Raw genomic sequence first — 115,343 nt, 5'->3', positions numbered from 1 at the left:
ACAAATGCTCTCCATAATTTCATGAATGTGGGAGGGATTGGTGCGGGGCAAAGCGATTTTTGGCGTAGCTGCCAGTGCATTTTTGACAACCGCACCAGCCTTTGCCTGTGCAGATAGTACCTGCTCGCCCAATTGGTCGCTGGCCCTTGCTGATTTGTCCTGTAGCAGCCAGATCACCCTGTCTCCGGGGAATGACACAAGGGTCAATCTGCTCCTTTTGAAGCAGCAGATGATTGGCGGGACTGTTCCCAATGCTTCCTACCCTGCGGAGGATCACTGGAGCCATTTCGGCCATAATTTCTTCACATGGGATGATCTGCAAAGCGCATATCACATCGCTGCACCATCACTGAGTTACAGCGATATGATGGAGATTCCCTATTATGGGACGCGCTGTGCCAGTTTCTCCGCTGGGGCTGCGGCGTTCCAGCGTGCGCTTGCTGCCAATTCATCGCTTGGTGAAAGTGAACGGCAGACACTTTCTGCCGCCCGGTTGGGTATGGAAAGTGTCTGTGCTGGCAGCCGCACCACCTGGGAAAGCAATGCAGATGTAAACCCTACGCCTAACTTTGCTCCCTCACTGGTGGATGTGAAGAGCAAGACGGGGAAGGCGTTTCTATCTTATCTCACCGGCGCTGCGGGCTTTTATTCAGGCGAATGGGGTAAGGCGCTTGATGCGTTTCAATCGCTGACGGACACAAGCGATCCGTGGTTACGCGAAACAGCCAATTACATGGTCGCACGGACGGAGCTGGGAGCCGCTCTTGCACCTGCATTTGATAAATGGGGCTATTTCCAGGGGACCGATAAGACCGATCACGCAGCAGCAGAACGCGGCGAACAGGCCCTTGCAAACTATCTCAGCCGCTATCCGCAAGGCACTTATGCAGCATCAGCGGAAGGCTTGATGAGCCGTGCCTATTGGCTGGGTGGGAAACAGTCTGAACTGGCACAAACCTATCAGCAGATGTTTGCCAAAGGTGCTATGGACGTTTCCACCGTTAATCTGATTAACGAAATCGACAACAAATTGCTGCTCGATGACAATGCACAGAATGCCATCAAAGACCCGATGCTTTTGGCGGCGCGCGATCTCTATCAGATGCGCAATGCTGAATATTCTGCTGCCCCGCCTTTAACCCTGGAGCAGATTGAACAGCAAAAGCCGATCTTTGCCAAGCAACCGGAACTGTTTGACTATCTGCTAGCCTCACATGAATTTTATATCGGCAAGAACTATGCAAATGTTCTGCAACGCATTCCGATAGACACTGCGACGGCGGCGTTCACACCGCTCGATTTTAGCCGTCAGATATTGCGCGGCATGGCGATGAATGAAATGGGCGCATCTGGGACAGAGCAGTTCTGGAAAGGGATGCTGGGGCGGGCTCAGGGTCTTTATCAGCGCCCCACGGTGGAATTAGGGCTGGCGCTCTATTACGAGAAGAAGGGCGCGGTAAGCCAAGTGTTTGCTGATGCCTCACCGATTACCGATGCCATGGTGCGGCGGCGTCTGCTCACTTATTCTGCCTCTGCAGAATTGCTCCGCCAGCAGGCGAGCGCAAAAGACGCCAATCGGGTAGAGCACCATTTCGCCCTTTGGACATTGCTCTACAAAGATCTGGCCGTTGGTGCCTACGATGCCTTTCTGCAAGATTACAAAATGATGCCCAATGACCTTGCCAAAGATGGCGAGTTTACATTGTATGAAAGCATTTATGCGCCTGATGCACCCTTAAGCGTGCTTGTTGATGGTGAAACATCCAATAATGGCTGGAATTGCCCAGGTTTGATCCAAACAATTAGCACCTTGGCGGGGAATAGCAGGAATATCTCTGCAAAATTATGCCTTGGGGAGTTCTACCGGCTTAATGGTTTTGATCATTTCTCTTTTGGTGAGGAGCCTTTGGCTGGGGAATTGGGAGGCTTCGTTCCGGGCTATGCGGCGAACAGGCAAGCGATCCGGGGCGATATTTATTCTTCGGTGATTGCAGATCGTAACGCCACGCGTGATGAACGCGCTTATGCGCTCTATCGCGGGATCTGGTGCTATGCCCGCAGTGGTTACAATTCCTGCGGTGGTAAGGATGTGCCAGAAAGCACGCGCAAGGCATGGTTCGAGCGCTTGAAGGGTGAATATGGCAATACGGTCTGGGCACGGGAGCTCAAATATTATTGGTAAGCTCTGGCGCGGTCTGTTTGCTCTTCCAGCATGTTTGCTGCTGAGCTGCCATTCGCAGCCAATCGCGCCAGTACAGACGGTCGACCCGACCCATTATGACAGCTTCTTTCTCTGGGCGGGGGTGAAACCACCCAAAGTTCTGGATCAGGCAAAAAGCGTTTATCTGCTGGCGGGGGAACTGCGCAAGGATGATGCGTCGCACATTGTCCCCTTGCGGGCGACACCGCAGACCCAAGGTGAAGATAATGTCATTCTCTGGCTGACGATCAGGGCGGAGCGTCTTGATTGGAAAGAAAGCACCTATCAGCAATTGTTCAATCAGATGCAGAGCTGGGAAGCTGCGGGTAATCATCTGGCGGGGCTTCAGATCGATTTTGACGCTGCTACTCTCAAACTTGGTGATTATGCTGAATTTCTGAAGCGTTTGCGCCAGCGTTTACCAAAACGCTACAAGCTCTCTGTCACCGGCCTGATGGACTGGAGTTCGGGCGATGGGCCAGACGGTCTACGCAGGGTTTCAGCCAGCGTCGATGAAGTGGTGATTCAAACCTATCAGGGCAGGGTGACGGTGCCCGATTATACCGATTACCGTGAAAAGCTTAGCAGGCTCGATGTGCCGTTTCGCCTCGCTCTGGTGGAGGGCGGGGAGTGGCAGGAGCCTGCAAATTTAGAGAGTAATGCTCAATTTCTGGGGTATGTTATTTTTCTACTGCCTCAAAAGCTATAGACCAGCGTGAAACGGGTAATCGTATCGGTTTTGAAGGTCTTGTTGATTGGTTCAGAATTATATTCGACCGCATAGGAAGCCTTGGCCGCCAGATTGCCAATCAGCGTTGCTTCCAGTGAGGTGGTTGAACTGAGCGTGCTATTGCCAGACTGCACATAGGCATCGGCGTTCTGAATCAGCTTGACGCTGTTGTTCAGTTTCCAGTTCAGATCAACTGCGGCCAGGCCATTGATCTTCATCTCATGCGTCCCATCGGTGAAATTGACTTTCCGCCAGGCCGGACCACTTTGAATATTAAGCTTCACGCGATCGGTATTGATCAGGCGATAACCCAAACCACCCGAGAGCGAATATCTCTCATCATAACCTTGGAAACGGTCACTCTCGAATTTGGACAGGCCGTAGAGGAAGAACAGATCCTGATTGATGTTCCACTGCGGCTCATAGCTTAGCAGATATTGTTCACGCGTGGTGACGCCATTGGTCTTTTGGTAATCATAAAGCCCGCGCACCTTGTGCACCCATTGCAGCCCTGTGCGGTTCAGTGTGACGCCGGTTGTGATACCTAACGAACGGGTATTGCCGGTTTCTCTCAAAGCGCCTGCTTCGACCTTGCCCGTCCACATCTGGAACAGCCCAGCGGCGCGGATCTGGTTTTCTTTCCGGCGCTGTTCTTCACGCGCGATCTGCGCTTTTTCTGCCAGAAAAGCATCTTCCATATCGTCGATTTGCTTTTTGAAATCGGGATTGGTGTTCTTGGCCATAGACACGACCGCAGCCACTTTGGCCTTGTCACCATCCGCAATCGCCGCGTCGAGCATCCGCTTGACCGATGGTGGCAGAACAGGGGGTGGTGGAGGTACTTCCACCAGGATCGGCGGCTGTGGCCTCAAATTGCGAATATAGAGGACAGGCGGAGGACCAAGATCTTCTTCTGCGTCAGCTTCAGCATCAGGGGCAAAGGCTCGATCAAATGGGCTTTCCTGCACGTTTTCCTGAGCCTGAGCATCCTCTGGCAATTGCTCCGTAGCAGGTGGAATATCCTGCGCCCAGGCGGGCTGAGTGGCGGCTGCCCCCAGAAACAGGCCCAGCCGAGCGGCCGAACTGATCGAAAATTGAAATCCTGACATAGAATTTCCGCTATAACAGCCCGGCGCGCTGAGCAATTCCCTTGCGATCAACTGGTTACAATTTGTACTGCACCGAGGAAATCGCGCTTACCCACTGGTACGCCTTTCATCCGCAGGATGTCGTAAGCTGTTGTGGCGTGGAAGAAGAAGTTCGGCTGGCTGAAACTGAGAAGAAAGTTCTCGGCAAGGAAGTGCAGTTTGAACTCACCCATTTCGAAGCGCATGGGCTGGCCAATATAGCTTTCAAGTTCGCTTTCTTCCACTTGCTCCAATTTTGTGATCGCATTGTTCAGCAGATTGCGCATGTCCGAAAAATTTGCCGGAGGTTCATTCATATCCGGCGAAAATACGCCTTTGCGGACTCCTTCAATCGCCCCAAGGCTATGCACCGCGCAACTTTTGAGCTGGTAAGCGAGCGGAAGCATATCCTCGGCCAGGCAGGTGGAGAGAAGCTCCTTATCGTCGCAATCGAAGGCTTCTGCTTTATCAATCAGATTGTTGCATGACCCGAGGATCTGTAGCCAGGTTGGAACAAGGGCTGTGTGAAGTGAAAGCGGCATGCTGATTTCTCCGTGAGGACTTCAAAGCGGTATAGACGTATATGATAGGCTCTGCCAAATGTAGACAAAGTCAAAGATGGAGATGAGGATGCCGATCAATAGTTTCGCTGGAAAAACAGCCTTTATCACAGGCGGAGCAAGCGGAATCGGGTTGGGAATTGCTAAAGTTCTGGTGGAGCGTGGAGCACAGGTTGTGCTGGCGGATTTGCGTCAGGATCATATTGATGATGCTTTGGCAGAATTTCATGGAGAAGGCCGGGCCAACACGGTTTCGGCGCTTCAACTCGATGTCACCAATCGAGAAAATTACCGCAAGGCTGCGCAGAAGATGCAGGATGATTTTGGCGGAATTGATATCCTTATCAATAATGCAGGTGTGGGGTTGGAGGGGCCTATTCTCGAAGCGACCTATGCAGATTATGATTTCGGTTTTGGCGTCAATATTGGCGGCGTCATAAACGGGTTTGTAGAATTCATGCCGCAGATGATGGCGCATGGACGGGGTGGCCATATCCTCTCAACCTCCTCTCTCGCTGCCGAAGTGGTGATGCCAGCGCATCTGGCGATTTACGGCGCGAGCAAAGCGGCTGTCTGCCATTTTTGTGAATCGGTCCGTGGTGAATTGGGTGAAAAGAATATTGGCGTGTCCGTGTTATTGCCCGGACCTGTTCAATCCCGCATCCACGAATGCCAGGATAACCGGCCGGCCAATTTGCGCGAAGGCAGCGGATTTAGCGCAAGCGAGGAAAAACTGTCTCAGCGGCAGCTGGGGGATGGTTGGATGGACCCGAAGGAAGTCGGCAACCTTGTCGCGGACGGAATTCTCGCCAATCAGCCTTATATCGTGACACATGGGATGTTCAAAGGCGCCCAGCGGGCGAGGTCAGAAGCAGTTCTGGATGCCACGCCTGACCGGATTGAAAAGGTCGACTTTGGTTGAGTGACAGCTTGCTCGATGCCTTTGCACCATGAGCGATGATACATAACGCATCTGAAGAAAATAGGGGGAAGGGGATGTTGAAGAGAAATATGCTTCTGCTGGCCGGTGCGGCGATGACAGTGACCATGCTGCCGGTATCTGTGCAGCAAAAGGCGATGGCGCAGAGAAACGATGCGGCTGAACAGGCAGGGGCATGTGCTGCGCTTCAGCAGTTCAAAAATGCACGTGGTGATCTTCACATTACTTCGACGCAGGAAATTGCCCCTGCACCTGCTGGTTCACTGGTTCTCAACCCTATGTCGGGTGAAAGAAACCTTGTGGCAATCCCGGCCTATTGCAAGGTTGAGGGCGTTATCAATCACCGAACCGGGCCAGACGGGGTGGAATATGGCATTCGCTTTGCTGTTGCCTTGCCCGCAAACTGGAATGGCCGTTTCCTTTTTCAAGGCGGCGGCGGTTTGAATGGCACTGTCCGTCCACCACTGGGCACTCAGGCTACGGGCGACACGCCCGCTTTAGCGCGTGGCTTTGCCGTCGCATCTACTGATAGTGGCCATAAGGGCGAAGTGTTTGACTTCGCTTTCACCCAAAATCAGCAGGCGATGCTCGACTTTGCTTATAATGCCGTGGGCAGGGTGACGGAAACGGCCAAAGAGGTGATCGCGAGCCATTATGGGCGCAGGCCTGACCATTCCTATTTCGTCGGCTGTTCCACTGGCGGGCGCGAAGGTATGGTTTCTGCCCAGCGGTTTGCTTTTGACTATGACGGTATTGTTGTTGGCGCGCCCGCCATGCGGACTGGCCACAGCAATCTGGCACTGCTCAACGCACAGGTTGCTTTCAACCAAGCGGCAGAAAAAATGTCGCTCGGCATCGGTCAGGTTGGCCAGCTTTTCTCGCCCACTCAGCGTAAAGCGCTGCAAAATGAAGTGCTGGCGCAATGTGATGCGCGTGATGGTTTAAAAGACGGGATGGTCTTTGCCGGAACCCAATGTCACTTCGATCCATCACCCTTACTGTGCAAGCCAGGTGATAAAGACCCGGGCTGCCTGCAACAGCCGCAAGTCGATGCGATCAGGGTTGCTTTTGCCGGGCCGAAGACGTCAACGGGGGCGCCCATCTATGCTTCCTTCCCGTTCGACCCGGCCTTGTTTGGTGAATCCGTCGGTGGGTTGCCCGGCTTTCTGCCCAGCACCAAACCTACTCCCCTTGGACCACCAAGCCAGAGCTTGATCTTTGATGGCAATGCCCTGCTGGCAGTAGCGGATAAGGATCAGGGCGGAAGGTTGATGGACAGCTACAACTTTACCAACCTCAACAGCTTTGCCGGCCGTGGCAGCAAGATGATGATGTTCCACGGTCTGGCAGACCCTTGGTTTTCGGCCTTCGATACGGTGAATTGGTGGGAGCAGCTTGCCAAGGCATCTGGTGGGCAGGACAAGGCATTGGGGTTTGATCGCTTGTTTCTGGTCCCGGGCATGGGGCATTGCCAAGGCGGTGATCTCACGCCTGACACATTCGATATGCTGACACCATTGGTCGCATGGGTGGAGGAGGGGAAGGCGCCGCAGTCTGTTACCGCCACAGGGCGCGGGCTGAATGGCGCACAACGCAAACTATGTCCTTACCCTTCAGTATCGACCTACGATGGCAAGGGTGATCCCAAGAAGACATCCAGTTATAATTGCAAAGGCTGAGCTGCCATTGCGTCTCACAAAGAAAACCCGGCAAGGCCTTCGCTTTGCCGGGTTTTCTTTTAAGATTTAATCTTAGCGGACGCGCGGGCCACCAAAAGGCAGCGGTGGCGGTGCACGGCGTGCACCACGCGGAAGTTGTGCCTGATAAGCCCGTCCGCAATGTTCAACACAGTAAGGGAAGCCGGGGTTCACCTTTTCACCACAGAAGTGAAAATCGGGTTCACCGGGGTGGCCCATCGGCCAACGACAAACGCGATCATTCAGATCGAGCAGGCTCGTCTTATCAGCAATTTCGGGGCTCGGCTTGGCGGGAACCAGGCGGCGTGGCGGAGCGGGCGGGATCGGCGGCTGTTGATCACCGGGGCCTTGACGCAGGAAGCCACCGGGGCCGACGGAAACGATTTTTGGCGAATTGCCAGCAGGCGGTGCCTTTTCCGGAGCCGCAACTTCAGGTCTTGCCTGCACGGGCGGTGGCGCCTGCCTGGGGGCTGGCGCGGGGGCAGGGCGTGCTTCAACCTTGGGCGCAGTGGGCTTTTCCTTGGGTTTGGGTTTTTCAGCCGGCTTCGCTGTTTTTGCAGCTTTCTTGGCACCATCCTTCTTTTCGCCAGATTTGACGGGTGAAGGGCGCGATTTCAGGCCAAGGCGATGTGCCTTGCCAATCACCGCATTACGCGAAACACCGCCAAGCTCTTCAGCGATCTGGCTGGCGGTGGAGCCACCTTCCCATAATTTTCGCAGCGTTTCGATGCGTTCTTCGGTCCAGCTCATGAAACGTCCATATACCTCAAATTCAACAGGCGGGCCGCACCAATGCTTGCCAGCGAGAGGCCATGCGATTAGTCGGACATTCATGGCCGATCAAGCGCATACATCTCTCACCAGCGAAACGGTAACCTCCAGCGATTTTACTGCTGAAGCTGAAAATACCGAGCGCAGGTTTCCGCCCAAAGGGCAGCCCCTGATTACCGGTTTCAATCGGGTGGGGCTCTGGACTCTCTATATGAAGGAGGTTCGGCGATTTCTCAAGGTGCAGACCCAGACAATATGGGCTCCTGCGGTCACAACTTTGCTGTTTTTAGTGATTTTTACCGTTGCCATGGGGCGTGGCACCCGGGAAATTCTTGGTGTGCCCTTTGCAACTTTTGTTGCGCCGGGCCTCATCATGATGGGAATGATGCAGAATTCTTTCGCCAATTCGAGCTTTTCACTGCTCGCGGGCAAAATTCAGGGCACCATTATCGATCTCCTGATGCCACCGCTCAGTGAAGCGGAATTGATGATCGGCATTGTCTCGGCAGCGATGACCCGTGCTGTGATGGTGGGCGGCGCTGTGGCCTTTGCCATGTTCCTGTGGCCTGATGTAACCTTGATGGCAGCGCATCCCTGGGCGATCATATGGTTTGGCCTGATGGGCTCTGCGATGCTGGCGATGATGGGCTTGATTGCTAGCATGTGGGCAGAGAAGTTTGACCATAATGCTGCGGTCACCAATTTCATTGTCGCGCCGTTGTCTTTGCTCTCCGGCACTTTTTACGTGATCGATAATCTGTCACCACTTTTTCAGACGATCAGCCGCTTCAACCCATTCTTTTATATGATCTCGGGCTTTCGGTTCGGTTTTCTGGGTGAAAGCGATATTGGCAATACGAACCATGCGGTGATGGGGGCTGCATTGGGTGTGTTTGTGCTCAACCTTGTTCTGGGCACGGTCTGCTACCGTCTTCTGAAGAGCGGTTGGAAATTGAAAAGCTGACTAAGCTCACTGCATTGATGCAAAACAAAGGGCGGCCCCTCATGATCGAAGGGCCGCCCTTTTGTTATCCGGCTGCAGCGGGTGCAATCATTATCAATGGGTCAAACGTCTCCGCAACCGATAGCGGCCATCCCTGAATTCATCGAACAATTCAGCGACATTGGGGTGTTCTATCGGCCCACCTTCACTGTCTGCTTCGAGGTTTTGCTGGCTGACATAGGCCACATAAGAGGCTTCATCATTCTCTGCGAGAAGGTGATAGAAGGGCTGTTCACGCTTCGGGCGCATTTCACTTGGAATGGATTCATACCATTCCTCGCTATTGGCGAAGACCGGGTCCACGTCAAAAACAACGCCGCGAAAGTCGAACTGCTTGTGCCGAACGACTTCGCCAATTCCGAAGCGAGCTTTGCTGTTCAACGGGGCTTCCAAGCGCCGTCCAGCCTGATGCGAATAATAATGTGCGCGATCCATATGGGTAAAATATAGGCAGATCGCGTATTGAAACAAGTTCCGTATGTTCGCGCAGGCACGCTTTTTGGTGCAAAAGTGAATCAGGGGCTTGGCAATAGCATTCGCTTGAGCTAACCGCCCGCTCCAGCAGACCGGAACGCAATAAGCGTCCCGCACCCTTGAGCGGAGAGGTGCCGGAGTGGTCGAACGGGACGGTCTCGAAAACCGTTGTGCCTTCACGGGTACCGTGGGTTCGAATCCCACCCTCTCCGCCATTCACCACCGATTACCGCCGAAAATAGCCTGTGAGCTGTTGAGCACCGCACACTGAGGTAATGGCTGTATCTGCCGGTATTGTCGCTACCAAAGCATAGCAGGCACAGACAGCCGATGCTGCAAATGTCTGCTGTGCGGGACGAAGCGGTCATCCAAAATTTCGGAACGATGCAAGCCAAGCAAAACTGTGCTTTAAGATTGTTCCTTCATCATCTTGTCGTGAGCCCATTTATGCCCGTCCGCATCTCCCATTTTTCATTGCTGATCCCGGATTACGACATAGCGCTCGATTTCTTCCTGAGCATTGGTTTTGAGTGTCGTGAGGATACCGATCTTGGAAACGGAAAAAGATGGGTGCGGATCGCACCCCCGGGCGCACAAACCGAGATTTTGCTCGCTCGCGCTGCCGAAGATCGACAGTCCAGGTCTATCGGAGAGCAGGGCGGTGGACGTGTCTGGCTTTTTCTGGAAACCGAAGATTTCGCAAGTGACTACGAGCGGCTTAAGGCCGCAAACGTTGAGTTCGAAACGCCACCGCGTGATGAACCTTACGGGCGTGTCGTCGTCTGGAAGGATCCGTGGGGGAATCGTTGGGATCTGATCGAGTATGCTTGTCCTGACCTGAGCGGAACAGGCAACTAAGGCCTCAAAGCTGTCATTCGCTGCAAATTATAGGCATATCCGGTTATTTGGTTATGACAGGCCTTTTCCCACGTCACTTGGCTGTTGTTCTGCGATAATGTCCAGGAGGGCATCTGCGGCTTTGCTGCGATACCGCTCTTTGTGACGCAAAGCGTGAAATGCGCGGTTTTCCAAATCTAGGGGCAGGGCGTGCAAGGTGCCCAGTTGGATGGCTGGTGCGGTGACCAGTGCGGACAGTGCAGCCACTCCTGCACCCGCTTCGACTGCAGAACGCACGCTTTCGTTCGAGGGAAGTTCAAGCGTTACATTGAGTTCCTGGGGATCAATACCGATCCGCCTTAGCGCGGCATTCAATGTCGAGCGCGTGCCTGATCCTTTTTCACGCATGACCCAATGTGCCGACCTGATCCATTCAGTGCTGACTGCTGTGCCAGCAAATGGTTCTGCCTGAACAATCAGCAATTGGTCATCTCCGACGCGCCAACTGGCGAGCACCGGATCATCAACCACACCTTCAACGATCCCCAGATCTGCCTCTCCATCGCGCACTCGTGCCGCAGCTTGTTGAGTGTTTGCTATGGTGAGTTCGATTTCGATCCCTTGATAGCGCACACGATATTGAGCAAGGATGCGGGGGAGCCAATAGGCCGCGATGGTCTGGCTGACTGCCAGTTTGAGCGTCCCACGGGACAAATTGCCAAATTCACTGAGGAGACGTTCCGCCGTGGTGGCTCGTGCCACCACATTGCGGGCTTCGATCAGGAATGCCTGGCCTGCTTCTGTAAGGGTAATACCGCGCCCGACGCGGTGAAACAGTTTGACCCCGTGACGTTCTTCTAGCGCTGCAATCGCGGCAGAGGCTGCTGATTGAGTAACGTTTATGGCCTTTGCCGCCGCAGTCATATGCTCGCGCTCTGCCACGGCGATGAAGATACGAAGTTGCTCAAGCGTCATGTCCGGCACATTCCAATCAATCAGGTTTCACGATTGGAATGACAAGAATAACACGTTAGATCAATTGATGATCGGAGCGTAGCTGAAGGGGAGAAGGAAACCCCGATGATAAGCTTCGCGTTCGATCAATCCTCTCTTTACCGTTTTAGAGCGCATTTCCAGTCGATGGTGCCCGGCGTGGGGGTCTGTTTTGGCATCACCGCGCTGGCCTATCTTTTGCAAGCAGCTGAAGAGATGATCTTCGGAAAAGCGTGGCTGGAGGCACTGGTTCTGGCCATTCTTATCGGCACGGCAATACGGAGCATTGGAGTGCCCGTACGACGCTGGCATTCAGGCATCGCGTTCAGCGCCAGATATTTCCTTGAAATCGCGGTGGTGCTTCTCGGTGCATCGGTGAGCGCGGCGACAATTATGGCGGCTGGCCCGGCATTACTTGCGGGCATATCGATTGTGGTGGTGGGTGCTATCATGCTGAGTTTTGGGATTGGCCGGTTACTTGGGGTGCCCATCCGCATGGCGCTGCTGGTTGCATGTGGAAATTCGATTTGCGGGAATTCCGCGATTGCAGCCGTGGCTCCTGTTATCGGGGCTGATGGAGATGATGTGGCGGCATCCATTGCTTTTACCGCCGTACTTGGGGTGCTGGTTGTGCTCGGGCTGCCCTTACTGGGTTTGGCATTGGGGATGAGCGCGCTCGCCTATGGCGCTTTTGCGGGCCTCACGGTCTATGCTGTGCCGCAAGTCATTGCCGCTGCTGCCCCGCTTGGCCCCTTGGCCGTGCAGACGGGCATGTTGGTCAAGCTGGTGCGGGTTTTGATGCTGGGGCCTGTTTGTCTGATACTGTCTCTCATCGCGCCGCATATTGCTGCTGCCGATGAACCTCTTGATGCTGTGATCGCCGGGGAGGCTGAGGCTGGTGGGCGGCTTTCACTGGCACATCTGGTGCCGTGGTTTATTCTCGGCTTTCTGGCCTTGGTTGGCTTCAGGTCCTTCGACCTGATCCCACGAGATTTGCTTGCGCCAATCAGTCAAATAGCCACTTTCCTGACAGTCATTTCCATGGCTGCGCTGGGACTGGGGGTTGATCTCAAGGTCGTGCTCAAAGCGGGTGGGCGGGTCACAATGGCTGTTGTTTTGTCGCTTATAGGACTGGGATGCATCAGCTTTACTTTGTTGAAAATTCTTCAGATTGGCTGATTACCGCTGCATGCAATTGCTGGATACCGATAGGCACCCAAAGAAAGGACGCGGGTCTATTCGGGCAAAGCAGGATGGCATTGCTTTGCCCGAATAATGTCAGTCACAGGTGGCGATGTGAATGGGCTTACCTGTCGTTTTCAGCGAGATTTCACTGCTGACGGGCTGCATCTTGCTACCATTGATGAGCAGGCAGGTGGGCACCTCTGGCAAGGGCCAGTGGAGCACGAAGCCACCGGGCGGGGTGGCGCTGCCATCCAGCGTTGCGGTGAGGTGACGGCCTTGTGCTTTCATCGTAATGTCGAGCGAGCCGTAGCGGGTGTGCAGGCCTTTCATCGATACGCCATCGCCTGAGAGCCATTCCGGCGTCATCCCGCCACCAATCACCAATGCTTCGTCGCTGAAGCGGACATAGGCAAACATGTCGAGCGCGGCGCGGATAAAGTCGGATTCCACCCAAGCATGGGGCATATCGCCAATGAAGCGAATTTCACGCGGGTCCCGGCCCACCACTTCAGCCCATTGGTTCCAGGCTTTGGGGCGGCGATCCTTCATATAGAAGTCGAGTAGGGCATTGGCCTGCTGTGGCCAGCCCAACCGCACCATGGCGGAAACATTCCGCAATTCATATGGCGTGTAATCGTCCCAATCGGTGCTGCCGGGGCGGCTCATTACGCGGTTCCACTGCTTCACAAACGTGTTGCGGAGCAAGGTCTGGTCCAGCTCAGGCGCGATGCCTGCCGGATCGAAGGCCATGGTGGTGGAGGTCGCATCAAAATCGCCGAGACTTGTTGCACCGGGGATGTAATCGATCTTCCAATATTTGGCAGAGGCGTTGATCGCGGCCTTCAGGTCATCGGTGAACTGATCACGTTCAGCTTCGATGGCTTTGGTTTCCGGTCGGTCTAGAATCTGCGCCGCATAGGCAGCGCTTTTATAACCTGCCAATGTCCAGAAATCGTCCCACAGGCTGTATTGGATTTTCTCCGAATAGCCTTCATGGCTGATCGAAGGCGGCATCAGGCCATAAAGCATGAGCCGGTCAGGAGACTGGTTCTTGGGTGTGCGTTCAGACAGGCGCAGGCCGTCCATATGCTTACGCACGGCGTTGATATTGGGCCATTCGCTGGCCAACCAGTCCTTGTCCCCTGTAAAGCGATAGATCTGGGTGATGAGGTGGATATATTCCCCGTCACTGTCATTCTCTGGCACAGGGTCTGCCCCGCGATAATCCACGCAGCAGGGCACTTTGCCATTTTTGAACAGCTTGGTGGAATACCAATTGGCAAAGTCGATTGCAGGCTGCGTTACACCAAGGCGCAGCAGGCTGTCAGACATCATCGCGCCATCACGGATCCAACTGCGATTGTAAGACCGTGTGCCCGGTTTCAATTGCGCGCCATTGCGGCTGATGAGGATATGCGCGAGCGCGGTTCTGAGCGTGTTGGCCAGTGCCTGCTTCTGTGGTGGAACCTTGAGCGAAACCGTATTGAGCTTGGCCTTCCAAGAGACACGGGCGGCTTCCAGCGCAGGCTCAAATGCACTCTCTGTAATGGCGGCACTGCCACCTTGAGCAAAAGCCATGGGGACATCCATATGCGCACCCGGCGCAAGAGTGACATCCCATGTCAGCGTGGCTGAGCCGAGCTTGGCCGGGTCGTTTAAAGACGTGGCGTCAGGCGCAGAGGCCGGATCACCCAAAGCGCCCTGATCAAAACTGCGCATCCCTACATGATCCGGGGTGACAAGCGGGTGCAGGCTGCGCTGCTTTGCGGCGTCGCCAGCAATCGGGGAGGGCGTGGTGACAGCAAGCTGTTTCCCATCCCAATGGAGCTGTGAAATCTCGCTCACCCCACCTTGCTGGGACAGGAATTGGGCTGGCGGGTTGACCTGAAATGGGCGCACGGCCAGCACCAGACGGAAGTGGCGTTTGGTGGTGCCATTGTTCGTCAGCCGCCAGCGGGAGAGCAATTGCGGTTTGTCGCCAGCAGTGGCAAACGCCATCGTGTCGAGCGACCAATCATCGGCAGTCCAGGTGACATGCGGGATTGGCAGATAGCCATCTTCCAGCGAGGGGGTTGATCGGACATCAGCCCAATTGAAGGTGCGCCCGTCCACGCGCACAAAGGGTTCAACGCTGAAGCTGCCTTTGTCTGGTTCAATCGCGCCGTCCTCACCGATCAGCGCGGCGATTTTGCCACCGTCGCTCCCGGTCAAAGTCCAATAGCTTTGTTCGGTAAATCCACGCGGATAGATGCCTTTGGGAGCCGTTTTTGCTAGATCTTCCACCATGGCATTGGGCGTTTCACCCCAACTCAAAGGCTTGATGATGAGATTGACCAGGCGAGCATCCTTGACGGACGGATCAAGTGTAATGCGCAGGAAACGGGTGCGTGTCTCCGGAAGGGGGACAGGGTCGTTGCCGCCATCACCTTGCGTCACCCGGCGTAGAACTTTCCAGTCCTTTCCATCGTCCGATGCTTCGATTGTATAGGCCTTGGCAAAATGGCCTTTCGCCCAATCGAGCACCACGCCACCCAGTTCTTTCCTCCCGCCAAAATCGACGGAAAGGCTCTTTCCTCCGTGCCCGTGCCATGCGGTTGCCGGATCATTGTCCAGCACGGCCATATCGCTCGCATCCGGGGCTGGCAGAGGTTGGGGTGGGTCCAGTTTCATGAAGCTCAGCCCGTCAATCTCGATAAAGCCGCTGCCGCCATCGCGTCCACGCACCAGCGTGATTTCCATATTCTGGGTATGGCGCAGCGTCTTGTCGGCAGTTGGTCCCCAGGCGAAGGACATATCGCGTGGGCGAATGGTGATTTCCTGCCATTCCTGTGACGGGCGAAAGTTCAGGCGCTGTGTCCACCAGACATTCTCACCCGAGGCATCGGTAAATTTGATCTGAAGATCATTGACCCCGCCTTGCCCCCGCACTTTCAAGCGCATTTCGTAATTGTCAGGCCAATCAATTGGCAATTTTCGCGTCAGATAGGCATAGCCCGACACATCACCGAAGTCGTAATCCAGCTTCAGGGCCTGACCATCTGTGCCTTCAACGCTTTCGACGTGGGATTTGACTCCGTCGGAAGCGGCCGCTTTCCAGCTTCCTGCATTGTCAAAATCATTGAAGAGAACAGGCGCGGCGGTGGCAAGGAGGAGTGCAGAAAACATCAGTCGAGCCAACCTCCCGTGAAGCCTGCACGGCGAAGGCCGCGCTGGATATGGGGGTTCTTGCGCATCGTGCTCCACACAAGGCCGGTGCGGTGATTTTCAATCATCGCAACAATCGGCCCCTGATCGATCCCGAGATAATCCTTGTCCACCCATAGGCCGGACTTGATTTCGCCATGGAGCAATTTGCTCTGCGGCGCCTCGGTCAGTGTGGGGTTGAAGCTATCGAGGAAGCCGTAATTATCGTAAATTTCATGCCCCCAGCGTTTGTGCATGGCTGCGATCATGGGGGTGACAATTTCCGGGGCGAAAGCGATGGAGCCAAGGGCTGCTGTGGGCGCAATCGTGCCGTCATCGCGATCACCGGGGCCGCGTGCGGAATAGCTGAAGAATTCGCGTTCACGCCCGGCCAGTTCGATCTTGAAATCGCCCGGACCATCACATGCCGTAAGGCCCCAGCAATCTTCGCCATAGCCATCCCAGCCATAGGGATTTTTGATCGCATAATCGCGCTGCGCATAGGTTGCCCGGCGGCTGTTCTCGAAATAATCGATGCCCTTGGACTTCATCAAAGGATCGCGAATACCGCGGAAGTCGATCCAGGTGTGGCTATATTGATGGCCAAACATGGGCGGGAATTGCAAATGGGGTTCGCTGCCCCATTCATTACCCCAGGCTTTTTCGAACTTGGCACTCACCGCTTCCCATGTGCCATCGGGCAGGGGATGGGTGGGGGACGCAAGGCCCAGCACATAGAGGATCATGCCCTCATTATACTGGTTCCAATCGGCGGGAATGAAACCGGTGCGCGGCTTCCAGCCCATCGATACGAAGGGCGCGCGCGGGGTGATCCAGTTCCAGTCAATCGCACGGAAAAGCTGTTCGGCAATATAGCGAATACGGGCTTCACGCGCATCGTCACGGTCAAACCAGCTCTGCGCGAAAAGAACACCTGCCATCAGCAAAGCTGTGTCGATGGTGGATAGTTCAGCACGGGCAAAGCGCCAACCCTGCGTCACACCCAGGAAGTGATAGAAGAAGCCATTCTTGCCGCTGTCTCTGGATTCTGAATCGCCCTGTGGCTGGCCGATAAAGAACTCGAGCGTGGATAGCGTGCGATCTGCCGCCTCGTCACGGGTGATCCAACCATGACTTTCGCCGATGGGATAAGCGGTGAGGCCAAAGCCGACAGCAGCGATAGAGGCGAAGGAAGGGGTCGGCCAGCGATCAGGGATCAGGCCGGTTTTGGGATAAGCATTATCCCAGAAGAACTGAAAGGCCCGGCGCTGAATGTCACTGATGAGCGCCTCATCATCATCAGGCATAAATGTGTTGGCCGCTGGCGGCGGAACTTGCGTGTGTGCAGGCGTAGTGATGGTGCGCGGTGCGCAGGCTGCAACGAGCCCGCCGAATGTTAATGCACCTGTATTGAGAATGTCGCGACGATTGAACACAGATAAGCCTCGGAAATAGCAATGGGGAGGGGTGAGGGAAATAAAGAGGCATCGGGGTGCGGGGGGGGGAGGGCACCCCGATGCCAACCGGCTGGCGTTAGCTTAGAAGCTCAGGCCTGCCGATAATTTGACAGTCCGTGGGGGATAGCCGCCGGTTTGGTAACTATTGTCCAGATTACCGAAATCGGGTGATCTGCCGTCACCATTGTAGGATGTGAAGTTGGCAGTATTAAACACGTTCAGCACGTCGAGGCGCACGCGGATCGCCGTATCTTCTGAAACAAAGCGCATCGGAATGGACTTGCTGAGGGCAAAATCCACCTGACGGTATGACCACCAGTCACCGATGATGAAGGGGTGCTTGTTGTTCCCTTCAGTGATCAGCGGGCCAGTGTCATTCGTGCCATAGACATAGGGCGGCGAACGAAGCTGGATTTTGGTGGATGCGGTGAAGCCATAAGGAAGGTCGACACTGCCTGCCATCACGACACGGTGCTTTGAAACACCGGCAGAACGCAGTATCGGATAGTCCTTGATGGACGGATAATCGAGGGAGTAAACTTCCCCATATTTCCGGTTTTCCGTCGCTTCTGTGTAGGTGTAGGTGAAGTTCAGGCTCCACGGTGAGCTGGCGGTATATGTCTTATCCAGCTTCAAATAGGCAGAATCCGCACTGGTCTCCAAACCATTGGTACCAAGGATGATCGAGCCATAGCCATTGGGAGCAAAGCCCCATGGCTGGGTGTTGAAGGTGGAGCCGGGGGCAAAGAAGGTGCCATCCGGGCGGCGGTTGCCGAGAAGCCAGACGAAACCATCATGACTTTCAATATGGCTGAAGCCGATTTCCGGATGCCACAGACCGAACTTTCCACGAACACCAAGGCTGAACTGATCCGAATAAGGTGTCTTCAGATCATTGTTGAGCAGGTCGATTTCACCACCACCACCAAGGGCAGATGTGGCCAGCGGAGCGAGGCTGGTCAGGTAAGCCGGGTCCCATGCGACACAATTGGAACCAGCACATTCATGCTTCGGATCGCCATTGTTGAACAGATAGGTCAGCGTTTTGAAAGTGCTGTTTGACCGTTCAAGCTGGATATAGTCGAACTGGCTGCGATCATAGGATCGGCCATAGCCACCGAACAGGGTGAAGCGGTGATCTTCATCAAGCGCATAGGAGAAACCGATGCGCGGCTGGAAGGCGCCCTTGAAAGCCTTGCGTTCCTTACCGGTCGAGATGAAATCGTTGATATTATAATCAGCGTTCACAAGGTTGGGATAATTTTCAGGCGAAAGCGCATTCACGATCGCATCGGGCGTCTTGTAATCGAGGTAAGACGGCGTGCGCTCATAATCCCACCGCAGGCCGAGATTCAGCGTCAGGCGATCGGTAACTTCCCAGTCATCCTGCGCATAAAGGCCAAGCTGGAAGTTGTCAGACTTGACGCTGCCACCGGCTGTTCCATCGACAGGAACACCGAACTGGACACGCCAAGGAACATCTAGTGAATAGTCCATATTATAGGTGAACTGCGGGTTGGTGTTGTTGAGCTGACGAGCATCCAGCTTGATCCACTTCGCCTTCACGCCAACCTGGAAAGTGTGCCCTTCAAGGCCGGTGTAGGTAAAGTCATCCTGCAGCGTCCAGCCCTTCTGGCCTTTGCGTTGATAGTTGGGGCTGGCACCATAGGACAGCAGCGTGTCCTGATTGTCATTCTGTAGAATGAAGCCATTGCCGAAGCTTTTGGGGGTAGGGGCCCATTTCACGTCTTCGTAAGACAGCTTGATATCATTGATCCAGCTATCTTCAGTGTGCTGATACCGCAGCAAGGCGCGCTTTTCATCCACATCATTGCTGGTGATCCGGCCGGGAGCGGTTTGCCCGCTGTTCCAGTTTTCGCCCGATTCCTTGCGGACCTTGATCGATGCTTCGATCAGATCAGCATCGGTAGGTTCGATATCCACCTTGCCGAAATAGAGGTCTTCATTGAAAGTGCGGTTGTAATTGCCAAACGCACTTTGCAGATCTGTCGGGTAATCGGAGATGGAGAGGCCGTTGGCTGGCGTCACTTCAACCGGAACGACATTGCGCTTGCCTTCATAGGCAACGAAGAAATGCGCCACATCCTTGATGATCGGGCCACCCAGCGATGCGCCGAACTGCATGTCGCGGGTTTTGGTCTTATCCTTATTGTCCCGCTTTTCGAGCGGTGTTTTGGCGCGCAGGCTTTGGTTGGTGAAATCAAAGAAAGTATCGCCGTGGAATTCATTGGTGCCGGACTTGGTCACCGCCGTGATGGCCACCGAGCTGACCTGATCGAATTCCGCTTTATAGTTGGAACTGATGACGCGATATTCGCCAATGGCAGACTGCGGGAAGGGGTTGCCATTGGAGGAATCCTGCCCGGTGATGCCGCTCTTGAGGACGTAATCCTTCTGACCCACGCCATCGATGAAGACGTTTACGGAAGCCGAACCCTGTGCGCCGCCCTGAATCTTGACGTTGCCATTGGCACCGGTTTCCAGAGAAACACCGGGGGCAAGGTCGGCAAAGGCGAGGAAGTTGCGGTTGTTCTGCGGCAGTGTGTCGATCAGGCGCTGGGTGATCGTGGCACCCACTTCGCCGCCTTCCATCGTGCGCAACTGGCTGCCCACAACAACGATCTGATTGCCAGCATCGGCTCCGCTGTCATCCGATGTGGAGCTTGTATCTGATGCCTGGTCAGGGGTGGTCGAGTTGGCCCGGGTCAGATCAATGTTGAGTGCGCCGCTTTGGCCCACTTGCAGAGTGATCGTATCGGTTGTGCGGGTGCCATTTTGCAGCGCGATTTCAAGCCGATAAGTGCCCGGCGAAAGCGATGCGAAATTGTAAGTGCCCTGCGGCGAAATCGTGGTGGTGCGGCGTGAACCGGTGTTCACTTCCACGATCGTGATCTGCTGTGCCGGATTATCGGCCGGGGCAGTCACAGTCCCGCGCAAGGACGCCTGCCCGACCTGCGCATGAACTGGAGCCGCCAGGGCAACCGGAAGGGCAACGCTGGCCATCAAGGCGGCCAGACGAAGAGTATTGCTTTTCAGCACGTTGGTGTTCCTGTTTTTATTTTGCATTGTGTGTCTCCCTGCTTTCGCCTTTGCCCCCCAGCATCGGCGATGATGTTCCCTTTTATGGGTTGTTATGTGCTGCGGCTGATGGATCAGTCCGGGGGTTGACGCGGGTGGTGGTCTCACGCGCGATCAATTCGGGAATTTTCCATTCCAGAATAGGTGTGTTCACTCGATCCTTGGGGTCATCCTGAAACAGAACGGCCATTGCGCGCTTGCCCATTCCGGCAATATCGACGCGGATCGTCGTCAAAGCGGGCGTAACAAGTCTGGCGAGTGGAATGTCATCGAATCCAGCCAGTGCCATGTCATCAGGCAGTGCGATGCCATGGCTTTTCAGAACGGTCATGGCGCCGATTGCCATCATGTCGTTGGCGGCAAAGATACCGTCAGTGGTCAGGCGAGATGCGATGATTTCGCTGGCCGCAGCCGCGCCAGCCTCTTCGCTGAAGTCGCCGGCAAGGATACGGCCGTTAATGCCAAGTTCTGCGCAGCTTTCGAGGAAACCGCGCTGGCGTTCCTGCGCTTCGATATTGCCTGCTGGGCCAGCGATATGCACCAGATCATAGCATCCGCGATCATGGAGGTGCTGCACCATGGCTTGTGCGCCGGCATAATTGTCGAGCCGCAATTCATGCACATTCCGCTTATGCGGGGCACCGTTCAGAAGCACTGTGGGAAGGTTGGGCGACAGGTTACGAAGCAGGCAATCAGGATCGAGATGCGGGGCAAGGATGACAAGCGCATCCACCCGCCCGCGCAAATGGTTGAGCGCTTCCACTGCCCGTTCAGGATCTTGAGGGACATTGGACAGCAGCAATTGCGTGCCATGGTCCAGTGCTGCCTGATGCAGGCCGCGCACCAGTTCCGAGAAATATTCACCGTGGAGATCAGGAAGCGCCACACCAACCGCGCCGCTGCGCTGAAGGCTGAGATTGCGTGCGCCTGCATGAGGGACATAACCCAGTTCACGCGCGGCATCTTCGACCAGCTTGCGCACATCCGGGCGAACGGTCTTGATACCATTGAGCGCCCGCGAAACAGACGCCACGGAGACGCCTGCATGGCGTGCAACATCTCTGACGGTTGGCCCGTTCGTGGGCATACGCTAACTATCCTCTCTCCATAGAAGGGGTGGATTTAACCCCTGATCAGCTTTGTGCCTTGAAGTAACCGGTTACTTCAATCTACAAGCGCATTCAACCAGTATTCATCTAAGGAAGCTGGATCGGCCCAAAATGGGCGAGATTTTGGAAGAGGGAATGTATGATTAACCCCGGGATTTCGCGCCGTGCAGCGCTTATGGGAGCCGGAGCGATTGCTGCATGGGCATCGTCGCCTGCACGCGCTTTAATGGCCAAAACCGGTGATGCGCCACTGCCAGGCGCAGTCGAATCACTGATCGCCAAAATGAGCGTTGAAGAGAAGGCCGGGCAGTGCACTCTGATGGCGGCTGCCTGGGCTGGCGGGGCCGCCAATGCCCTCAATCCGATCACTGCAACAGCCACTTTTGACGAACAGCTTGCTGACGTGCGCAAGGGCCGTTTGACCGGCGTATTCAATGGCAATGGTGCGCGAATGGCGCAGCAGATGCAGCAGGCTGCGATGAACGAATCGCGTCTGAAAATCCCGCTATTGTTCGCTGCTGACGTAATCCATGGCTTCCGTACCGTCTTCCCGGTGCCCTTGGCGGAGGCCGCCAGCTTTAACCCCGATGTGGCTGAACGCTCAGCGCGTGTGGCGGCGGTAGAAGCGTCTGCTGCCGGGATTGACTGGACGTTCGCGCCCATGGTGGACATCGCCCGCGATCAGCGCTGGGGCCGAGGGGTTGAAGGCGCTGGCGAAGACGTGTTGCTGGGCGAGTTGATGGCCATTGCCCGGGTTCGTGGCTTTCAGGGTAGCGGACTTGATGCAGCCGACGCCGTTGCATCCTGCGCCAAGCATTTCGCTGCCTATGGCGCAGCCGAAGGCGGGCTGGATTATAATACGGTAGATATTTCCGAACGTACCTTGCGTGAAGTTTACTTCCCGCCGTTCGAAGCGGCCTTCAAGGCTGGCTGCCCCACTGTCATGGCTGCCTTCAACGAAATTTCAGGCGTTCCGGCTACCGCGAACCCTTGGCTCCTCGACGAAGTACTGCGTAAGGAATGGGGCTTCGATGGTCTCGTAGTCAGCGATTACACTGGCGATATGGAACTGATCGGACACGGCTTTGCTGCTGATGAACGCGAAGCCACCCGCCTTGCCTTTATGGCGGGCGTGGATATGAGTATGCAGTCCGGCTTCTACATCCACCATCTGCCTGATCTGGTCGCCAAGGGTGAGGTTCCGATGGCACGGCTGGATGAAGCGGTTCGCCGGGTGCTTCACCTCAAGGTACAATTGGGCCTGTTTGATGATCCGTTCCGCCGGATTAACCCGGAACGGGAAAAAACGCGGGTTCTGACAAGCGCCAATTTGCAAGTCTCACGCGAAGTGGCGCGCGAATCCATCGTGATGCTCAAAAATGAAGGCGATCTTCTGCCATTGCCACGCTCAGGCAAAAAGATCGCGTTGATCGGGCCATTTGCGCAAGGCAAACATGATCTGATCGGGCCATGGAATGTCTATGGTTCAGACCAGCAGGCGGTGGATCTTCTGACCGGCGTTCGCGCTGCGGTGGCCGATCCTTCGCTCATCACTGCTGTTGATGGTTCAGCTATTGAAAAACCCATTCCCGGCGGCATCGAAGCAGCGGTGGCGGCGGCCAATGCGGCTGATATTGTCGTGCTGGCAGTGGGTGAAGGGCAGGACATGTCCGGTGAAGCCAAGTCCCGCACCGATATTTCCGTGCCTGCGCCTCAGCGCGCTTTGGCAGAAGCTGTAGCGGCCACGGGCAAGCCGGTGGTTGTGTTGCTGCGCAATGGCCGCGCTCTGGCCCTGGAAGGTGCCTTGTATGATGCGCCTGCTATTCTGGTCACGTGGTTTCTGGGGTCGCAATCCGGCCCGGCAACAGCCGATATTCTGTTTGGCGAGGAAGGTCCATCGGCCCGCTTGCCGGTCAGCTTCCCTTATGCCACGGGGCAACAGCCTTATTATTACGCGCATAAGAGCACCGGACGGCCCAACCCCGAAGGCCCGCTCATTCCCTATAAGGCCCATTATCAAGGTGTCCCGAACAAGGCTCTGTTCCCCTTTGGCCATGGCCTGACTTACGGGAAGATCAAATATTCCGGCCTTGATATGGGGTCAGCAAAACTGAGCCGTGGCGGGTCGCTGACGGTCAGCGCCACGATCACCAACAGCGGCAAATATGCGGCGCGCGAAGTGGTCCAGCTCTATGTGCACGACATGGCTGCCAGCATCACACGGCCCGTGCGGGAGCTGAAATCCTTCCAGAAAATTGCATTGGCACCGGGGGAAAGCCGCAAGGTTACTTTCATCCTCCAGCGCGATGATCTGACCTTCATCGGCACGCGTATGGAACCGACGGTGGAGCCGGGCGCATTTCAGCTCTGGATTGCACCGTCTGCCGAAGCAGATGGCCTGACCGGCATGTTCAATCTTGTCTAAGGGCTTTTAAGAAGCGTCGTTTCGGGCGGCGATGATGGCCAGATCATGCCTGTGGGTTCCACGCCGCAGCGGACTGGTCAGCATCGCCGCCAGCGATGCCCCAATGGCAATCGCGGGCAGGGCAAACATGATCCATGCAATGCCATCGCGGGCGAGGGCCGTTTGCGGCCCATTGTTGCTATAGCCAATCCAGTCATAGCCCAGCCCGATCAGCAGAGCGGCAAAGGCCAGCGCCAGTTTTTGAACTAGCGCCGCGCAAGCAAACGCCATTGCTTCCACCCGCACGCCATAATGCGCTTCACCATATTCCACCGTATCGGGCAGCATGGCCCAGCCCAATACGCTGAAACCTGCCAGCGCGATTTGCAGGGCGAACAGGAATATCTGTGCAGCTAACGGGCTGCTGCCGATCAGCATCGCGCCCAATGCCAGAACGATCAGGCCAATGCCGCCCGCCACAAACCAGCTTGCCCGTGTTCCAATTCTTGTGGCACCCCAGGTCCAGCCCGGAATGGCGATCAGCGCAGCGATGCCCATTGCGGCCAACGCCTCGGAACCTGCACCAGCAGCGTTCAGCGTATGGCGGAAGTAGAACAACACTGAATGCCCCACCACCGCAGCGGCCAAAGCAGCACAAGCCGTGGCGGCATTAAGGCTCACGAAAGCGCGGTTGCGGAACAAGGTTGCGATGGCAACACGCGGCGAAATGCGTTCCTGCTGATGGTGTTCTGAGATAATCTCTGGCGTCAGATAAGCCACCAGCAAAAGCAGCGGCGTGCCGATCATAGCCAAGAGCGCCGCTATATTCACCAACCCCCCGCCAGCGCCGCCAAGCTTATTCGCCAGCCAGGGCGTGCCCAGCGCCACAAAGAAAGCTGCCAAAGCGCCAAATCCCATGCGAAACCCGGCAACCAAAGTGCGATCGCGGCTGGCCGCGCTGATCCGCACGCTCCATGAAGCATAGGGTACATTGACGAGGGCGTAGAAGGTACGGAACACGACATGCGTACCCAATGTCACCGCAATGGCCCCTCCGGTAAGTGCGGGCAGGGCGTAAAGTGCGGCAAAGGCCAGTCCCAGTGGAGTGGCGCCAAAGGCCACCAATCGGCGATAACGCCACTGGCGATGTTCGGTCAGTGCCCCAACTAGCAGATCAGCCAGCCCGTCCCAAATCGCGCCAACCATATATATCGCCGCAGCGGTCGCAGGCGGCAGTTTCAGCGTATCGATATAGAAGATCAGCAGATACAGCGTGATCGCCTGCCAATAGAGATTGCAGGCAAAATCCCCCGCCCCAAACAGGGCTATCCGGGCGATACCGGGGCGTGGCTGGGCGATGGGGGCAGTCATATCAGCAAGTCCAGCCTCGATAAAAGCGCAGGGCTGTTCATAGCCTGAGCGTTGAGGAAAGGGGTGATAGCGCAGGCCCGCACCGCCTGCCAGCGATCATCCTTGAGGTGTGATTTTAGGGGCGTCAGCAGCAGGTCTCTTCGCAATTGCAACATGAGTTGCATTCTCTGCAATAGTAGCATGGAATGAAGCTTCTATAATAAGCCCATGCACATTCACGCCTATCGTTCAGCCGTTTCGGAGGCCGCTCACCTTGGTTGATGCCGAGAGCATTCGGCGCGCGCCTTTCGCGTCCCAATATCTCAGCCGGCTGTCCCGCTGGCTGGAATTGCGCGCTATCGGCCTGACGCCTGAGCATCTTCACATTGAGGATGGCTTGCGCGCGGCGGTGATCGTCATGGCACCGCTGTTGCTGATTATTATCACCGGGGAACGCTCTTTAGGCTGGGCGATCTTTGCCGCTTTCTGGACCTGCCTTGCCGACACCGGCGGGCCGGAGAAAAGCCGCCGGGCCTTGCTGGCAGGCTTTGTTCTTATAGGCAGCGCAACCGCTTGGGTGACTTCATATATTGCCGGGTTGGGAATGCTGCCCGCGTTGGTGGCTGGCCCGGTGCTGGTGGGGCTGACCGCGCTGATCCCGTTACGCTGGCGGGGGTCGGCCCTGGTCGCGACGCTGCTGGGCGTAGTGGCCGTGGTAGCCGCGGGCTATCCGCAAACGCCTGCTGGCGCGATCCGGCTTGGCCTGACCTTTCTGGGAGGCGGGGCATGGGCGGCTTTGGTTTCGACCTATTTGTGGCGCACGGATCGCTGGCTCCCTGCGCGCCAGGCCATGGCGGCAGTCTATGCGCGGCTGGCCGATATGGCGGCTGATCTCAACGATCCGGCGGGTGACAAAAGTGGTGAGGATCAGGGCGTAAAACACGGCCAGTTCCGCCGCGCAATCCGTGGTGCGATTGAACGGGCGAACACCCAAATGGGCAAAGCGGCAGGCCGGAGCGGCTCCACCCCGGCAGATCTTAAAACAGCGCTCGCCACGGCGGACGAGATTTTCCACGCGATGATTGCGCTCGACCATTCGCGCCTGATCTGGCGCGGTAATGAGCATGTGGAAACAGCGGTGGAGCCTTTACCAAGGCTGCTGGCCGCTGCCCGCAATGCGCAGCTTTCTCTTCGCGGGGAGCCAATAGACTGGCGCGAACAGGCAGCGGAACTGTCCGCTCTGGTAAAACCCTGTGAAGGTGCCCCCGCCGGAGCGTTACGCGCTATCGCAGAGGCCCTGTCGCAGCTTCATGCGCCCACCTCCGGCCCTGCGATCATTGGTACCGATGATACAGCCGCAGCCCGCGCCAAGCAGATTTTGCGCATCGCTGTGCGCACCAGTGTCGGCGTCGCGCTGGTGACTATTGTCACCCATATGCTGTCCTTGAGCTATCCTTATTGGGCGACGATGGCGGTGGTGGTCATCATGCAGCCCGTGCGGCGGATGAGCTGGAGCCGGGGGATTGAACGCATCTTGGGGTCCGTTTCCGGCGGCGTGCTGGCCGGGCTTTTGCTGCCCGTGCTGACATCATCATGGACCATGGCCGCCGTTATCGCGCTGGTGTCTGCGGCGACCATCGCGCTGCGTTCGGTGAACTACACGGTTTTCGTCGTCTTCCTTACCCTGCTGTTCGTGCTGGTGATGCACACGCTGCATCCCGGTTCCGGCATCGCCTCTGCGCGTATTCTGGACAATGTGCTGGGCAGCTTCGTCGCCATTCTGGCAACCTTGCTTATCTGGCCAGATCGAGGGCGCTCGGTGGGGGAATTTGTGCCCGCCGCAGTCAGTGCCAATCGCGCCTATCTCGAAGCGGTGCAAAAAGGCGACGCGCAAGAGATAGCCGCCGCGCGCCGCGAAGCAGGCCTCGCCAGCACCGACGCCGAAATCGCCATCCACGCCCCCGACAGCTTCCTCGGCTCCCGCCCCACAGCCGAAAACCTCGCAGCCTTGCGCACCGCACGCCACCTTGCCGGAGAAGCCGCTACGCTATGGTATGCCAAGCAGGGCGGTTGATGGTTGGGTGCATTGCTGCTTACTTAGCTTTGTCTTTTCTTGCTGCTTTGTCTTTTCTTGCTGCTTTGTCGGCAATTCGTTTAGCTGCACCAAGCACTTGAGCCACGAGTGGAATGCGCTCGTCTTTATGTCGTGACAGGTCAATCGCCGCCCAGATCAGACCCATAGTCACAAGCCCATATTCTCTAAGCTGTAATTGCAAGTTTCCGTCGGTCATATGGGGTATTCCGGACTTGCTAGCGTAGATAACGTCATTCCGAAGTGTGGACTGACGATTGATCTTCTTGATCATTGCGTTTTCATCATTAAAGTTTGACTCAAAAGCTTTAAGAACGAATTCTAGGGATTCATCCTCGCTGTCAGGATTATATGATAAAAGCTTAAGGTTTAGAGGATAAATATTTGGACCATCTGGACAGTCTATCCTTGCGAATAAATCGTCCTTTTCTGGGTGGAGGGTAAATTTAATATTGGCTTCTCCAGCATCTGTTGCAACCATTTTAGCAAATGCAGATACAACAGCCTTTTGATGATGATCTTTCAAGTTAATGCAACTAGCTAGATCTTTATAGCCGTGCATCTTCGCTGACCATATAAATGCAGCAACTGCTTCTTCCACAGCATGTGTCACGCAGAAGAAGGATACAGTTGGGGCTAATCCTGCGATTTGGTCGGCGTGGATGAGGTATTGCCACGCATTCATTGAGCAGTATTTAGATCGGTTATTTAACCGGTCAAACGCGTTTTTTTTATCCACTTTGCAGCATTAGCAGACATAAGTTGAGTTAGTACTGTCATAAAAAGGACTAAGGCTCCCTTTCAAATGTAAATTTTTAAATATTTAAAAAATTTTGAGCATATAATATTTATTATTCAGTGAGTTTCTTTGATGTGTCTATCACAAAAAGCCGCCCGCAGCCAGTATCGAAACAGCTGCGAGCGGCTTTTTACGTCACATCACCACACCCGAAGGCGCGGAGATGTTCAGGCCAGATTGCGGACTTTGGGTTCACGATCGTAGAAGCGCTTGGCGGCTGCTTTGACGAAATCCCCGCCAAGGCCGGTCACGCCGTCATCGGCTTCAACGCCTGCTCTATCCATCAAGGGCTTGGCACCATCCGTTGCGCCGATGGCTTTCAGATGGCCGAAGGCATCCATGACGAATTGCACCGCTGCGGATTCCTTGCAGAGCATTGTGGCGTCATCTTCAGTCAGCACCAGTGCCACCGCGTCGAATAACACGCTGGGGCTGCCAGCCAATTGGCCATCTGCGGCGGGGGTAATGCCAACCTTTGGCGCGACCTTTACTGCCGTGCCGCCTGCATCTTCGATGGCCTTGCAGACATCCTCGACCTCTTTCTTGGCCGAATTTTCAGCATAGAGCACCGCAACGCTGCGGCCATCGAGCGTATCCTTGGCATTTTTGTGGATCGAAAGCGCGGGGCTTTCCTTCATTTCCACCCGTTCACGCGCCACGGGGGCAGCTTCGGGCAGATCCATGCCAAGCGCGTCTGCCACACGGGCGGCCAGATCGTCATCAATATTGATAAGGCGGCTCAGCACCCGCAGACGGACATGTTCCAGCATCACCTTGCTCAATTCAAACGCGATGGCGCTGGCGATATGGGCACGTTCATTTTCTGTCTGGGACAGGAAGAACATGCGTGCCTGGCTGTAGTGATCGGCGAACAATTCAGGCCGCACGCGTAACCGATCACCCGCTTCGCTGCCCACGTCCTGCGCGGAATAGCTGGCGAAACCAGTGGCCGGGCATTCGCGCGGGCCACCATCTTCACCCGCTTCGGCAAGGCTGTTGGGTTCATAATTCGCCCGGCCTGTGGGAACCTGGGTTTGCATCAACCCATCACGGTTGAAATTGTGCATCGGGCATTTGGGGGCGTTGATCGGGATCTGGTAGAAATTCGTGGTCCCAAGGCGCGATTTCTGCGTGTCGAGGTAAGAGAACAAGCGGCCCTGTAACAGCGGATCAGCGGTAAAGTCGATCCCCGGCACTACATTGCCGGGGCAGAAGGCGGCCTGTTCGGTTTCCGCGAAGAAATTGTCCGGATTGCGGTTCAACTCCATGCGGCCAATGATTTCGACCGGAATATCTTCTTCCGGGATCAGCTTCGTGGAATCGAGCACATCGTAAGGCTGGGCTTCGGCAAATTCTTCATCAAAGGTCTGGATGCCCAGATCCCACGCGGGGAAGCTACCGGCCTCGATGGATTCATACAGATCGCGGCGGTGATAATCAGGATCGGCGCCGGCGATTTTCACTGCTTCATCCCAGCAGGTCGATTGCATCCCCAGAACTGGCTTCCAGTGGAATTTGCAGAAAGTGGATTTGCCTTTCGCATCGACCAGACGGAAGGTGTGAATGCCGAAGCCTTCCATCATCCGCAAGGAACGCGGAATGGCGCGGTCGCTCATCGCCCACATGATCATGTGCAATGTTTCGGGCATCAGGGAAATGAAATCCCAGAACGTATCATGCGCGCTGGCGGCCTGTGGATACCCCTTGTTGGCCTCCATCTTCACGCTGTGAATAAGGTCAGGGAATTTGATCGCATCCTGAATGAAGAACACCGGGATATTGTTGCCAACCAGATCCCAATTGCCTTCATCGGTGTAGAATTTCACCGCAAAGCCGCGCACGTCACGCGGGGTGTCCACGCTGCCAGCACCGCCAGCCACAGTGGAAAAGCGGGTGAAGACGGGGGTCTGCTTGCCCTTTTCCTGAAAAGGCGCCGCACGGGTGAGGTGGGGAATGGCTTTGGTGCAAGTGAACGTGCCATGCGCTGCCGATCCGCGCGCGTGAACGATCCGCTCAGGAATCCGTTCATGGTCAAAATGGAAGATCTTTTCACGCAGTGCAAAATCTTCGAGCAGCACCGGCCCGCGCGCGCCAGACTTGAGGCTGTTCTGATTGTCAGAAACGCGAATGCCCTGATTGGTGGTCAGATGGGCTTCGTCTGATTTGTGATTGCCGCCCGATGGAACATGCTGATGGGTTTCGCCGCCTTTGCCTTCTTCGAACGCAAAATCTTTACCACCCGGAGCATTACTTTTGATTTTCGCCACATCTGGTCTCCCATGAGATTACTCAAAGAAGACGGGTGGTGGCAGTGGTGGTTCCAAATGCTTGAGAAGTTTGTCAAATTACCGGGTGGAGCGAGCTGATAATTGGTCAGGGCGGGTTTGGAGCGCTTGTCCGCCTGTTCAGTGCCTTTGAGGTGCTTTTGTGTGCTTTTAGGTATCTTTCTGGCGGGTTAGCATTTCTGCCGCCCCGCCAGAGAGTTTCTGGTGTAAATTATTGTAATATCAGTCTTTTTCGACCTGACTGACATCGCGAACCGCGCCTCTGGCGGCATTGGTGGTCAGCGCTGCATAGGCCCGCAAGGCTGGTGAAACGTCGCGCTTGCGGCCAAATGGCTTCCACGCTTTTGAACCCCGGTCCACCATCTCTTCATGCCGCGCGGCGATTTCTGCGTCGTCAATATCGAGGCTAATCAAGCGGTTAGGGATATCAATCACGATAGGGTCTCCGGTTTTGACCAGAGCAATCAAGCCACCTTCCGCAGCTTCCGGCGAAACATGCCCGATCGAAAGGCCAGAGGTTCCCCCGGAAAACCGTCCATCCGTAATCAAGGCGCAAGCTTTGCCTAAACCCTTAGATTTCAGATAGCTAGTCGGATAAAGCATCTCTTGCATCCCGGGGCCACCTTTGGGGCCTTCATAGCGGATCACGACAACATCGCCTTCCACCACTTCATTCCCCAGAATGCCAACCACGGCAGCATCCTGGCTTTCATAAACCCGCGCAGTTCCGTGGAATGTGAGGATGGAATCGTCCACCCCGGCGGTCTTCACAATGCAGCCTTCAGGGGCCAGATTGCCAAACAGAACCGCAAGGCCGCCATCCTTCGAGAAAGGGTGCTCAGCACTGCGGATCACACCATTTTCGCGATCTAAATCAAGCTCTTTCCAGCGATTGCTCTGGCTGAAGGCCTCTGTTGTCCGGACTCCGCCGGGGGCTGCCTTGAAGAAATCATGCACGCTTTCCCTATCCGTGCGGCTGATGTCCCAGCGATCCAGCGCATCACCCATGGTAGGCGCGTGAACAGTCGGAAGAGATGTGTCGATCAAACCCGCTTTATCGAGCTGGCCAAGAATCGCCATGATGCCACCTGCACGGTGGACGTCTTCCATATGCACATCCTGCTTGGCCGGGGCGACCTTGCACAAACACGGCACACGGCGGGACAATTGGTCAATATCGGACATAGAGAAAGAAACTTCCCCTTCATGCGCTGCGGCCAGAAGGTGAAGTACAGTGTTGGTCGATCCGCCCATCGCAATGTCGAGGCTCATGGCGTTTTCAAAGGCTTTAACACTGGCAATATTGCGCGGAAGGGCAGAGGCATCATCCTCTTCATACCAGCGCTTGGCCAGATCAACGATGGTGCGGCCTGCTTCCAGAAACAACTTCTGCCGGTCTGCATGGGTGGCGAGAGTTGAGCCGTTGCCGGGGAGGGAAAGGCCGAGCGCTTCGGTCAGGCAATTCATGCTGTTAGCGGTGAACATGCCCGAGCAGCTCCCGCAAGTGGGGCAGGCAGAGCGTTCAATCGTGGCGACATCCTCGTCGCTATAGTTTTCATCGGCTGCCGCGACCATTGCATCCACCAAATCCAGAGCAACAGTTTCGCCTTGAATATCGGCTTTGCCCGCTTCCATCGGGCCGCCGGAAACAAAGATGGTCGGAATGTTGAGCCGCATGGAGGCCATCAACATGCCCGGCGTAATTTTGTCGCAATTGGAAATGCACAGCAGCGCATCGGCACAATGGGCGTTGGCCATATATTCGACGCTATCGGCAATCAAATCGCGGCTGGGGAGCGAATAGAGCATACCGCCATGGCCCATCGCTATGCCATCATCCACCGCGATCGTGTTGAATTCCTTGGCAACGCCGCCTGCTGCCTCGATTTCGCGCGCAACCATTTGGCCAAGGTCTTTCAAGTGGACATGGCCGGGCACGAATTGGGTGAAGCTGTTGGCAATGGCGATGATCGGCTTGCCGAAATCCTCGTCCTTCATACCCGTGGCCCGCCACAGGCCGCGCGCGCCTGCCATGTTGCGGCCATGTGTGCTGGTGCGTGAACGATAGTGAGGCATGGGTGCTGTTCCTGAAATCTGTCGCTATTGATGGCGGGTTTAATGGGCGGTAAGCTAGTTGTGAAATATATTATTACTGCTGCATAAATTCATTCTGGATATTTATAGAGCTATGGACCTTCGCCAGCTCCGCCATTTTATCACGGTTGCAGAGACGCTGCATTTCGGCCGTGCGGCTGAACGGCTTGGAATGACACAGCCACCACTCAGCCAGTCCATCATGGCGCTGGAACGGGAACTGGGCGCAGTTCTTTTCCTTCGTTCCAAGCGGGTGGTGTCATTGACGGCCTTTGGGCGTCAATGGTTGGATCATGTCCGTCCGGCTGTTGAGAATATCGCTGCACTTTCTGACATTGCCGAGCAATTGAAGAAAGGGAGGGCAGGGCGGCTTGCTCTCTCCTTTGTCAGCACAGCGGATTACAGTGTTTTGCCGAAGTTGGTGGAGCGATATTCCAGTGCATTCCCGGAGGTTGAACTCGATTTGATGGAAGCCACGAGCGATGTTCAGGTGGAGGCTCTGCTTGATGGCAAAATCCATGCGGGAATAGTGATCGCAGCTCGCTCCGCATTGCCGCCAACTTTGGAATATCGCCCTCTATTGACCGAACCACTGGTGGCGGCTGTCCCGGAATTGTGGGTGGAGAGCGGGCAGCTTGATCTGACAGATGGAGCGCTGGAGGCAGATCAGTGGATGGCAAAACCGCTGATTATCTTCCCGGCGCGTGTGGCTCCTCATTTTCATGAATTGGTGGTCGGCTTCTATCGCTCCAAAGGGTATCACCCTTTCATCCAGCAGGAAGCAATCCAGATGCAGACGATCATCAGTCTGGTCTCAGCAGGACTTGGAATAGCGCTTGTTCCGGCATCATTGCAGCACCTTGCCCGAACGGGGGTTCGATATATCCCGATCGCAGGAAATGTGCCCGTGCTTGAAACCGGGCTGGTGTGGCGCAAAGCGGACGACACACCCACTTTGTCGACTTTTATCGAAATTGCAGCTGCTTTAAATGGTGAAGAGCAGAGTGCGTTTATGCGATAATTTCAAATTCTGGGGGAAAGTTCAAAATTATCGCTCTTCGCAAGGCTGCCTTATCAACAAAAACAATCACCCGCCAGAAAACGAATTTATCAGTTTGTATACGCAACATGTTGACACTCACTATAATATAACCAATATCACGCAATATCGGGAATAAAAACAGGGTGAGATTCGATGGGGGTAACCGGGCGGTTTCCGTTCAAACGCTTCGCAAGTGGCTTTGTCTGTGCCGCTGCGGGCAGTGTATTGTTTGCTGGGGCGCTGGCTGCGCAGCCAGTGTCTCCCCTCATCATTCCCATGAACAATGCAGAAGCGGCATCGCCTGAAGTTCCGCCGATCCTCTCAATGCGTGATCGCGCTCAGGTGGTGAATGAAATTCTGGCTGATCGGCTTGAAACCATCATCCCTGAAATCATGCGTGAGCAAAAGGTCAGCATGTGGGTGCTGACCGCGCGCGAGTATTTTGAATCGCCTGTGGTGGCCACGATGCTGAATGCAGAAAGCCTCCATGCCAGACGCCGGACTATTCTGATCTTTTTCGATCCGGGTGACGGCAAGCCGATCGAGCGGCTGACGGTCAGCCGCTATGGTTTAGGGGGAATGTTTGACCCTGCCTGGAACCCGGACAAGGAGCCGGACCAGTGGAAAGCGGTGGCGGATATCATTGCTGAACGCGATCCTGCCAATATCGCAATCAACACATCAGAATTGACGGCTTTTGCCGATGGCATGACATTGAGCCAATACAATCAGTTTACTGCGGCACTACCAGAAAAATACAAATCACGGTTGGTGTCGGGTGAAGGGCTTTCCATTCGCTGGCTGGAGACACGAACGCCGCGTGAATTGGAAATCTATCCGGGCATCCTGCGGGTCGCGCATGGAATTATTGCCGAGGCTTTTTCGCGTAAAGTCATTACACCGGGCAAGACAACGGCAGAAGATGTCGTCTGGTGGTACCGTCAGCGTGTGAATGACCTTGGCCTTAAGGCCTGGTTCCAGCCTTCCATTGCTATTCAGCGGGAAGGTGCAGAAGGTATGCTGGAAGGTGATGAGATCATTCAGCCCGGCGATATGTTGTGGACCGATTTCGGCATCACTTACTTGCGCCTCAATACCGATACACAGCATCTCGCTTATGTTCTGAAGCCGGACGAGACGCAGGCACCGGAAGGATTGCGTGCGGGAATTGCGGCGGCGAACCGGGTGCAGGACGCGTTGCTCTCCTCCTACAAAACCGGGGCGAGCGGCAATGACGTTCTGAAAGTCGCAAGGGCAAAGGCCATCGCAGAAGGTCTTGATCCATCGATCTATACGCATCCCCTGGGCTATCATGGTCACGCTGCGGGCACTGCTATTGGCTTCTGGGACAACCAGAATGGCGATGAACGAGGTGACTATCCCATTCACGCAGGCACCACATGGTCCATTGAATTGGCCGCTTACGACAAGGTGCCAGAGTGGAATAATCAGCGTGTAGAATTCCGGCTGGAGGAAAATGCTTATTTCGACGGGTCAAAAGTGACTTTCCTCGATGGGCGGCAGACAGAGCTGACACTTATTCCGAGTGATTGAGCGGGCAAGCAGAACAGGGGTTTAGATGATGACGATCAAGGGAATTTTGCGCAGCGCAATCGCAGGGGTGGCTCTGATTGCAGCCCCTGCAGCAGCTGAGAGTTTCAAGATCACAGTGCCCAGTGATGCTGCCGATGGCCCGTTTGATGGGCGTGTGCTGCTGATCTTTTCTAAAGATGATGCAACCGAACCGCGCTTCCAGGTCAAAGCCGCTTATGATGGGGCGCAGATTTTCGGGGTGGATGTCGATGGGCTGAAACCCGGTGAAAGCGCCACTATAGACACCGGAACGCTCGGTTTCCCTCAGGAAGATCTCTCCATCGTTCCTGCGGGGAAATATCAGGTGCAGGCGGTTCTTCATCGCTATGACACCTACCATTTGGCGAATGGGAAGACTGTCAAACTGCCCGCCCCACGCGGAGCCGGCCAGAACTGGCGGCTTGAACCGGGCAATCTGTTCAGTACGCCGCAGAGTGTGGACTTTGATCCATCCCGCGAAGGAGAGGTCGCGATTGCGTTGAATGAGGTGAACCCTCCCATAGCGGAGCCGGAAGACACCAAATATATTCGTCATATCAAGATCAAGAGTGAGAAGCTGTCCAAATTCTGGGGCCGTGATATCTTCCTTCGGGCGCATGTTCTGGTGCCGGAAGGCTTTGATGAACATCCCGAAGCGCATTACCCGCTAATGGTCTTTCAAGGCCATTTCCCGGCAGATTTTGGAGGCTTTCGTACCACTCCGCCGGATGAGGATATCAAATGTGAATATAGCGATCGCTTCTCCATGCCTTGTTACAACAAGGTTGAGCAGCAGGAGGCCTATGATTTCTACCAGAAGTGGAAATCTGATGATTTTCCGCGCTATCTGGTGATCGAGATTGACCATTCAAACCCGTATTATGACGATTCCTATGCGGTTAATTCGGCCAATCTCGGGCCTTATGGCGATGCGCTGACCTATGAATTGATCCCGGCGGTCGAAAAGCAATTCCGTGGGTTGGGCAAGGGCTGGTCCCGCTTCCTTTACGGTGGTTCGACAGGCGGCTGGGAGGCACTCGGTGTTCAGGTGAAATACCCTGAGGAATATAATGGTGCTTTTGCCGCTTGCCCTGATCCAATCGATTTCAGGCGCATGATGCTCACCGATATTTACGAAGATGACAATGCCTACGGCTTCATTGGCCCGTTTGGCCGTGTCGATCATCCCGGCCATCGCGATTATCTGGGCCAGGTGACCTATACGATGGAGATGGAAAACCGCCTTGAACTGGTGCTGGGCGATAAGAATCGTTCCGGTGGGCAGTGGGATATCTGGGAAGCCGTGTTCTCTCCGATGGGTAAGGATGGTTATCCAGAGCGCCTGTGGGACAAGCGCACCGGCAAGATCAATCCAGAGGTCGCGGCCTATTGGAAAGAGAATTTCGACTTGCGCTACATCATGGAGCGCGACTGGAAGACGCTGGGGCCAAAGCTCCAGGGCAAGGTGCATATCTATGTTGGCGACATGGATAATTATTACCTGAATAATGCGGTCTATCTGATGGAGGATTTCCTCAAGAAGACTGATCCGCCCTATCAGGGTGAAGTGGATTATGGCGACCGGGCAGAGCATTGCTGGAATGGTGACCATGCTAATCCCAACGCCATTTCACGGCTGCGCTACAACACGTTTTACCTGCCCAAAATATTGAAAAGAATTGAAGATTCTGCGCCGCAAGGTGCGGATCTGACAAGTTGGAAATACTAAAAAAGAGCCGGTTTCAAGGCTCGTAACAAGGGACTGGCGGTGGCCTCGGTTCACCGGATGGGAGAGCTTTGCCTGTTTGAATACACGCAACAATGGGGGTTCATGATGATACGTCAAATACAGAAAAAAGCCTTGTTAGCTACCACTGTGCTCATGGGAATGGGCATGTCGGTTCACGCGCAGGCGCAGAGCGTTCCGGCCGCAGACAGCAATGATGATGACCTTTCTGGCGCCATCGTGGTGACTGGTTCACGCATTCGCTCAGCCAATGAAGAGAGCGTCAGCCCGGTTGTCCAGGTGAGTTCACAGGAATTTGCTTCACGTGGTGTGACGCGTGCTGAAGACATGATTAATCAGCTTCCGCAGGTTTTTGCGGCGCAAGGGTCGTCCAATTCCAATGAAGCAACGGGAACAGCGCAGGTCGATCTTCGCGGCCTTGGCCCAACCCGTACATTGGTGCTCGTGAATGGGCGTCGCCTGTCCTACGGTTCGCCCAAGTCGATCCCGTCAGACATCAATCAGATCCCGACGGCGCTGATTGAAAATGTTGAAGTGCTCACTGGTGGTGCGTCTGCTGTCTATGGTTCAGATGCCATTGCAGGCGTGGTCAACTTCAAGCTTAAGCAGGATTTCGAGGGCATAAAGATCGATGTCAATCTTGCCGGCTATCAGCATAATAACAGTTCTGACAGCCTGCGTGATCTGCTTGATGAGAGTGGTTATGCGAAGCCAAAAGACAGTGTCTGGAATGGCTTTACGCAGGAATATTCGGTTGTCGTTGGCACGAACACTTCTGATGGCCGCGGCAATGTCACGGCCTATGGGTCTTATCGCAAGATCAATCCTATCCTGCAAAAAGACTATGATTACAGTTCTTGCGCCCTTGCCACTTCGGGTCCGAACGGCGAAAATTATGCCTGTGGCGGGTCGGGTTATAACTTCCCTGCCAATTTCACGAATACCAGCCAGCTCAGTGGTGTACCCACTCAGTTCCGCGCTGATAATGGTGAATTTGTAGAAGGCCGCAAAACGTTCAATTACGCGCCATACAACTATTATCAGCGCCCTGATCAGCGCTACACATTGGGCGCGATTGGCCATTATGAGCTGACCTCCGGCATCGTCCCCTATTTTGAAGTCGGCTATATGGACGATACGTCCACCGCTCAGATTGCGCCGGGTGTGATTTCTGGCGGGATCAACGGAAGCAGCGGCGGCATCAATTGCGACAACGCCTTTCTGTCCGATCAGCAGGCGCAGTTCCTTTGCGGCGCAGCAGGCCTTTCAACCGGCAGTATTTACGATGCAAATGGCGCCTATGTCGGGCCTGAAGCGGTGGCAGATGGCGTTCTGATTAGCCGCCGCAATGTCGAAGGCGGAAACCGTCAGGATAACATCCATCATGCCACGTTCCGCATGGTCGGCGGTGTCCGTGGCGACATCAACGATGCCTTCAGCTACGATGTTTCTGCGACCTATTCCAAGGTCAATTATGATAGCCGCTTCTATGGCAATTCGAACACCAACCGCTTTGCCGAAGCGCTGAATGCGGTTGTTGATCAGCGGGCCGGATCGGACACATTCGGCCAAATTGTATGCGCGATCAATGCTGATGGCATCAGCGGTAATGATAATCCCAATTGTGCGCCTCTCGATCTGATCAGCGGCAATCGGGCGAGCCAGGAAGCAGTTGATTACATTTCTGAAGTACAGACCATCACCGGCAGCACCGCGCTGACCGACATCGTCGCTTCGGTCAGTGGTGATCTTGGCCAATATGGCATGACCCTGCCTTGGGCAGGCAATGGCATCGGCATCGCTTTCGGTGTCGAATATCGCAAGAACACGCTCGATTATAACCCTGACCAAGCCTATCAGAATTCAGCCGAACCTGAATATCCGGTCAGTGGCTCCACCACGGCCAAGGAAATTTTCGGCGAAATCAATATGCCGATTGTTGAAGATCAGCCTTTCTTCAAGCTCCTGTCTGTCGAAGGTGCTTACCGTTATTCGGATTATGATAGCGGCTTCCAGACCCACACTTACAAGGCAGGGCTTAACTGGGCACCGACCAATGCACTGCGCTTCCGTGGTAGCTATCAGCGGGCCGTTCGCGCACCTAATGTGATCGAATTGTTCGCCTCGCAGTCCAAATTCGAAGTGGAACTGACCGAGCTTGCCAATGGCTCCTTTGATCCATGTTCCGGTGAAACGCCCTTTGCGACATTTGAGCAATGCGCCAATACCGGTGTGACCGCTGCGCAATACGGCAATATTGTCGACAACCCATCAGGCCAGTTCAATGCACTGATCGGCGGCAATCCTGATTTGAAGCCGGAAAAGGCAGATACCTGGGCTTTGGGTGCGGTGTTTACACCAGCCTTTGTTCCCGGATTCACCATGTCAGTCGATTATTTCAACATCACTGTGGCCGATCTGATCGGCAGTGTGAATCCCAATCTGTCGCTCAACAATTGCCTGTATGATGCAGATGAATATTCATGCTCGCTTATTAAGCGTGGGCAGGGCGGCACGCTCTACCTGACGAATGACGGCTATTTTGAACGGATCAATCTGAATACCGGTTCGCTCAAAACCAGTGGTTTCGATCTTAATGCCAACTATCGCCTTCGCACGGATACGATGGGTTCAATCAACTTCAATCTGGTTGGGACCTATCTCAGCAGTTACAAAACAAAGCCGCTGCCAACATCACCTGAAGCCGATGTTTATGAATGCTCAGGGCTTTACGGTGGCCTCTGCGGTCGTCCGCGTCCTGAATGGCGGCACAAATTTGTCACCAGCTGGAACACGCCATGGTCGCTTGATCTCAATCTGACCTGGCGCTTTGTGTCGGCTGTTAAGGTTGCTCAGACCAGTAGCCAACCGGCGCTTGAAGGAAGCTATGCCGAACTCAATCGCAAGTTGAATAGTCGCAGCTATTTTGACCTTTCGCTTGGCTACGATGTGCTGGACAATGTACGTCTGACCTTTGGTGTGAACAACATTCTGGATAAAAATCCGCCACTTACCACCACTTCGGCGATCGAAGATGGCGGCAATGGCAACACTTATCCGCAGTTCTACGATGCCACTGGCCGTTACATCTTCTCCGGCCTTTCGGTGAAGTTCTGACTTTAGTTCTGTAAATGACTTTTGGAGTAGTCATTTACAGTCCCTGGGATAGCCGAGCCTTCGGGTTCGGCTATCTTGGCGTTTTCAAAAGGGGGTATTCGTGACCAGATCTTTATTCCAGGCACCTCTTGCAGCCTGCGCGCTGTCATTGATGATAGGCGGCGCGGGGCCAGCCTTTGCAGCGGACAAAGTGCCAGCCGCATGGCACGCCGGGCAGCAGGATAAGGCTGATGCGCTGAACTTGTTGGAAGAACTGGTTGCCATCCCAACCTTCAAAGGCAGCGGCAATATGCCAAAGCTGATTGATGTGATTGAAGGGAAGCTGATCGACGCAGGCTTCCCCAAGGATGCGATCCGCCGTGTACCGGTGAAAGATGGTGATGAAACCTTGGTGGGCCTCATCGTCCGCTATGAAGGGCGCGATCCTGCGGCAAAACCGGTGGCTTTGCTTGCCCATATGGACGTAGTGGGGGCGGTGCCAGACAATTGGCAGACCGACCCTTATGAACCAGTGGTCAAAGATGGTTATCTTTACGGGCGTGGGACGCAGGATAACAAGTTCGGCGTAGCTGTTCTGGTTTCCACATTTGCGCGGTTGAAGCGTGAAGGCTGGACCCCTCAGCGTGATCTGTTGCTGGCTTTTTCAGGTGATGAAGAAACCGGTATGATGACCACCCGGGCCATTATCGCCGACCCGCTTGTTTCACGGTCGGAATTTGCGCTGAATTCTGATGCTGGAGGCGGTGAAATTACTGCGGATGGCAAGCCGGTAGCGTTCGGAATGCAGGCGGCTGAAAAGACGTATGCCACCTTTATTATCTCTGCGAAAAATTCCGGCGGGCACAGTTCAGTGCCGCGTGAAGACAATGCGATTTATGATCTGGCCCATGCCCTGATTGGCGTTCAGGCACTGCATTTTCCTGTCGAGTTCAACGATATCACCCGCGCTATGGTGGAGAAATCTTCGCAGACTGAAAGTGGCGAAATTGCGGAGGCTTTGCGGGTTCTTTTGACCGATCCGACAAATGAAAAAGCGCAAAGCATCGCGCGCAAATACCCCACGGTCAGCAATGTATTATGGACCACTTGTGTGGCAACGATGCTTGATGCGGGCAATGCTGAAAATGCCCTGCCACAAAATGCCAATGCCACAGTGAATTGCCGGATTATGCCCGGAACATCAGTGGAATCCGTCAGGCTGAAGCTGGAGCAGGCGGTTAACAATCCGAAGATTACGGTTAAGCTGGGGGACGAGATTCCTGTCGAAAGCCCGGTTTCGCCCTTACGTGATGATGTGTTCACACCGTTACAAAGTGCACTGAACGTAACCTATGAGGGTGCTAAACTCGAACCGGTGATGTCATCGGGGGGAACTGAAGGGCGCGAATATCGCAGTGCCGGAATTCCAACTTATGGCGCTGGCAGTCTTGGCCGGGTGATGCCCGATGATGCGCGAGCGCATGGTATTGATGAGCGGATCAGGCTCGATTCCTATTATAAGGAACTCGATTATTGGGATCACCTGCTACGCGATATCGGGCAGTGACGGTGAAGGGGGGGGCACCGCTTTCAAGGGCGGCTCCTCATCCCTTTATTCAATGGGTGACTTGCTGAGGTTTTCACCGATTTTCTGCAACGTCTTCACCAATTGTGCCAGGTCTTCTGGCGGAATGCCGTTTGTTGCCCGAATGAACTGGCGATTGACCACCGGGGTCATTTCGCGGAGCTGGGCGTGACCGGCTGGCGTCAGGCTGACCTGTGTGATCCGCGCATCTTCTGCGTCTGGCTCTGTCACCACGAAGCCATTTTCGATCATACGATCGACAATCCGGCTGACGGTAGAGCGTTTGAGCAAAGCCCCTTCGGTGATCTGGCCGATGCTGGCAGGTTCAGTTTCACGCAGTACGGTCATGATCCGGTAGATCGATTTGGACATGCCGCGTTTGGCCAGCACTTCATCCATATCTTCATGATATTTATGATCGGCATGGGCCATCAGATAGAAGGGCGAATTGACCAGCTTGAAGCCAGCTTGTCCCGGATCATAAATCGCCTTTTTGGGCATAGCGCTTGGCTCCATTTCCTGCACGTCTGGCCAGATTACATTCCTAAGTGCCATGCCTCAACTTTGCTCTGTAGCCAACAGCGGGAATGCCCGGCTGGCAAGGTTTACAATATTCTTTTTCACGTGATATTGGTTATATATTCATTGCGACGATCGCAAGTCAGATGGGGAATTTGATGCTGGGCTTTCTGCAAAAAACTGCATTGGTGGCGGGTTTGGGGCTTGGGCTGGCCGCTGTGAATGCTACGCCCGCCCATGCTCAGGCGCTTTCCATTGACGCGCTTTACGGTGATACCAGCATCATCGGCACATCCCCGGAAGGCTATGTCTGGGATGCCAGTGGCACCAGACTGACCTTTTTATGGAATGATGAAGGACGCCCGTTTCGTGATGTCTGGCTCTATGATGTGCAGTCTGGCAAGAAGACAAAGCTGACATCACTTGCAGATATCGAAGGCGCCCCATCTTCCGGAGTGAGCGAGGCCGCATTCCTGAGCGATGGCTCAATCGCCTTTGTGCTGGGCGGGGCGCTCTATCGCTTGAATGAGAATGGAATGCCGCAAAAGATCAGCGGCGCGCCTGCCAATGTCCGGCAATTGGCTCTGTCTTCCGATGGAAAGTATCTTGCGTTTGTGGCTGACAAGGGCCTGTGGCTCGCCAGTGGGGCAGGCGATGCGCCCTATCTGGCGGTGCCCACTGAACCCAAGGTCAATGTGGAGCGCTATGAATGGGCCGGCAGCACCAGCCGTCTGGCTTATCTCCTATCCGATATGCGCCAGACGCGGCTTGTCGAAATCGCCTATGACGCCGGGGGTGAACCCCATCGCGATGTAGTGTCGCGTGCCTTTCCCGGTGATGCGCATAATATTGCCTATCACATTGGCACATTCGATGTGCAGACTGGCACCAGCGCTTTGGTCATGCGAGGCAATGATCAGGATCAGGTGTGGAGCTTTGGCCTGACACCTGATGGCAAGCAGCTTTTCCTCGATAGCAGCGATCTCATGATCAAGGATCACGCGATTGATGTTTATGATCTGGCCAGCGGCAAGCGCACCCCATTCTATCGTAATCATGACGATTCACAGATCAGGCCGGATTGGCAGACTGCATGGGCACCCGATGGCAAGGGCCTGATTACGCTGCTCGATGATGATGGCTTCAACCAGCTTTATCGGATTGACCGGCCTATGGCCAAGCCACGCGCCATCACGAGCGGGGCTTGGGAAATTGCATCCTTTCGCCTCGATCCTGATGATGGAGAGGTCTATTTTGAATCCTCCCGCGATGGGCTCGAAAATCGCAATTGGTATCGCGTCGGCTTATCGGGCGGGAAAATTACCCCGGTCATGCCACGGCCTGGAACGCATGAACCCGTCTTCGGGCCAGACTTCGCCCGCTTTGCTGACCGTTTCAGCGATGATGTGACCCCGCCTGATCTCTATATTGGCAAAAGTGATGCCAGTGGGGCGGTGGCGCAAATCACCCACTCGCCACTGCCGGAGTTTGACAAGGTGCATTGGGCGCAGGTCCGCTATGTGGATTATACCAGCCATGTGGATGGCGCACCGCTCCGGGCGCGGATGATGTTGCCGCCTGATTATGATCCGGGGCGTCCCTATCCGGTGATTGTAGGCTCGGTCTATTCTGATGGTTTGCGCAACCAATGGGGTGGCCGTTCTGCCCATCCCACATGGGGGCTGGACCAGAACCTGGTTTCGCGTGGTTATATTGTCCTGCAGCCGGAAATTCGCGGTAGCTTTGGCCGCGGGGCCAAATGGAACGCGCCGATGCACCTCAGTTACGGTTCGCTGGACATTGATGATATTCAGGATGGGGCGAAATATCTTATCAGCCAAGGCATTGCCGATGCTGACCGGATTGGCATTTGGGGCTCAAGCTATGGTGGGCTGATGACGCTGATGTCTGTGTTCAAAAAGCCCGGTTTTTATGCTGCTGGCGTGGCAGGCGCACCGGCGAGCAATGTCTTCCATGCCTATCCTGAGCAGGAATGGATTATGGGTGCGCCGGAAGGGGAAGGGTTCCCTGAAGGTTATGAACGCCAATCGGCTTATTACCAAAGTGCCGGACTGGAAGACCCGTTGACTATCATCCACGGCACCAAGGATGAAGTGGTCCTCTATGCCGATACGATGGCGCTGGCTGAAAAGATGATCCAGCAGGGCAAGCGGTTCAACCTCGTAACCCTGCCGGGGGTGGGCCATGCATGGGATATGCATGATGGTGCCACGACCCGCTTTGCCTTTCATGCACTGGCAGATTTTTTCGACGCTAAATTGCAGCCAGAAGGCCAATAGAGCGCGGATTTAGGCGTGTTGTGACATCATTTATTTGACAGGTGTTATCGCAACCAATATCGCGTGATTATTCACGTAATAGAATGTGGGGCTGGATGGTCGATAGTATGAAGCGGATCGTAGTTTTTACTGAACAGCGCTCGGGCCTGAATGTTCGTGCGCAATTGCTTGATGATGTTGCCCCGCATAATGCTCAGGTGCTTTGGGATCTGGCTGGAGCAGGCAAGGCTTTCCACGCGATCCATGCGATGTGGACCGGGCCGGAAATCTCTATTCCGATTGATGGCGCAAAGGCGCTTCCCGATTGCGATCTGGCCGCAGTCCCTGCCGAAAATGCCACCAGCTATCCACGCGCTGGCGATATTGCGCTGGTCTGCGCTCCTAAGGGAACATGGCGCGATGGCCCGCCTTTTGACCTTGTGGACGTGGGGCTTTTTTATGGGGATGGCGGGCGTCTGCTGATGCCGATGGGCTGGATCATGGGCAATATCTGCGCCCGTGTGCTGGATGAAGACCGAGGTGCTCTTGCGGCAGGGTGTTCTGCCATCCGCCGAACCGGAGAATGCGCGATTACCATTGCGCGCGACGTTTGATGCTGAGCCGGTCGTCCGCCATTCAAAACAAGGGGCAGTTCCTGTGGGCGAGCGTCGCTCCTGACGCGCCGTCTCATGCGGCGCTGATGGACAGCGTCAGCGCTGATATTGCGATCATTGGTGGTGGACTTGCGGGTGTCTCTTCGGCCCTGCATCTGGCGCAAGCTGGTGCCGATGTCGTGCTGGTTGAAGCAGACCATATTGGTTCAGGGGCTGCACTGGCGAGTGCCGGAGTAGTTGCTCCTCAATTGGTACGTACAACCCCTGATCAGGTGTTGGCAAAGCTTGGCCGTGAAGCCGGTGAGGGCATCCTCAAACTTGTGGCGGAGAGCGGAGACTATCTGTTTGACCTGCTTGATCGATTAGGCGTGGAGTGCGGGGCGGAGCAGAGTGGCTTCATTGCGCCGTCTACATCCCGCCATGCATTCCGTGAGCTTCAGGACATTCAGCAGCAATGGCTGCCCTATCGATCTGACCTCAGGATTCTGGATTTCAAAGAGACTGAAGGCCTTACAGGCTGCAAAGGCTATGCGGCCGCTCTGCTCGATACAAGTGGCGGAATGCTCGACCCGCTGGCCTGTGTGCAGGGTTTGGCCAGACAGGCGCAGCTCGCGGGGGCGCGCATATTTGAAGGCAGCAAGGTTGCCTCAATTGAACGCAATGGCGATGGCTGGAAGGTTCTCACTGCACAGGGCGATATTCGTGCCTCCAAAGTGCTGCTCGCAGCCAATGGCGGCAATGGCGTGTTGCATCGCAATTTGGCGGGCACGACTTTGCCTTTGCCGGTCATTGAAGTGGCGACTCAGCCGCTCAGCGCCGCAATGCGGGCGGAAATTCTACCTCAGCGCCATGCGCTGACGGACCTTGAAGCCGATGTATTTTCCCTTCGCTATGCTGATGGAAACCGTCTGGTGACGGCATTTCCCTCCAAGGGCCATCCCAGCGATGCAATGATCGAAAAGCGGGTGAATGATCGGCTCAAAGCGATGCTGGCCCATTATCACCCGGTAAAGCTCGATTATGTCTGGCGCGGGTTGGGGCAAGTGAACAGCGATCTGCTGCCGCGCGTGGTGAGGGTGGATGAGAATATGCTCGCCATTCAAGCCTGCAATGGCCGTGGCCTGGGAATCAATACGGTGATCGGCCGTGAGGTTGCGCTGATGATGAGCAGGGGTGGAAGTACACGCATTACGCCGCAACCCCCGCGCAAAATATCCGGATTTCTTATTGCCCGTTATCTGCCATCATTGATCATGTCAGGGGCCTTGATGGCCAAGCAAGTGCGGCAACGGTTGGGGTTTTAGGCGTGGGCACAGGGGTATAGTGAACATGGCAGATCTCTTCAGCATAATCAGTAGCTGGCTGCTTCCACTGTCGCTCTGGCTGATTATGTTCTCCATGGGGTTGGGGCTTGAGGTCGACGATTTCCGCAGGATCGGCATTCATTCCCGCGCCTTTCTACTGGGCGCTTTTAGTATGATGGTGCTCGTGCCGCTGGTCGGGGCGTTCTACGCATTGACGCTGGCACCAACGCCAGCCCTCGCGATGGGTTTGATCCTGCTGGCGACATGCCCCGGCGGTATCCTTTCCAACCTGATGACAGACCTCGCACGTGGGAACGTTGCCTTGTCGATGTCACTCAGTCTGTTTGTCAGCCTGATTTACATTTTTACGCTGCCATTCATTGCCTCTTTCGCCTTGGTGATCATCTTTGGGCAGGGGGCCGAGATGGACATTCCTGTATGGGATTCCTTCTCCAAAATCCTCACTGTCACGCTGTTTCCAGTGGCCAGCGGTATGCTGGCGCGGCGCGTGGCTGGGGTGACTTTTGCAGGCCAGGCCCAACCCATCATCAAAACCGGATCGACCGCGGTTCTGGTGGTGATCTTCCTGATGATCGTGGTGCAACAATGGCCCACGATCGCCAGTTCCTTCGGCGTTGTGATGGGTGTGGTGGTGCTGATGAATGTCACCAACCTTGGCCTTGCGCTGCTGATCGCTCGCCTCTCCGGCCTAGCCCGGCCAGAAACGGTGGCCATCGCGATGGAACATATCATCCGGCAGGAAGCGACCGCGATCTTTGTGGCGGTCTCGCTCCTCCATCGCAACGATATGTCGCTGCCGATGATCATCAACACTTTTATCGGAATGCTGGTCGGCGTTCCTGCTGTGGCATGGCTGCGGCGCAAGGCTGCAAAGCCTGCTGACCCATCCTGCATCCATATGGAGAAGCCACTATGATTTCCCCGGCCCGCCGGATCACCGAAGGCACGCCTAAATCTTTCGGCATGTATGAAAAGGCGCTGGCGCTTGAAGCGCAGGGTGTGAAGCTATTTCATATGGAGTTTGGCCGCCCGTGCCAGCAAACGCCGGAATTGATCAAGCAGGCGGCAATCGATGCACTGGGTGCAGGCCATGTGCATTATTCGGACCTTCAGGGAGAGCTGATCTTCCGTGAAGAACTGGCCAAAAAACTGAACCGCTATAATAAAATTCCCGCAGTGGCAGATGATATTCTGGTCACCAATGGCCTGACCCACGGTTCCTATGCCGCCATCATGGCGAGCGTTAATCCGGGCGATGAAGTCATTTTGCTGGAGCCATATTATCCCCAGCATGTCGGCAAGATTGAACTGGCAGGCGGCATAGTGGTGCGCGCTCCACTTGATGCGGAAAATGGCTTTGCGCTCAATCCCGATCTGATCCGGCCCTTCATCACAAACCGCACCAAAGCGATTATGCTGATTAATCCCTGCAACCCCACAGGCCGGGTCTATTCAAGCCAAGAGCTGGAAGGCCTTGCCGCCATAGCCATCGCACATGATCTGCTGGTGATCGCTGACGAAGTCTATGAAGAGATCATTTTTGAAGGCGAGCATATCAGCATCGCAACTTTGCCGGGCATGGCAGAGCGGACCATATCGCTTTTCGCCTTCACCAAGGCCTATGCGATGGATGGCTGGCGGCTGGGCTATGCCACCGGGCCGCAAGCATTGCTGAAAGCCATGCTGAAAATCACCGCCAATGATGTCACTCACGTCAATCCCTTCGTTCAATATGGCGGGCTGGCAGCGCTGCGTGATGGACATGATGCCATGCAGGCCATGCTGGCAGATGACCGGGAAAAGCGCGATGTGGCCGTGGCGGCGCTGAATGCTATGCCGGGTGTGAACTGCATTGCACCGGAAGGCACGATTTATGTCTGGGCTGATATTTCAGGCACGCATATGCAGTCTACCGAGCTTGCCACCCGCATTTTGGAAGAGGCGCATGTGGTGGTGGAGGCAGGCGGCTTTTATGGCCCATCGGGTGATCATTTTCTACGCATATGCTTTGGCTCTGAACCGCTTGAACGCGTAAAGGAAGCCATGGTGCGTATGAGCAGGGTGCTTGATAGTATGGCCGAAAGTGATGCGCAGGGGCAGCTTACAGGGGAGGTTTTGTAAATGAACAGGCGCGCATTGGCTTTGGGGGCCACAGGAATTGCAGTGTTCTCGCTAGGGTCTATGATCGCTCCGCCTGCCATGGCGCAGGCGCGGCAGGATGAAGCGATGAGCACCACCACCAACACCGGCACAACACCGGCAGCATTGGTCAACCTGTTTGATGATTGGCGCGAAGTGGCGGAGCCAGCCCGGCTCAATGGCGCACCCGATTTCAGCCAAGATGCACTGAATAGCCAAGCCGCCATGCTTGAACAGATGCGCACGCGCCTCAAAAATCTCGACCGTAGCGGGTGGAGCAAGCGCGATGTAGCCGATGCGCAATTGATCGAAGCGGAAATGAACGGCCTCGATTTTGATCTGCGCGTTCGCCAGCCTTGGGCGCGCGACCCGTCCTATTTTGCCACTGTCTTTGGTGAAGAGAGTGATGTTCCGGCCCATGAAGGGCCATCCGCTGATGTGATCGATCTGTTCACCTATGATTACCCGCTCTCTGCCTCAGATGCAGCCAAGCTTGAGGGGCGGCTGAAAAGTGTGCCCGTGTTGCTCAAACGGGCGAAAACCTATCTGGCAAACGGCAATGCGCGCGATTTGTGGCAATATGGCGGGCGTGCCTTTGCTGGGCAGGCGGCGACATTGGATGAACTGGCCAAGGGCACGCTCAAAATGCGTACGCTGGAAGGCGAAAAGCACGCATCACTGGAAGGCGCGCCGTCCTCCTTGCGCAATGCAGTGGTGGTTGCGCGCGATGCCAGCACTGAATTTGGGGCGTGGGTCAAACAGGAAGCTGCCAGCAAAACAGGCCCGTCCGGTGTCGGTAAGGAAAATTATAGCTGGTATATGCGCCATGTGCAGCTTGTGCCCTATGATTGGGATGAACAGGTCACGCTGCTGCAACGCGAGTTGGATCGCTCCCTTGCCGGGCTGGCGATGGAGGAATGGCGCAATCGCAAATTGCCGCCGCTTGATCCGATTGCAGATGTCGCCGCCTATAATGCTTTCGCAAAAGACAAGATGGCGCAATTTATCGACTTCGTGATCGACACGGGCTTTGTGCCGGATAAGCCATATTACAGGCAGGCATTGGAAGCGCAGACGCTGGATTATGTGCCACCGGAAAAGCGCGTGTTTTTCTACCATGTCACAGCGCGTGACCCATGGCCGCTTTATTCCCATGATATTCACTGGGTCGAACTGGCACGGCTGAAGCATGAGCCTGACGCTTCACCCATTCGGCAAAAACCGCCACTTTACAATATTTATGCAGCGCGTTCGGAAGGCTATGCCACGGCCTTTGAAGAGCTGGTGATGCAGGCGGGGCTCTATAAGGAGAACCCGCGCGGGCGTGAATTGGTGTGGATCATGCTGGCCAATCGCGCGGCCCGTGGTCTGGCATCACTCCATGTTCAGGCAAATGAGATGGATTTGAAACAGGCAGGCATTTTCCATTCCGAATGGACGCCGCGTGGTTGGGCAGACCCGGAATCCGATCTGGTGGGCTTTGAGCAATTGCTCTATTTGCGGCAACCTGGCTATGGAACGAGCTACATTGTCGGCAAGCAATTGCTGGACGATCAAATTGCCCGACGTATCCACGCAGCGCAAATGCGTGGCGAAGCGGCCAACATCCCGCAGATTTTCGCCGAGATCATGGCTGAAGGCATTGTCCCATGGCCTTTGATGGATACGCAGGTTCCCGAGAAATGAAAGCGTACTGGCAAGATTTCTTGAGGGGATGTTGCCAGCGCGCTTCAATGCGGCCCGGCCAGATCATTTAAGCAAACAGATCTATCAATCCATGCGGCTGCCAGCGCAGATATTGCGGTGCGGTTGAAACCTGTGCGTCAAGCTTGGTGGCGGGGTGCCATGACCATGGCAGATTGTAGAGTGCAGGTTCTGGCAATTGCACAGCCTCCCTTGAGCAAGTGCCTGTCAGCCATTTTCTGCGGAACATTGGCATTTGGGGCGCTCATCAAATGCCTGACGGACAGCGCTTGTACGTAGGGCGGGCAATAGGTCGCCAGCAACATATTGTCAGGGCGTTAACTTATGGAGCCGGTCACGGCAGCGGACTGTTGAAGGTTTTTGTTTGTATATCCAAGCGATTGCGCGGGTTTTGGCAGCTTTCTGTGTGACTGAATAACAAAATCGATAGGTGTAAATACGTAATTCGATAGCTGCTTGTTAACTCTTTCCATTTACCGGACGAATGATTGGAAAGAGCGTGAGTTTCAGATGAATCATTTTGCTCGATTGACTGGAGCCATGACGAGCTTTCTTCTGGGTTCTCGTGTCGATGTTTCCCCACGTGTGGCGAAAAGTTTGACGAGCGGGCTGTTCACCTCTTTTGCGATGTTTGCAGGTGGAGTGATCAATTCCATCGCATTGGCCATTATTGCCGCTCTGCGCCATCCATCCGCTCTGTTTCTTGTCTGGCTTCTGCTGGAATGCATTATTGGTCTGACACGATTTATGATCCTCATTCGCGGTAGAAGGAATATCCGGCAAGGGATGCCTGTGCCTCTTGCAAATGCGGCCTTTATGGCTTGCGCTTGGGCCGCATCAGTGGGGTTTGGTACGGCAATCTCTCTTTTTAGTGGAGACTGGCTGCTCGCAACCATCGTGTGTTTTTCGGCTGGGGCAATGATCAGCGGCATTTGCCTGCGCAACTTCGGAACACCCCGATTGGCGATAGTGATGATGGCGCTGGTGCTTATGCCTAGCGTGATTGTATCACTGTTTTCTCCGGAGCCTCTGCTTCTTGTTTTGCTCCTCCAGGTACCAGTTTTCATGTTCGCACTGTCGTCTTGTGCGTTCAAGCTGAACAAGCTCTTTGTCTCGCGCATTACTGCGCTTCATGATCTTGAGCGAAGTGAAAAGTTCAATCGGGCTATCTTCCAATCCAGTCCCGATATTTTCCTTACCTTGGACGAAGGTTACAAAGTTACCTTCGTCAATCGAGGTGACGATTATGGAATCAGCATTGAGGATGTCATTGGCAAAAACTGGCTAAGCCTGTTGTCAGACGATGACCGTGTGGCAGGCATGGAGTTGTTGAAAGGCATTGCCACCGGAAGCAGCAGTGATGTGTTCAAATTCTATAATGAAGCATCTCGCAGCTATAGATGGTATCATATTATAGCGACGAGGATTTCCGGTGATACCAACGGAATATTAATCGCCGCGCGTGACATCACGGAGCAGAAAAGTTCTGAAGACAGAGCGCTCTGGGCGGCGCATCACGATCCGCTCACAGGTTTGCCCAATCGGACTGTGTTGCAGAAGTCGCTTGATGCGATCGTGAACAAACCCGATGTTCCCTCCGCGTTGCTACTGCTGGATGTCGATAATTTTAAAGTTGTGAACGATATTTTCGGGCATGAAGCGGGCGATGCCTTGCTGAAGTTTTTCGGTAAATGCTTGCAGGTCGCAGTTCAGGATAAAGGTCTCGTCTCCCGCATTGGCGGGGATGAGTTTGCGATCGTTTTGTCGCCTGCATCTGAAGCGGATGTCATGGCGTATTCAAAACGGATTTACAGTGAATTGCGCGCTGCCTTCATGCATGACGACAAGCCTTTGGAGTGCAATGCCAGTATTGGCGTCAGTCTCATCCCACGCGATGGCGCCCAACGGGCTGAAATATTGAAAGCGGCTGACATCGCACTGCATTCTGCCAAAGCTGAAGGGCGTGGAAAGATAAAAATCTACCATCCCGAGATGATGAGGAAATTCAAAGCGGGGCAAGCAATGCTGACTACCGCGCGCGCAGCCCTGCAAAATGATACGATTGTGCCGTTCTATCAGCCTAAGGTTGCTCTGGAAGGCGAAAAGACAACCGGTTTTGAAGCTTTGTTACGGGTCGTTAACACAAGAGGCGATGTCTATGGCCCAGCGGCCATCAAGGCGGCCTTTGATGACCCGATGCTCGCTCCGCTTATCAGTGACCGGATGGTCGACAAAGTTCTGGCTGATATTCAGCAATGGCAGCAATCTGGCGTTTCCTTTGGTCATGTCGCCATCAATGTTTCAGCAGCCGATTTTCGGATGCGGGACTTTGCTGAAATGATCGATAGCAAGCTGGTGGCGGCCGGTGTTGCACATCATTGCATTCAGGTCGAAGTCACCGAAACAGTCTTTCTTGGTGATGGTGCGAGCTATGTTGAGGATGCCCTGCAGCGCCTGAGAGCGATGGGCGTCAAGGTGGCGCTCGACGATTTTGGGACTGGCTATGCTTCCCTGTCGCATCTGGTAGATTATTCTGTCGATGCACTGAAAATTGATCGGTCGTTTATCCAGGGAATTGGCAAGGATGATAAGGCCGATGTTATCGCCAGTATGGTGGTGAAACTTGGTATCTCACTGGGGCTCGAAGTGGTTGCAGAAGGCATTGAGCAAGATGCCCAAGCGGCGGCCTTGCTGGATTTGGGCTGTGCTACGGGGCAAGGCTTTCTGTATGAGCAAGCCTTGCCCTTCGCTAAAGTGGCACAGTGGATCAGTGCGAGAGAACATTGCGCGATCTGAATTTATGCCTACCCGCCGAAAGTCGGTGCGTGCGGGTTACTTTCTTATAGGCCGCCAGATAATCGTATCGCCATAGGGTTGCAGTGACAGGGAAAGCAGGCCGTCTGAAATCGAATAGCTGCGTACATCTTGAAGCTGCTTGGCCAAGAGTGTGTCGAGCGAACCCGTCGGGCACATCACCTTGGTCATTGCAACGGGGCTGATGGTCAGCGAACCTGCGCCGCCGCTAGTCACATTCTGGCTCCATTGTGCCGAACCACGGTTGCAATCAAGCTTGGCGAAAAGCTGGCCGTTATCACCAAAAGTGATCGTATACTGCCCCTTTTCGAGCTTGGGTGTGTTACCGCTAATTGTGTGCGGCGTGAGCAATTCCCAGCTCGTTCCAGCCAGCTCGCGAATGCTATCGCCAGTTGTTAGCTGAGAATTGGTAGCGCAACCTGCGAGAAGTAACGGGGCAAGGCCGAGCAGGATTTTTGTAGTTTTGTTTGTCATCATCTCGTTATTCTAAAGTTGCTGCCTATGTGAAGGCCATATAGTAGCATAACCGAAATGTTCTCTTTCTTCGCATAAATTCCGCAAAAGGAGAGCAGTTTGCAGTAAAACAAACGCTCCATTTAGAAATCTATGCGGTGATTTGCCTTTCGCTGTCATTTTGTGATTGACGCTGCACTGCTTTGCAGCACAAGCCTTTCCTGCAGGAGGGCAAGCTCAATGAACCAGGTTTTCGATGCACGTGTAACTATGGCGGATGTCGCTAAAGAGGCGGGTGTGTCTCTTAAAAGCGTATCGCGCGTCGTGAATGGCGAAGCGCATGTTTCTGCTTTTTTGCGTGAAAAGGTTGAAGCTGCGGTGGCCCAGCTCGGCTATGTGCCGCATATGGCGGCCCGGTCATTGGCTGGAAACCGGGCATTTGCGATTTGCCTTTTGTTCGACAACCCTTCGCCTAATTATAAAATGAAAATCCAGACGGGCTGCTATAAGGCCTGCTGGGAAGCTGGCTATCAATTGCGGATTGAAGAGGTTGAACCGGTTTCATTATGGGAAGACATGAAGCCGCAGCTTGTCGCTATTCTGGGTAACCGGCACTGCGATGGGCTGATTTTGACACCACCCCTGGCGGATAATCCACAAGTGCTGGATTTCATTGAAACCGTGGGCCTACCTTATGTCCGCATCGCCCCTATGCTGGACCCGAACAGGTCCAAAGCCGTCGAGATGGACGATTATGCTGCGGCAGGAGATGTGGCGCGTTTGCTGGTGGCCAAAGGGCATCGGCAGATTGGCATGGTCAACGGCCCGGAGGACCATGGCCGATCAGAGGTACGGCGCAAAGGTTTTCTCGAAACATTGCAGTCACTGGGCACGGACTTCCATGTGACCGAAGAATTTGGTGATTTTACCTTTGTCAGTGGTATTACGGCAGGCAAAAGCTTGCTCAACCGGGCGGAACGGCCCACCGGAATTTTTGCGGCGAGTGATGATATGGCCGCAGGAGTGATGAATGCTGCCCAGCAGATGGGACTTAACGTACCAGATGATGTGTCGGTCTGCGGCTATGATGACGGGATTATCGCGATGACCGTGTGGCCCTATCTCACCACCATTCAGCAACCCATCACCGATATGGCGGAGAATGCTGTGCGGATGTTGCTGGATTGGTCTGACACGGCAAAAGTAACCAAGCAGATCGGCTATCAACTGATAGAGCGAGATTCTGTTACTGCTGCCGGGTAAGCCGTTTCAGTAGGCATGAAAAAGGCCCGTTCGGGGCCTGAAAATCGATCAGCTTTGGAGCAGGGCCAGGGTCACATGGCCACTTCCGGCACCGCGTATCCCTATCTCGCGGGCAGCGGCTTCTGAAAGGTCAATTACACGATTATGCGCATAGGGGCCACGGTCGTTGATGCGCACAATCACGGATTTACCGGTGCGGGCATACGTCACCTTGACCTTGCTGCCAAAGGGCAGGCTGCGGTGGGCAGCGGTCAACTGGCTGGGATCGAAGGTTTCACCATTGGCGGTGCGGCGACCACGAAATTTCGGGCCGTACCAGCTCGCTTCACCAGCGCCGATGGCCTGTGCATCATCATCAATCGCAGAGCTGGCCGAAATGGCTGCATCGTCATCATCAAGGTCAATGGCAGGATTGGCATCTGTGCCATCATCAGTAGCTGAAGGTTCAAAGCGCGGAAGGTTGGTTTCCAGCCCGGTCAATGTCCCGGAAATGGGAACAATCTCAGGGTTCGCGGATTCTTCTGCATGACCCGGTGCAAAAGCCAGAGCGAGGCCCATGAGGCCTGCGCTGCCAAGTACTGTGTAACGCTTCGAAATGCCAAAGACATTCATGGTGATAGCTACTCCCGTCAGCCATGAGGTGACGGCTGGAATAAACCTTGGTCGCTATCAATACCACCCACCCAGGGGCGCTCGATCCCGTTTAGGGCTCCATTCACCGTAGTTGAAGGGGCTGGTTCGGAACCCGTTGCGACGAACCGAGGCCAACCCCCGTTAAACTACATATCGCGTTTTGCGAGGAGTCGAAGACGCAAGGCGTTGAGTTTGATGAAGCCGCCAGCGTCCTTCTGATCATAGGCGCCAGCGTCATCTTCGAAGGTGACATGGCGTTCAGAATAGAGGCTGTCGGGGCTCTTCCGGCCCACCAGATGCACTCCGCCTTTATAGAGCATCAGGCGCACAGTGCCGTTCACCTTTGCTTGGCTCAGGTCGATGGCAGCCTGAAGCATTTCACGTTCAGGGCTGAACCAGAAACCATTATAGATGAGTTCGGCATATTTCGGCATCAGCTCATCCTTGAGGTGGGCTGCACCGCGATCGAGAGTGATCTGTTCGATACCGCGATGGGCGACGGCATAGATTGTGCCGCCCGGTGTTTCATACATCCCACGGCTCTTCATGCCGACGAAGCGGTTTTCTACCAGATCAAGGCGTCCAATGCCGTGCTTGCGGCCTAACTCATTGAGCGCAGTCAGCAAGGTGGCAGGGCTCATCGCTTCACCATTCAGCGCGACACCGTCGCCCTTGGCGAAATCAATGGTGACATATTCCGGTGTATCGGGTGCTTCTACCGGGGAAACCGTGCGGGAGAAAACATAGTCAGGCGTTTCTTCCCATGGATCTTCCAGCACTTTACCTTCGGATGAAGTGTGCAGAAGGTTCGCATCGGTGGAGAAGGGGCTTTCGCCGCGCTTATCCTTGGGCACGGCGATCTGGTGCTTTTCAGCCCAGTCGATCAGTGCGGTACGTGATGTCAGCTCCCATTCGCGCCAGGGTGCGATCACCTTGATATCGGGATCAAGTGCATAGGCGGACAGTTCAAAGCGGACCTGATCATTGCCCTTGCCGGTCGCGCCATGGGCAATCGCATCAGCACCGGTTTCGCGGGCGATTTCGATCAGGCGCTTGGAAATCAGCGGGCGTGCAATGCTGGTGCCGAGCAGGTAATCGCCTTCATAGCGTGCATTGGCGCGGAACATGGGAAATACGAAGTCACGCACGAATTCTTCGCGCACGTCTTCAATATAGATATGTTCATCCGGAATGCCCATGGCCCGAGCCTTGGCGCGTGCTGGTTCGATTTCTTCGCCCTGACCCAGATCAGCGGTGAAGGTCACCACTTCACAATTATACGTCACCTGCAACCATTTTGCGATCACGCTAGTGTCTAACCCACCTGAATAGGCGAGGACAACGCGTTTGATCTTGGAGCTATCGGTGTCGGACATTGGCGAGAACCTTTGCGAATAAAATAAGCGAGGCTGCGCCTATCAGGGCGATGACGGCGATTCAATGGCTATGATGGCCAGATATTGCGGTTTTCAGGACAGAATTTTTCGAGATGTTAGAATTTCTTGCCGTGAAGTTGGGGATTCATATCGACAATGTGATTAAGCCAGGCGCGCGGCTTGCGCAGAAGCTTTTGGGGATAGTCCACTTTTACGCCCCCGATCGCTGCAATCGCGCCAACGAAGTGAATGCAATTGCGCGTGTCTAGGTCATAATATTTGCCCGGCGCATCCCGCCAGGCGGCCACCTCTTTCTTCATCCGGAAATATGTGGCGTCGCTCACTGTTATGGTGAAGTGGCGATTGGTTTTGCGGATGTATTTCTCTTTTTCCACATACATCATATGTTTGACCGGTCCAGCCAACACATTGGGTCCGATGTTGGCGGCAGAAAATCCGTAGTTTTCATGAATTTTCTTGCCGGTACTGTCCAGCGTGCCTTCGAATACGACGAATGTGTGCGGGAAGCGCCCGAACAGTGACCCATTGAAACTCTGGAATGAGACTTTGACCGCAGCCTGAGCAGGTGCGGCCATCACCAAGCAGGCAGCGATTATGCAAAACGCAAGCCACAGGCGTGTAACCATGCGAAGGAGAACACGTGTGAATAGCATAATACGTCTCGCGTCTGGATATCGTTTTTGATCGTGCAGCTTGGACGCTGGCGTGATGTGCGACTTGGCCTTGAGGGCCGTGACCTAAAGGCAATTCGTAACCAATTGATAAATGGCGCGCTGCAACGTGGCTATCCGAGGGTGAGTGATGAACTCAGATCCCGGCATACCATGCGTAATTGGCGCGATCTTCCCAATAGCCACCTTTGCCGCCTTCCACTGCGCCAAGCTCTGCCACTGCTTCAATCGCGGTGAGATATTTGGCGTGTTTGTAACCCAATTGCCGCTCGATCCGCATCCGCAAGGGTGCGCCGTTGGCGATGGGGAGGGGGGCATCGTTCAGCATATGGGCGATGATCGTTTGCGGATGGTAGGCATCCACCAGATCGACGCTTTCATAATAATCTGACCCGCCAAGTTTATCGGCGCAGCGGAAAATGATGTAGCGTGCTTCATCAGACAGATAGGCCTGATCGAGCAATATGCCCAATTGCGGGCCGGTCCATTTGCCAATCGCGCTCCACCCTTCAACGCAATCGTGCCGGGTGATCTGCGTGCGCTGAGGAAGCGCGCGAATATCATCGAGCGAGAGGGATAATGGGTTATTCACCAGCCCGCGCACTTCCAGCCGCCAGTCGGCAAAATTGTTTGCCGCCGCTGCTTCGTAAGCCGGGGTGGCCGGGTTCAGCGTGCCATTACCGCGAAAATAGGGCGAGATATCCTGTGGCGAAAATTCCGGGGCTAAAGCTGTGTTGGAAGCGAGGGCGCGATGGGCCTTGCGGTGCCAATCCTCTGCGCGGTGGAGCAGGCTGGCCATCGGCTCCGTTTCCGCCACTTTGGAGCAGCCCGCCACCATGGCCCCGGCAAGGCCTGCCAGCAGATTACGGCGTTTCATCGCGCGAACCTCCCAAAATCATCGCCTTCAACTGGCCGATCGGGCCGGACAGGAAAACCAATGCGACATGCAATATCAGGAAGCCGAACAACCCCCATGCGCAGATGAAATGGATCGAGCGTGCGCTTTGCCGGCCACCGAAAATATCGAGCAGCCACGGCCATGCGGCATCCATTGCCGGGCTCATCGCCATGCCGGTAAAGATCATCAAGGGCAGCATGATGAAGATCACTAAGCCATAGGCGGCTTTCTGGAGGAAATTATATTGCCCTGCGCCATGGCTGAAATCCAATCTCAGATGGGCGCGGATATCGGCCATAATCGAGGATTTGCGCCATTCCTTCAGGCGCGTGGCAATGTCTTTGCGGAAATGCCCGTTAATCACAGACACCACCATAAAGGCGAGCAGACCAATCGCGAAAACCCAGGCGAAGAGCAAATGCCACTGCCGGGCGGCGGCCAGGCTGTAATAGCCCGGAATAGTCGCCCAGCCGGGGAAATTGGGAATGAAGGCCCAAGCCTCAGAAGGTGAAAAACCAGCCTGCCCCCAATAGAGCCGTGGATGCGCGTTGGAAATATTCAGTCCGGACATGAACAGGATCACCAGACACAGCAAATTAATCCAATGCCAAAGTCTTGTGAACAGCCGATGCCGTGGAGCGCGCCGTTTCATCAGGCAGTCTCGCGCGCAAGATACAGCACATCGCGTGTTTGCGGCACCAGATGCTGTCCGGAATCGACAAAGAGCGTCTGGCCACTAGCGAGCCAGCCTTGCGCCAGAAACAGCGCAGCTTCTGCCACTTCTTCGGCACCCGTGCGGCGGTGGAGCAAATTCATGCGATGCGATGTTTCAGCCTCTTCTGCGGTCTGATCATGGCTGGGCAGAATAGCGCCGGGGGCAAGGCCGTAAATCCGGTCATCCCCATCTGCTGCCATGCCCATCATCGGGATCGTTGCGGCAAGGGCGTGTTTGCTCATCGTATAGCTGAAGAAATCAGGATTTGGGTTGGCGATTTTCTGATCGGTAATCTGGATCACCCGCCGCCCGGTTTTGGCGCGTGCGCTGCGCAAGAAGGCCTGTGCCATGCGCACCGGGGCCTTGGCATTTACCTGCATCACTTCGGAAAAGACATCGGGAGACAGGTCCGTCACCGCATCGGGCGGGAAGATTGAGGCCGAATTAATCAGCACACGCCAATCATCAAGCCGGGCGGCCAGATCTTCGATCATCCCCAAGCCGGCACCTGATTGGGCGAGGTCGCATGACACGCTTTGGGCAGAGGGAAGCTCGGCTGCCAGAGCTTCAGCCGCATCGCGCGAATGGTTATAATGCACCACCACATGCCAGCCATTCGCACCGAAATGCCGGGCGATTTCCGCACCGATCCGCTTAGCTGCGCCGGTGATGAGGACTGACGGGCGGCTCATCCCTTGGGCACCTTAGATTCCAGTTCCGCCAGCCACAGATCGGCCACAGCATCAGACGGTGCACGCCAGTCTCCGCGCGGAGATAGCGCGCCACCGGCGGACACTTTCGGCCCGTTGGGAATGGCGGAGCGTTTGAACTGGCTGAAAGCGAAGAAGCGGCGGAGGAACTTTTCGAGCCAGCTACGAATGGTAAGCAGGTCATATTCGTTCTTCTTTGCTTCCGGGAAACCCGCCGGCCACAATCCCCGCTTGGTATCTCGCCATGCGTGCCATGCCAGAAAGGCCACTTTGGACGGGCGCTGCCCGAACCGCACAATATGGTGGAGGAAAAAGTCGTTCAGCTCATAAGGGCCGATCTTGGCCTCTGTGCTCTGCATTGCGCCATCGGCGCCTGCGGGCACGAGTTCGGGCGAAATTTCCGTGTTCAGAATATCCTGAAGAATAGCGTGGGTTTCGGTGTTGAACTGCTTTGTGGTGGTGCTCCAATTGATGAGATATTGGATCAGTGTTTTCGGGACACCGGCATTCACCGCGTAATGGCTCATCTGGTCGCCCACGCCATAGGTGCACCAGCCCAGCGCCAATTCGCTCAAATCGCCAGTGCCGATCACGAAGCCATTATAATGGCCGGCAAGGCGGAAGAGATAATCGGTGCGCAGGCCCGCCTGCACATTTTCGAAAGTGACATCATAGACTTCTTCGCCCTTGGCGACCGGGTGGCCAATGTCCTCCAGCATCCGCGTGGCCGCGGGGCGAATGTCGATTTCCTCGCCCGTGATGCCCAGCGCCCACATCAGCTTCCAGGCGTTTTCCTTGGTGTAATCGGACGTGCCAAAGCCGGGCATCGTATAGCCGCGAATGATCGAGCGGGGCAGGCTCAGCCGGTCACAGACCTTGGCCGCCACGATCAGGGCATGGGTAGAATCCAGCCCGCCGGAAATTCCGATGACCATACATTCCGGCTTGGTCGCTTCGAAGCGGCGCATGAGCGCATCGACCTGAATGTTGAAAGCTTCGTAGCAATCTTCATCCAAGCGGTTCTGGCGATTGGGCACGAAGGGGAAGCGGCGGATCGGACGGTTAAGGCCAATATCGCCGCATTTGGGGCTATGATCGAAACGCACCGTGCGGAAATGCTTTTCCGGGTGGCTGCTGGCTTCTGCGGCATCGTTGAAGCTCTGCATCTGCATCCGATCTTGCAGGATACGTTCGCAATCGACATCAGCGATACACAATTCAGCGCGCAGGCTGAACCGCTCGGATTCCGCCAGCAGATCGCCCAATTCATAAATCACGCCCTGGCCATCCCAGGCCAGATCCGTAGTGCTTTCACCATGCCCCGCTGCCGAATAGACATAGGCGGCAGAGGCGCGCGAACTTTGCGAACGGCACAGAAGGTGGCGCTCATCCGATTTGCCGATGGTGATATTGGAGGCAGAAAGATTGGTGAGGATCGTTGCACCTGCCAGCGCGCCTTGGGTGGAAGGCGGGGTGGCGACCCACATATCCTCGCAAATTTCCATGTGGAAAATGAAGCTGGAAAGCTGATTGCTGGCAAAAATCAGATCGCTGCCGAAGGGGGCATCCATATCGCCCACGCGGATGGTCATGTCGGCCACATTGCGGCCATGGGCAAACCAGCGCTTTTCATAGAATTCACGGTAATTGGGCAGGAAGCTCTTGGGCACCACGCCCAGCAATTTGCCCGATGCAATCGCCAGTGCGCAATTATACAGCCGCCCATTATGGCGCAAAGGCGCGCCGATCAGCAGTACCGGGGTGAGGCCCGCGCTCGCCGTAACAATCTCACCCACCGCATCCTCTACCGCATCGAGCAGCGCAGACTGGAGGTGGAGATCATCCATTGCGTAGGAGGAGAGGCACAATTCCGGATAGACCAGCAGATCGACATGCGCATCATGTGCACGCTGCGCTTCGGCCAGAATGGCATCACGGTTGAAGGATACATCAGCGGTGCGGACCTGCGGCGTGCTGGTCGCCACACGAACAAAGCCGTGGGTGTGCAAATCGTGAAAGGGCAAGTCTGTCTGGCCGCTCATGCGCCGTGTATCTCCTTGGCAGTTCTCGCAAGCTTTGCCAGTTTGGCGCGCGCTTACAAAGCCCTGTTACAGATTGTCGTTGTTTTCCTGTGCGTCGTAACGCTCCTGCGCCTGATGAATCTGCTCCCGATTGGCGAGCGCCCAACTGCTGAGCACCGCAACCGGGTTCCACAGCGAATGGCCAAGCGGGGTTAATTCATAATCGACACGTGGGGGGACGCTGGCGGTCACGGTGCGGCTGACCAGCCCGTCACGTTCCAGCCCGCGCAGCGTGCGGGTCAGCATCCGCTGGGAAATGCCAGTCACCACCCGCTTCAATTCGTTGAATCTCAGCGAGCCTGAGCCAAGCCGGATGACGACTTGCATCGACCATTTGTCTCCCACACGGGAGAGAACTTCAGTAACAGCAGGGCAGGAACCGAAGGTGTCAGCCTCAAAAGGCACATCGATGTGCCTACCGGACATCCATGTGCCTTCTTGCGGGAATGTAGTGACAGTATCCATATGCGCCCCAGTTATCCTTTGTTACCGGAGAAGTCATATGAAAATTCTACATATCGATAGCGCCACCACCGGCGCCAATTCCGTCAGCCGCGAAGTCAGCGCGGCCGCAGTGGCGCATTTCAAGGAAAAAAATCCCGGCGCGGAAGTGGTCTATCGCGATCTTGGCACGGAACCTTTGGCGCATCTCAATCCCACCACCACTGGCGCGATTCGCCTGCCTGCCGAAGCTCATGATGAAAACATGAAGGCCGCTTTTGCAGCAGAACGCGCCGTTCTGGACGAGTTTCTTGGCGCCGACGTGATCGTTATCGGTGCGCCGATGTATAATTTCACCATCCCCAGCCAGCTCAAGGCATGGCTTGACCGTCTGGGCGTGCCCGGTGTGACTTTCTCTTATTCCGAAGCTGGCCCAGAAGGCCTCGCTGGTGGCCGTAAGGTTGTGATCGCTTCCACGCAGGGCGGCGAATATGAAATGGGCGGCGCGATGGAACATCAGGAACAGCTCCTGAAGGATTTCTTCGGTTTCATCGGTATCACTGATCCGATTTTCATCCGCGCCAACAAGATCGGCTACGGCCCGGAGGCTCGCGAAGCATCTATTGCAGATGCCAAGGCGGAAATCGCCAAGCTCTAATATTTAATGCAGATGACTGACCGAAAGAGGCCGCTTTACCTGAGGGTGGAGCGGCTTTTTTCATGTCGGGTGGCAAGAATCAGAAGCTGCCGCATCTGTGCAATCAAGTGCTGTGATCGAGTGGTCTGGGAAAGCTAAGATTGATTTAGTCCACCGGCCTCGCCATATCCCGGCCAAAGCTGCGTTCGAGACACACGATATCGCGCAAGAGGAGCCCTTCATGTCAGAATTCGATTACGACCTTTTCGTCATTGGTGCAGGATCAGGTGGCGTGCGCGCGTCTCGGGTTGCATCAAGCCATGGTGCGAAAGTGGCCGTGGCCGAAGAATATCGCATCGGCGGAACCTGCGTGATCCGGGGTTGTGTGCCTAAAAAGCTGCTGGTTTACGCCTCCATGTTTGCAGAAGAGCTGAACCATGCTGAGCAAATGGGCTGGACCATCGATGAAGCGAAATTTGACTGGAAGCGCCTGCGCGATCACGTGAATGGCGATGTTGACCGGCTGAACGGCCTGTACACCAACACGCTGGAAAACCACAATGTAGAGCGTATTCTGGAGCGCGCGACGGTCACCGGTCCCAATAGCGTGAAGCTCGCCAGTGGGCGCGAAGTAACGGCGAAATATATCCTCGTGGCGGTGGGCGCATGGCCTTACATGCCCGATGTTCCCGGTGTGGAACATTGCATATCATCCAATGAAGTCTTTCATCTCGATGAACAGCCCAAGCGCCTGATCGTGGTCGGCGCTGGTTATATTGCGATGGAATTTGCCGGGATTTTCAATGCTCTGGGAAGCCATGTGACGGTGGTGAACCGCACGCAGACAATTCTGCGCGGCTATGATGAAGGCGTGACCGATCGTCTGCTCAGCATCGCCACCGCACGGGGGATTGATTTCCGTATGGATTCCAGCCTCGTCAGCGTGGAAAAACAGGATGATGGCAGCTTGCTCGTCGATATTGGCGGGCCGCAGAAACTGGAAGCCGATCAGGTGCTGATCGCCACTGGCCGGGTGCCGAAAACAGAAGGCCTTGGCCTTGAAAATGCAGGCATTCAGCTTGGCCCCAAGGGTGAAGTCCCAGTGGATGAAAAGAACGCCACCACTTGCGAAAGCATCTATGCGGTGGGTGATGTGACCGATCGCATTCAGCTTACCCCCGTGGCCATCCGCGAAGGGCAGGCTTTTGCGGACCGGGTGTTTGGCAAGATCGATCGCGCGGTGGATTATGACAATGTTCCAGCAGCAGTGTTCTCCCAGCCACCTTTGGGCTGTGTTGGCCTGACAGAATCGCAGGCGCGGGAGAAATTTGGCAGTGTGAAAGTCTATTCATCGGATTTCCGTCCGATGAAGAACATCTTCTCGCACACGCCAGAACGCGGGCTTTACCGGATGATTACCGATGCCGACAGCGGCAAGATCCTTGGTATTCATATGATTGGCCCGGAATCGCCAGAAATTCTTCAGCTTGCAGCGGTCGCCATCAAGGGCGGTCTGACCAAGGAAGATTTTGACGCCACAGTGGCCGTTCATCCATCCATGTCGGAAGAATTGGTGCTGCTGAAATAAGGCTCTGAGTGACCACGCCCGCGATCTTCACCATTGGTTATGAGCAGGTCACTCAGGCTGCGCTGATAGAGGCTTTGGTGAAAGCGCGGGTCGAGGTTCTGGCCGATATTCGTTACCTGCCGCTATCCCGGCGGCCCGGCTTTTCCAAACGCTCGCTCGCTGCAGCGGTGGAGGAGGCGGGGTTGGAATATTGCCACTTCAAACAGCTTGGCACACCCGCTGATGGCCGGGCAGCGGCACGGCGCGGGGATTTGCCGGAGCTGGAACGGCTGTATGCTGGCCAATTAGAATTGCCGGAAAGTATCGCTCAGCAAGCTGAATTGCGCGCGGTCGCGCTGGAAAAGCGTGTGGCGCTGCTGTGCTATGAGCGGCGGGCCTGTGAATGCCATCGCAATATTCTTGTTCGCACTTTGCTGAGCGATTTTGAGCAGGTCGATCTGCTACCGGACCTTTTGAGGATACATTGAAGGAACGGGGCGTATCTTGTTCATGTTCTTCGATAAATGGCCAGACATTTGGCGCATCCTCATCATAGCCGCGACCAGCTATGCCGCTATCATCATCATATTGAGGCTTGGGGGAAAGCGCACATTATCCAAGCTTAACGCCTTTGATTTCATCGTCACTATTGCCCTTGGATCGGTGTTGGCGAGCACCGTGCTGCTGAAAGATACCAGCCTGTCTGAAGGCCTGGCAGCGATTGCCGCGCTGGTGGTGTTGCAACTGATCGTGACATGGAGTTCAAACCGATCAGATTGGTTTGCCAAAATATTGCGTTCAGAACCGAGGATTGTGCTGCGTGATGGCAAATTTCTGGAAGATGCCATGGCGCAGGAACATATCCGCTGGGATGAAATCGAAGCCGCCATTCGCCGCAAGGGCCATGGCAAGGTGGAGGATGTCACTGCTGTTGTGCTGGAGGCAGACGGAACGCTGAGCGTGATTTGTGAAGGCAAGGCGGAAGATTGCACCGCCTTGCGCTCCGTTCTGGGGCCGAAGGAAACCAGCCTTTAAGCGCCGGGTTCTTAGCCTGCCTGTAGCTGCTCTTCCATAAAGACCGCGATATCTTCCATCGATACCTCACGGTCGAGCACGGCATTGCCAATTGCGTTCAAGAGGATGAAGGGCAGGGTGCCTGCGTCCATCTTCTTGTCATGCAACATATGCGCGGCCAGCTTGGTGCCGTTGCAATCCATGCCGAGCGTGGAGATTTCCGTTGCAAGGCCGCTGGCACCAATGGCTTTGGTGACGCGCGCTGCATCTTCGGCGGAAATCATGCGGCGCCTTGCGGAATAACGCGCCGCCAGCACCATGCCGAGGGCGACCGCTTCACCATGCAGTAGACGGCTGGAAAAGCCGGTTTCAGCCTCAAGCGCATGGCCAAATGTGTGCCCCAGATTGAGCAGCGCACGCGCACCGGTGGTTTCGCGTTCATCTTCCGCGACGATCCGCGCTTTGGCCGCGACGCTTTGCATCACCGCATATTCCTGCGCCGCTACGTCTCCGGCGATGATTTTCGCGCCATTTTCTTCGCACCAGTTGAAAAACGCGGCATCGCCCAGAATACCATATTTGATGACTTCGGCATAACCGGCGCGGACTTCGCGGGTGGGCAGGGTGCCCAGCGTGTCGAGATCGGCCAGCACCAGACCCGGCTGATGGAATGCACCCACCAGATTTTTGCCCGCCCGCGTATTGATTGCCGTCTTACCGCCAACGGAGGAATCGACCTGCGCCAGCAGGGTCGTCGGCACCTGAATAAAGCCGCAGCCACGCTTCAGTACAGAGGCTGCAAAGCCGGTGAGATCACCAATCACCCCGCCGCCCAGCGCAATAATATAATCGCCGCGCTCCACTTCTTCAGCGAGCAACCAGTCAATCAGCTCTTCCAGCACGGACCAGCTCTTGGTCGCTTCGCCAGCGTCAAGAATATGCCAATGGGGTTCAAAGCCGCCTTCTGTCAGTGACGCATCCACTGCATCGCGCCAATGCTGGGCGACATTCACATCGGTTACGATGGGCACATGTTTTTTACGCAGCAGCGCGCCGCATTGGGCAGGCAATTCTTTGATCAAGCCGCTACCCACGCGCACCTGATAGGAACGTCCGGCAAGGTTGATGGGAATTACAGCCATTGGTCGAGTGCCTTTATGATTCGAATAACAGTCTGAAGATGCGGCCCCGGTTCGCTGAGCACATGCAGCGGGGCCTGTTCGTAAAAGGGGCGTCGTTCGATTTTGAGCCTTTTGAGGATTTCCACCGGATTGCCATTGCGTAGCAGTGGGCGCGTGTTCTTACGGCCAACCCGTTCCACCAATGTTTCCAGATCAGCGTCGAGCCAGATGGCAATCGCCTTGTCGAGAATCAGGCCGCGGGTTTCATCACTCACAAAGGCACCGCCGCCCGTAGCCAGAATTCCGGGGCCGGATTCGATCATCCGCGCAATCACGCGGCGTTCACCATCACGGAAATAGCCTTCACCGAATTGATCGAAAATTTCAGGGATCGACATTTGCGCGGCATTTTCAATTTCGTCGTCAGCATCGGCAAATGGCAGTTCCAGCAGGGTTGCGAGCTTTTTGCCCACACTGGATTTGCCCACGCCCATCATTCCCACAAGTACAATGGGGCGGTCTATTCGCGCCCGAAGCGCGCTCACATCATCAGGCGAGGGGAGGTGATCATCCTTGGTCATTGCCGCAAGGGCTATAATTGCGCTAGTCCGCAGCGCAAGCATGGTGGTGCACTTTGGTCACCGCCTCTGACGTTTTGTGAATGGTGATAATGGGCCGAAAGAAAATCTGGATCGTGCTGGCTGTGGTCGCATGTGTTGTGCTGGGCTTGATCTGGTTTGATGGCGGGCAGCAGGAACAGCGGCTTATTGAACAGCCGGTGGTGCTTTCGCCCAGTGCTGGCCAGATAAATGGCAGCCAGGAGAATATGGAATGAAGCGTGTCGTCCTGCTGACCGGAGTTGCTTTGGCTTTCAGCTCGTCTCTGGCTCTGGCTTCGCCTGAATCGCTACTGCCGCCGGGATTTGATAATCCCGCGCCCAAGCCGACGCCGAAACCCGCAGCACCCACACCTGCCCCGCGGCCCGCCACGCCTGCCCCAGCAGCGCGGCCGAATAGTGGACCAGCCGCCACCGCCCCATCACAGGCACCCGTGGCGAACGCCCCGGCGGCGACGGACAACAGCGGTTCGGTTGTGGCAGGCTTGCCGAAGAATTTCCCCAGCATCGAACAGATCGAGCAGATGGAAACCGATGAGGTGAACGAATTGTTCGGCCTCAAACCCAAATTTGATATTCCCGCGGCGGCCCGCCGCGATGTGTCGCAAGTGGGCGTGATCGGTGAAGACGAAGGCGGTTTTCCCGTGGCTTCACTTGCCAATCAGCCGGCATCTCTGGTGCGCGCTGTGTTGACGGGCACGAAAGGTCCGCTGGTATCACGTTGGGGGCATATTCTGCTTCGCCGTGCCCTGGCGAGCCGGATGGATACACCCAAGGATATGGACCCGGTCGAATTTGCCGCCCTTCGCGCTGGGGTGCTCAACCGTTTGGGTGAAGGGCAAGTGGCGCGTTCACTGGTGCAGGATGTCGATTCGGCCAATTACAATACGGATTTGGCGGATGCCGCCTTTGATGCCTATCTCCAGACGGGAGACATTCTGGGCATGTGCCCGGTTGCCCGGCTGAAAAATGATCTGCGTTCCGATCCGCAATGGGAAATGATCCGGGCGATTTGCGGCTCCTTTGCTGGCAACGCCCGTGATGGCAGGCGCCAGCTTGATCGCGCATTGTCGCGTGGCATAGCACCGCGCATCGATGTGCTGTTGGCGCAGCGTTATGCCGGTGCTGCCAGTGACAGCAGCCGCGCGGTGGATATTAATTGGGACAAGGTCGAGGAAATGACCCCCTGGCGCTTTGCTTTTGCGGCATCGCTGGGTCTCGATATGCCGAAAAATCTGCTCGATGATGCAGGCGCTTATTATGATCGCTCTGCGGTTCTGGTGCCCGCGCTGCCCTTGGCCATGCGCACCAAAGCGGCAGATGTTGCGGGGGCGGAAGGCATTTTGTCGGCCACCGCGATGGTCGATTTATATTCGCAGGTTTACGCCAGCGGTGATGCCTCCGATGCGATGGTGGAAGATGCAAACAGTTTGCGCGCTGCCTATGTTGCTCAAGGTGCTGATGAACGGCTGGAGGCGATGCAGGCTTTGTGGGGCAATGATGCCAGCGATTATAGTCGTCTCGTGCTCACTGCCTTTGCTGCCGCGCGGATGCCGGTGAGTGAAGATATGGCAGATGATGCAGCGCCGCTGATCGCTTCCATGTTGACGGCCGGGCTGGATCGTAATGCGGAGCAATGGGCCACAGTTGTTCCTGAAGGCAGTGAAGGCTGGGCGTTGTTGGCGCTGGCGCAACCGGACCGTGCGGGTTCGGTTTCAACCGGCAATGTGCGGTCTTTCATGGATGATGATACATCCACGAACAAGCGCAAGACCCGTTTTCTGGTTGCAGGCCTTGCTGGCCTTGGACGCATGGATTCGGGTGATGTCTCGTCACTTTCGGGCGATCTTGGGGTGGATTTCAATCGCCAGTCACCATGGAGCCAGCGCATCACGCTGGCCGCGCAATATGGTAATGCGGAGCTTGTCGCCTTGTTGGCAGGGTTGGGGATGCAGGGTGATAGCTGGAGCAAGATGACCGCACGTCAGCTTTACATCATTGTCCGCTCGCTCAATCAGGTTGGTCTTAATGCTGAAGCACGCATGATTGCGGCTGAGGCCGTGGCCAGGGGATAAGCGATCAGCGCGGTTGACAATTTCCTCGCCATGCTCGCCGCAGAGCGTGGCGCGGCAGCCAATACGCTGGCGGCTTATCGCCGTGACCTCGAAGGGGCTGAAAGTCTCATCGGTGATCTGGCCAAGGCGGGGCGCGATGATCTGGCATCGCTGGGGCAGGCGTGGAGCCTGCTTGCAGAAACCACCGTGGCGCGCAAAAGTTCGGCTTTGCGGCAGTTTTTCGGCTTCTGTCTCGATGAGGGTTTACGGGCAGATGACCCATCGCCTGCCTTGCCGCGCCCCCCGGCCACGCGCAGCCTGCCGCGCATTTTGAACCATGAACAGGTGGAAGCTTTGTTCGCTCAGGCAGAGCAGGAAGCCGATAGCGGCAAGCCGGCCGCTGTGCGAATGCTTACCTTGCTGGAACTGCTCTATGGTTCGGGTTTGCGAGCGAGCGAGCTTGTGTCTCTGCCGCTCGAATCAGTGCCACGCGATGCGCCTTTTCTGACCATTAATGGGAAGGGGGGGCAGCAGCGTATGGTGCCGGTTTCCAACCGTGCAGTGCATGTTCTGGCTCGCTGGCTGATCTTGCGGCCGGATGATGGGAAATTCCTGTTTCCCTCTCGTGGGAAGCATCTCACGCGAATTCGCTTGTTTCAGCTCCTGAAAGAGCTTGCCGCGCGCGCCGGAATGGACCCGGCCAAAGTCAGCCCGCATGTGCTGCGCCACGCTTTTGCCACGCATCTGCTGGAGGGCGGGGCGGATCTGCGCGTGCTGCAAACGCTGCTGGGCCATGCCGATATCGCCACCACCCAGATCTACACCCATGTCGATTCCGCTCGGCTGGTTGCGCTGGTGAATGAACGTCATCCTCTTGCCGAAAAGCGCCACTCGCAGTAGCGCGTGAAATATGACTTCCTATCTCGAATTCGAAAAGCCCGTCGCCGCGCTTGAAGCGCGCATTGCTGAACTGCGTGCGATTGCCGATAATGGCGATCTCGATATCGCGCAGGAATTGCAGCGGTTGGAACGCAAGAGCGCGGACCTGCTGGAAACGACCTATGCCAATCTGTCACCATGGCAGAAGACGCAGGTCGCCCGTCACCCGCAACGCCCGCATTTCCGCGATTATGTCGCTGAAATGTTCGATGATTTCATGCCTCTGGGCGGTGATCGTCTCTATGGCGAAGATGAAGCCATCCTTGGCGGCTTTGCCACTTTGAATGGCCGCAAGGTGATGCTGATCGGTCATGAAAAGGGCCATGATACGCAAAGCCGTATCCGTCACAATTTCGGCATGGGAAAGCCTGAAGGCTATCGCAAAGCGATTCGCCTGATGGAACTGGCCGGGCGTTTCGAACTACCGGTGGTAACGCTGGTCGATACTTCTGGCGCATTTCCCGGCATTGAAGCGGAAGAGCGCGGGCAGGCAGAAGCGATTGCCCGCTCCACCGAAGCCTGCCTTGGCCTGCCAGTGCCGATGGTCGCCACGATCGTTGGCGAAGGTGGTTCTGGCGGCGCGGTGGCTCTGGCCAGCGCGGAACGGGTGCTGATGCTGGAGAATGCGGTCTATTCGGTGATTTCACCCGAAGGCTGTGCATCGATCCTCTGGCGAACCGGCGAAAAAGCACCTGCCGCTGCCGAAGCCATGAAAGTGACAGCACAGGACCTTGCTGAACTTGGCGTGATTGACCGGATTGTCAAAGAACCCATCGGTGGCGCGCATCGCGATCCGAAAACCACCGCAGCGAATCTGTCTGCGGCGATTTCGGAAGAACTCGATGCCTTGTCCCAGATGGATTCCGGCCAATTGAAGCTGATGCGTGAAGAACGTTTTCTGGCTATCGGCCGCTTCTAGGATTTTCTGAAAATTCAAAGCCCGCCTCCTGTATCGCCAAGGGGGAGGGCTTTATGGTGTTTGGCATCTGCTAGAGGCCTTTTGGCCGCTCTTAGAATCCTTTAGAGTGCTTTCAATATCTGCTCAAAGGCGAACAACCCCCGGGAACATAGCAGAAAAAACTGGGTTCCTTGCTGGTAGATGAACAAAGGCGGGTAACGCCGGAGTGTGCTTGGAGGAGCCAATATGCACCTGAAAATCTCTCATAAAATACGCAGTGTGGCGGTTGCTGCGCTGGTTGGAACATCGCTTTCAGCCTGCGCCACAATGCCCGGATCAACCGTGCCTGCCGGTGCACCAATCACTCAGGCTGAAGCACAGCAAGGCGCTGAATATCATCAGCAATTTGTTGAAGAATTTGGTGGTGCGGTGACCGGGCCACAGGCCACTTATGTCCAATCCGTCGGCAAGAAAATCGCGCTTCAATCTGGTCTGGGCAACTCGGCATCAGCTTTTGAAGTGACGTTGCTCAACAGTTCGGTGAACAACGCTTTTGCGGTTCCCGGCGGCTATATTTACGTCACCCGCCAGCTCGTGGGGCTGATGAATAATGAAGCGGAGCTGGCTGGCGTATTGGGGCATGAAGTTGGTCATGTCGCCGCACGCCATTCGGCCCGCCGCCAGCAAGCGGCGCAGCAAAATCAAATACTTGGCGTGCTTGGTCAGGTCTTGTCGAGTGTTGTTCTGGGAGACAATGCGCTGGGTCAGTTGGGCCAGAAAATCTCCTCAACGGTCCCTCAGCTCGCTACTTTGCAATATTCGCGCTCGCAGGAATTGCAGGCCGATCGCCTTGGTGTCGAATATCTCGAAAAGGCCGGGTATGATCCGCACGCTATGGCCATGGTGCTTGAAAGTCTGGCCGCACAAAATGCGCTTGATGCGTCGCTCATGGGCCGAAATGACGCGACGCCGGAATGGGCATCCACCCACCCTGATCCTGCCAGCCGCGTCAGAGATGCGTTGCAGCTTGCCAATGGTATGACAGGCATCACCAATCGCGATGTATTCCTTAATCGGATCGACGGCCTGATGTATGGCGATGATCCCAAGCAGGGCCTGATTGAAGGGCGCACCTTCATTCATCCGGTCTACCGCTTCGAGTTCACAGCCCCTGAAGGCTTTTACATGATGAATGGCACCACCGCTGTGTCCATCAATGGGGATAGTGGGCAGGGCCAGCTCTCGACTGCCAAATTCAACGGAAATCTCGACAGCTATATCCGTAGCGTGTTCGCTGCAGTTGGTGGCAAAAATCAGCAATTGGCGCCGCAGAGCATTCAGCGCACCACGATCAACAGTCTGCCGGCAGCCTATGGAATAGTGCAGGTGAATAATGGTAAGCAGAATGTCGATGTGACTGTATTTGCGTATGATTTTGGCAATAATCAGGCGTTTCACTTCGTCACGATCACGCCAGCAGGCCGGGCTGGTATATTCAATTCGATGTATCAATCCATGCACCGGATCAGTGCAAGCCAGGCGGGTAGTGTGACGCCGCGCCGGATTGATGTGTTTACTGCACAGCGCGGCGATACGGTGCAGACGATCTCAAGCCGGATGGCTTACGATAACGCCAAAGAACAGCGCTTCCGAGTGCTGAATGGCCTGTCGAGTAATGACCAGCTGGTGGCCGGGCAGCAGTATAAGCTGGTGGTTCGATCCAACTGACGGATGTGAGATAGAAAAAGGGCGGCAGAATGAACTGCCGCCCTTTCATAATGTTAGGTTAGGAATCGATTAAGTTGCTGAGCTTTCGCCGCCACCTTCGCCACCGGTAGCTGTGGTATCCAGGCTATCACCAACATTTGTGAATGTGGTGCTGAGATTGCCACCAAGCGTGGTGAGAGCCGCAATTGCGGCCACTGCGATGAGAGCGGCGATCAGACCGTATTCAATTGCGGTCGCGCCGGCTTCGTCACGAAGCAGTGTTTTGAAAAATGTCATTTATGGTCTCCTAGGACTGATTCTGCGATTTTCCCGGCTTGGTTCCCATTGGGGGACTGCCTAGCGAGTCCGTAACTAAGTATATTTCCTTGATAATTTACTAAAATTTCACTGCGTTTCTTCAGATACGCGGGTCGCGACCCTATCCCAATTTGCCTTGTTGCTGCTTCCAAGTTGGGAAACGCCGACCAAAATGGCGATCGCTATCAGGGCCAAAATCAAAGCATATTCGACCGCTGTCGCGGCTTTTTTGTCTTTCCAGACCTTCTTCACAAAGCTGCGTGGGTGCATAGTTTGCCCCTGTATGTGTGAATCCAAACATTGGGGATGAACCAAGGGCTTTAAGAAAAGGTTGTTAAAGGTATGATTTTAAAGCCTGAAGGGGATTGGCTTTGTGTTGTTGCGGCGGCCATCCCTCATGCAGATGGGCGTATTTTGATGCAACAACGCCCGCTGAATAAACACCACGGTGGCTTGTGGGAGTTTCCCGGTGGGAAAGTTGATGCTGGTGAAAGTCCGGAAATGGCTCTGACACGCGAAATAGAAGAAGAGCTTGGCCTGTTGGTTGATTCTGAAGCGATGATCCCGGCCGGGTTTGCCCGGTCAAAATCAGGTGATTCACCGCGCTCCATTCTTTTGTTGCTCTATTTTTGCCCCCAGTGGTCGGGTGCTCCGGAGGGAAGAGAAGGGCAAAAATGGGCATGGGTTTCGATCCAAGATGCTGAAAAACTTAGAAAACCTCCGATGGATAAAGACCTGTTGATAAGTCTTTCAAAAATGGGGATTGCCAAGATCGGCAATCACTCCTAGATGCCCGTCCAACGGAGCGCCCGTAGCTCAGCTGGATAGAGCACCAGACTACGAATCTGGGGGCCGGAGGTTCGAATCCTTCCGGGCGCACCAATTTTCCAAATAGCGAAAATTCGACACTTACCCCCTCTCGCAAGAGAGGAGGAGTGGCTGTCTATATGGCCTGATCGCTCATATATCTGCCATGCCGGGTGCGGGTACATCTCCTTCTCCAGCCATGATGAATTGCTTGAGCAGCCAGTCCGCCGCTGGGCCGGGTGGGTGATCCTGCCGCCAGATACCGGAGAAGCGATAGGTTCCTCCGATGTGATCCGGCATAATCAGGCGAATGAGCGTGCCAGCCATCAAGTCTGCCTCGATCATAGGGAGCGGCATATTACCCCAGCCAATGCCTTCGCGCAGTAAAGCGTGTTTGGCGCTGAGATCCGCAAGCCGCCAGGTTGTGGCGCTCATCACCGAAAAATCGCGCCCCTCGGTCGCGTTTGATCGGTCTGTCAGGACCAATTGCGTGTGATCACGCCCTGCACCGGGCGGAATCTTCTGCATTCTGGCAAGTGGGTGGTCAGGCGCGGCCACCGGAACGAGAGTCACGGAGCCAGCGCTCATACTGTCAAGCGACTTGAAGCTGGAAGACAATGGCCCTGCTATGCCGATAATCGCTTCGCCTGACAAAACCTTGGCAGGGATCGCGCCTAGAGCTTCAACATGAAGTCTCAGCGTGACAGTAGGGAATTGTTCGGCAAAGAGGCGCAGAATGCGTCCCAGACGTTCGGAGGGCAGCATAACGTCTACGGCGAGATCTACCACGCCTTCCAACCCGTCCAGCAAGCCTTTGGCGCGAGCGCGCAGATGGGCCATGCTGCTGGAAACCGCACGCGCATCAGCCAGCATGGCGCGGCCTGCTTCGGTGAGTTTCGGTTTGCGGGTGCCTTCACGGTCAAACAATTCCAGGCCCAATTGGGCTTCCAGATTGGCAATCGCATAGCTGATAACGGATACCACCCGATTGAGCCGCCGGGATGCGCCAGCAAAGCTGCCTTCTTCCACCACTGCAAGAAAGACCTGCAATTGGTCGAGCGTAGGGGTGCCGGGATCAGTCACTTTTCTAATTCCTCGAACGTTTTGAGCTATTTTATCCGGCTAAACCAATATGTCGAGAGAGCCTATATCTGGCGGGTAAGCAGCGACAGGCCGCTGCATCCAAGGAGTATGGCACATGATTGAACTTCGTCCCTTTGATAGTCTTGGCGCAGCCAATCACGGCTGGCTTGATGCCCATCATCACTTTTCTTTTGCCAATTACCATGATCCCAAGCGTGTTCACTGGGGTGACCTGCGCGTATGGAATGATGATGCGATTGCCCCCAACACGGGCTTCCCGCCGCATCCGCATCGCGACATGGAAATCATTACCTATGTCCGCGAAGGAGCGATTACGCATGAAGATAGCCTCGGCAATAAAGGCCGGACTGAGGCTGGTGACGTGCAGGTCATGTCAGCCGGAACGGGTGTGCGCCATTCGGAATATAATTATGAAGATGTGACCACCCGGATTTTCCAGATCTGGATCATTCCGACCCAGACAGGTGGAGACCCTTCATGGGGTGCCAAGCCCTTTCCTAAAGGCGAGCGCTCCGGCCAATTTGTGACCCTGGCTTCAGGTTTTGCGGAAGATGATGAAGCCCTACCGATCCGCACACAGGCCCGTGTTGTTGGAGCAACGCTGAAGGCTGGTGAACGTGCAGAATATCACCTTGGGGCAGACCGCAAGGGCTATCTGGTTCCGGCGACCGGGTCAGTCATGGTCAATGATGTCACAGTCAAAGCGCGTGACGGTGTGGCCATTGATGATGTGGAGATACTTGTTGTCACCGCGTTGGAAGACAGTGAGATCGTTCTGGTTGATGCGTCTTCACTTCCTGCCTGACCGGCAAGAAACATGAACTTTGCAATGCTGTGAAGTTGAGAGGCTCTTTGGCTTCTCATAAGACGCTATAGAATAAGGGCTGCGGGGCTTTAGTGCCCCGCAGCCCTTTGTCTGGATCAGGCAGGTGTCAGGCCTGGGACGAGGACTTCTTCCACTTTCCCGGCCTCAAAACTGCCAATGGGATAAGCGCAGTAATCAGCGGCATAATAGGCGCTTGGGCGGTGGTTGCCGGATGAACCCAGTCCGCCAAAGGGCATGGTGGCCGCAGCGCCGGTTGTGGGACGGTTGCGGTTGACGATGCCAGCACGGCTTTCTTCTACAAAGCGCGTCCACAGCGCATCATCTTCGCTGATGAGCCCGGCAGAAAGGCCAAAGCCAGTGTTATTGGCCGCTTCAATCGCAGCGGAGAAATCGCCCACGCGCCGCACTTGCAGGATGGGAGCGAAGATTTCTTCGTCTGGCATATCGCAGCCCGTCACATCGAGGATAGCCGCGCTACGGAAAGCCTCGCTCTTGCCGGCAATGCTGTCGAATGGCCGGATCACGCGTGCCCCCTTGCTGACGCGGTCTGCAAAGGCTGCGCTGGCGTTGGCTGCGGCCTGTGCAGACACGAGCGGGCCCATAAAAGCTTCGTCCGTATCATTCCACGCACCGATACCCAGCCTTGCGGTCATTGCATCAAGCGCGGCGATGATGGCATCACCCATCTTGCCTTCGGGTACAATCAACCGCCTTGCACAGGAGCATCGCTGGCCCGTCGTGACAAAGGCCGATTGAACGATATGGGAAGCCGCGGCTTCGGGTGAATCCCATGCGATCAGCGGGTTGTTGCCACCCAGTTCCAGCGCAAGGATAAGATGAGGACGGTCAATCGTTGCATGTTTCAACGCGCGGCCTGCGCCGGCAGACCCGGTGAACAGTAACCCGTCAATATCGCCGGCAACCAGCGCTTCGCCTGTGTCGCGTCCACCTTGAACCATGTTGAAGACACCATCAGGCAGGCCCGCCTTTTCCCATGCCTTGGCCATCCGTTCACCCGTTGCAGGGGTGATTTCGGATGGCTTGAAAACCACCGTATTGCCAGCCAGCAGCGCGGGTACGATGTGGCCGTTAGGCAAGTGGCCGGGGAAATTATACGGCCCCAGAACAGCCATCACGCCATGCCCGCGATGGCGCAGCACAGCTTCCCCGAAGGGCATATCCTGCCGCTTTTCACCGGCGCGTTCTGCCTGAGCCTTGATGGAAACGCCGACTTTGCCGACCATGCCTTTGGCTTCCCCTTGGGTTTCCCACAGGAGCTTGCCGGTTTCGCGTGAGATCAGTTCGGCAAATTCAGAGCCATCTTCTTCCATCACTGCGGCAAAGCGCTGGACGGCTTCAATGCGAGCTTCCAGTGGAGCGGAACGCCAGCCGGGGAGGGCAGCGCGTGCGGCGGCAATCGCTTCATTGCAATCATCGGGAGTCGCGGCGGCTTCTTCCCAGATTACTTCTTCGCTCGCCGGATCGATGGATTGGAAGGCTTGCCCGCGCGATGCGCTCCAGCTGCCATTGGTAAACTTCATAGAAATCCTCACTCGAAATCAATGCTCTCTGCTGGTTCTGATCCAGCAGCGGCGCGCTGCGCCTTGGCCTTATGCAGCAGCCACTAGCAGCGCTGACGAATAAGGTAAAATTGGGAGCGTGATTCCAAAGAGCAAGGCCGGAAGCAGGCAGGCTGCTCCCGGTTCATCCTGTTACCAGAACTGTGTGGCTCAGGCGTGCGGACAAGCCTCCACAATCATAGCTCGCTCAACCAGATGCAGGCTGCGTAATTTGCCGAGCAACGTATCGACCACGGTGCGAGCACGGCACTCAAATTCTACATCGATCACGAGGAAATCTTCCGTCCGGCGCACATTGAGCTGGGCCGGAACAAGGCTGCGCTGGGCAAAGAGGCCAAGCACACGCGGTAAGGTTTCCGGGTGATAGGCACCCCGTAAAGCGATTGTGCGACGTTCAATCTGCGGCGCGGGTGTGCTGGTTTCGGCATTGTCCTGCATCATATCAGGCAAGGGAGTACACAGGGCGACGGGTTCATCGAATGATACTTTCATGGGAGAATCCTTCGGTAGTGAATAGATCAGGCCGGAATGGCGAGGGCTGGCTGAACGGTATTGGCAGGCGCCTTGTCTGTTTGGGCGAGGCGTGCAGCGGTGATGGCATCGCGGGCGAGCGTGTCGGCCGCGCGATTTGTCGGAATTGAAGCTCTGTCAGCGAAATTTAACACCTCCATCAGGCGTTCGCCGGTGGCTTCTACCCGGTGTTTCACTTCAGCTGAGCTGTGCCCGAGATATTCTGCTGCGACATTGATGATACCGCCTGCGTTGACCACATAATCCGGGGCATAAAGAATACCGCGTCCGGCGAGCAGTGTGCCGACTTCGGAAGAGGCAAGCTGGTTATTAGCCGCACCACAGACGAGCTTGGCCCGCATGTGGAGCGCTGCATCGCGGGTCAGTACGCCGCCCAATGCGCAAGGGGCAAAGATATCGGCTTTGGCGGTCAGCAGGTTGCGGCAATTGGAGACCTGTGCGTCAAACTCCACCGCAGCGCGTGCGGCAAGTTCGGCGCGGGGTTCTGCGATGATGAGCTTTGCGCCTGCCTGATGAAGCAGGCGGCATAATTCAAATCCGACATGCCCAAGGCCCTGAACGGCAACGGTCAGTTCTGATAGCGGTTTGCCAAAACGCACCTGTGCGGCCTGTTCCATCGCTACTTTTACGCCCAGCGCAGTCCAGTGTGATGGATCGCCGCCGGGCTTGCCATCCTTTACCGGAAGGCCCGCAACATGGCGGGTCGCCTTGGCCACACTGGCCATATCGTCCATTGATGTGCCGAAATCTTCTGCGGTGATATATTCACCGCCAAGTCGTTCAACCGCCTGACCAAAAGCGCGGAAAAGCTGATCGCGATCAAACGGACGGTCAGGCAGGCGGATCACTGCTTTGCCACCACCCAGCGGCAGGCCTGCCATCACATTCTTGTAAGACATCCCCTCTGCCAGCCGGGCTGCATCTGCCTCGGCTTCGGCATCGGTTTCGTAATGTTTGAAACGGCAACCCCCGGCAGCCGGGCCATAGGCAGTGGAATGAATAGCGATGTAGCCTGACAGACCTGATTTGCTGTCTTCGAGCCGGACAAGACGTTCCAGCTTGGGGCCGTGATTGACGCTATGCATTCCATAATCTCCTTCGTGTGAGGAGGCTTATAAAGAGAGCGTGCAGGTCCTTCTTACCTATTATGCTGGGAATCGTGTCTGTTTGCGGTATATTTCACCTCATTAATAGCATTTTGAGGGTAAAATTTTGCACGGATTGGATCGATATGAAAAGGCTATCCTGAATTTGCTTCAGGAAGACGCCAGTCTTTCGGTGGCTGCCATTGCGGAGAAGGTGGGGCTTTCGGCGTCCCCTTGCTGGCGGCGGATTGACCGGCTGGACAAGGAAGGCTTCATCAAGAAACGCATTGCGGTGGTGGATCGCAAGAAGGTGGGCCTCAACGCTCATATCTTCGCGCAAGTGAAGCTCAATGCCCATGGCCGGGCCAATCTGGACGAGTTTTCCAGAGCCATTCAGGAATTTCCTGAAGTGCTGGAATGCTATGTCTTGATGGGTCCGGTGGATTTTTTACTGAGGATCGTGGCGGCGGACATCGAAGCCTATGAAAAGTTCTTCTTTGATCGGTTATCCAGCCTGCCGGGCATTCAGGAAATCAATTCGACTGTGGCCCTGTCTGATATCAAGTCAGACTCTGCGCTTCCCGTCTGAATTCAAGTGGCTACCCAGCCTTGTGCGGAACCCTTGCCGGCCTGACCGGTTAAAATTGCAAACGCAACAAGGAGCCAGCCATGGCAGATGCCAATACAATTTTCGAACGTCTGAAGCAGGATCATGACCGTCAACGCGAATTGCTGGAAAAGATTGAACAGACGCATGGCGAAAGCGATGAACGCGCCACGTTGTTCGAACAGTTCACGATTGACGCCAAAAGCCACGCCGCCGCTGAAGAGCAGGCGCTTTATTCAACCATGATGCGCAAGCCTGAAACTACTGGCGAAACGCGCCATTCCGTGGCGGAACATCATGAAATCGAAGAAGCGCTGAACGACATTGCCGCAACGGAAATGTCTTCTCCCGGTTGGCTGGCGAAGTTCAAGCAGTTGAAGCATGATTACCTCCATCACATTGATGAAGAGGAAGACGATCACTTCCCTGATTTTGCCAAACAGCTCGACGAGAAAGACGTCGAATATATGGAACAGGTGTTTGAACGTCGCAAAAAGGCAGAAGCGGCGGATGCTGAAGTGACGCCGGAAAGCAAGGATGACGCCAAGGAATAAGCGTCTACTCTGGAAGCACTGATCACCGTTCGATTTACAACAGGGGCAAGGCGGGGTTTTGACCACACAAGACAAGGCCGAAGACAGTTTTGACGATCACTCCGTTGAACCTGGCGTATGGCGTTATGCCCGGGCTAGCCGGGCAAGCGTCATTATCGATGCTGAAAATTACTTCCTGTTGATGCAGAATGCGATGACCAAAGCGCGTCATCGCATTCTGCTTATCGGGTGGGATTTCGACACGCGCATTCATCTCGCCCATGGCCGCCGCTGGTGGCAGAAGGGCTATCGCCGCGATTATCCCAAGCGGTTGGGCAGCTTCATTCTGTGGCTCGCGCGCCACAATAAGGGGCTGGAAATCCGCATTTTGAAATGGAGCTATGGCTTCGTTAAGTTCTTTGGTCGGGGGTCGATGCTCCTCGATCTCGCGCGTTGGGCACCTAATCGGCAGATCGATTTTAAATTCGATACGGCGCATCCTGTCGCCTGTAGCCACCATCAGAAAATCGTGGTGCTGGATGATAAGGTGGCCGTTTGTGGCGGGATCGACATGACCACCAAGCGCTGGGACACGCGTGACCATCTGGAAGAAGATCCCCGTCGCAAGCGCCCACGCGGCCATGTTTATGGACCGTGGCATGATCTGACGATGATGCTTGAAGGGGAGGCCGCCGCTGCGCTTGGCGCGCTGGGGCGGGACCGTTGGGTGCGGGCCGGTGGCAAACCGCTCAAGCCCGTGACCAAGACCGATGCCTCGGCATGGCCGGATCAGTTGACCGAGCACTTCACCGATGTCGAAGTCGGCATCGCCCGGACCAGAGCGCCCTATCGCGATTCCCCGGCGGTGAAAGAAATCGAGGAATTGTTCCTTCTCCATATCGCGCGGGCCAAGCGTTTTATCTATGCCGAAAGCCAGTATTTCGCCTCTCGCAAGATTGGTGAAGCGATTGCCAGACGGCTGGAAGAGGACAATCCGCCCGAATTCGTGATCGTCCATGCCTGCAACGCCGATGGCTGGCTGGAGCAGCAGGCGATGGACCACACGCGGGCGCGTATGGTGGCCATGCTGAAGGAGCTGGACAAGCATGACCGCTTCCACCTCTATTCCCCATGGACAGGTGAAACGCCGATCTATTGCCACGCCAAATTGATGATCGTGGATGATGAAATCCTGCGGGTCGGTTCGGCGAATTTCAATAACCGTTCCATGGGGTTGGACAGCGAATGCGATGTCTTCATCGATTGCGCGCGGCCAGCCAATAAGGGCTGTGGCCAACAGATCGAAAAGCTGCGCCATTCGCTGTTGGCCGAACATTGCGGGTTGGAGATTGAAGAGGTCGGGCCACTGCTGGAAAAGCACGGCTCCATGTCTGCCATGATTAGCGATCTGGGCCTGAAAAATTCCCGTACATTGCGGCTCTATCACCCTGACAAGCTGAACGAGGTGGAAGAAGCATTGGCGGACAACACCGCGCTCGACCCCGAAACGCCGGAAGAATTGTTCGAACCTTTCGCCGAGGGGCGTGGCCTTTTTCGCAAGGGCAGCCTATTGGGCAGGGCGAAAAGACGTTTGAAAAGCAGGCGAGAACGAAAATGAGCTGCGACTTTGACGGCCCCGATGAAGATGAATTGCGGGGCAAGCTGCCGGTGCCCGAAGATGTGCAGGAAGCCATCCGCACGCTGATCCGCTGGTCAGGCGATGACCCGACGCGGGAAGGCTTGCTCGATACACCCAAGCGCGTGGCGCGGGCGTGGAAAGAATATTGCATGGGATATGAAGAAGATCCCGCAGTTCACCTGTCCCGTGTGTTTGAAGAAGTGGGCGGTTATGATGAGATCGTGCTGCTGAAGGATATTCCCTTCCAGTCGCATTGCGAACATCACATGGCCCCGATCATTGGCAAGGCCGCGATTGCTTATTTGCCGACCAATCATGTGGTGGGTATTTCAAAGCTCGCCCGCGTGCTCCACGGCTATGCCCGCCGTTTGCAAATTCAGGAACGACTGACCGCCGAAGTGGCCGATTGTATCTGGAACCACCTCCACCCCAAGGGTGTGGCCGTGGTGATTGAAGCCAGCCACGCCTGCATGACCGCCCGCGGCGTGCGCACACCGGGCGTCAGCATGATTACCAGCCATGTGATGGGCACATTCCGCAAGGATGATCGCAGCCGCAAGGAAGTGCTCGGCCTGATGGGCTATTAAGCGAAAGCTTGAATATTGGATAAACGCGATTGGCTGCCTTGGGGGCGGGTGATCGCGTTTTTCTTTGAATGCTTCAAGTACGAAAAAGGCCGGCAACTCCGAAGGAGGAGCTGCCAGCCTTTTGCTTAACTTATAAAAAAGCTTAGAGCTGGCCGAGCATGTAGTCGGCGCTGCTGACTTTGAAGTCGCCGCCTTCTTCTACGTTGAGTTCGGTCACGGTGCCATCGTCCACGATCATGGAGAAGCGCTGGCCGCGTGTACCCATGCCGAAACCGGAACCGTCCATCGTGAGGCCGAGGGCTTTCACGAAATCGGCATTGCCATCGGCGAGCATGGTGATGTCAGAGGAACCGGCGTCCTTGTTCCATGCACCCATGACGAAAGCATCGTTGACGGCGGTGCAGGCGATTTCGTCCACGCCCTTGGCTTTCAGTTCGGCGGCCTTGTCAACAAAGCCGGGAAGATGCTTGGCAGAACAGGTCGGGGTGTAAGCGCCGGGAACGGAGAACAGCGCGACCTTCTTGCCAGCGAAATAATCGCTCGACTGAAGGGCTTCAGGACCGTTTTCGGTTGCTTTTACGAGCTTCACGTCGGGGAGTTTGTCACCCACTGAAATTGTCATGGTCAGATCAATCCTCTGCTTTCAGGAACACAGGACATAAGCGCTCTTGGCCGGTGCGCAACCGGGGCAGGGGCGTTCAGCTGAAAACTCTTATGCGCGGAGCTTTACCTTGCCTCCTGCTTCGGTCTATGGCGGCGCCATATTCGAGGCGCAGCATTGTTTCGCGCCAGTATTTTATGGAACTCGTCAGGAGAATCCCGAGTGGCCAATGCCGTTGCCGATCAAGATCGTATCATCAAGGATATCAGCCTTGCCGCCTATGGCCGCGCTGAAATTGCCATCGCTGAAACCGAAATGCCGGGCCTTATGGCGCTGCGCGAAGAATATGGCGCTTCCCAGCCGCTGAAGGGCGCGCGGATCACCGGTTCGCTGCATATGACGATCCAGACCGCTGTCTTGATCGAAACGCTGGTGGCGCTGGGCGCAGACGTGCGTTGGGCAACCTGCAACATCTATTCCACGCAGGATCACGCAGCGGCTGCGATTGCCGATCAGGGCATTCCTGTATTTGCCATCAAGGGTGAAAGCCTGGCCGATTACTGGGATTATGTTGGCCGCATCTTTGACTGGTCCACCGAAGCGGATGCAGACCTGACCGCCAATATCATCCTCGATGATGGCGGCGATGCGACCATGTTCGCCATCTGGGGCGCGCGGATCGAAGCGGGCGAAGAAATGCCTGCGCCTGAAAACGCTGAAGAAATCGAAATGCAGCGCGCATTGAAGGAATTCCTCCAGCGCAAGCCCGGCTATCTCACCAAGACGGTGAAGGCATTGCAGGGCGTTTCGGAAGAAACCACCACGGGCGTGCATCGCCTCTATCACCTTGCGAAGGCTGGCAAGCTGCCATTCCCGGCGATTAATGTGAACGATTCGGTCACCAAGTCGAAGTTTGACAATCTCTATGGCTGCAAGGAATCACTGGTTGACGCGATCCGCCGCGCGACCGACGTGATGCTGGCCGGCAAGGTCGCTTGCGTTGCTGGTTACGGCGATGTCGGCAAGGGTTCGGCAGCCTCGCTCCGCAATGGCGGCGCGCGCGTTCTGGTGACGGAAGTCGATCCGATCTGCGCCTTGCAGGCCGTGATGGAAGGCTATGAAGTCGTCACCATGGAAGAAGCCGTGAAGCGGGCGGATATTTTCGTCACCTGCACCGGCAATGAAGGCGTCATCACCGCTGAGCACATGAAGGGCATGAAGCCCATGAGCATCGTGTGCAACATTGGCCATTTCGATTCCGAAATCCAGATCGGCGCGCTCGACAATTACGAATGGCAGGAAGTGAAGCCGGGCACGGACCTCGTGACGTTTGACGATGGCAAGCAGATCCTGATCCTTGCCAAGGGCCGTTTGGTGAATCTCGGTTGCGCCACGGGCCACCCAAGCTTCGTGATGAGCTGTTCCTTCACCAATCAGGTGCTGGCGCAGATCGAATTGTTCACCAAGGCTGATGAATATAACAACGATGTTTATGTTCTGCCCAAGCATCTCGATGAAAAGGTGGCTGCACTTCACCTCGATAAGCTTGGCGCTACGCTGACGCAGCTCAGCCAGCGTCAGGCTGATTACATCGGTGTGCCGCAGAATGGCCCGTTCAAGCCGGAACATTACCGCTACTGATTGTTGCGCTCTAGCGATAATCAACACGTCAGCCCCTTCCGGTTTCATATCGGGAGGGGTTTGTGTTTCAGCGTGGTGATTTACGTAGAAATACCGAAGGCTATACCCGATTTATAATACGCCCGCTTGCATCGCGGGCTGGTGCGGCATAGCTCTCAGAACATGGAATTTTCACCCACTGCACTGGTTCTGCTCGGCCTGTTTCTGGCTGCCTGGACCATGGGCGCGGCTTTTATGGTGCTGCGCGCTCGCACATTGTCCGGCAAGGTCGAATCTGCGCGGCGCAATTCGCGCCGGTTTGCCCGCATTCTGGAGGAAAGCCCGGCTGTTCCTCTTCTTATCCAGCCCGATGGCAGGATAGAAGCGCCCGAACGGCTGGCGACATGGCTTGGGCTAGATAAAACACCGGGTTTCCTGAGCGAACTCGATGATGGAGAAAATGGCCTGTCCACGGCGGACCTTGAAGCATTGAGCGATGCTGTGCGGCGTTGCCATCGTACGGCCTCCAGTTTTGAAATGGTGCTGACCCCGCGCCACTCCAAACGCAGCCTGGCCGTGCGGGGGCAATTAGCCGATCCAGCCATCGCATCGGGCAATGCCGTGCTGGTCTGGTGGTTCGATTTTTCTGAAAGCCATGACGAATTGAAGCGGTTGCGCAAAGGTGCCCGGCGTGCCCGGCGTGATTTTGCAGCCCTTGTTGGAATGATCGAAGCTGCCCCCATGCCGATGTGGTTTCGTGGGCCGGACACAAAATTGCAACTGGTCAACAGCGCCTATGTTGAAGCGGTTGGTGCGCAAAGTGCTGAGCAGGCCGTGGCGATGCAAATCGAACTGATTGAGCCGATTGAAGGAGTCGGCGCGCCACAAGTGGCAGAACAGGCCCAGGCCGACGGCCAGCCGATTGAACGGATTGTGAGCGCCACACTTCACAATCAGCGCCGGACTCTGCGGGTCAGTGACTTGCCACTGGGCCGGGAAGGGGTGGCTGGATATGCAATCGACATTGAAGATATGGAAGAACAAAACCGTATCTTTCGGGCCTTTAGGGAAGCGCATCTCTCGCTCCTTGATTTGCTATCGGTTGGTGTGGCCTTGTTCGATGAGCGGCGTGGGCTGAGTTTTGCCAATCAGCCGTTTCAACGCCTGTTCGCCATGTCCAGCGCAGCCCATCAGGATGCCCTCACATTTGACCGTTTTCTCGACATGGCTCGAGATAGGGGCCGCTTGCCGGAGCGGCGTGATTTTCCGCAATGGCGGGCAGAACTGGGCGCATGGTTCACTTCGGACACAGCGCAGGAAGATGCCTGGACTCTTCCCGATGGCACGCATTTGCGCATTATCGCGCAGCCTATGCCCGATGGCGGGCTGGTAATGATTGCAGAAGATCGCTCGGAAGAACTGGCGCTGGCGGCTACGCGCGATACGCTGCTGCGGACCCGCACGGCAACTTTCGACAGCCTGTTCGAATCCCTTGCCGTCTTTGCACCAGACGGCCGGTTGCAGCTGTGGAACCGCTGCTTTGCCGAGATATGGGGCTTGCCGGAAAATCTGATGGACGATCATCCGCGGATCGAGAAAATTCTTGAAAAGATTGCTCCGCAACTGGCCCGGCCTGGCCATAAGCAAGCGATCGGGGAGGCTGTGCGCTCGGCAACGCTTGATCGGCGCCAGCGCGGTGGGCAGGTGAGCCTGGCCGATGGGCGAACACTGGAATTTGCCGGCGTTCCATTGCCTGATGGCAATGGATTGCTGACCATCCTCGATGTAACGGATTCCCGCATGGCGGAAGATGCCCTGCGTGAACGCAACAGTGCATTGGAAGAAGCAGATGCGGTCAAAACCCGCTTCCTTGCGAATATGTCCTACGAATTTCGCACCCCGCTCACATCGATCAGCGGCTTTGCTGAATTGCTTCAGGGCGGTGTCGCTGGTGAACTTTCGGATCAGGCGAAGGATTATGTCGAAGCCATTCTGACTTCGGTGGAGCGTCTTTCCGCCCAGATCGAAAGCGTGCTGGATTTAACACAAAGCGAATCCGGCCTGCTGCCCATCGCCACCGAAGATCTTGAATTGCTGCCTTTCCTCACGACGCTGGTGCATGAGCATGAGGATGCGATTGAGCGTAAACACATATCACTGAACCTTCGCGGAGATCGCAGCTCCGGCTCCATCCAGGCTGATAAGCGCCGTCTTGCCCGGGCTATCAACAGCCTGCTTGAAAATGCCATCGCTGCCACCCCTGAACATGGCCGCATTCTGGTCAGCCTTGCTCTGCACAGGAAGGTGGTGAAAATTGTCATTTCCGACAATGGCTGCGGAATGCGCCCCGGAGAACTGGCTCGCGCGCTCGATGGCTATCAGCTTGGCGCCGATGGCCAGCCTGAAAAACGCCGCACCGGGCTCGGTTTGCCGCTCGCCCGTCAATTGGTCGAAGCGCATGGCGGGCGGCTTGAAATGCTGTCCGAACCCGGCTCCGGCACCACTGCAACCATTATCCTTCCGGTGACATGAACATAAACCTGCCTGATCTCGCGGCCATGGAAGCCTATGGCCATCGTATCGCTGCCCAATTGCGCCCCGGCGACGTGCTGGCGCTGACCGGAGGGTTGGGCGCTGGCAAGACCACGCTCGCCCGCTCGATCATCGCGGCGCTTGGCTATCAAGGGGAAGTGCCATCCCCCACTTTTACCATTGTCGAAACCTATGATCCGCCCGCTGTTCGCTTTCCCTTGGTTCATGCAGATTTTTACCGGCTCAATGATCCATCCGAAGCTGAAGAGCTGGGGCTGGATGATTATCGCTACGGTGCCGCGCTGATTGCAGAGTGGCCAGATCATGCCGGAGGCTTCGCACATGAGCCTGCCTGTCTGTCTATCCATCTCGAAATTGCGGATGAAGGACGTTTGGCCGTTGTCGAACCGGGTTCGGATTGGCTAACCCGTCTGCCATGACAAGTGAACGGCCAGAGGGGCTCGATAATTTCCTGCAAAATGCAGGTTGGGGCGGGGTAGCGGTGGAGCCGCTTGCAGGCGATGCCAGCTTCCGGCGATATTTCAGGATTCGTGGGGGTGGGCGCTCAGCCATGCTGATGTATGCCCCGCCGCCGCATGAAGATCCGGGGCCGTTCCTCGATGTGGCGCAGTGGCTCACGCAAAATGGCCACCGCGCGCCGGTGATCCATGCTGAGGCGCGCGATGAAGGTTATGTGCTGATCGAAGATTTCGGCGATGACCGGATGCGTGACTGGCTTGATGCCAATCCTGATGCAGAGCGTGCGATCTATACCAAGGCCATCAAAGCTCTGGTAAAGCTACGCGCCTGCCCGCCCGGACCTTTCCCACCTTATGATATGGCTACTTATTCGCGTGAAGTGGGGCTGTTCACCGAATGGTATTGCCCGGCGATGGGACTGGATGTGGACGTGCAAACCTACCATGATGCATGGGGTAAGGTGTTGGAGCCTTTGCTGAAGCGGCAAGACCCCGGTGTTACGGTGCTGCGTGATTATCATGCAGAAAACATCATGCTGCTGAATGTGGGGCAAAGTGCCGATTGCGCGCAGGGCCTGATTGATTTTCAGGATGCTCTGGTAGGCCATCCGGCCTATGATCTGGTGTCACTGCTTCAGGATGCGCGGCGCGATGTGTCGCCTGAACTGGAACGTGAAATGCTGGATTTCTATTGCTCTCAGGTGGATACGGGCGAAGATTTCCTCGCTGATTATGCCCGCCTCGGGGCGCAGCGTAATGCCAAGATCATCGGCATTTTTGCCCGCCTGTGGAAACGCGATGACAAACCGCGTTATCTGGCTTTCATTCCCCGCGTATGGGAGGCATTGGAACGCGATCTGATGCATCCGGCTCTTGCTCCGGTAGCACAGTGGTTTGATGACAATATTCCTCAAAACATCCGTGATACGCGCGGTGGAGAATTGATGTGAACACACTTGCTTCCGATACGGCCATGGTCATGGCTGCGGGGTTGGGCAAACGTATGCGGCCGCTGACGGCAACACAGCCCAAGCCTCTGGTGCGTGTCGCAGGCAAGTCTTTGATTGATTATTCGCTGGACCGGCTGGCATCTGCCGGTGTCACCAAGGCCGTGGTGAATGTTCATTATATGAGCGATTCCCTCGAAGCCCATGTGCTTGATCGTGAACTGCCCAAAGTCACCATCTCGGATGAGCGGCACGAATTGCTCGAAACCGGTGGCGGCATGGTCAAGGCACATAAAGCGGGCCTGCTGCCTGACCCATTCTATTGCCTCAATAGCGACAATATCTGGCTGGATGGGCCATATGATGCGTTTCATGAACTGGCCGAAGCATGGAACCCTGAAAAGATGGACGCGCTCTTGCTGCTGGTACCCCATACCAGTGCGCATAATTTTACCGGGCCGGGCGATTTTCATATGGATGGTGAAGGGCTGATTTCCCGCCGCCGCACCCCGCGGATCGCGCCATTCATTTTTACGGGCATTCAGCTTATTTCCCATCGCTTCTTGCGCGATGCGCCAGAAGGGGCATTTTCGACCAATATCCTGTGGAATCGCGCGATTGAAGAAGGCCGCTTATATGGCTTTGTTTTTGCTGGTGAATGGTTCGAAGTTGGTACTCCGCAGGCCATTGCGCCAACGGAAGCCCTGCTCAGCGAAATTTGATGCAAGATGATGTGACCGAGCGGGGCGGACCTCAGATATTTTCCATCGCAGCGCATCGCGGCTTTGCTGATGCGCTGGTGGCGGGGCTGGTGCCGCGATATGGCGATGACCATGTAGGACTTGCCCGGCTCACCCTGATCCTGCCAAGCACGCGGGCCATCCGCACGGTGAGCGAAGCCTTCATCCGGCATAGCGGAGAAGGCTTGCTGATGCCGCGCATGGTCGCGGTGGGCGATCTCGACCTTGATGAAACGCTGGGGCCGCTGCTCGATCCTTTGGGGGCGGGGGATGATATTCCGCCCGCTGCAGACCCGACCCGGCGCTGGCTCAGGATTGCCGAGATGATCCGCGAAGAACGCGGGGCAGAGGCACCCAAGGGCGGGGCCTTGCTGCGTCTGGCGCGCGAATTGGCGCAGGCGATGGACCGGCTGCTGGTGGAAGATATTGCGCCAGATGAATTGCTTGGACCCCGTGTGCTCGATCTGCTGGGCGATCTTTCGCACCATTGGCAGGATAGTTTGCATCTCTTTGCCCGCGTGCAAACGCGCTGGCTGGCAGAATTGCAGACACGCGACGAAGTGGATGCGGCCACGCGCCGCAATGCTCTGTTCAAACGTGCGGCAATGAAATGGAAAGAACAGCCGCCGGCGCATCCTGTCGTGGCCGCTGGTGTCACCAGTGCAGCGCCGACACTCGCCGGATTGCTGCGGGTGATTTCCGAATTACCACGAGGCGCGGTGGTGCTGCCCGATTGCGACCTGTCGCTTGATGCGGATGTATGGGAAGAGCTGGGCCGCGCTGGCGCGCCGGCTGAAGCGGATGGCGCGCCCTTTGCGGCGAGCGATGCCTCCACCCATCCGCAATATCATTTGAAGCTGCTGCTGAACCGTATGGGTGTGGCGCGCGGTGAAGTGCAGCAATGGCATCGGGCGGGCATGTCCAAAGGGCCGCCTGAACGTTCCTACGCCATTTCAAACCTTTTCCTGCCCCCGCAAGCGAGCAAGGAGTGGGTAGCCCTGCCGGCGGAAAAGCGCCGCCTGTCCGGCGTGCGGTTGATGGAAACGGCCAACCCTGAAGAAGAGGCGCAGGCGATTGCGCTGCTGATCCGGCAAAAGCTGGAAGAACCTGAACAACGCGCCGCGCTGGTCACACCCGATCGCGCTTTGGCTGAACGCGTGGTCGGCCATTTGCGGCGCTGGAATATTGCGGCCGACGATTCCGCTGGCCGTGCTTTGTCACACACAGCGGCGGGGCGGTTGATCCTTCTTCTGGCCGAAACGCTGGGCGATAATCTGGCGCCGGTATCCTTCATGGGGCTGCTCCAGCATCCGCTGGCAGGGTTGGGCAATGCGGGCATCAGCGAAGCCGGGCAGGGCAGGCCTTTCTGGCTCGAAAATACGCGTCTGCTGGAACGCGCCCTTCGCGGACCACGGCCAGAGCCGGGCCTTGCGCCATTGGCGGAGAAAGTGGCTGCGCTGGCCAAGCGCAAGCCCACAATTGCGGTATGGTGGCAGAATGTGGACGCTCTGTTTGCCCCGCTGCTGGACTTGAAGCTGGTCGAAAGTCCACCGCTCGCAGATATGCTCGATGCGCTGGCCGAAGCGGGGGAACAGCTTTGCGGGGAAGCGCTATGGGCGCGCGAAGATGGCCGCGCTTTGAGCGGTTTCGTCGAAGAATTGCGCCTCCATGCCCGCGATGTCGGCACGCAGGTGGCATGGCGTGATCTGCCGGTGGTGCTGCGCGATGCGATGGAGATGGTCGCGGTTCGCCCACCTTATGGCGGCCATCCGCGGGTGGCGATTTATGGCCTGCTGGAAAGCCGGATGACCCGCGCTGATCTGGTGATCTGTGCCGGCCTCAATGAAGGCACATGGCCGCGCTCGCCATCCATCGACACGCTGATTGCCCCGCCAGTGCTCAGGGCGCTGGGTGTTCCGGGCGGTGATTTTCGCATCGGCCTTGCAGCCCATGACCTTGCCGGAGCCCTGGGCGCGCCGGAAGTGGTGCTGAGCCGGGCACAGCGCGATGCAGGCGGCCCGGCTATCCCTTCGCGCTTCCTGCTCAGGGTGGAGGCGCTGCTGGGCAGTAGCCTGATCGACGATCACCGCGAACTGGATATTCCGAGGCTCGCCCGCACCCTCGACACACCGGCCAGTGAGGCACCGCCCTATCCGCGCCCCAAGCCGAGGCCCACTGCCCGCCAGCGCGACGTTGAAATTCGCGTCACCGCGCTCGACCGTTTGCGGAGCGACCCCTATCAATTCTACGCCGATGCGATCCTTGGCCTTAAAAAGCTCGACGGATTGGACGAAGAACCGTCTGCCGCATGGAAGGGCATCGCCGCGCATAAAATCCTTGAAAACTGGCATGACACTTATGGCGATATGCCGCTGATCGCAGAGCAGGTGCTGGACCAGATGAACGCCCACCCGCTGATGCGCGGCCTGTGGCGTCCGCGCCTGATGGCCGCGCTCGAATGGGTTGAAGCCACTGTGGCTGAACAACGCGCGCAGGGCCGTGAACCGGTAAAATGGGAAGCGGCGGGGCGCTTTGAGGTGGACGGCGTTACCATCAAGGGCCGCGCAGACCGGATTGACCGGATGGCCGATGGCACGCTCGCCATTGTGGATTACAAAACCGGAAAGCCGCCTTCTTCGAAAATGGTGGAACAAGGCTTTGCTCTCCAGCTTGGGCTGATCGGCTTGATGGCCGAAGCGGGTGGTTTCAGGGGACTTGAGGGGGAAGCTGCCCGGTTTGAATATTGGTCACTGGCCAAAGATGGCGATGGTTTCGGCTATATCAAAACCCCGGTGCGCGAAGGGCAAAAGAAAACTGGCCTGTTTCCAGAGGATTTCCTGCCCGAAACCCGGCGCTTCCTGCGCGAAGCCATTGCCCAGTGGATCAATGGTGATGAAGCCTTCACCGCAAGGCTGAACCCGGATCTGAAGGGCTATACCGATTACGACCAGCTGATGCGGCTTGATGAATGGTTCTCCCGCGTGCAGGCCGGACAAGGGCGCGGATTTGAGGAGAATGCAGCATGAGCGGCGCAGTCTATCCTCTCCACGGCGCGCAGCGTGACGCGGTGAACCCGGCGGATTCGGTCTGGCTGTCGGCCTCGGCGGGCACGGGTAAAACGCAGGTTCTGTCCGCCCGCGTGCTGCGCCTGCTGATGCAGCCGGGCGTTGCGCCATCGCAGATCCTGTGCCTCACTTTCACCAAGGCAGGTGCTGCCGAAATGGCAGTGAGGATCAATGAAGTGCTCGCCCGCTGGGTGCGGCTGCCGGAAACCGATCTGGCGATGGAGCTGGGCCATATCGGCGCGCCGGCCACGCCTGAGGCGCGTGAAAGAGCGCGCACCCTGTTTGCCAGCGTGCTTGATTGCCCCGGCGGGGGTTTGCGGATCGACACGATCCACGCCTTTTCGCAATGGCTGCTGTCAGCTTTCCCTGAAGAAGCAGACCTCACCCCCGGCACGCAGGCGATGGAAGACCGGGACCGCGATTTGCTTGCCCGCGAAACGCTGTCAGACATGCTGATTGATGCAGAACGGCAGGGCGATCACGCCACGCTGAACAATCTTGCCATGCTCAGCCGCCGCCTTGGCCCTGATGCGGTGCAGGGCTGGCTGATGCGCTGCGCACAGGCGCGCGAAGCATGGTTTGGCCCCGGCGCATGGACCCCGCCATTGATGCCAAGGGTCAAGCAATTGCTTGGCCTGCCCAGCGATGCGGATGAAAGCGCGCTGGCGGAACTGTGCAGTGATGAAGTGTTTGCGGTTACATCTTTGCGGCATTGCGCGGCGGTATATGCGGAGTGGGGCACGAAAACCGGGCTGCAATGCGCCGATGCGGCGGCAGAGTGGCTCGCCGCATCGCCTGCCAAACGGGCCGAAACATTTGGCGATCTTGAAAAAGCGCTCTTTACCCAGAAGGCGGAGCCGCGTTCGCTCAAATCATTGCTGAAATTCGATCCCGGTTATGAAGGTGTGGCCGCGCGGGTGAAGGATAGCCTTGATGCAATCCGGCGTTATCAATTGCTGCTCCAACTGGCCGATCGGATGGCTCCGGCGCTCACCATCGGGCGGCAATTTGCGCTGGCATGGGACGAGGCCAAGAAGCGCGAAGGCTTTATTGATTTTGACGATCAGATCCACCATGCGGCGCAATTGCTCAGCCGGTCCGACCTTGCCGAATGGATCCGCTACAAGCTTGATCGGCGCTTCGATCACATTTTGATCGACGAAGCGCAGGACACCAATGAAGCGCAGTGGAATATCGTCCGCGCGCTGACGGGGGATTTCTTTGCCGGGCTGGGCCAGCATGATGGCAAATTGCGCACCATCTTTGTGGTAGGGGATTACAAGCAGGCGATTTTCCGCTTTCAGGGCACCAGCCCGGAGAATTTTGAAGCGGCCCGTCTGCGTTTCCGGGAAGAGATTTCCGCCGCTGCCCGCAATGCCGATATGCTGGATGACAACCATCTGGCGATGCACGGCTTGCAGGAACTGGGCCTTGATCGCAGCTTCCGCACGGCGCAGCCGGTGCTCGATTTTGTCGATGCGGCGATTGCGCGGATTACGCCGGGCCGCTTTGGTCTGAAACAAAACCCGGAAAAGCATATAGGGGAAGATCGCCCCGGTCTGGTGACCTTGTGGCCACCGGTCAGCGCCACGCCTGAGGAAGGCACTGCCAGCGGCGATGAAGGTGAAGAGGCATGGCTCTCCAGACCCGATCGCATCTTGGCCGACAAGATTGCCGCGCAGGTCTCCCGCTGGATGAAAGAGGGTTTCCCCCTTGTCAAAGGCGGCGCGCGGCGGGCCGGGCCGGGTGATGTGATGGTGCTGGTCCGCAAAAGGCGCGAACTCGCCGGATTGATCGTGGCACGGCTGCATGCATGCGGCGTTCCCGTGGCCGGGGTGGACCGGCTGCGGCTGGGTGCGCCTTTGGCGGTGAAGGATGTGATGGCTGCCTTGCGCTTTGCTGCGCAGCCGCTCGATGATCTCAATCTGGCCAATCTGCTGGTATCCCCGCTGATTGGCTGGACGCAGGAACAATTGCTTGAACATGGCTGGCGCGAAGGCGGCAAGCGCTTGTGGGATCACTTGCGTGCTTCTACCAATTCCCATATTCGCGCCACTCTGGCGAAGCTGGGCGAATTGCTGGCGATTGCTGATTTTGAACCCCCGCAGGTGCTGCTCAACTGGATTCTCACCGGGCCATGGCGTGGCCGGCAGGTGCTGGTCCAGCGGCTTGGCCATGAAGCCAATGATCCGCTCGATGAACTGCTCAACGCCGCCCATGCCTATAGCAGCGCCCATGTGGTGAGCCTTCAGGGCTTTATCCATTGGTTCGATGCAGGGGAGGGTGAATTGAAGCGCGAAGCAGGGGCCAGCGATGGCCTTGTGCGCGTGATGACCGTGCATGGTTCCAAGGGGCTACAGGCCCCCATCGTGATCCTTGCTGACGCTGCCGGGAAACCGGGCGGGGTGAGCGGCGACGATCTCGAAATGGCGGAAACTATCCTTGGTGAAGAAGGGCTACCAGATATCCGCAAGCTGCCGGTCCCGCAGGTGAAAAAGGGTGATATGGCAGGCGCCGTGGCTGATGCTGCCGAAGCGGCGGCGGCGGCTGAACTGGAGGAACATTGGCGGCTGCTCTATGTTGCTATGACCCGTGCAGAAGAGGCACTGTTTATCGGTGGTGCGCTGGGTTTGCGGGAAAGCGAACCGGCGCAAGACAGTTGGTATGCACAGCTTAGCCTGCTGTTCACGGGAGAGGCCGTGAGCGATCCAATCTGGGGTGAAGTGCGCGAATGGGGGGCCAGCGGCCCCTTGGTTGAGGCTGAGAAAACCGACAAGACGGCAGAACAGCCGAAGATGGAAATGCCCCGCTGGGCGACGAACGTGGTCGGGCCAGAACCCAAGCCACCGCGCCCTCTGGCACCATCCGCTGCGGGTGAAGATCAGGCATCCGATCCGCCATTGCCTGCCGATCAGGCCAAAATGGCAGCGCGGCGCGGTATTCTGATCCATAAATTGCTCGAACGCTTGCCCGAACTGGGTGAGGCAGAGCGTGAAGCAGCAGGGCGGCAATGGCTGGAGCGGCAGGCAGCCGACCTGCCAGCAGACATTCGCAGCGAGATGCTCAGTGCCGCGCTCAAAGTGATTGCCGAGCCGCAATGGGCAGAATTGTTCTCCCCCGCCGCGCTGGCAGAAATTCGCCTTGCCGCGACGGTGGAAGGGCAGGTGATCGCCGGCATGGCTGACCGTCTGCTGGTGGAGGATGATCGCGTGTTGATCGCGGATTTCAAGACCGCCCGCCGCCCACCATCCTCGCTCAGCACAGTGCCTTCGGCCACGCTGAAGCAGATGGGCGCCTATGCCGCCGCCTTGCAGGTGATCTATCCGGGGCGGCGGATTGAAGCGGTTGTGCTCTACACGCAGGCCCCGCGATTGATCGCCATTCCCGCCGAAATTCTGGCGCGGCACAAACCCGGCTTGTCCCCGGCGCAGGAAAGCTTGGGGGCGTGAAGCGTTGTTTCGCTGAATGCGGCGACTAAATAGCTGTTTGAAACAGGAGTTAAGAGAATATGGCCACCAAGAATGTAACTGATGCGAGCTTCCAGGCTGACGTGCTCGATTCCGACAAGCCAGTGCTGGTCGATTTCTGGGCTGATTGGTGCGGCCCTTGTAAGATGATCGCGCCTGCGCTTGAAGAAATCAGCGAAGAGCTTTCCGATCAGATTACCATCGCCAAAATGGATATTATGGAAAATCCGGATGTGCCCGGGCAAATGGGCGTCCAGTCCATTCCGTTCATGGTTTTGTTCAAGGATGGTAAGCCAGTTTCACAGAAACTGGGTGCTGCTCCCAAGAGCCAGTTGAAGCAGTGGATCGAAGGCGAACTTTAAGTTCCGTTTTCCATCCTTTAGAACACTTTAGGCACCCTTCAGGCTCTGTTGGGTGCCTTTGTGTATCTGTTACACAGACGGGTTGTAACCGGCCGCTTCGAGCCGTTGCGCCAGCTCTTCAAACAGGGCTGGCGTGGCCGCTCCGATCATACCTTTTTCTTTGGAATCAACGCGGTAGGGTGATCCGTCGAGCCTTGCAGACATGCCGCCTGCTTCATTCAGAAACAGGGCACCGGCGGCATGATCCCATGACAAGGTGCGCTGATAGAGAGCAAGGTCGTGATTGCCAAAGGCAACCAGCGGATATTGCTCAGCCGCACAGCGCGGGGCCACAGCTTCGGTGTAATAAGGAGCGATTTTCTCGTTGAAAAGCTCACGATGGTGGTCGGCCATATAGGCCGTCATCGCGGCTAAAACAGGCGGTTTTTCCCCGGTTGCGGAGGCTTTGACCGCTTCGCCATCGACAAAAGCGCCACCGCCTTTGCGGGCATGGCACAAGCGATCACGCACCGGGTCATAGATCCAGCTCCCTTGCGCCAAACCACCATCCGCCAGCGCAATCATCAGCGCAAAAGGTCCTTCGCCGCTGGCAAAATTCTTGGTGCCGTCAATGGGGTCAATGATCCAGCACAGGCCAGACAGCCGATCCAGAACGGAACTATCTGAAAAGGCTGCTTCTTCTCCGACAATTGCGGCTTCCGGCATCAAGGCTGCCAGCCCGTCACTCAGCATCGCTTCGGATTCCCGATCCGCGATCGTGACTGGATCATCTTCAGCCTTTTCAAACACTTCGTCCGCAGCAAGGTTGCGATAGCGCGGCATAACCACGCTCCGCGCTGTCTTGCGCATCAATTCGAGAATTTGGTGATCCAGAGCATTCATGAACGGTAATCCGCATTGATGGAAATGTAGCCATGCGTCAGGTCGCAGGTCCAAACAATTGCCCGACCATTTCCAAGGCCAATATCAACCTCAAGCGTCACATCTTCCCCACGCAAATGCTCGGCCACCGGCACTTCATTATAATCAGCGAGAGGCTGGCCGTTTTTAGCCGCCCAATGCCCGCCAAAACCGATGGAAAGCTTGTCCCGATCTGCGGGTTCTCCTGCTTTTCCGACCGCCATCACTACACGGCCCCAATTGGCATCGCCGCCTGCAATCGCCGTTTTGACCAGCGGAGAATTGGCAATCGCAAGTGCAATGCGATGGGCACTGTCATCGGAAACCGCGCCATTTACGCGCACTTCGATAAATTTCTGCGCACCTTCGCCGTCCCGCACCACCAGATGCGCGAGCTGGCGGCAGACATCCTTCAAGGCAGCGGCGAAAGCATCGGCACCGGGGTCGTCAAAGGATTGGATCAGCGGATTTCCGGCTTTTCCTGTCGCAAAGGCAAGCACCGTATCAGAAGTGGAGGTGTCACTATCCACGGTGATCGCGTTGAAACTGCCCTTGGTAGCTTCACTCAGCAGTTCTTGCAGGAAGGCAGGGACTATCGCGGCGTCGGTAAAAATATAGCCCAGCATGGTGGCCATATCCGGCGCGATCATGCCGCTGCCCTTGATGATACCGCACAGTTCCACCCGTGTTTCGCCCAGCATGGCGGCGGCATGGGCGCCCTTGGTGAAAGTGTCAGTCGTGCCGATCGTGCTGGCGGCCTCTTCCCAACCGCATGGCTCTGTCTGCAAAACGGCCGCGACACCATCGCGTGCCTTATCCTTGGGCAGCGGAACGCCGATCACACCAGTTGAGGAAACGAACACTTCTTCTTTCGCGCAACCCAGATGGTCGGAAACCTGCGTCATGATCTGCTCCACAGCTTCACGACCACGATAGCCAGTGAAAGCATTGGAATTGCCAGCGTTCACGATCAAAGCCCGCGCTGTGCCGCGTTTCACATTTTCCCGGCCCAGTTCCACTTCGGAAGAGCAGCAGATATTGCGCGTGAATACACCGGCTACCGCGGTGCCCTCTGCCAGTTCGGCATAGGTCAGATCGCATCGATCCCAATTCTTATATTGCGCCCGCGCAATACGCAGTGTGACGCCATCAACAGGCGGCATATCAGGAAAGGGGCGAGCGAGGGGGGAGCGTTCGATGTCCATAAATGCTCCTTAAGCAGACAGATGAGTCTCGTAAACGCGCTTTCTTGGTGGACGTGGCGGCGCAGAGTTCCTATCTCGCACACACAATGCTGCGTCAGCTACTCACGCTTCTTGCTATCTTTACCGGTCTTGCTGTCACCGGAGAACACGCGCATGCGCGCGTGACAGGCGTCGAGAATGTCCGGCTGGCTTCTATTAGCGAAGCTTGTGAAATCTGCACAGTGCGGCAGGCTTCACTCGCCGCACAAATGGCACGGGGCCCCGAAAAACTACGCGATAGCGTGGATAATTGCCATCACAGGGCCGGTGTTATCTATTGGCCGACGATCATGCTCAAGGTTGATCGCGCCCACGAATAAGATCGCGCGCTATTCCCAACTCTGACACGCTCTCCCGCACCTGAAGCAGGCGCGGTTGCACATCTAAATCTTCAAAGAATCAGGAAACGCCCAATGTTCGGTGCGCTCGCTAAAACCTTTTTTGGCTCCGCTAATGAGCGGTATGTTAAGTCACTCAGTAAAATTGTTGACCAGATCAATGCTCTGGAGCCTCAGCTTGAAGCCTTCAGCGATGAGGAACTGACGGCCCAGACGGAGAAATTCCGTGGCATGTTGCAGGCTGGAAGCTCGCTCGATGATATTATGCCTGAAGCTTTTGCGACGGTTCGTGAAGCCTCACGCCGCATCCTCGGGATGCGCCATTTCGATGTGCAGATGGTGGGTGGTATCGTGCTCCACCGTGGTGAAATTGCCGAAATGCGCACTGGTGAGGGTAAGACCCTCGTGGCGACGCTGGCGGTCTACCTCAATGCCATTGAGGGCAAGGGCGTCCATGTTGTCACGGTGAATGATTACCTCGCTGCGCGCGACGCTGAAACCATGGGCCGCCTCTACGGCTTCCTTGGTTTGAGCGTCGGCGTGATCGTGCCAAACCTATCCGAGCATGAGCGCCGTGAAGCCTATGCGGCGGACATTACATACGGCACGAACAATGAATTCGGCTTCGATTATCTGCGCGATAATATGAAGCATGAACGCGGCCAGATGGTCCATCGTCCATTTAACTACGCGATTGTCGATGAAGTCGATTCGATCCTGATTGACGAAGCGCGTACCCCGCTCATCATCTCTGGCCCGACCGAAGACAAATCCGAACTCTATGTCGCGATCGACAAGATCGTCAAAGAGATCGATCCAGAATGGTATGAAGCGGACGAAAAAAGCAAGAACGTCTCGCTGACCGAAGACGGTGTCGAAGAAGTTGAAAAGCTCCTCTATGCCGCAGGTCTGCTTGAGGGTGACAATCTTTACGACGTTGAAAATACGCAGGTTGTTCATCACCTTGATCAGGCGATGAAGGCCATCATCATGTTCAAGCGTGATACGGATTACATCGTCAAGGATGACAAGGTCGTCATCATTGATGAATTTACGGGCCGCATGATGGATGGCCGCCGCTGGTCCAATGGTCTGCATCAGGCTGTGGAAGCCAAAGAAGGCGTGAAGATCGAGCCTGAGAACCAGACACTCGCTTCCATCACATTCCAGAATTACTTCCGTATGTATCCCAAGCTTTCCGGCATGACCGGTACGGCTGCAACAGAAGCGGCCGAGTTCTGGGATATTTACAAAATGAATGTCGTCACGATCCCTACCAATTTACCTATTCAGCGGGTCGATGAGCAGGACGAATTCTACAAGAATACGAATGATAAGTTTCAAGCGATTGCCAAGGCCATCAGTGAGAAGCACGAAATTGGTCAGCCGGTGCTGGTTGGCACAGTATCTATCGAAAAGTCAGAACTGCTTTCAGAGTTCCTCCGCAAGGAAGGCGTGAAGCACGCTGTTCTGAATGCCCGTTTCCATGAAATGGAAGCGCATATTGTGGCCCAGGCTGGCCGCTATGGCGCAGTAACCATTGCAACCAATATGGCGGGCCGAGGCACCGACATTCAGCTTGGCGGCAATGTTGAATTCCGTATCGAGGATGAACTTCGCGATGTCGAAGAAGGTCCCGAACGTGATGCTGCCATCGCCAAGATCAAGGAAGAGGTCGAGGCAGACCGCCAGCGTGTGCTGGCAGCGGGCGGTTTGTTCGTTCTGGGTACTGAACGGCATGAAAGCCGCCGGATCGATAATCAGCTGCGTGGCCGTGCTGGTCGTCAGGGCGATCCGGGCCTGTCGCGTTTCTATCTGTGCCTCGAAGATGATTTGCTGCGCATCTTTGGCCCGGATACGATGTTCTCCAAGATGATGAACTCCAACCTTGCCGATGGTGAGGCGATCGGCTCCAAATGGCTCTCTAAAGCGATTGAAACGGCGCAGAAGAAGGTTGAAGCGCGCAATTACGATATGCGTAAGCAAGTCGTTGAATATGATGACGTTATGAATGATCAGCGCAAGGTGATCTATCAGCAACGTGAAGAGATCATGGACAGCGAGCGGGTTGATGATGTCGTCGTGGAAATGCGCGAAGATGCCATCAATGCGATTGTTGCGGATGCGTGCCCCCCAGGTTCCTACCCTGAACAATGGGATGTTGAGGGACTGAAGGCCCGTGTCAGTGATATTCTGGGCCTCGAACCGCCGATTGATGATTGGATGAACGAAGACGCACTTGATCCGGAATTGATCGAAGAACGTCTGGTCGAAATATCCAAGCAGGTGATGGACGAAAAAATTGCTCAGACGGACACGTCCATCTGGCATCAGGTTGAAAAGAACGTCCTGCTTGGCCGCCTCGATCACCATTGGAAGGAACATCTCGCCACTCTCGATGCCTTGCGTCAGGTGGTATTCCTCCGCGCTTATGCCCAGAAAACGCCGATCAACGAATATAAGCAGGAGGCCTTCGGCCTGTTTGAAGGCATGTTGAACACGATCCGTGAAGATGTCACCCGGATCTTGATGACGCATCAATTACGTATGGCTCCGCCGCCACCGCCACTTGATCTGCCGGAACTGCCAGATTTCCTGACAGGTCACATTGATCCGCTGTTCGGGACAGATGATGCAGATAGTTCATCACGCTCGACTGGCGCGGAAGCCATTCTTGGGTCGTTGGCTGGAAGCCCTCGTGCTGCAGTTGGCTCGGGTGGGAGCGACAGCGCCAACCCCTATGCCGGTCAGGACATCAGCCGCAACGCGCCATGCCCATGCGGTTCTGGCAATAAATACAAGCACTGCCACGGTGCTGCCAAGTAAATGAAAAAGGGGGCTTTGGGCCCCCTTTTTTGTCCTGCATGATATGCCGTATTGTACTCAGGCGGACTTTTTATTGTTGCGCTGATTTTTCTGCATTGCGACTTCAACACGGTTCCGCCCCAGCTCTTTCGCTTTCCGCAGCGCATCGTCTGCTTTACGAGCAACTGTATTATAGCCGCATTGTTCAGGAGCGGTGGCAAGGCCGACAGAGATCGAGATCGAACCCAACTCCTGCCCTGAGTGTATCAAAGTCATATCCGCGACTTTTTGGCGAATTTGTTCGGCGCGTGTGAGTGCTGTTTCTGTGCCAAAACCCGGAAGCAGGAGGAGAAACTCCTCTCCGCCGTAACGGAATGCCATTTCAGGATCTCGCGTCGCATGTTGCAGCAGTTTGCCAACTGATTTCAGAACATAATCACCCGCCTCATGGCCGAACTTGTCATTGAAATGTTTGAAGTGATCGATGTCGATCATCAGGCAACTAATCGTTTCTTCAAACTTGGCCGCGCGCGCTAGTTCGACATCCATCACCGTATTGAGACGGCGACGGTTGGAGAGAGAGGTAAGCGGATCAATCATCGCCATCTCCCGCAACTTCTCGCGCAGTTGCAGGTTTCCGACCGCAAGCCCGATATTTTCAGCGATCATTTGTAAATAGACATCACTGCGAGGCCTTATATCGCTTGTGACTTCGCCTTCATGGGTTTCCAAATAGAGGAGTCCGATCGTTTCGCGTTGAGAGAGAAGTGGCAGACATAATGTGTCAGGCACGCTGGGAGGATCTTCCCGAATGGCCAGGTGTGGGCAAGGTACGTCGATGTTGCCGCTGGACGGGTGATGCAAAATACCCCGGCGCAATGCCCAGCAAGCGGTCGGTGGAAACTCTGGCTCTGATAATTGGGGGGAGGACCAATTGCACACTTCGTTCACGGCATTGCGGCTTGGGTCGATAATATAGAGCCGTCCGGCGCGTGTGGGTGCGATTTCAGGAAGGAAACGCTCAATCACCTTGGTGAGATCGTTTAGCGAGTCACAACCCTGCATCCGCTGGGTCATGCGTGAAATGAGGTCACGGTTCTGTCGATCCTGATTGCGCTCTGCCTCCAGACGTTGCCGCTCCAGCCCGTTCTCGCGGAAGATACGAATGGCTTGCGCCATATCTCCGATCTCATCAATTTGGGCGATAACCGGCGGCTCTACGGCAAAATCCTGTGCGGCCAACCGATTGACGACATCACTTAATTTTACCACCGGCCGCAGTACGCGCAGTTTGAAGACAAAGTACAAGACACACAAAAACATCAATGCGGTGATTGCCAACGCTATCTCTGAAATACGTTTCCAGATGTCGGCAATATCCGTGGCTTCCTGTATTTCACCAGCGATACGCTGATCCAGCCGGTCCTGAAAACGGCCGATCATATTCGCGATATTATCAAGCTCTCGCTCATACTCTGGCCCAAATAGCAATCGGCGTGCCTGCGTTTCGTCTCCGCTTTCGAATGCAGCAATGGCAGCGCTTTGTTCATCATGCAGTGTATCGGCTGCGCTGATCGCGTCTTTCAGCAAAGCTATCTCTGTGGGTGTGGCGCCAGCCTGCGCTACAGATCTGGACCGCTGCTCGACTGAGGAAAGGTCATCAAAATTGCCCTGATAAGCAATCTTATAATTCAATTTGCCAGTATTGATGTACTGCCGAGCATGTTCTGTCAGTTTGAGAACATCGTTATTTATATGTGCCGTAGCTGTGTCCAGAGTATGGCGTTCGGCGACAGCATGCCGTTCTTTTTCCTGAGCTTGTGATGCGAACAGCATCGTGACGCCGGAAATCAGTGTAAGCGCCAAGGTTGAGCCATAGGCCCAGTTTGTAATGGTTGCGAGCTTCATGCTTACTCACTTACGATCAAGTTGCGTTAATTCGGTTAACAAATTCGAAAAGTAAGTCGTATTTTCGGGAGTAGTGAAACTAGACTTTCGTTTCTGCGCCGGCAGCAGCGTAGAGCGCAACAATAGATGAAGCGAGAGAGGCTTCGCTATCGATCAGGGACTCCCGGCTTGAAATAAGCTGGCGCTGGGCGTCCAGGACATCAAACAGGGATGCCAGGCCTTCACGATAAAGCGCGTTTGATTGCATGAAGGCCGCATCGCTTTCGTCAATTGCTTGCCGCAATTCAGTGTTGCGCGCGGTGTAGGCACTAATTCCGACAAGAGCGTTTTCTACTTCGGAGAGCGCTGTAAGAAACGTCTGCCTATATTCCGAAAAGCGAGCATCTGCTTCCGCTTCGGCGGCAGATATTTCCGCCCTGCGTCGCCCACCGTCAAACAGAGGGAGGTTGAGTGATGCGCCGATTGAGGTGACAACATTCGCAAATATCTTGTCGATGCGTCCATCGCCAGCAACGATTTCGCCCGGAATAGTCAGCGACGGCAGTAAATCAGCCCTTTCGATGCCGATATTGGCAGCCGCTTCCATCAGGCCTGCTTCCGCTACCAGCAGATCGGCCCGGCGGCGAAGCAGGTCCGCAGGGCTTCCGCGTGGCGGGCCGCTCTGAAATTCCGGTACGCTAGCTGTATCGTGAGACGCTGCGGGTATGGCACCGGGTGCATCCCCTACAAGCACGGCGAGCGCATGGCTGGCGCGGGCGCGAGCCAGTTCCAGCAAGCCACGTTGGGCGCGGGTGCGGGCAAGGTCAGCCGCTGCGCGGCGCACGTCGAGGTTGGCAGACAGGCCCGCTTCATAACGCAAGGTGACGATCCGCAGGGTCTGCTGCTGCAGTTGTGTGGATTCATCAAGCAGGGTGAGCCGGGCATCTGTGCGTCGCAATTCGATATATTGGTTCGCCACGGCTGATGCGATCAACCGCCGCTGATCGGCCACGAAATACTCAGCCGCAGCCAGATTGGCTGTGGCTGCTAGGACCTCTGCCCCTAATCGCCCGGAAATGTCAGGTGTGAATTGGCCAAACAGGCTCACTGCCGCACTATCATTTGTATCGCCGCTATCGTTCACATCAACGGTAATGTTTCCGCTTCCATTGATGGAGGGTAAGAGATCGGAACGCTCTGCTTTCAGAAACGCCTCGGCCGCTCGCAATCTGGCTTCAGCAGCAGAAATATTCAGGTTTTCACTCAAAGCTCTGGCGATAAGACTATTGAGCTGCGGATCATTAAACCCCTGCCACCACAATTCCTGAGGCCCTGCTTCGGGGCGATATTCCGCCGTAAAATCGGATGGTGCCTGAATATCCTGCGCGCCCAATGCTGGCGGCATGGCTGTGGTACAGGCACCCAGCAACAGAGTTGCGCATCCTCCAAACAGGCATGAAGCAAGGCGCGCCATCATGTTGCACCTTCCATGGTCTTTTCGATGTCCACTGCGGCAATTTCATCTTGCACGCGCTTGAGGTCGATGCTGCGCGGTTTGCCGTAACGCGCTACCCCCAGATAGATCACGGGGGTCAGGAACAGGGTGAAGACACCGGCAATGCCAAGGCCGCCAAAGATCACCCAGCCAATGGCCTGGCGCGCTTCTGCGCCCGCTCCGCTCGCGATAATCAACGGGAAAGCACCCACAACCGTGGAAATGAGTGTCATTGCGATAGGCCGCAAGCGGATAGAAGCGGCCTGTTCCACAGCTTCGCGCAAGGGCCGGCCCTGATGGCGCAACTGGTCTGCAAATTCGACAATCAGGATACCGTTTTTGGCCATCAGGCCAATCAGCATGACCAGCCCGATCTGGGAATAGATGTTGAGTGATACGCCGGATAGGAAGAGCGAGAATATGGCAGCGGCCAGCGCAAAAGGCACCGTCAGCAGCACAACCAAGGCGCTGGTGAGACTTTCAAATTGGGCGATCAGGACAAGGAAAACGATGATAAAGGCAAAACCATAAGTGAGTAGCAATTCGTTGGATGTTTCTTCCAAAGTCGCTGCTTCACCTTGCAAGATCAGGTCAACATCATCGGCGACCACCTTATCAGCAAGACGCTGAATTTCATCCACTGCATTCTGCATTGGCACACCCGGTTCGACATTAGCAGAGACTTCGATCGCACGGCGCTGTTCCGTTCGGTCAAGTTCGGCAGCGATGCCTCTTTCGCTAATGGTGGTGATGCTGGACAGCGGGATCAGACTGTCGTCGCGCGCCCTGACATAGAGATTGCTCAGGTCAGAAGGGTTGGTGATCATTCGCGTCTTGGAAGTCAGAAAAATCGGCACGGCCTGATCATCCACATTGAGATCAAGCAATTCACTTCCGCCCACCATGGTTTTGAGGGTGAGAGACAGATCATCGAGATTTACCCCAAGATCGGATGCACGGCGGCGGTCAATTTTCACCGAAAGCTGGGGTTGGTTGGGTTGGTAGGAGATGTCGGGATTGGAAAGGATATCGGAATCCCGGTCAATTGCCTCGGCCAAAGCCTGCGCTGAAACATAGATATGCTGATATTGCGCACCGGCCAGCGCCACCTCAATACCAGCGTCACCGCCGCCAAAGCTCAGTGTCCCTCGGCCTCTGGCATTGATGCGTGATCCTGGAATTTCCTTCAGTGGCTTGCCCATAGCCTCGACGATTTCAGTCTGGCTGCGGTTGCGTTGCCCCCAATCGGACAGTTCGGTCCTCACCTGCACGCGGTTGGGGTCATAGCGCCCAACGATAGAGAAAACCGACTTTACCTCGCCACTGCTGACAAAGGGAGCAAGCACGTCTTCAATTTCATGCAATTCCTTGTCCATGAAATCGATGCCAACACCGTCCGGGCCGCTGGCCATGATGACGATGGAGCCACGGTCTTCATCGGGCACCAGTTCATTATCGAGCAGCCCGTAGAGAAGTGCCGCCAGGCAGGCTGCGACAAGTGAAATGCCGATGGTTATTCGGGGATGATCAAGGCAGCGCTTAAGGCCTCTTTCATATGATTTGCCGATTTTTCCGCCCCATTGGGTGAGGCGGCTATTCTCATTATCATCGGTCCGCAGATTGAGCCGCGCGGCGAGCGCTGGGACAAGCGACAGGGCTACGAAGGAAGAGAGGATCACCGCCACGGCCAGCACAAAGCCAAATTCGCGGAAAAGGCGTCCGGCCTCCGAAGGGAGGAAAGATATGGGCACGAAGACCGAGGCCAGAACTGCCGTTGTTGCGATCACAGCAAAGAACACTTGCCTTGTGCCGATCACCGCTGCCGCCCTTCGGCCAAGGCCCATATTTTGCAACCTCTGAGCATTTTCGAGAACAACGATGGCATCGTCCACGATCAGGCCCGTTGCCAGAACAAGCGCCAGAAGCGTCAGCAAATTGATCGAAAAACCCATCAGCCAGATCGCTGCAATCACCCCGATCAAAGCGACCGGAATAGTCGTGCTGGGAATAATCGTGGGCGGTACTGCACGGAAAAACAGCAACATGGTTGCGATCACCACACCGATCGTGAAGGCCAGTGTGACCAGAACTTCCTTCACGGAAACTTTGATGAAATCCGCATCATCGGAGACGACATTGATCTCTATGTCATCGAAGCGGGCGTTGACCCGGTCAACCGCTGCATGAATGGCGTCAGAAATCTCGATCGTATTGGAACTGGCCTGACGAACCACACCCATGCCGATTACGGTTTCCCCATCCACGCGGACGAAATTGGTGGCATCTGCTGGGGCAAAATTGGCATCCGCCACATCACCAATCCGGGTCGTGCCAGAAATGATGATGTTTTTAATGAGGTCTGGTGTGGTGGCACTGGCTTCTGCCCGCACTACCAATTCCTGCGCGTCAGAGCGGAAGCTGCCAATGGGAACATCATAAGGGGCGGTGTCCAGCGCAGTCGCAACGTCAGAAATCGTGAGGCCAAAGCGGTTCAATCGCGCCGGATCGACCGTGATACGCATCTGCCGTGGGCGCGAGCCGAATTGCACAATGCTGGCCACGCCGTCTGCGGTCAGTAATTCGGGAATAATATCATTTTCGACAATGTTGGAAAGCGCAGCCTGATCGTAGCGGTTGCTGGAGACCGCCAGTGTCATGATGGGGCTGGCATCTTCATCCGCCTTGACCACGGTTACCTGTTCAACCCTCTCAGGCAGGCGGCGCGTGACCCGGCTCACTGCCTCTCGCACATCGGACGCGGCTGTATCGAGATCAGTGCCCGGGGAAAATTCCACGCGAATGCGAGTGTTGTTTTCTTCGCTGGATGAATTGATCTGACGAATGCCGGAGACCCGTGCCACGGCATCCTCAAGAATGCTGGTGACTTCCGTATCCATTGTTTCTGGTGCAGCGCCGGGGAAAGTGGCGGTGACCGACACGATCGGCCGGTCCACATCCGGCAGTTCGCGCACTTCGATACCAATCAGTGCGGCGATACCCGCAATCACGATCAGCAGGTTGAGAACCCATATCAGCAGCGGCCGCTTAACCGCCAGCATCGGAAGGTCAGAACGCTCAGCCGTCATTATTGCCTACCGCATCGCCCTTCTTCTGGCGCGTCAGAGTGGCGTCGCGGGCAGGTGGTGGGCTGGGCTTCAGGATGCGAACATCCTGCCCTTCGCGCATCTTCTGCACTCCTTCGATCACAATCATTTCTGTGGAGGATAATTTGGCATCGACAAAAGCCATACCATCGCGGCGTGATGTGATGGTCACCGGAACACGATGGGCTTTCCCATCGCGGACTGTCCAGATGTAAGAGCCTTCACCGCCCCAGACAATAGCTTGTTCTGGAACGGCTGGGCGAGGGTTGCCTTGTGTCGAAAAGGTGACGCGGAAGCTCATACCCGGCCGCAGGCTGTCGTCTGCATTATTGATCCGCGTGCGGACAATAAAGCTACGCTGGTCTGCCGATACAGAGGAATCTGTGGCAATGACCTTGGCATCTATTGTCCGGCCTGTATCTGTGAATGGCGTTACTGTTACGCTCTGACCGGGCCGCAATTGGGCGAAAATTCCTTCAGGAGCGGAAAAGTCTACATAAAGCGCGCTGCGTTGATCCAATTGAGCAATCGCAGTCGTGCTCGTTACCCGGTCTCCCGTGTCGACATCGGTGATGCCGATATGGCCGGAAAAGGGGGCGCGCACGGTGCGGTCAGCGAGATTTGTCTGGGCCTGCTGCAATTCCACCTTGGCTGAGGCGAGGGCAGTCTCGCCTGCTTCAATCTGACTGGCAGACAACGCACCAGTATCTTCAATCCGGCGATAACGGGTGAGCAACTGGCTGGCTTCCTGCACCCGAACCTTAGCAAGGTCGACTGCAAGCTTTTCCCGGCGGGAATCCACTTCGACCAGCCGCTGTCCTTTGCGAACATAATCTCCGGCAGAGAAGAGAACCCGCCGAACTTGTCCGGCAGTTTCAGGGAAGATTTGTGCCGAGGTCATCGCACGAGCCGTGCCGACGGCTTCCACCTCGTTCTTTTCCGGCAGAAAGCTAATTGTCTGCGCGACGATAGGCACTGCCTCATCGCCCTTCTTGTCGTCATTATCTGCGCAAGAGGTGATGAACAGGAGAATAGGCATGAGGAAGGCACGAGGTGTCAAAGCCATAAATTGTAGCTACTACCTCTCATAATCCGGTCCCTTCCGTCGCAAAATTGTGTCCATGCGCGTCCAATTCCGGGGCAAAATATGCTCCGGTCAGTGAATCGGTAAATTTTTAAGTGCCTACAGTCCTTTGATATGACGGAGGATATACCAAAAGCCTCACCTGCCAATGGTAATCAGGAGAGAATTTTTAAGTTCTCCCGATTTTACATAGAAAAAAGGCCTGCACTCGCTTGAAGTGCAGGCCTCCGTTAAAATGATAGGTATACTTTTTTCTATACTGATGTGGCTGCGAAGTCGGAAGCTGCCATCGCTTGGAAGATGCAGGCGTCACATTTTAAGCTTCATGCTTGACCACGTCCGTAGGCCGTGGCTGGAGAAGAGCATTCTCGCGCTTTTCCGGGCGGATATAGATGGATGTGAGTTGCGGTACGCGTTTCTTCATTTCGGTTTCGAAATTCTCGATCAATGTTTCACCTTCGCCCATCGGCACATCATCGGCAAAGTCAGCGCTGATCGCGACGAACACTTCATCAGGAGATGTATGGATCGTTCGTATATGGTTGACCGAGGTGATTTGCGGCGCGCTGTCCAGCAAGCTCCACACGGCTTCAACGATCTCAGGATCGGCACTTTCTCCGATCAGCAGCCCTTTCGCTTCACGCGACAGAAGAATGGCCACGCAAGCCAACACGATGCCAATGATAACCGACGCCACGCCGTCCAATTGTGGATTGTTGAAATAGTGACTGGCCCAGACGCCGGCGCCTGCAACCATCAGACCGACAAGTGCGGCGCTGTCTTCAAACAAAACGATGAAATTGGCTGGGTCCTTCGAACGGCGAACTGATCTCCACCAATGTTCTTTTCCGCGAGTGGAATTGAATTCGCGGACCGCCAGAACCCATGATGTACCCTCCAGCAGAATAGCGATGCCCAGCACGATATAGTTGATCGTCGGATCGTGTAGTGGCTCGGGTGTGACGATATGGAGCACGCCTTCATAGATCGACACACCAGCACCCAGCGCAAAGATCAAAATCGCAACCACAAAAGCCCAGAAATACAATTCCCGGCCATATCCAAAGGGGTGCATGGCATCGGCAGGGCGCTTGGCTTTGGCCTGTCCATACAGCAGCAGCACTTGATTACCGCTATCGACGAGCGAGTGCACGCCTTCTGTCAGCATGGCAGAGGAACCGGTGATCGCCGAAGCGACAAATTTGGCAATGGCAATGCCCAAATTGGCCAGAAGCGCGCCATAGAGGACAATATTCTTTCGGAAATGGCTGGCTGTGTCTGAAGGGGTCACGAAAGGCTGCTCGCTGTTTGAGAAAGTAAAATTATGCGTGCTCCAGTGAGAATCGCAAATTATTATCTGTCAGGAGTGTTTTATGAAGCGAAGACACTGAGCAGCAAAAAGCCCCGGGAAGCAATGCTTTCCGAGGCTTTTGAATGCTGGAGCTATATAATGGCTCCCCGAGTTGGGGCAACAGACCGGCTCAACTCTGGTTTTTCCGGTGTCTAACTGAGCTTCAGCGTTAACCAAAACCTGCCGTGCCCTACGCGGCGTGGACAAATTTGAGCCAGTATCTGGCGATGGCGAGATGGACCATTCCGAGGAAGCTGTTGGCCAGTTGGTCATATCGGGTGGCGATGGCGCGGTTGATCTTGAGCTGCTCGAACATGCGCTTGATGCGGTTGCGCTGCTTGTAGAGCGCCCGGTTATGCTCGATCTTCACGCGGCGGCTTGATCGACCGGGAATGACAGCCTCGATCTTTCGTTCGCCGAGGTCGGCGCGGATAGCGTCGGCATCATAGCCTTTGTCGGCGAGCAAAGCGTCCGGCGTGCGCTCGGGTAAATCGATCAGGGCGTCATATGCTTTACAATCTGCCGCTTCTCCACCAGTCAGAATGAAGGCAAGCGGTCGTCCGAGGGCATCAGCCAGGCAGTGAAGCTTACTGGTGAACCCGCCCCGCGAGCGGCCAAGAGCGCGTCGATGAGTCCCCCTTTTCCGCCCGCTGCCGAAACGTGGGCGCGGACTGTGGTGCTGTCGATGCTGTAGTGGCCGCTGTCCGCCATGATCTTGGCTAGCGTCACGGCAACGGTCTCCCAGACCCCGACCTCGCTCCAGCGTCGGAACCGCCGATAGATGGTGTTCCAACTGCCATATTTGGGCGGGACATCGCGCCATGGCGCTCCGCACCGGAGCCGCCAGAGAATGCCGTTGATGATCGAGCGGTTCTGTTCGGGTGGCCTGCCTCGACCACGGTTCCCAGGTTCGATGGGCAGCAAGCCTTTCAAAATGCGCCATTCTGCTTCGGTCAGATCGCCCCGGCTCAAGCCTACCTCCAAAAAGCAGGCTTGAATCAACCATCTGCCTCGACGTCAATCAAATCTCGATGCAGCGAATAGCATGTTGCGGCCGTGCGCGAGGCGACTATTCTTCATGTATGGAGCATTCTTCCCTTATCGCATTTTTGAATGGAGATTTCGCGCCCGAAGCCTTCGGGCGCGAAATCTCGAACGAGGTCAATGCCTGCGAGCATGGCTTCAAGACTGAGGGCATGGGCTACATCATGGTGCCTGACGGACCTACCCAAGTGATCACGCACGCAGGCTCCTTGAAGCGATGTTTTCGGACCAACTGACCTTTCTCGCGGCGAACTACACCGCCGATTGCCTGATGATGAGCGACAATTTTGACTTTGCCGATGAGGCTGTTGCCGATGCGATAGCGTTTGTTGCGGACGACAGCAGACCGCCAACGCACGATGAAACAGAAACCGCGATTGCAGCGCTCAGCTAGGCTGGAATTTGTCCACGACGCCTAGACTAAACGTCTAACGTGATATTTTGCAGTTTTGTTGGGAAGCGCGCGTCGAAAAAATTGCTCTTTGGAAGGCCATTGTACCATTACGCCAGGATCTTGTGGTTGCTGAGGCTGAATTTTTAATTTCGACTTTTCAGATGTTTGTTTCTCGATTTAGGAAATTTGAGCCATTTTAAAATATTAACCATTAAAATTATATGGCTGGCACGCTATACGTAGCTTAAGGCTATTAAACACTCGCCATTCAATAGAATTGTGAGATGCTTTTAACTTAATCAGCCAAGAGGGTCGCATCTCTTTGCGTGGTTAATTTTCATGAAGAAAAAAATCTGCTATTATCTCGGTCATAAAATAGATCGTAAGCACGTGTCGCATAACGGCGCGGATTATAGAACTACTTGCATGCGCTGCAAAAAGCCGATGATCCGAGATTGGGATGGTTGGCGTGAAGAATACATCACACTCTCTCAGCGGGAGGCCTGAAGCGCCAGACGGCTTTTCAATCCGCCGCTGCCATTCATTGAATGCTCGGCCTCTTCGACGATCCAACTGCGCGCATCGACCTCAGATTTGAAGCCTGTGAGCGTGATCGGCCGCTCTGGAAAGAGATCCGGCCGCCCCAGAGGCAGATCTAGCGTGATACGCGCTTTGGCCCGGCCGATGCGGCTATCTTCAGCTTGCGCTGCCTGCCGGGCATCGGCCTCGTTCGCATATACCTTGCGTAGACGCTTCGGCTTGCCGGTTTCGCCACCGCCGACTTGAACTGTCTTGCGCTCACCGCTGGCCTTGTCATGCCAGACGGCCGTGACAAGGCCATAGCTTTCGCGCTCGATGCGCTGGTAGTCTGCTGAAGCGGTTGCCGCGCGCTCTATGGTTTCAATGGGCAGGCTTTTGCCGCCGGTGCTCATTCCGCTGCCGACCGGCCCGAAGATAAGCCGGCCAGCCTTGACCGTGGCGACGGCATCGAAGCGTTTGCCCAGTGCCAGAAGGAGTGCGGCATCGCTCTTTGCACCCGGCCCGAGGGCGGGAATGACCCGGCTGCCCAGATTAGCATCAAGTGTTAGTGCAAGCCCATTGTCACCAGCGATCGCACCCAGAATTTCACTCAGCGCTTTGCCGACAAAGGATCGGTCCCGGCGCACCCTGAAGGCATCGGTAAAGTCAGCGCTGCGGGCGCGGATTGTTATGTGATCGGGTGGGCCTTGCCATTGAGCCTCATCGACTTTGAAGCTGCCCTTGGCGACTAGCCCCTTGGGCAGACCAGAGCCTTTTTCCCAGCCCATGCTGACTGTCAGGCGCGCGCCGGAAGGAGGAAGTTCCATCAAGCCATCGCTATCGTGCATGACGATATCGAGCTGGTCGACCTCTTCGGCTCGCTTTTCACGGATGCTGGCAGAGATCAGGCGCGGATTAATTTTGGCGGTCAGATCCTCACCATCAAGCTCGACGCGCCAGCTGGCAACGGGAAGGCTGAAAGCGTCAGCCATCGGCACGCTCAAGCGAAAGAGTAAAGTCACTGGCACGCGGCGCGCCATCGACAAAGAACAGCGATTGCGTAACTTCAAGGCTACGAATGAAGAAGGTGCCCAGGATCTCGCCATAGCCTGATGTGAGTGTGTAAGCTTCGCCCTTATCAGCCATCGTCCTGATTGTTTCGGTCGAGGAATAGGATCCGATATTCTCGCCCGGGTAAAGCTTGCCGGTTACCTCCACCGTTTCCGTGCTCGGTCCCAGAAACTGGCTGGCTGGGCGCACACCATAGCGTTCGCCTTCACCATAGCGCCATTCCGAGCGGCGGCGCAGTTCCTGATAGGGCAGGGTGCCCGTTTCAAAAACGAACATGTCGAGTGTCATCAGCATGAGGTTTTATCCATCGTCATCATCGGCAAAGGTGGAGCGGTTTTGCGCGGCTCAGCTTCAGCGATTATCGCTCGAGCGCACCCGGCGCTTCGGGTTAATATCTATTTCAGTTGCCTTAGGCTGAATGGTCAGTCTTCTTCAGCGACCTCGATGGCAGCTATTAGTAGTTTTCTTGAAAAAGCCGACATCCCGGACACGACCTCGTTGCGGACGTGACCCAAACGGCTATAAATGCTTCGAAACAAAGGAATGGTGAGCTTGGGGCGCATCGTAACATTTCGGAACTTCGCTGTTGTTGTCGGGCTCTGCTTGACCGCATCCGCGTGTATGGCGCTGGCTCCTCTCGTCAATCCGCATGTGGCACTCTTCCCATTCATCGCAGTCAATTGGGTGCTTTGGATTCTCGTAGCGGGTGTCTTTCGCCGCTCTAAGGCAGAATGGGTCTCACATGTAGAAAGCGTTTGGTGGGATAGACTTACGTCACTCGCGTTAGTCTCGTTCACACTGGCAGGTTTCTTCGCAATTTATCACGGGGACACTCTCATTCACGCTGGAGACCTTGCGCAGTCGCAATGAGGTAAATCAGTTCGAGCAGCGCAATGGCGGCTTTCCACGACCTTTCTGCCGTTAACCCGATCGGCCCGTAAATTTGAAAGCAGACTAACCGAAAACACTACGCGCTTCTCTCGCTTAGCGCATGGACAAACACCGATTGAAGTTTTGCTGCCTTTCCACTATGTAAGTTCGAGATTTATGCAGTCAGCAACGTGCTCTGGCATGTGAGGAGTTGGTTATGGTCGCGCTGAAAAAAGAACAGGAACCGGCGAAGCCAACTTTCCCTGCGCACCCTGCTGTGAAAGATGTTTGCGCAGAAGATCTGTTCCGCCGCACGATGGATCGCTTCCCCAAAACGATGGCCCGCCTTGGTGAATGAGCCTCGCTGGTTAAGCGTTGATGACCTGATCACATTCAACCGGCTCGCCGTCCAACAGACTGGCGAGCCGTTTTCGATACGTGACCAGAAGTTGCTTGAAAGCGCTTGGGCGAAACCACAAAACCACAAAACCACAAAACCACAAAACCACTGGCACTATGGCGAGCAGGACATTGTGCTGCTGGCTGTTCAACTGCTTCTCGACATTGCCCGCGATCACCCTTTTGAGCAGGGAAATAAGCGAACCGCATTCGCCGCTGCTGACGCATTCCTATATCTGAATGGCTATGAAATGCATGCGCCGGACGGCACCCCGCTAGCAGACTTGATCGTTCAAGCCATCACGGGCGATGTCGACGAAGCCATGCTCATCTCTGCCGTCGCGTGGTCCACTAAGGCGATCTGACAGCCACCTTCGCTGGGGCAATCCTCACGCTCGCAGCCAGCCTTCTGCCATACTACCTCCACATACTTAGCGTCGCGCTATAGCGGCAGCGACAGTAAACCGATCTCCAATTGCAACCCCCAGCAAACGCAATTCACTCCCCCCTTGCCTGCCTGCTTTTTGTGTGGGTTTTCGTGCAGTGAGGAATTTATCTTGCGGAACGGGAAAGCTGAATTCTCAGGTTCGATTGCAGTTTTATGCGAATTGCGAATTCGCGCACCGAACGGCAGATTTGCTCTTAGAATTTGGCTATTTGATAAAGCCATAATGCATCAGATGAAACGGGGGCCGTAGCCCCCGCCTTATTTGGTGCAGTTAAGCTGCTTGTTCACAACCAGACCTGCGATTTCTGAAGTTTCAAATC

92 protein-coding genes, 2 tRNA genes and 1 pseudogene are annotated in these 115,343 nt (G+C 55.8%); 52 read left to right on the top strand and 43 right to left on the bottom strand.

The annotated features are described in order from the left end of the window. The first annotated feature begins 40 nt into the window (after positions 1 to 40). Together GRI39_RS05730 and GRI39_RS05725 are read left to right on the top strand one after the other, a co-directional pair. The gene (locus tag GRI39_RS05730; RefSeq protein ID WP_484476970.1) at positions 41 to 2,182 is read left to right on the top strand and encodes a PA5441 family protein; all 2,142 of its coding nucleotides are present in this window, start codon (positions 41 to 43) and stop codon (positions 2,180 to 2,182) included. Further along, positions 2,139 to 2,909, top strand: a complete 771-nt coding sequence (locus GRI39_RS05725; protein WP_160738760.1) for a DUF3142 domain-containing protein — start codon at positions 2,139 to 2,141, stop codon at positions 2,907 to 2,909. Before GRI39_RS05730 ends, GRI39_RS05725 begins: the two co-directional genes overlap by 44 nt. On the opposite strand, the gene GRI39_RS05720 is transcribed toward GRI39_RS05725, so the two are convergent. Both GRI39_RS05720 and GRI39_RS05715 read right to left on the bottom strand, forming a co-directional pair. Continuing rightward, positions 2,897 to 4,039: a DUF481 domain-containing protein gene (locus GRI39_RS05720; protein ID WP_160738759.1), complete on the bottom strand. Its 1,143-nt coding sequence runs from the start codon at positions 4,037 to 4,039 to the stop codon at positions 2,897 to 2,899. The genes GRI39_RS05725 and GRI39_RS05720 overlap by 13 nt on opposite strands. A gap of 47 nt (positions 4,040 to 4,086) precedes the next feature. After that, complete coding sequence (locus tag GRI39_RS05715; RefSeq protein ID WP_160738758.1) at positions 4,087 to 4,599, bottom strand: DUF1993 domain-containing protein; 513 nt, start codon at positions 4,597 to 4,599, stop codon at positions 4,087 to 4,089. A gap of 88 nt (positions 4,600 to 4,687) precedes the next feature. On the opposite strand from GRI39_RS05715, the gene GRI39_RS05710 reads away from it, so the two are divergent. Together GRI39_RS05710 and GRI39_RS05705 are read left to right on the top strand one after the other, a co-directional pair. Beyond that, the gene (locus tag GRI39_RS05710; RefSeq protein ID WP_160738757.1) at positions 4,688 to 5,539 is read left to right on the top strand and encodes an SDR family NAD(P)-dependent oxidoreductase; all 852 of its coding nucleotides are present in this window, start codon (positions 4,688 to 4,690) and stop codon (positions 5,537 to 5,539) included. Between the two features lie 74 nt (positions 5,540 to 5,613). Continuing rightward, positions 5,614 to 7,236, top strand: coding sequence for a tannase/feruloyl esterase family alpha/beta hydrolase (locus GRI39_RS05705; protein ID WP_211371470.1), 1,623 nt, complete (start codon positions 5,614 to 5,616; stop codon positions 7,234 to 7,236). Between the two features lie 72 nt (positions 7,237 to 7,308). On the opposite strand, the gene GRI39_RS05700 is transcribed toward GRI39_RS05705, so the two are convergent. Beyond that, the gene (locus GRI39_RS05700; protein WP_160738756.1) at positions 7,309 to 8,004 is read right to left on the bottom strand and encodes a GcrA family cell cycle regulator; all 696 of its coding nucleotides are present in this window, start codon (positions 8,002 to 8,004) and stop codon (positions 7,309 to 7,311) included. Positions 8,005 to 8,086: 82 nt separating this feature from the next. Between GRI39_RS05700 and GRI39_RS05695 the strand changes: the two genes are divergently transcribed. Then, the gene (locus GRI39_RS05695; protein ID WP_160738755.1) at positions 8,087 to 8,989 is read left to right on the top strand and encodes an ABC transporter permease; all 903 of its coding nucleotides are present in this window, start codon (positions 8,087 to 8,089) and stop codon (positions 8,987 to 8,989) included. Between the two features lie 93 nt (positions 8,990 to 9,082). Here the strand turns inward: GRI39_RS05695 and hspQ are convergent, their stop codons facing one another. Next, positions 9,083 to 9,409: a heat shock protein HspQ gene (hspQ, locus tag GRI39_RS05690; RefSeq protein WP_160738754.1), complete on the bottom strand. Its 327-nt coding sequence runs from the start codon at positions 9,407 to 9,409 to the stop codon at positions 9,083 to 9,085. A gap of 218 nt (positions 9,410 to 9,627) precedes the next feature. On the opposite strand from hspQ, the gene GRI39_RS05685 reads away from it, so the two are divergent. Continuing rightward, positions 9,628 to 9,717: transfer RNA gene (locus tag GRI39_RS05685), tRNA-Ser, on the top strand. A 115-nt stretch (positions 9,718 to 9,832) separates the two neighbouring features. Further along, complete coding sequence (locus tag GRI39_RS05680; RefSeq protein WP_246204927.1) at positions 9,833 to 10,360, top strand: VOC family protein; 528 nt, start codon at positions 9,833 to 9,835, stop codon at positions 10,358 to 10,360. Between the two features lie 51 nt (positions 10,361 to 10,411). Here GRI39_RS05680 and GRI39_RS05675 read toward each other — a convergent pair whose 3' ends face one another. Then, complete coding sequence (locus GRI39_RS05675) at positions 10,412 to 11,314, bottom strand: LysR substrate-binding domain-containing protein (RefSeq protein WP_160738753.1); 903 nt, start codon at positions 11,312 to 11,314, stop codon at positions 10,412 to 10,414. A 105-nt stretch (positions 11,315 to 11,419) separates the two neighbouring features. On the opposite strand from GRI39_RS05675, the gene GRI39_RS05670 reads away from it, so the two are divergent. After that, complete coding sequence (locus tag GRI39_RS05670) at positions 11,420 to 12,511, top strand: YeiH family protein (protein WP_160738752.1); 1,092 nt, start codon at positions 11,420 to 11,422, stop codon at positions 12,509 to 12,511. A gap of 99 nt (positions 12,512 to 12,610) precedes the next feature. Here GRI39_RS05670 and GRI39_RS05665 read toward each other — a convergent pair whose 3' ends face one another. From GRI39_RS05665 to GRI39_RS05650, 4 genes are all read right to left on the bottom strand, one after another. Next, positions 12,611 to 15,682: a discoidin domain-containing protein gene (locus GRI39_RS05665; RefSeq protein ID WP_160738751.1), complete on the bottom strand. Its 3,072-nt coding sequence runs from the start codon at positions 15,680 to 15,682 to the stop codon at positions 12,611 to 12,613. Next, complete coding sequence (locus tag GRI39_RS05660; RefSeq protein WP_160738750.1) at positions 15,682 to 17,136, bottom strand: glucoamylase family protein; 1,455 nt, start codon at positions 17,134 to 17,136, stop codon at positions 15,682 to 15,684. The genes GRI39_RS05665 and GRI39_RS05660 overlap by 1 nt, the downstream gene beginning before the upstream one ends. 102 nt (positions 17,137 to 17,238) lie before the next feature. Further along, positions 17,239 to 20,244 carry a TonB-dependent receptor gene (locus tag GRI39_RS05655; protein WP_160738749.1) on the bottom strand — a complete coding sequence of 1,002 codons (3,006 nt, stop codon included), beginning with the start codon at positions 20,242 to 20,244 and terminating at the stop codon, positions 17,239 to 17,241. Between the two features lie 55 nt (positions 20,245 to 20,299). Further along, positions 20,300 to 21,343, bottom strand: a complete 1,044-nt coding sequence (locus GRI39_RS05650) for a LacI family DNA-binding transcriptional regulator (protein ID WP_160738748.1) — start codon at positions 21,341 to 21,343, stop codon at positions 20,300 to 20,302. A 161-nt stretch (positions 21,344 to 21,504) separates the two neighbouring features. Between GRI39_RS05650 and GRI39_RS05645 the strand changes: the two genes are divergently transcribed. After that, on the top strand, positions 21,505 to 23,790 hold the full coding sequence (locus tag GRI39_RS05645) for a glycoside hydrolase family 3 N-terminal domain-containing protein (protein ID WP_160738747.1): 2,286 nt from the start codon (positions 21,505 to 21,507) through the stop codon (positions 23,788 to 23,790). Between the two features lie 6 nt (positions 23,791 to 23,796). Here GRI39_RS05645 and GRI39_RS05640 read toward each other — a convergent pair whose 3' ends face one another. After that, entirely contained in the window at positions 23,797 to 25,140 is a 1,344-nt protein-coding gene (locus GRI39_RS05640; protein WP_160738746.1) for an MFS transporter, read from the bottom strand. A gap of 253 nt (positions 25,141 to 25,393) precedes the next feature. On the opposite strand from GRI39_RS05640, the gene GRI39_RS05635 reads away from it, so the two are divergent. Next, positions 25,394 to 27,193: an FUSC family protein gene (locus tag GRI39_RS05635; RefSeq protein WP_160738745.1), complete on the top strand. Its 1,800-nt coding sequence runs from the start codon at positions 25,394 to 25,396 to the stop codon at positions 27,191 to 27,193. Positions 27,194 to 27,212: 19 nt separating this feature from the next. On the opposite strand, the gene GRI39_RS05630 is transcribed toward GRI39_RS05635, so the two are convergent. The 3 genes from GRI39_RS05630 to ilvD all read right to left on the bottom strand — a co-directional run bounded on the left by GRI39_RS05630 (position 27,213) and on the right by ilvD (position 32,371). Continuing rightward, positions 27,213 to 27,950 (bottom strand): hypothetical protein, encoded by a 738-nt coding sequence (locus GRI39_RS05630; protein WP_160738744.1) that lies wholly within the window; start codon positions 27,948 to 27,950, stop codon positions 27,213 to 27,215. 227 nt (positions 27,951 to 28,177) lie between these two features. Further along, positions 28,178 to 30,277: a catalase gene (locus tag GRI39_RS05625; protein WP_343033298.1), complete on the bottom strand. Its 2,100-nt coding sequence runs from the start codon at positions 30,275 to 30,277 to the stop codon at positions 28,178 to 28,180. A gap of 240 nt (positions 30,278 to 30,517) precedes the next feature. Then, complete coding sequence (ilvD, locus tag GRI39_RS05620; RefSeq protein ID WP_160738743.1) at positions 30,518 to 32,371, bottom strand: dihydroxy-acid dehydratase; 1,854 nt, start codon at positions 32,369 to 32,371, stop codon at positions 30,518 to 30,520. A gap of 112 nt (positions 32,372 to 32,483) precedes the next feature. Here ilvD and GRI39_RS05615 point away from each other — a divergent pair, with 112 nt between their 5' ends. From GRI39_RS05615 to GRI39_RS05595, 5 genes are all read left to right on the top strand, one after another. Further along, positions 32,484 to 33,410 carry a LysR family transcriptional regulator gene (locus tag GRI39_RS05615; RefSeq protein WP_160738742.1) on the top strand — a complete coding sequence of 309 codons (927 nt, stop codon included), beginning with the start codon at positions 32,484 to 32,486 and terminating at the stop codon, positions 33,408 to 33,410. 174 nt (positions 33,411 to 33,584) lie between these two features. Beyond that, positions 33,585 to 34,985: a M24 family metallopeptidase gene (locus tag GRI39_RS05610; protein ID WP_246204926.1), complete on the top strand. Its 1,401-nt coding sequence runs from the start codon at positions 33,585 to 33,587 to the stop codon at positions 34,983 to 34,985. Positions 34,986 to 35,010: 25 nt separating this feature from the next. Continuing rightward, positions 35,011 to 36,732: an alpha/beta hydrolase-fold protein gene (locus tag GRI39_RS05605; RefSeq protein WP_160738741.1), complete on the top strand. Its 1,722-nt coding sequence runs from the start codon at positions 35,011 to 35,013 to the stop codon at positions 36,730 to 36,732. Between the two features lie 102 nt (positions 36,733 to 36,834). After that, positions 36,835 to 39,867, top strand: coding sequence for a TonB-dependent receptor domain-containing protein (locus tag GRI39_RS05600; RefSeq protein ID WP_211371468.1), 3,033 nt, complete (start codon positions 36,835 to 36,837; stop codon positions 39,865 to 39,867). Positions 39,868 to 39,967: 100 nt separating this feature from the next. Then, entirely contained in the window at positions 39,968 to 41,413 is a 1,446-nt protein-coding gene (locus GRI39_RS05595) for a M20/M25/M40 family metallo-hydrolase (RefSeq protein WP_160738739.1), read from the top strand. A gap of 45 nt (positions 41,414 to 41,458) precedes the next feature. Here the strand turns inward: GRI39_RS05595 and GRI39_RS05590 are convergent, their stop codons facing one another. Continuing rightward, positions 41,459 to 41,986, bottom strand: coding sequence for a MarR family winged helix-turn-helix transcriptional regulator (locus GRI39_RS05590; RefSeq protein WP_160738738.1), 528 nt, complete (start codon positions 41,984 to 41,986; stop codon positions 41,459 to 41,461). Between the two features lie 122 nt (positions 41,987 to 42,108). Here GRI39_RS05590 and GRI39_RS05585 point away from each other — a divergent pair, with 122 nt between their 5' ends. From GRI39_RS05585 to GRI39_RS05560, 6 genes are all read left to right on the top strand, one after another. Further along, the gene (locus tag GRI39_RS05585; protein ID WP_160738737.1) at positions 42,109 to 44,250 is read left to right on the top strand and encodes a S9 family peptidase; all 2,142 of its coding nucleotides are present in this window, start codon (positions 42,109 to 42,111) and stop codon (positions 44,248 to 44,250) included. A gap of 107 nt (positions 44,251 to 44,357) precedes the next feature. Further along, a complete protein-coding gene (locus GRI39_RS05580; protein ID WP_160738736.1) occupies positions 44,358 to 44,843 on the top strand; it encodes a DUF3830 family protein in 486 nt (161 codons plus the stop codon). Further along, positions 44,843 to 46,147 (top strand): NAD(P)/FAD-dependent oxidoreductase, encoded by a 1,305-nt coding sequence (locus GRI39_RS05575; RefSeq protein WP_160738735.1) that lies wholly within the window; start codon positions 44,843 to 44,845, stop codon positions 46,145 to 46,147. The genes GRI39_RS05580 and GRI39_RS05575 overlap by 1 nt, the downstream gene beginning before the upstream one ends. 25 nt (positions 46,148 to 46,172) lie before the next feature. Then, complete coding sequence (locus GRI39_RS05570; RefSeq protein ID WP_160738734.1) at positions 46,173 to 47,084, top strand: bile acid:sodium symporter family protein; 912 nt, start codon at positions 46,173 to 46,175, stop codon at positions 47,082 to 47,084. Further along, positions 47,081 to 48,289, top strand: a complete 1,209-nt coding sequence (locus GRI39_RS05565; RefSeq protein ID WP_160738733.1) for a pyridoxal phosphate-dependent aminotransferase — start codon at positions 47,081 to 47,083, stop codon at positions 48,287 to 48,289. Before GRI39_RS05570 ends, GRI39_RS05565 begins: the two co-directional genes overlap by 4 nt. Further along, positions 48,290 to 49,993: a DUF885 family protein gene (locus GRI39_RS05560; protein ID WP_211371467.1), complete on the top strand. Its 1,704-nt coding sequence runs from the start codon at positions 48,290 to 48,292 to the stop codon at positions 49,991 to 49,993. A 67-nt stretch (positions 49,994 to 50,060) separates the two neighbouring features. On the opposite strand, the gene GRI39_RS14700 is transcribed toward GRI39_RS05560, so the two are convergent. Continuing rightward, complete coding sequence (locus tag GRI39_RS14700) at positions 50,061 to 50,189, bottom strand: hypothetical protein (protein WP_281351824.1); 129 nt, start codon at positions 50,187 to 50,189, stop codon at positions 50,061 to 50,063. 362 nt (positions 50,190 to 50,551) lie between these two features. Here GRI39_RS14700 and GRI39_RS05555 point away from each other — a divergent pair, with 362 nt between their 5' ends. After that, on the top strand, positions 50,552 to 52,807 hold the full coding sequence (locus tag GRI39_RS05555) for a sensor domain-containing protein (RefSeq protein WP_160738732.1): 2,256 nt from the start codon (positions 50,552 to 50,554) through the stop codon (positions 52,805 to 52,807). A 36-nt stretch (positions 52,808 to 52,843) separates the two neighbouring features. On the opposite strand, the gene GRI39_RS05550 is transcribed toward GRI39_RS05555, so the two are convergent. Next, positions 52,844 to 53,302, bottom strand: coding sequence for an META domain-containing protein (locus GRI39_RS05550; protein WP_160738731.1), 459 nt, complete (start codon positions 53,300 to 53,302; stop codon positions 52,844 to 52,846). A 216-nt stretch (positions 53,303 to 53,518) separates the two neighbouring features. On the opposite strand from GRI39_RS05550, the gene GRI39_RS05545 reads away from it, so the two are divergent. Then, the gene (locus GRI39_RS05545; protein WP_160738730.1) at positions 53,519 to 54,541 is read left to right on the top strand and encodes a LacI family DNA-binding transcriptional regulator; all 1,023 of its coding nucleotides are present in this window, start codon (positions 53,519 to 53,521) and stop codon (positions 54,539 to 54,541) included. A 48-nt stretch (positions 54,542 to 54,589) separates the two neighbouring features. Here GRI39_RS05545 and GRI39_RS05540 read toward each other — a convergent pair whose 3' ends face one another. The 8 genes from GRI39_RS05540 to GRI39_RS05505 form a co-directional block, all read right to left on the bottom strand. After that, positions 54,590 to 55,153 (bottom strand): septal ring lytic transglycosylase RlpA family protein, encoded by a 564-nt coding sequence (locus GRI39_RS05540; RefSeq protein ID WP_160738729.1) that lies wholly within the window; start codon positions 55,151 to 55,153, stop codon positions 54,590 to 54,592. Positions 55,154 to 55,320: 167 nt separating this feature from the next. After that, entirely contained in the window at positions 55,321 to 56,550 is a 1,230-nt protein-coding gene (locus tag GRI39_RS05535; RefSeq protein WP_160738728.1) for an argininosuccinate synthase, read from the bottom strand. 116 nt (positions 56,551 to 56,666) lie between these two features. Then, complete coding sequence (locus tag GRI39_RS05530; protein ID WP_160738727.1) at positions 56,667 to 57,146, bottom strand: hypothetical protein; 480 nt, start codon at positions 57,144 to 57,146, stop codon at positions 56,667 to 56,669. Positions 57,147 to 57,378: 232 nt separating this feature from the next. After that, a complete protein-coding gene (locus tag GRI39_RS05525) occupies positions 57,379 to 58,119 on the bottom strand; it encodes a molybdopterin-dependent oxidoreductase (RefSeq protein ID WP_160738726.1) in 741 nt (246 codons plus the stop codon). Beyond that, a complete protein-coding gene (locus tag GRI39_RS05520; protein WP_160738725.1) occupies positions 58,106 to 58,792 on the bottom strand; it encodes a cytochrome b/b6 domain-containing protein in 687 nt (228 codons plus the stop codon). The genes GRI39_RS05525 and GRI39_RS05520 overlap by 14 nt, the downstream gene beginning before the upstream one ends. Continuing rightward, a complete protein-coding gene (locus tag GRI39_RS05515; protein WP_160738724.1) occupies positions 58,792 to 59,547 on the bottom strand; it encodes an SDR family oxidoreductase in 756 nt (251 codons plus the stop codon). Before GRI39_RS05515 ends, GRI39_RS05520 begins: the two co-directional genes overlap by 1 nt. Further along, a complete protein-coding gene (locus GRI39_RS05510; protein ID WP_160738723.1) occupies positions 59,544 to 61,607 on the bottom strand; it encodes an NAD(+) synthase in 2,064 nt (687 codons plus the stop codon). Before GRI39_RS05510 ends, GRI39_RS05515 begins: the two co-directional genes overlap by 4 nt. A gap of 66 nt (positions 61,608 to 61,673) precedes the next feature. Continuing rightward, complete coding sequence (locus tag GRI39_RS05505) at positions 61,674 to 62,072, bottom strand: winged helix-turn-helix transcriptional regulator (RefSeq protein WP_160739213.1); 399 nt, start codon at positions 62,070 to 62,072, stop codon at positions 61,674 to 61,676. Between the two features lie 76 nt (positions 62,073 to 62,148). Here GRI39_RS05505 and GRI39_RS05500 point away from each other — a divergent pair, with 76 nt between their 5' ends. The 4 genes from GRI39_RS05500 to GRI39_RS05485 all read left to right on the top strand — a co-directional run bounded on the left by GRI39_RS05500 (position 62,149) and on the right by GRI39_RS05485 (position 65,326). Further along, entirely contained in the window at positions 62,149 to 62,745 is a 597-nt protein-coding gene (locus GRI39_RS05500) for an FMN-dependent NADH-azoreductase (RefSeq protein WP_160738722.1), read from the top strand. 220 nt (positions 62,746 to 62,965) lie between these two features. Next, positions 62,966 to 64,312 carry a glutathione-disulfide reductase gene (gene gorA, locus GRI39_RS05495; protein ID WP_160738721.1) on the top strand — a complete coding sequence of 449 codons (1,347 nt, stop codon included), beginning with the start codon at positions 62,966 to 62,968 and terminating at the stop codon, positions 64,310 to 64,312. A gap of 8 nt (positions 64,313 to 64,320) precedes the next feature. Next, a complete protein-coding gene (locus GRI39_RS05490; protein WP_160738720.1) occupies positions 64,321 to 64,779 on the top strand; it encodes a DUF488 family protein in 459 nt (152 codons plus the stop codon). A gap of 22 nt (positions 64,780 to 64,801) precedes the next feature. Then, complete coding sequence (locus tag GRI39_RS05485; RefSeq protein ID WP_160738719.1) at positions 64,802 to 65,326, top strand: DUF421 domain-containing protein; 525 nt, start codon at positions 64,802 to 64,804, stop codon at positions 65,324 to 65,326. Positions 65,327 to 65,337: 11 nt separating this feature from the next. Here the strand turns inward: GRI39_RS05485 and aroB are convergent, their stop codons facing one another. Both aroB and GRI39_RS05475 read right to left on the bottom strand, forming a co-directional pair. Beyond that, positions 65,338 to 66,447 (bottom strand): 3-dehydroquinate synthase, encoded by a 1,110-nt coding sequence (gene aroB / locus GRI39_RS05480; RefSeq protein WP_160738718.1) that lies wholly within the window; start codon positions 66,445 to 66,447, stop codon positions 65,338 to 65,340. Further along, a complete protein-coding gene (locus tag GRI39_RS05475) occupies positions 66,438 to 67,007 on the bottom strand; it encodes a shikimate kinase (protein WP_246204925.1) in 570 nt (189 codons plus the stop codon). Before GRI39_RS05475 ends, aroB begins: the two co-directional genes overlap by 10 nt. Before the next feature lie 89 nt (positions 67,008 to 67,096). On the opposite strand from GRI39_RS05475, the gene GRI39_RS05470 reads away from it, so the two are divergent. From GRI39_RS05470 to GRI39_RS05450, 5 genes are all read left to right on the top strand, one after another. Continuing rightward, a complete protein-coding gene (locus GRI39_RS05470) occupies positions 67,097 to 67,261 on the top strand; it encodes a hypothetical protein (RefSeq protein ID WP_160738716.1) in 165 nt (54 codons plus the stop codon). Further along, a complete protein-coding gene (locus GRI39_RS05465; protein WP_160738715.1) occupies positions 67,258 to 69,117 on the top strand; it encodes a hypothetical protein in 1,860 nt (619 codons plus the stop codon). Before GRI39_RS05470 ends, GRI39_RS05465 begins: the two co-directional genes overlap by 4 nt. A gap of 3 nt (positions 69,118 to 69,120) precedes the next feature. After that, positions 69,121 to 69,996: a tyrosine recombinase gene (locus GRI39_RS05460; protein WP_160739212.1), complete on the top strand. Its 876-nt coding sequence runs from the start codon at positions 69,121 to 69,123 to the stop codon at positions 69,994 to 69,996. A 10-nt stretch (positions 69,997 to 70,006) separates the two neighbouring features. Then, positions 70,007 to 70,954 (top strand): acetyl-CoA carboxylase carboxyltransferase subunit alpha, encoded by a 948-nt coding sequence (locus GRI39_RS05455; protein ID WP_160738714.1) that lies wholly within the window; start codon positions 70,007 to 70,009, stop codon positions 70,952 to 70,954. Between the two features lie 225 nt (positions 70,955 to 71,179). After that, positions 71,180 to 72,661: a M48 family metalloprotease gene (locus GRI39_RS05450; protein WP_160738713.1), complete on the top strand. Its 1,482-nt coding sequence runs from the start codon at positions 71,180 to 71,182 to the stop codon at positions 72,659 to 72,661. 69 nt (positions 72,662 to 72,730) lie between these two features. Here GRI39_RS05450 and GRI39_RS05445 read toward each other — a convergent pair whose 3' ends face one another. Together GRI39_RS05445 and GRI39_RS05440 are read right to left on the bottom strand one after the other, a co-directional pair. Continuing rightward, the gene (locus tag GRI39_RS05445; RefSeq protein ID WP_160738712.1) at positions 72,731 to 72,937 is read right to left on the bottom strand and encodes a Flp family type IVb pilin; all 207 of its coding nucleotides are present in this window, start codon (positions 72,935 to 72,937) and stop codon (positions 72,731 to 72,733) included. 108 nt (positions 72,938 to 73,045) lie between these two features. Next, positions 73,046 to 73,228: a Flp family type IVb pilin gene (locus tag GRI39_RS05440; protein WP_160738711.1), complete on the bottom strand. Its 183-nt coding sequence runs from the start codon at positions 73,226 to 73,228 to the stop codon at positions 73,046 to 73,048. A 72-nt stretch (positions 73,229 to 73,300) separates the two neighbouring features. Between GRI39_RS05440 and GRI39_RS05435 the strand changes: the two genes are divergently transcribed. After that, positions 73,301 to 73,747, top strand: a complete 447-nt coding sequence (locus tag GRI39_RS05435) for a (deoxy)nucleoside triphosphate pyrophosphohydrolase (RefSeq protein ID WP_160738710.1) — start codon at positions 73,301 to 73,303, stop codon at positions 73,745 to 73,747. Positions 73,748 to 73,763: 16 nt separating this feature from the next. Then, positions 73,764 to 73,840: transfer RNA gene (locus GRI39_RS05430), tRNA-Arg, on the top strand. 78 nt (positions 73,841 to 73,918) lie between these two features. Here the strand turns inward: GRI39_RS05430 and GRI39_RS05425 are convergent. Continuing rightward, positions 73,919 to 74,848: a LysR substrate-binding domain-containing protein gene (locus GRI39_RS05425; protein WP_160738709.1), complete on the bottom strand. Its 930-nt coding sequence runs from the start codon at positions 74,846 to 74,848 to the stop codon at positions 73,919 to 73,921. Positions 74,849 to 74,963: 115 nt separating this feature from the next. Between GRI39_RS05425 and GRI39_RS05420 the strand changes: the two genes are divergently transcribed. Beyond that, entirely contained in the window at positions 74,964 to 75,674 is a 711-nt protein-coding gene (locus GRI39_RS05420; RefSeq protein ID WP_160738708.1) for a pirin family protein, read from the top strand. Positions 75,675 to 75,790: 116 nt separating this feature from the next. Here GRI39_RS05420 and astD read toward each other — a convergent pair whose 3' ends face one another. From astD to GRI39_RS05405, 3 genes are all read right to left on the bottom strand, one after another. Beyond that, on the bottom strand, positions 75,791 to 77,236 hold the full coding sequence (gene astD, locus GRI39_RS05415; protein WP_160738707.1) for a succinylglutamate-semialdehyde dehydrogenase: 1,446 nt from the start codon (positions 77,234 to 77,236) through the stop codon (positions 75,791 to 75,793). Positions 77,237 to 77,425: 189 nt separating this feature from the next. Further along, positions 77,426 to 77,767, bottom strand: coding sequence for a hypothetical protein (locus GRI39_RS05410; protein ID WP_160738706.1), 342 nt, complete (start codon positions 77,765 to 77,767; stop codon positions 77,426 to 77,428). 26 nt (positions 77,768 to 77,793) lie between these two features. Next, positions 77,794 to 78,891, bottom strand: coding sequence for a Leu/Phe/Val dehydrogenase (locus GRI39_RS05405; protein ID WP_160738705.1), 1,098 nt, complete (start codon positions 78,889 to 78,891; stop codon positions 77,794 to 77,796). A 127-nt stretch (positions 78,892 to 79,018) separates the two neighbouring features. On the opposite strand from GRI39_RS05405, the gene GRI39_RS05400 reads away from it, so the two are divergent. From GRI39_RS05400 to folE, 4 genes are all read left to right on the top strand, one after another. Next, entirely contained in the window at positions 79,019 to 79,480 is a 462-nt protein-coding gene (locus GRI39_RS05400) for an Lrp/AsnC family transcriptional regulator (RefSeq protein ID WP_160738704.1), read from the top strand. 80 nt (positions 79,481 to 79,560) lie between these two features. Beyond that, positions 79,561 to 80,052 carry a hemerythrin domain-containing protein gene (locus GRI39_RS05395; protein ID WP_160738703.1) on the top strand — a complete coding sequence of 164 codons (492 nt, stop codon included), beginning with the start codon at positions 79,561 to 79,563 and terminating at the stop codon, positions 80,050 to 80,052. Between the two features lie 58 nt (positions 80,053 to 80,110). Further along, positions 80,111 to 81,649: a phospholipase D-like domain-containing protein gene (locus GRI39_RS05390; RefSeq protein ID WP_246204924.1), complete on the top strand. Its 1,539-nt coding sequence runs from the start codon at positions 80,111 to 80,113 to the stop codon at positions 81,647 to 81,649. Beyond that, a complete protein-coding gene (gene folE / locus GRI39_RS05385; protein ID WP_160738702.1) occupies positions 81,646 to 82,257 on the top strand; it encodes a GTP cyclohydrolase I FolE in 612 nt (203 codons plus the stop codon). The genes GRI39_RS05390 and folE overlap by 4 nt, the downstream gene beginning before the upstream one ends. Before the next feature lie 142 nt (positions 82,258 to 82,399). Here folE and GRI39_RS05380 read toward each other — a convergent pair whose 3' ends face one another. Further along, positions 82,400 to 82,879: a peroxiredoxin gene (locus tag GRI39_RS05380; RefSeq protein WP_160738701.1), complete on the bottom strand. Its 480-nt coding sequence runs from the start codon at positions 82,877 to 82,879 to the stop codon at positions 82,400 to 82,402. 201 nt (positions 82,880 to 83,080) lie between these two features. Here GRI39_RS05380 and ahcY point away from each other — a divergent pair, with 201 nt between their 5' ends. From ahcY to trxA, 8 genes are all read left to right on the top strand, one after another. Next, entirely contained in the window at positions 83,081 to 84,499 is a 1,419-nt protein-coding gene (gene ahcY / locus GRI39_RS05375) for an adenosylhomocysteinase (protein WP_160738700.1), read from the top strand. 162 nt (positions 84,500 to 84,661) lie between these two features. Further along, entirely contained in the window at positions 84,662 to 87,010 is a 2,349-nt protein-coding gene (locus tag GRI39_RS05370; RefSeq protein WP_160738699.1) for a sensor histidine kinase, read from the top strand. Next, positions 87,007 to 87,450 carry a tRNA (adenosine(37)-N6)-threonylcarbamoyltransferase complex ATPase subunit type 1 TsaE gene (gene tsaE, locus GRI39_RS05365; RefSeq protein ID WP_160738698.1) on the top strand — a complete coding sequence of 148 codons (444 nt, stop codon included), beginning with the start codon at positions 87,007 to 87,009 and terminating at the stop codon, positions 87,448 to 87,450. The genes GRI39_RS05370 and tsaE overlap by 4 nt, the downstream gene beginning before the upstream one ends. Beyond that, complete coding sequence (locus tag GRI39_RS05360; RefSeq protein WP_160738697.1) at positions 87,447 to 88,439, top strand: aminoglycoside phosphotransferase family protein; 993 nt, start codon at positions 87,447 to 87,449, stop codon at positions 88,437 to 88,439. The genes tsaE and GRI39_RS05360 overlap by 4 nt, the downstream gene beginning before the upstream one ends. After that, a complete protein-coding gene (locus GRI39_RS05355; protein WP_343033296.1) occupies positions 88,436 to 89,158 on the top strand; it encodes a nucleotidyltransferase family protein in 723 nt (240 codons plus the stop codon). Before GRI39_RS05360 ends, GRI39_RS05355 begins: the two co-directional genes overlap by 4 nt. Further along, the gene (gene addB, locus GRI39_RS05350; protein ID WP_160738696.1) at positions 89,158 to 92,202 is read left to right on the top strand and encodes a double-strand break repair protein AddB; all 3,045 of its coding nucleotides are present in this window, start codon (positions 89,158 to 89,160) and stop codon (positions 92,200 to 92,202) included. Before GRI39_RS05355 ends, addB begins: the two co-directional genes overlap by 1 nt. Then, entirely contained in the window at positions 92,199 to 95,690 is a 3,492-nt protein-coding gene (gene addA / locus GRI39_RS05345; protein ID WP_160738695.1) for a double-strand break repair helicase AddA, read from the top strand. The genes addB and addA overlap by 4 nt, the downstream gene beginning before the upstream one ends. Before the next feature lie 59 nt (positions 95,691 to 95,749). Continuing rightward, a complete protein-coding gene (gene trxA, locus GRI39_RS05340; RefSeq protein ID WP_160738694.1) occupies positions 95,750 to 96,070 on the top strand; it encodes a thioredoxin in 321 nt (106 codons plus the stop codon). A 69-nt stretch (positions 96,071 to 96,139) separates the two neighbouring features. Here the strand turns inward: trxA and GRI39_RS05335 are convergent, their stop codons facing one another. Then, complete coding sequence (locus GRI39_RS05335; RefSeq protein WP_160738693.1) at positions 96,140 to 96,952, bottom strand: inositol monophosphatase family protein; 813 nt, start codon at positions 96,950 to 96,952, stop codon at positions 96,140 to 96,142. Next, positions 96,949 to 98,175, bottom strand: coding sequence for a bifunctional glutamate N-acetyltransferase/amino-acid acetyltransferase ArgJ (argJ, locus tag GRI39_RS05330; protein WP_160738692.1), 1,227 nt, complete (start codon positions 98,173 to 98,175; stop codon positions 96,949 to 96,951). The genes GRI39_RS05335 and argJ overlap by 4 nt, the downstream gene beginning before the upstream one ends. Positions 98,176 to 98,177: 2 nt before the next feature. Here argJ and GRI39_RS05325 point away from each other — a divergent pair, with 2 nt between their 5' ends. Together GRI39_RS05325 and secA are read left to right on the top strand one after the other, a co-directional pair. Continuing rightward, positions 98,178 to 98,534: a hypothetical protein gene (locus GRI39_RS05325; protein ID WP_160738691.1), complete on the top strand. Its 357-nt coding sequence runs from the start codon at positions 98,178 to 98,180 to the stop codon at positions 98,532 to 98,534. A 93-nt stretch (positions 98,535 to 98,627) separates the two neighbouring features. After that, entirely contained in the window at positions 98,628 to 101,378 is a 2,751-nt protein-coding gene (gene secA / locus GRI39_RS05320; protein WP_160738690.1) for a preprotein translocase subunit SecA, read from the top strand. 57 nt (positions 101,379 to 101,435) lie between these two features. Here the strand turns inward: secA and GRI39_RS05315 are convergent, their stop codons facing one another. From GRI39_RS05315 to GRI39_RS05290, 6 genes and pseudogenes are all read right to left on the bottom strand, one after another. Further along, positions 101,436 to 103,265 carry a diguanylate cyclase gene (locus tag GRI39_RS05315; RefSeq protein ID WP_160738689.1) on the bottom strand — a complete coding sequence of 610 codons (1,830 nt, stop codon included), beginning with the start codon at positions 103,263 to 103,265 and terminating at the stop codon, positions 101,436 to 101,438. Between the two features lie 79 nt (positions 103,266 to 103,344). Next, the gene (locus GRI39_RS05310) at positions 103,345 to 104,721 is read right to left on the bottom strand and encodes an efflux transporter outer membrane subunit (RefSeq protein WP_246204923.1); all 1,377 of its coding nucleotides are present in this window, start codon (positions 104,719 to 104,721) and stop codon (positions 103,345 to 103,347) included. Further along, complete coding sequence (locus GRI39_RS05305; RefSeq protein ID WP_246204922.1) at positions 104,718 to 107,825, bottom strand: efflux RND transporter permease subunit; 3,108 nt, start codon at positions 107,823 to 107,825, stop codon at positions 104,718 to 104,720. Before GRI39_RS05305 ends, GRI39_RS05310 begins: the two co-directional genes overlap by 4 nt. Beyond that, positions 107,815 to 108,909, bottom strand: coding sequence for an efflux RND transporter periplasmic adaptor subunit (locus GRI39_RS05300; protein WP_160738688.1), 1,095 nt, complete (start codon positions 108,907 to 108,909; stop codon positions 107,815 to 107,817). Before GRI39_RS05300 ends, GRI39_RS05305 begins: the two co-directional genes overlap by 11 nt. 334 nt (positions 108,910 to 109,243) lie before the next feature. Then, the gene (locus GRI39_RS05295) at positions 109,244 to 110,218 is read right to left on the bottom strand and encodes a cation diffusion facilitator family transporter (RefSeq protein ID WP_160738687.1); all 975 of its coding nucleotides are present in this window, start codon (positions 110,216 to 110,218) and stop codon (positions 109,244 to 109,246) included. A gap of 250 nt (positions 110,219 to 110,468) precedes the next feature. Next, positions 110,469 to 111,202 (bottom strand): annotated as a pseudogene (locus tag GRI39_RS05290) (IS5 family transposase). A gap of 337 nt (positions 111,203 to 111,539) precedes the next feature. Between GRI39_RS05290 and GRI39_RS05285 the strand changes: the two are divergent. Beyond that, positions 111,540 to 111,716 carry a hypothetical protein gene (locus GRI39_RS05285; protein WP_160738686.1) on the top strand — a complete coding sequence of 59 codons (177 nt, stop codon included), beginning with the start codon at positions 111,540 to 111,542 and terminating at the stop codon, positions 111,714 to 111,716. 491 nt (positions 111,717 to 112,207) lie between these two features. On the opposite strand, the gene GRI39_RS05280 is transcribed toward GRI39_RS05285, so the two are convergent. Together GRI39_RS05280 and GRI39_RS05275 are read right to left on the bottom strand one after the other, a co-directional pair. Then, positions 112,208 to 113,227, bottom strand: coding sequence for a contractile injection system protein, VgrG/Pvc8 family (locus GRI39_RS05280; RefSeq protein WP_160738685.1), 1,020 nt, complete (start codon positions 113,225 to 113,227; stop codon positions 112,208 to 112,210). Continuing rightward, positions 113,220 to 113,600 carry a phage tail protein gene (locus GRI39_RS05275; protein WP_160738684.1) on the bottom strand — a complete coding sequence of 127 codons (381 nt, stop codon included), beginning with the start codon at positions 113,598 to 113,600 and terminating at the stop codon, positions 113,220 to 113,222. Before GRI39_RS05275 ends, GRI39_RS05280 begins: the two co-directional genes overlap by 8 nt. 793 nt (positions 113,601 to 114,393) lie before the next feature. On the opposite strand from GRI39_RS05275, the gene GRI39_RS14450 reads away from it, so the two are divergent. Together GRI39_RS14450 and GRI39_RS05270 are read left to right on the top strand one after the other, a co-directional pair. Beyond that, positions 114,394 to 114,534: a hypothetical protein gene (locus GRI39_RS14450; RefSeq protein WP_211371464.1), complete on the top strand. Its 141-nt coding sequence runs from the start codon at positions 114,394 to 114,396 to the stop codon at positions 114,532 to 114,534. Next, on the top strand, positions 114,527 to 114,940 hold the full coding sequence (locus tag GRI39_RS05270) for a type II toxin-antitoxin system death-on-curing family toxin (RefSeq protein WP_211371463.1): 414 nt from the start codon (positions 114,527 to 114,529) through the stop codon (positions 114,938 to 114,940). Before GRI39_RS14450 ends, GRI39_RS05270 begins: the two co-directional genes overlap by 8 nt. Positions 114,941 to 115,343: the final 403 nt, after the last annotated feature.

It is taken from the genome of Altericroceibacterium indicum (genome assembly GCF_009828105.1).
Lineage (GTDB): Bacteria > Pseudomonadota > Alphaproteobacteria > Sphingomonadales > Sphingomonadaceae > Altericroceibacterium > Altericroceibacterium indicum.
This window is presented reverse-complemented; position numbering and strand designations above follow the sequence as displayed.

Bases quoted from the DNA above. Each gene is read 5' to 3' on its own strand.
- GRI39_RS05725 (WP_160738760.1), top strand. From the start codon at position 2,139: ATGGCAATACGGTCTGGGCACGGGAGCTCAAATATTATTGGTAAGCTC.
- GRI39_RS05720 (WP_160738759.1), bottom strand. From the start codon at position 4,039: ATGTCAGGATTTCAATTTTCGATCAGTTCGGCCGCTCGGCTGGGCCTG.
- GRI39_RS05715 (WP_160738758.1), bottom strand. From the start codon at position 4,599: ATGCCGCTTTCACTTCACACAGCCCTTGTTCCAACCTGGCTACAGATC.
- GRI39_RS05710 (WP_160738757.1), top strand. From the start codon at position 4,688: ATGCCGATCAATAGTTTCGCTGGAAAAACAGCCTTTATCACAGGCGGA.
- GRI39_RS05705 (WP_211371470.1), top strand. From the start codon at position 5,614: ATGTTGAAGAGAAATATGCTTCTGCTGGCCGGTGCGGCGATGACAGTG.
- GRI39_RS05700 (WP_160738756.1), bottom strand. From the start codon at position 8,004: ATGAGCTGGACCGAAGAACGCATCGAAACGCTGCGAAAATTATGGGAA.
- GRI39_RS05695 (WP_160738755.1), top strand. From the start codon at position 8,087: ATGGCCGATCAAGCGCATACATCTCTCACCAGCGAAACGGTAACCTCC.
- GRI39_RS05680 (WP_246204927.1), top strand. From the start codon at position 9,833: ATGCTGCAAATGTCTGCTGTGCGGGACGAAGCGGTCATCCAAAATTTC.
- GRI39_RS05675 (WP_160738753.1), bottom strand. From the start codon at position 11,314: ATGACGCTTGAGCAACTTCGTATCTTCATCGCCGTGGCAGAGCGCGAG.
- GRI39_RS05670 (WP_160738752.1), top strand. From the start codon at position 11,420: ATGATAAGCTTCGCGTTCGATCAATCCTCTCTTTACCGTTTTAGAGCG.
- GRI39_RS05665 (WP_160738751.1), bottom strand. From the start codon at position 15,682: ATGTTTTCTGCACTCCTCCTTGCCACCGCCGCGCCTGTTCTCTTCAAT.
- GRI39_RS05655 (WP_160738749.1), bottom strand. From the start codon at position 20,244: ATGCAAAATAAAAACAGGAACACCAACGTGCTGAAAAGCAATACTCTT.
- GRI39_RS05650 (WP_160738748.1), bottom strand. From the start codon at position 21,343: ATGCCCACGAACGGGCCAACCGTCAGAGATGTTGCACGCCATGCAGGC.
- GRI39_RS05645 (WP_160738747.1), top strand. From the start codon at position 21,505: ATGATTAACCCCGGGATTTCGCGCCGTGCAGCGCTTATGGGAGCCGGA.
- GRI39_RS05640 (WP_160738746.1), bottom strand. From the start codon at position 25,140: ATGACTGCCCCCATCGCCCAGCCACGCCCCGGTATCGCCCGGATAGCC.
- ilvD (WP_160738743.1), bottom strand. From the start codon at position 32,371: ATGCCTCACTATCGTTCACGCACCAGCACACATGGCCGCAACATGGCA.
- GRI39_RS05615 (WP_160738742.1), top strand. From the start codon at position 32,484: ATGGACCTTCGCCAGCTCCGCCATTTTATCACGGTTGCAGAGACGCTG.
- GRI39_RS05610 (WP_246204926.1), top strand. From the start codon at position 33,585: ATGGGGGTAACCGGGCGGTTTCCGTTCAAACGCTTCGCAAGTGGCTTT.
- GRI39_RS05605 (WP_160738741.1), top strand. From the start codon at position 35,011: ATGATGACGATCAAGGGAATTTTGCGCAGCGCAATCGCAGGGGTGGCT.
- GRI39_RS05600 (WP_211371468.1), top strand. From the start codon at position 36,835: ATGATGATACGTCAAATACAGAAAAAAGCCTTGTTAGCTACCACTGTG.
- GRI39_RS05590 (WP_160738738.1), bottom strand. From the start codon at position 41,986: ATGGCACTTAGGAATGTAATCTGGCCAGACGTGCAGGAAATGGAGCCA.
- GRI39_RS05585 (WP_160738737.1), top strand. From the start codon at position 42,109: ATGCTGGGCTTTCTGCAAAAAACTGCATTGGTGGCGGGTTTGGGGCTT.
- GRI39_RS05580 (WP_160738736.1), top strand. From the start codon at position 44,358: ATGAAGCGGATCGTAGTTTTTACTGAACAGCGCTCGGGCCTGAATGTT.
- GRI39_RS05575 (WP_160738735.1), top strand. From the start codon at position 44,843: ATGCTGAGCCGGTCGTCCGCCATTCAAAACAAGGGGCAGTTCCTGTGG.
- GRI39_RS05570 (WP_160738734.1), top strand. From the start codon at position 46,173: ATGGCAGATCTCTTCAGCATAATCAGTAGCTGGCTGCTTCCACTGTCG.
- GRI39_RS05565 (WP_160738733.1), top strand. From the start codon at position 47,081: ATGATTTCCCCGGCCCGCCGGATCACCGAAGGCACGCCTAAATCTTTC.
- GRI39_RS05560 (WP_211371467.1), top strand. From the start codon at position 48,290: ATGAACAGGCGCGCATTGGCTTTGGGGGCCACAGGAATTGCAGTGTTC.
- GRI39_RS05555 (WP_160738732.1), top strand. From the start codon at position 50,552: ATGACGAGCTTTCTTCTGGGTTCTCGTGTCGATGTTTCCCCACGTGTG.
- GRI39_RS05550 (WP_160738731.1), bottom strand. From the start codon at position 53,302: ATGATGACAAACAAAACTACAAAAATCCTGCTCGGCCTTGCCCCGTTA.
- GRI39_RS05545 (WP_160738730.1), top strand. From the start codon at position 53,519: ATGAACCAGGTTTTCGATGCACGTGTAACTATGGCGGATGTCGCTAAA.
- GRI39_RS05540 (WP_160738729.1), bottom strand. From the start codon at position 55,153: ATGAATGTCTTTGGCATTTCGAAGCGTTACACAGTACTTGGCAGCGCA.
- GRI39_RS05535 (WP_160738728.1), bottom strand. From the start codon at position 56,550: ATGTCCGACACCGATAGCTCCAAGATCAAACGCGTTGTCCTCGCCTAT.
- GRI39_RS05530 (WP_160738727.1), bottom strand. From the start codon at position 57,146: ATGGCCGCACCTGCTCAGGCTGCGGTCAAAGTCTCATTCCAGAGTTTC.
- GRI39_RS05525 (WP_160738726.1), bottom strand. From the start codon at position 58,119: ATGAAACGCCGTAATCTGCTGGCAGGCCTTGCCGGGGCCATGGTGGCG.
- GRI39_RS05520 (WP_160738725.1), bottom strand. From the start codon at position 58,792: ATGAAACGGCGCGCTCCACGGCATCGGCTGTTCACAAGACTTTGGCAT.
- GRI39_RS05515 (WP_160738724.1), bottom strand. From the start codon at position 59,547: ATGAGCCGCCCGTCAGTCCTCATCACCGGCGCAGCTAAGCGGATCGGT.
- GRI39_RS05510 (WP_160738723.1), bottom strand. From the start codon at position 61,607: ATGAGCGGCCAGACAGACTTGCCCTTTCACGATTTGCACACCCACGGC.
- GRI39_RS05505 (WP_160739213.1), bottom strand. From the start codon at position 62,072: ATGTCCGGTAGGCACATCGATGTGCCTTTTGAGGCTGACACCTTCGGT.
- GRI39_RS05500 (WP_160738722.1), top strand. From the start codon at position 62,149: ATGAAAATTCTACATATCGATAGCGCCACCACCGGCGCCAATTCCGTC.
- gorA (WP_160738721.1), top strand. From the start codon at position 62,966: ATGTCAGAATTCGATTACGACCTTTTCGTCATTGGTGCAGGATCAGGT.
- GRI39_RS05485 (WP_160738719.1), top strand. From the start codon at position 64,802: ATGTTCTTCGATAAATGGCCAGACATTTGGCGCATCCTCATCATAGCC.
- aroB (WP_160738718.1), bottom strand. From the start codon at position 66,447: ATGGCTGTAATTCCCATCAACCTTGCCGGACGTTCCTATCAGGTGCGC.
- GRI39_RS05475 (WP_246204925.1), bottom strand. From the start codon at position 67,007: ATGACCAAGGATGATCACCTCCCCTCGCCTGATGATGTGAGCGCGCTT.
- GRI39_RS05470 (WP_160738716.1), top strand. From the start codon at position 67,097: ATGGGCCGAAAGAAAATCTGGATCGTGCTGGCTGTGGTCGCATGTGTT.
- GRI39_RS05465 (WP_160738715.1), top strand. From the start codon at position 67,258: ATGAAGCGTGTCGTCCTGCTGACCGGAGTTGCTTTGGCTTTCAGCTCG.
- GRI39_RS05455 (WP_160738714.1), top strand. From the start codon at position 70,007: ATGACTTCCTATCTCGAATTCGAAAAGCCCGTCGCCGCGCTTGAAGCG.
- GRI39_RS05450 (WP_160738713.1), top strand. From the start codon at position 71,180: ATGCACCTGAAAATCTCTCATAAAATACGCAGTGTGGCGGTTGCTGCG.
- GRI39_RS05445 (WP_160738712.1), bottom strand. From the start codon at position 72,937: ATGACATTTTTCAAAACACTGCTTCGTGACGAAGCCGGCGCGACCGCA.
- GRI39_RS05440 (WP_160738711.1), bottom strand. From the start codon at position 73,228: ATGCACCCACGCAGCTTTGTGAAGAAGGTCTGGAAAGACAAAAAAGCC.
- GRI39_RS05435 (WP_160738710.1), top strand. From the start codon at position 73,301: ATGATTTTAAAGCCTGAAGGGGATTGGCTTTGTGTTGTTGCGGCGGCC.
- GRI39_RS05420 (WP_160738708.1), top strand. From the start codon at position 74,964: ATGATTGAACTTCGTCCCTTTGATAGTCTTGGCGCAGCCAATCACGGC.
- astD (WP_160738707.1), bottom strand. From the start codon at position 77,236: ATGAAGTTTACCAATGGCAGCTGGAGCGCATCGCGCGGGCAAGCCTTC.
- GRI39_RS05410 (WP_160738706.1), bottom strand. From the start codon at position 77,767: ATGAAAGTATCATTCGATGAACCCGTCGCCCTGTGTACTCCCTTGCCT.
- GRI39_RS05405 (WP_160738705.1), bottom strand. From the start codon at position 78,891: ATGCATAGCGTCAATCACGGCCCCAAGCTGGAACGTCTTGTCCGGCTC.
- GRI39_RS05395 (WP_160738703.1), top strand. From the start codon at position 79,561: ATGGCAGATGCCAATACAATTTTCGAACGTCTGAAGCAGGATCATGAC.
- folE (WP_160738702.1), top strand. From the start codon at position 81,646: ATGAGCTGCGACTTTGACGGCCCCGATGAAGATGAATTGCGGGGCAAG.
- GRI39_RS05380 (WP_160738701.1), bottom strand. From the start codon at position 82,879: ATGACAATTTCAGTGGGTGACAAACTCCCCGACGTGAAGCTCGTAAAA.
- GRI39_RS05370 (WP_160738699.1), top strand. From the start codon at position 84,662: ATGGAATTTTCACCCACTGCACTGGTTCTGCTCGGCCTGTTTCTGGCT.
- tsaE (WP_160738698.1), top strand. From the start codon at position 87,007: ATGAACATAAACCTGCCTGATCTCGCGGCCATGGAAGCCTATGGCCAT.
- GRI39_RS05360 (WP_160738697.1), top strand. From the start codon at position 87,447: ATGACAAGTGAACGGCCAGAGGGGCTCGATAATTTCCTGCAAAATGCA.
- addB (WP_160738696.1), top strand. From the start codon at position 89,158: ATGCAAGATGATGTGACCGAGCGGGGCGGACCTCAGATATTTTCCATC.
- addA (WP_160738695.1), top strand. From the start codon at position 92,199: ATGAGCGGCGCAGTCTATCCTCTCCACGGCGCGCAGCGTGACGCGGTG.
- trxA (WP_160738694.1), top strand. From the start codon at position 95,750: ATGGCCACCAAGAATGTAACTGATGCGAGCTTCCAGGCTGACGTGCTC.
- GRI39_RS05335 (WP_160738693.1), bottom strand. From the start codon at position 96,952: ATGAATGCTCTGGATCACCAAATTCTCGAATTGATGCGCAAGACAGCG.
- argJ (WP_160738692.1), bottom strand. From the start codon at position 98,175: ATGGACATCGAACGCTCCCCCCTCGCTCGCCCCTTTCCTGATATGCCG.
- GRI39_RS05325 (WP_160738691.1), top strand. From the start codon at position 98,178: ATGCTCCTTAAGCAGACAGATGAGTCTCGTAAACGCGCTTTCTTGGTG.
- secA (WP_160738690.1), top strand. From the start codon at position 98,628: ATGTTCGGTGCGCTCGCTAAAACCTTTTTTGGCTCCGCTAATGAGCGG.
- GRI39_RS05315 (WP_160738689.1), bottom strand. From the start codon at position 103,265: ATGAAGCTCGCAACCATTACAAACTGGGCCTATGGCTCAACCTTGGCG.
- GRI39_RS05310 (WP_246204923.1), bottom strand. From the start codon at position 104,721: ATGATGGCGCGCCTTGCTTCATGCCTGTTTGGAGGATGCGCAACTCTG.
- GRI39_RS05305 (WP_246204922.1), bottom strand. From the start codon at position 107,825: ATGACGGCTGAGCGTTCTGACCTTCCGATGCTGGCGGTTAAGCGGCCG.
- GRI39_RS05300 (WP_160738688.1), bottom strand. From the start codon at position 108,909: ATGGCTTTGACACCTCGTGCCTTCCTCATGCCTATTCTCCTGTTCATC.
- GRI39_RS05285 (WP_160738686.1), top strand. From the start codon at position 111,540: ATGTTTTCGGACCAACTGACCTTTCTCGCGGCGAACTACACCGCCGAT.
- GRI39_RS05280 (WP_160738685.1), bottom strand. From the start codon at position 113,227: ATGGCTGACGCTTTCAGCCTTCCCGTTGCCAGCTGGCGCGTCGAGCTT.
- GRI39_RS05275 (WP_160738684.1), bottom strand. From the start codon at position 113,600: ATGCTGATGACACTCGACATGTTCGTTTTTGAAACGGGCACCCTGCCC.
- GRI39_RS14450 (WP_211371464.1), top strand. From the start codon at position 114,394: ATGGTCGCGCTGAAAAAAGAACAGGAACCGGCGAAGCCAACTTTCCCT.